The following is a 105224-nucleotide window of genomic DNA, read 5'->3' as shown; positions in this document are numbered from 1 at the left end:
CTGCGCTGCTGAGCGGGCCCGGGGGGGGGGGGGGGGGGGCCCCCCCCCCCCCCCCCCCCCCCACCCCCACCCCCCCCCCCCCCCCCCCCCCCCCCCCCCCCCCCCCCCCCCCCCCCCCCCCCCCCCCCCCCCCCCCCCCCCCCCCCGGCAAGTGCATGGCGTCTGCCTTCCCCAACTGCGAACCGGGCGCTGCCTGACGGCCCGACTGCAAAGGAGAAAATCGCTGTGACCCGCCATTCCCGCCCCGGCACGCAGGTAGCTGCTGAGGCCCACTCCGCCCGTATCCCGCAGCAGCGCCGCCTGCGTCCCACTGCCCAGTCCTTCGTCACCCTCGAACACCCCGACCGCTCCGCCCCGATGGACGGCGCTGGGGATGGCCGTATCGGTGAGCCGGTGGTGCTGACGCGCACGATCTTGCCGGTGCAGGGCTGGTGGCGGAACGTCGAGCCCGCCCCCACGTCCCTGCCCCCGGGCTACGTAGCCGCGCGACGGCCGGTGGTCGCCGGTCCCGACGGTGACGAACTGCGGGTGCGAGCTTGGCTGCTGCGCCGGATCGGGGGTCTGGGATGACCGCCGTCCCGCCGGAGCCAGAGTCTCCGCCGACCGTCCACCTGCCCGCCCAGGGCGCCGGGTCTGCTGTGTCCGGCACCGTGATCCCGGCCGCAGCCTGGCCGTTCCGCCCGGGGCTGCCGTCCACCTCGTCCACCGCGCCGTCCACTGCCCCGGTGCCGGTGTCCGTCCCGGCCGCGCCGCCTGTCCCCCAGGTGGCCACCGATGGTGGGTCTGGGGATTGGCTTTTCGGGCTGCCGCCGTCGCCGCCCGTCCCGCCCGGCGGGGGAGGGATGACACCGTGGCTGCCGCCGCAGGCGCCGGCCCCGTGGAACGGCCAGCCGCAGCAGATCGAGCTGCACGTCACCGTCCACCAGCCGGTCCCGGTGGAGCCTGACCCGACGTGGTGGCAGCGCCTCGCGCGAGCCGTCCGCTACCGGGTGTCCCCGCTCGTGGCGGTGACCGCGACGGCAGCCGCGATCATCCCGCTGCCGCACCTCGGATACGGCGTCGGCCGGGTCTGGGGGTCGCTGCTCGACCACATCGGCACCGACATCCACCCCGGGGCATCGCACGTCGCGGCGGTCGTCGCTGTGGTCGTGGTGGCCGCGCGCATCCACCGGCCCTGCCGCCTGCGCCCCACCCTCGCCGGCGGCTGGGTCCGGCAACTCAACTGGCTCGACGCCTTCGGCGTGGCCGTCACATTCATCGGCGGCAGCTGGGGCGTCCTCGTCCCGGACATCGTCGCCGCCACGACAGGAGTCCGCGCATGAACACCCCACTGACCCTCGCCGGAGCCACCGTCTCCGTCGCCATCCTGATCATCAACATTCGGTCCTGGTGGAAGGGCACCCGCGAGCTCAAAGCGCTGTTGCCGTTCGGCGGCGCGCTGATCACCGGCGCGGGCTGGACCATGTGCCTCGGCGGCCTGTTCGGATGGTTTGCCGTCCAGGCCGTCACGGCGAGCAACCGTGTCGGCGACAAGGGCGTCAGCGCCACGACCGGCGCGGAGGGCGGCGGCAGCCTGGCCCAGGGCTCCCTCGGCCAGCTCACCTACCCCGGCGCCTGCGCGGTCCTCGTCACCGCGATCATCGGCGGGATCATCCTGAAGGCGGCGGGCAAGCAGGACAAAAAGCGCATGATCGGCGGGTTGTTCGCGGGCCTGACGCTGTGTGCCACGGCGGGATTCGCCGAGCTGATGCAGTGGGTGCCCCAGATGTACAACGCGATGGGTGACGCTGGCCGGAGCGTTCTGAACGGGGAGGTGTCCCTGTGAGCGCCGACACCGCGCCGGAGGCCGGCGCACTCGCCGACCGCGCCGACGAGCTGAAGGCCAAGGCGGCGCAGGCGGAGGAGAAGGCGAAAGCGGCCCGCGCCTGGGCGGTGCAGGTGATGAACACGCTGGGGGAGGGGACCAGCCTCCTGGGCAAGCGGCTCGCCGACCGGCTCAGGGGCTGGTGCCTGGAGGCCCACCGGTCAGACCTCAAGGGCCTGTCGGCGGACCTCGGCATCTACGTCCGCGGTGCCCTGCTCCTGGGTGCCGGGGCCAGTCTGTGCTGGCTGGTCTACCGGCACAACGCCCTGATGTGGCCACTGGCCGCCGGGTGGTCCGCCGCGGCTCTGCGCACCAAGGTCAGCGCGGACAAGGCGAAGGCCGCCAAGGAAGCCCCGGCCGACGGCGATGCGGAGGGCGGCGGCAAGCGCGCTCCGGGTCCCTCCCCGGAGGCGTTCCTCCACCTCCTCCACGACCTCGTCCAGGAGCACTCCGAGGGGGGCAAGGACACCCCCGGTTTGCACTGGCCTCAGGTGGTCGCGGGGCTCTCCTCCCGCTACCCCGGCGGGGGGTCGTCCGGGGGGTGGTCTGCGGCCGACTGCCGGGCCCTGTGTGAGGCCGCTGCGGTGCCCGTCTCCAGGGGCACCCGGGCCCGCGGGGAGGGGGCCCGCTCGGGGGTCTCCACGGGGGTCCGTGTCGAGGACCTCCCGACCCGCCCGTCCAGCCCCTCCCCTGGCCCCTCTCCAGAAGGGGCCCCGGGCCCAGCTGTTGTTGTTGTTTCCGCAGGTCAGAACGAGCAACAAGCCAGCAACAACAACAGCAACAACGACGGCAACAACAGCGGGGAAGTGGCCGCGCAGATCGTCCAGGACGAGGACAACCCCGCCCGCTGGCACGTGCTGAAGAAGGCCGGCTGACGGCTGCCTGCCCGCCCCGGGCCGTCCCGGCCGGGGCGGGCGGGGAGCCGTCAGCCGGCGCTCCACGCAGCGCGGGCCCGGTCGTCATCCCGCGAAGAAGTTCGACCGAGCCCGCTCCCATCTCGCAGAGACAGGAGCCCCATCGTGCCACTCAAGCGCGGCATGCCCACCCGCGACCCCGAAAAGGCCCGGCCCGAGGACGTACGGGAGTACTCCGCCCACGACGGCGGCTGGACCCGCAACCCCTCCACCCGCCCCGTCCCCGGCACCCCGAAGGGAGCCCGGTGATGGACCAGGAACAGCGCGAACGGATGGAACGCGAACTGCGCGAACGGAACAACAAGTCCAGCAACAACAAGTCCGGAAAGAACCCGAGGTTGCACGCCGAGCAGGGGACCAGCCCCGAACCTTCCCACCCCTAGTCATGGCTAGGGCGGGCCGCAGTCTTTGGCGAGAAGCGGCCCGCCCTGGTCTCCCAGCCCTCACAACAGAACTGGAGACATTCAGCATGACTCAACCGACCCCCGAACCGCACCACGTCGGCGGTGGATTCGCCAGCGTCCACCCGCTGAGGGAGGGGCCTCACGATCACGCCATTGAGGCTGAACAAGCAGCGCTCGGAGCAATGCTGCTCTCACCCGCCGTGATCCCAGAGATCACAGCCGTTCTCGACGCGGCTGACTACTACCGCCCCGCGCACGAAACGATCCATCGCGCCATCACCACCATGCACGAGTGCGACGAACCCGTGGACCCCATCACCGTGACCGCCTATCTCGGCACGACCGGTGACCTGAACCGGGTCGGCGGTGCCTCCTACCTCCACTCCCTCGTCCAGCAGGTGCCCACCGCCAGCAACGGCGAGTACTACGCCGCCATCGCCCGCGACGCGGCCGACAACCGGCGTCTGGACGCCACGGGCCTCCGCCTGAGCCAGCGCGCCCGCACCGGCGAACTGACCGCCGACGCCACCCGCGCCGAAGCTCTGGCCGCCCTGGAAGCCGCGGAGCAGCGCACCTGGAGCGAGCCGACCCCTCTGGGAGAAAACGGTCCGCTGCCCCGCTTCCCCGTCGATGCACTGCCCGGCTGGATGCGCGAACAAGTCGTAGCACTGGCGGAGTTCACCCAGACCCCGCCGGACATGGCCGCCACCATGGGGCTGGCGGCCCTGTCCACCGCCGCCGGCGGCCGGGTCCACGTCCAGATCCGTCCCGGCTGGACCGAGCAGTCCAACCTCTACCTGGTTTGCGCGATGCCGCCCGCCTCCCGCAAGTCGGACGTGTTCTCCGCTATGACCGCCCCGATCTACCGGATCGAAGACGAACTGGCCCAACAGGCCAAGCCCGCCATCATCGAGGCCCAGACCGCCAAGGAAGCCGCCGAAGCCGAGGTCGACGCCCTGCTCTCGAAGGCCCGCAAGAGCGACACCATCGACCGCCAGCAGCTCGTCGCTGAAGCGTCCGCAGCCCGCATGCTCGCCGATGAGATCCGCGTACCACCCGCCCCGCGGCTGACGGTCTCCGGAGACATCACCCCCGAACCGCTCACCCACTTGCTTGCCACTCACCGGTGTCTGGCCGCCCTCTCTCCCGAAGGCGACCTCTTCGACATCATCGCCGGCCGCTACAGCGCCCGCCCCAACCTGGGCGTCTTCCTCCAGGCGCACAAAGGCGAACGCCTCCAGACCGACCGCATCACCCGCGACCAGCCCACCGTCGACCGCCCTGCCCTGACCATCGGCGTCACCCCCCAGCCCGCCGTCCTCCAGGACCTGGCCGCCACGCCCGGCGCACGCGACCGCGGACTGCTGGCCCGCTTCCTGTTCGCCCTGCCGCCCTCCAACCTCGGCTACCGCAAGATCCGCACCCATCCCATCCCCGAGACCGTCAGCGGCACCTACGACACCCGGCTCGAAGCGATGGTGCGCACCTTCACCGACCTGCCCGACCCCGTCACCGTGCCCCTGTCCGCACAGGCCGACGCCGTCGTCGAGCGCCTCCAGGAAGAAGTCGAGGAGAAGCTACGCCCCGACCAGCCGCTGTCCCACGTCACCGACTGGGCCGGAAAGCTCGTCGGCGCCACCGTCCGTATCGCCTGCCTGCTCCACCTCGCCGACTGCATCACCACCGGCTGGGGCGACCCCGTCAGCGCCGACTGTGTCGAACGCGCCGCCGTCATCGCCGCGTACTACACCGCCCACGCCTTGGCCGTCTTCGACCTCATCGCCGCCGACCCCGCCACCGAGGACGCCCGCCACATCCTCACCTGGCTCCAGCGCCCCAAGCAGAACGGCACCCACCGAACCACCGTCAAACGCCGCGACGTCGTAGCCGCCCACCGGCGCTTCCGCGGACGAACCGACGCCATCGACCCCGCCCTCCGCCTCCTGGAGGAACACGGCTATCTCCGCCCCGACGCACCTCCGGCCCAGGGCGGAAAAGGCCGCAGCGCCAGCGTCACGTTCCGTGTCCACCCCGCTGTGAAGGCGTCGCTGGACGGTTCGTAGCCCCACAGAACGTCAGCAATGTCAGCAAAAATCGCTGACCTGCACATTTACGCCGCTGACGCGCGTCAGCAGGTGTCAGCAGTGTCAGCAGAAGGCTGGTTTTTGCTGACACTGCTGACACCCGCTGACAGGGATGCCAACACCGTTCTCGCAGGTCAGCGATTTTTGCTGACGCTGCTGACACTTTCCGCGCCGTGACGGCGTCCGGACCACATCACACTCACGCTGCGTGTACACGCAGCCAGGCGCAATCCGCCTCGAAGGAGATGCAACTGTGCCCCGCACCCAGATGCTCAAGCTCCCCGAAGTCCTCGACGAGATCGGCATGAGCCGCGCCGCCTTCTACCGCATGCGCGCCCGCGGCAAGGCCCCCAGGCTCATCAAGCTCCCCAACGGCCAGCTGCGCGTCCGGAGGACGGACCTCGACGCCTGGTGGGCGGAGTGCGAGCAATCCGCCGCCTGACCCCGTGACCCCCCTGAAGGGGCCCGCCACTCGGCGGGCCCCTTCTTCACGCCCCTGTGGAGAGCCGTGCTCACCTACGAAGTCGAAATCTGGTCCATCCGCTCGCGCAAGAACCGTCCCAAGCCGTTCGAGCTACGGTGGCGCGTCGGCACGCGGCCGCACTCGAAGAGCTACAAGACCAAGGCACAGGCCGACGGTCGCAGGTCCGAGTTGCTGTCTGCCCTCCGAGACCGGCAGCAGTTCGACGAGGAAAGCGGCCTGCCGGCCAATGAGCTGGACGCGCTCAACAGCCCGACCTGGTACGACCACAGCGTCGCCTACGCACTCATGAAGTGGCCGCAGGCTGCGGCAAAGCAGCGGGCGAACATCGCAGAGTCTCTCGCTACGATCACCCCCGTCTTCGTCTCCACCTCACGCGGTGCCCCTGCCCCGGCTGTGATGCGCATGGCATTGCATCAGTGGGCCTACCGAGCCATTCGCACATCCGATGGCCAACTGGCCCCCAGGTCTCAGGGCGAATCGCCCTCTGCCGAAGTCCAGGCAGCACTTGCGTGGTTGGCGAAGAACTCGCTGAAGTTGAACGAAGCGGCGAAGCCCGACCAGCTCCGGAAGGCTCTCAATGCGCTCTCGCTCAAGCTCGACGGCCACACTGCAGCTCAGACCACGATTCGGCGCAAGCGCACGGTGCTGAATAACTCTCTGCGCTTCGCCGTTGAGAGGGGCATCCTCCCTGCCAACCCGCTGCAGAGAGTCGACTGGGCTGCCCCTCCGAACGATGATGAGGTGGATTTCCGCTTCGTACCTGACGCCCGGCTCGCCCGTGCACTGCTTGAGGCAGTTCGCGGGCAAGGCGACCGCGGGGAACACCTCTCCGGCTTCTTCGGGTGCATGTACTACGCCGGCATGCGACCGTCCGAAGTCGCTGCACTGGACGAGAATGCATGCACGCTTCCAGCGGATGGGTGGGGCGAGCTGGTCCTCGCGAACAGCCGGCCCGAAGTCGGCGCTGGGTGGACGAACGACGGCAAGTCCTACGAGGCGCGTGGGTTGAAACGGCGGGCCCGCAACACCACGCGCTCCATCCCCATCCCGCCCGAGTTGGTGCGCGCGCTCAGACAGCACCTGGAGCAGTTCGGGGCGGCGGAGGACGGCCGTCTCTTCCGTGCGTCACAGGGCGGCCGCGTCCGGTCCACGGAGTACACGGCCGTCTGGCAACGAGCACGCGAGAAGGCGCTCGCTCCGGCGGAGCTGGCCTCTCCGCTCGCAGCGGTCCCCTACTCGCTCAGGCACGCGATCGTCTCGCTGTGGATCAAGGCGGGCGTGGACCCGGTGGAGGTTGCCCGGCGGGCCGGCCACAGCGTGGCCGTGCTCTACCGCTTCTACGCCAAGGTGCTGCACGGGACTCAGACGCGAGCGAATGCCTTGATCGAGCAGGAGCTGGGTGGGTGAGGCCGCCCGCCACCGCCGGAATCCTGGCCCGCCACTGGCCCGTACGTCCTGGTCAGCGCCGGGATACAGGCGACCCGGGGTGAGACAGAACGAACGCAGAAGGGGTGCCCCGCCGAAGCGGGGCACCCCTTCTGACCAGCTAGTTCGCTGACCTCAGCGGAGGCTGTGGGATTTGAACCCACGGTGACGTTGCCGCCACGACAGTTTTCAAGACTTCCGATGGATCATGTGGCCATGGCGCTCCGCCGCAGGTCAGACGGGTACGAGAGCCCCGGCCGTGCCATCGTCGCCATCCTCGTGCCAGTTACGTGCCAGATCAGCATCCGGAGCGTCCGACGTGCCATTCGCGGCTTTCCCGGCCCCCGCAGCGGCTTGGTGCTCCGAGTGCATCGTCTTGGCCACGTCGGCATCTCGGCCGTCCACCACCCGAGCATAGTGGCGCGTCGTCACGCTCGCGTTGGAGTGACCGAGCCGCTTCGCCGCTGCCATGACACCGTGCCGGTCGGCCACCCACGTCGCATGGGTCGCGCGGAGATCATGCGGGGTGACGTCGGATAGGCCAGCCTTCTTCACGGCCTTGTCGAAATGTGCCCTCCGCCAGTCGTTGTACCGCAGGACCCTCCCCGTGCCACCAACGAACAGAAGGGCATCATCACCGCCCCCCACATCGGACTTCAGGTGGTCGCGCAGGTCCGCGACGAGGAAGCCGGGCAGAGTCAGAATCCGCTTCTGATGAGACTTCGGAGTGCCCCACGCATGATGACCGTTGATCTCCTCGACGGCCTCATCCACGATCAGCAGCCCGTGGTCCAGGAGCACGTCCTTGCGCCGCAGCGCGAAGGCTTCACCGATGCGCAGCCCGGCATAGGCCAGCAGCTTCACGAGCAGGTCATGGGGCGCAGCCATGGCACCGATGAGCCTGCGCAGCTCCTCGTCAGTGAGGATGTGCGGCTCGGTATCCGGCAGCCGGGGGATCTTCACGCCCCGGCACGGGGTGACCGCGATCATGTCGTTGTCCACCGCCGACCGCATGATCTGCGAGAAGACCCGGTAGGCGGAACGAATCCGCGACGGGCTCAGGCCCTTCTTACGCAGGCTGGCTATCCACTCAGCCACCGCGATCGGCCGAACCGACTTGAGGGGGTACGCCCCGAGCTGCGGCTTGATCCACAGGCGAATCAGCCCCTCGTACAGCGCCCGTGTCTTCGGCTTGAGTTCTGCACTTGCCGACGCGTACCAGCGGTCGGCCCAGTCAGACACCGTCGTCTTGCCTTCCGCCGGGTCCAGCCACCGGCCATCTGAGATCTGAGCCTCGATCTTGACCAGCCAGCGTTCGCCATCCGTCTTGGTGCGGAAGGTCTCTGGGGCTGGACGCATCACGCCATCAGGGCCCGGGTACCGAGCCTGAAAACGACCGGAGGGAAGCTTCCGGATGGCGCCGAACCTACGCTTCTTACCCGCCATCACGCGGCCCTCCCGTGTACCGATGCTGCCGTGATCGGCGCAACCATTCCTTCTTGGATGAACGCCTCAACAGCCGAGGCCGGAATTCGAACGTGCCGTCCAATGTGGACGAAGACAATCCGCCGCTCTGCGATCAGCCGTCGTACGAAACGGGCGCCGGTAGCGAGCCGTGCCGCTGCTTCATCAACGGTCAGCAGGGGGGTATTCAGATCGGTCACAGCCACGGCTCTCCTTCAGTCTTGGCACGGGCGGCGGCTTGTTGCGCTTGCTGGATTTCGTGGCGTGTCTGGGCAGCCAGGAGTTCTTCGCCGGGTCGGTAGCCGGAGGCGAGATAGGCCCAGGAGGATTCGGTGACGAGAGTGGTGTTCTCGTCAGGCTGGTCTTGGCCGGCATCGGTGTGGGCTTGTGCGGTACGCCAGGCTTTGCGCACGTCACGAAGGGCGCCGAGGGTGGTGGAGTAGCGGCGGGATTTGGTGGAGAAGTGGCCGCGGAATCCGAGCATGTGCGCCCACTTCCAGAGCTTGAGGTCAGCGAACTCGGGGAGGTGGCCGAGCGCCCAGGCAGTGCGGATCATCTGGCGGACGTGACGCTGCACGCGGAGGTCTTGCAGGGGTTCGGCCTGCCCGGTGCCGTCGCAGTCGGCGCACAGGTCGCGGAAGCCGTCAGGGCCGCGCAGGTAGCCGCGTCCACCGCAGGGTGCACAGATGAGGGAGCGGTCCACGGTGCCGGAGTCTTCGGCGCTCTTGGTGGCGTACTTGGCGACGTATCCGGCAACGGCCTTGTCGGTGAGTTCGCCGTCGCCGAGTGCGGTGATCTCGCGTACGTCGAGGCGGTCACCCCAGCGGATTTCGCGGTCTCCGGTGTAGTCGGAGGTCACTGTGAGAACGGCGTTCTCGGCCGCGTCCTCGATGGCAGCCTTGAGTGCGTCGACGGTTGCCCATGGTGGCGGCGGCTCGTTGCTGCCGTCGGGGCCGTCGAAGCGGATGACCGCGTGAAAGTGGACCAGGCCGCGTTTTTGGTACTCGGCGACCTTGGCAAAGGAGATGCGCAGAGTGGCGTTCAGCGCCTTTTGCGTCATGCCGAGGTGGGCGGCCAGGGCGCGGCGGAGATAGGTAGTGAAGCGCGCCCACAGTGCGCCCGCGTGGGCATTCCAGAGCACAGCACCGGTGTAGTCGTAGGTAGACGGACGCAGGGGTGTTCCCAACTCGGGTGCATCTATTGCGTGTTGGGTGCCACAGGCGCAGGGTCGGGCTTTGCCGTTGGTGGTGGGGCGGTTGTGGACGGGGCCGAAGGAAGGTGCGGTGAGAGTGGCGAAGACGCGGGGGTGGGTGCGGACGGTTTCGGGGACGGTCTTGCCGCCGGAGAGTCCGGCTTTGATCAGGTGGTAGGTATCGGCGGCGTAGACGCGGGAGCAGGACGGGCAGCGCGAGGCTCGGCGGTTGCCGCAGGTGGTCAGGAGGCGGCCGGTTGGTTCATCGGTGGTGCTGTAGGAGCGCAGGACGGTGCGGGTGGTGGCGTCGAGGGTGGTGGTCTGGCCGACGAGGTTGACGGGCCGGGTGCATCCGGCGACTTGGCGGACCTGTTCGTTGACGCGGTCGAAGTCGCCGAGGTTGGCCAGCTCGATCAGGTCCCGCACGGCGAGGCTCTTCACGTGGCGTAGGTCGAGCATGCGGGGCATGGGGGCTGTCCTTTCCGTTGGGAAGGGGCCCCGAGCAGCACCGGACAGGGGTGTGGTGCTGCTCGGGGCATGGCGGACCGAGCCCGGTAGGGCAGGGCGGGAAGTTGCCGGAAGGCCGGCGGAGGGTCAGGCGGTCAGGGCCTGGTGTGCGGCGGTGGCCAGCGGGAGGGCGACGCCGAGACGGGCTTTGAGCTGGGCGGCCGTGATGGGCTCGCTGTGCTCGGCCTGGTGGGATGCGGCGATCTTGCGGGCTTCCTCCAGCAGCGGAGCAGGCACCGGAGCCGAAGCCGCAGGGGCCTCTGCTGCTCTTGCCGAAGCCAGGACCGGGGCCGGGGCCGGGGCGGGAGTCGGCTCGGGCGCAGGGGCCGGAGCCGTGTCCGCAGGTTCCGCAGCCGGAGCCGGTTCGCTGACCGGGGCCGGGGCGGTGTCGGTGGATGCCGGAGCCGGGGCGGGCTGCGTCACGGTGTGGAAGTGGCGCAGGAGCTGGGGGCCGACCGCTCCCCAGCCGAGGAGGAGCAGGGGTGCCACCGCGTCCACGCAGGCGCGGCCCCAGTGGTGGGCGATGAGGGGTTCGGCGATGTTGAGGGCCAGGGTCAGCAGTCCGGACAGGTGCATCAGCCGGGAGGCGGAGCGCATCTGGTCGGCCGGGATGCCGCGCAGGGACAGGTAGCGCAGGGCCACCAGGAGGCCGACGACGGAGAGGTCGACCATGGGGGCGATCAGCGGTGCGACGGGGCGGGGGACGCCCAGGCGCAGGGCCAGGGACCAGACGTTGCCGAAGGAGAAGACGAACGCCAGGGCGGCGATGACAGCCATGACCACGGTCACGGTGCGCTGAGTGATCCGGTCCTCAGACATAAGGGTTCACCTCCTTCCAAGTGGCCTGTAGCTGCGGTGTGTGCGGGTCAGGCTGCCTCCGGGGTGCTGTCGTCGGAAGCGAGCTTGGTGAGCTGGATGCGGCGGAGATCACCGCCGGGGAGCTGGGCGTTGAGGAGTTCGGCGGGGTCGCGGGTCAGGTGGGCGGTCTCGGCGGTGATGCGCACAGCATCGGCTTCGGCAACGAAGGGTGTGCGGATGCGGATGAAGCCGGGACGGCCCTGGTGCTGCATGACCGCGACGCCGACGTAGGCCGGATCTTGCAGGTGGATCGGGTTGGCGTCCGGCCAGTCGCGGATGGCCTCACCGAGCGCGGCCACGGAGGCTTCAGCGGTCTTCTGCGCGAAGGACAGGCCCACCGGGCACACGTCCCGGATGAACGTGGGGATGGCGTCGCCCGTGGTCTTCTGTGAGGTGAGGATGACCAGGATGCCGACACTGCGGCCCATCTTCACGAGGTTTTCGACCAGTCGGGCGTTCTCCGCAGCCAGCGCGGCCAGCTTCTTGGTCTTCGCGTCGCTGCCCTTGTAATCGCGGAAGTAGGTGTGAGCCTCATCCATGATCAGGACGACCAGCGGCCACGCCGCGGTGGGCCCGACGTGCCACATGTCCTTGGTCTTCAGCACGTCCTTCATCGCCAGGGTGCGCGCTTCGCGCAGGTCCACCAGGCGCTGGAAGAGCTTGTTGCCTTCTTCCAGATCGCTGCCGACGAACGCGAAGAGGCGGTCAGCCAGATCGGCGTAGTCGCCCACCCGGGACGAGGTCACCTTGCCGTCCGCCACGGCGAACTGGATCGCGGGCGAGGGCGCGCAGTCGCAGATGAAGCGGTTGATCAGTGAGGACTTCCCGTAGCCGGGCAGGCCGGCAACCGTGACGCCGGGCACTTCGGCGAGGTCCACGGCCACACTCTGGGCGTACTCGTCCAGGCCCAGGTTCCACGTGGTCAGCTTCTTGGGCGGCTTTCCTGACGGGACGTGCTCAGTCGAGGTGATCAGCGGATCCACCCGCACGCCACGGATCAGCACCCGCCCGGGACCGTCGGGCTGGACCGAGACGCGGGTGCAGCGCCAAGCGTCCGCCAGAAACCGCGCGGCCTTCTGGAATTCCTCCAGGCCGACCTTCGGAAGGCAGTTGGCCCGCACGAGCAGCCCGAACCGGTCCGGCTTCACCTTCAGCACCGGAGTGAGGACCCGCGGCTTGGGGGGCTTGTCGGCGTCGGTGGTGGTCAGGGAGGCCAGCGCGGTGGGCATCTTGTCCGTGACCGACAGCCCAGCCATTTGCGCCAGTCGCTTCCAGCCCCGCCGCACACGGATCGCCTGGCGCATGCTGGCTCGCATCATGCTGTCGGCTGCGATGTAGCGGCCCAGCCACACCGCCCCCATGACCGCAAAGACGGCCGCTATCGCCACCGCCACCACTGGGGCGTAGGTGGCGAGTTCGTTCACTGTCACGTCTACTTCCGATCTTCGTAGAGGAAGGCCGCCAGGGCCTGATCGAGGTCGCCCCAGTCGAAGTCGTTGATGACCGGGGGGAATCCGTGTGCCGCCAGCACGGCCGCCACGTCATGCGTGACCTGCTCGCTGAAACGGGGGTCGGGGCGGGGGGCTGGGACCGGATAGGCCCGATCCCAGCCCGGAATGAAGTCCCTCACTCCGCCGACGCCCCGAGCTCCAGCGCCTTGGCGCGGTAGGCCACGCCCGAGGACACCTGACCGTTGAAGAGGTTGGCCCAGGGGTTGGCCATCAAGTCCACGGTCCTGATCGGCATCCCCGGCTTGAGGCCGTCGGGGAGACCCTTCTGCGGAACGGTGACCTTCAGCGCCTCAGCCCGCTCACCCTCCATCAGGAAGATCATCACCGTGTACAGCGGGGAGCCGGTCTCACGGTCAACGGCCCGCTCCCCCTTCTCCTGGTCCGTCCACTTCGCCACCGGCAGACCACCGGCCATGAGCTGGGTCTCGTTCGTCATGCCGACGCGGATGCTCGTGCGAGCCATGTGTTTCTTCCTTTCGTTCACCGGCCGCACCGTGCGGCTGGCGTGTACACAAGTAGTACCCGAACGCTCTAGAGCAGTCAAGCTCGAACCAGAGCGATCCAGAGCACTCTTTCGTGAGGGAGCCCGTTCGGGCGGTGGGTGGTTGGACCGAAGGTTGGACCGAAGGTTGGACCGAAGGTTGGACCGAAGGTTGGACCGAGGGTGGGGCCGCTGGCCGTGGCCGGATCACGGCAGGCGCGGCGGCACGGGTTGCTGCGGACTGTCCAGACCGGTCTAGAGCGGGCTACTCTCGCGGTATGAGCATGCCGACAGACCACCCGTTGCCGCCGTACCAGCTGGCGGCCGGCAAGCTGCGCAAGCAGATCCAGGAAGGGAAGCTGAAGCCCGGCGACCGCCTCCCCTCCTCACGGGAGCTGCGCACAGAACTCGGCATCGCCAACGCCACCGTCCACAGCGCGCTGCGAGTACTGCGGGAAGAGGGACTGGTCTACTCCGTCCCCAACCGAGGCACCTACGTCAGCGACCCCGGCACGGACTCCACCGGCGCGTTCAAGATCGAGCACACCGCTCCCGCCTGGTACAGCGCCGCCAAGGAGCAGGCTGCCCCCGGCGATGAGGCAGTCCCCTCCCCCGTGACCGAGGCCCTGGCGCAGATCCTGGAGCAGATGCACCAGATGGCAGCGGAAGTCGAAGCCCTCAAGCAGCACGTCGCGACTCTTGAGGACAAGGTCCATCAGCTAGAGCAGAAAGACGCTCGCTGACCCGACCGGCACGCTCCCGCACCTGCGCCATCTCCCGATTCAATTGCGCAGCCGCCTGAGCTATCGCTGCCAGCAGCTTCAGATCCGTCTCGTTCACCGCGCACATCCCCGTCTCGCCTGTCATTTCGTCTCCACCCCAGTTAGCGCCCGTGCCCTTACCGCCCCGCTTACCGAATCCGCCCCATGAGGTAACGGAAGCGGCACAACCGCCCTGGTATGCGCCGTGGTAAGCCCCCGGAAGCCCTGGTAAACACAGTCCCGCTCACCACAGACCGGCGCCCGGACCAAGCGCCTGGCACCACCTTGCAGGCCGCGCACAGCAGCCCCAGGGGCGTTTCCCGCCCGGCGGCCCAGCTCCCTCCGAAAACCCGGCATGCGGGAAGTAATCCGCACCCACGCCCCGCCGGACGGAACGTTCCTGCACCCACCGCTCACCGCGTACACGGCGCACTCCTCCACTCCCTCGGACCGCCACGCGAGCGGGGGCCCCTGCCGACCCCCACCACACCAACCGGTCCCGGATTTCCCCAGTCCGGCATCCCGTGCCACACTCCGGCCCCTCTCTGACCAGCACATCACCGCTGTCGGACACCTCCTCGTACGCACAAGCCGCCCGAACCACCGGCCGGACTCGCGCCTCCCTGTCTTTCTCTTCACTAGGTCCAAGTACGGGAACGAGGCCGATTCGGACACGCTGTGATGCACATCACGCACCTTTTTTGTCTCGACACCACAGGGAGTACCGCTTCGGAGCGGATTTCTCCCTCCACCTAGAACAAGTGCGGAAAACAGGCCCGATGTGACACGTGTGACGCAGGTCACATCATCCCCCTCCTTCGAGGTGCCGTCCGAAGCGAGATTCATGGTCCGGAGAAAGGGCGGTTTGGCCAACCGGCGTTCTCGGTCTATGTTTCGCCGTTTTCCGATCACCCTCTCCGGGCTTGCGTACAGAGAAGGGAGCGGAAAAGAGCCAGATGTGACACCAAGTGACCTGGATCACTCCTTTCCGCGTCCGTCTTCCATGGCGTGAACGCCAACGAGGGCATCTCCTCGCGGGAAGCGGACACCTCCCCTTGTGGACAACTTTCCGACGGCCGGAAGACCCAGAAACGAAACCCGGAATCGAGCAGGGGGCAGCACACAACCCGTGCGGCAACTGGCCGGGGGTGCACGCATCTTGTGCAGAAAGTCGCGGACATCTCGAACCGTGCTCGCTTGAAATCGACATGTTGGAACTCTGCAACGGCCAGCCTGTGGATAGAGTTCGGCGATCCGCGAGACAGACCCGCATAAATTGCCGCAGTCCAGGGCAATCGGGGGCGCGAGCGGCATGGACGAGGGAGCAGCGGCGGAACGCTTCGCAGAAGCGGCCAAGGAAGAGCGACAGCCGAGCTGTTCAAAGTTTCTTTACTGGATCAAGGCGGCCCGCTACGCGGGCCGCGCGCGCTGGCGGCCGAAGGCCGCCGACGCTCCTGTCTACCGCCCCGCTCTCGGCAGCCCCCGGCAGCTCAGCGCGCAAGGACAGCAAGCGTTCCGACAGGGCCCAGGAAGCAACCCGACCAGCCCGACGCAGCACCACCGGGCCGACACCACGGCAGCTCCCCACACAGCCACCACAACCAGGCCCACGCGACCCGCAGCCAGGCCACGCCGAATTCGCGGTGACACCTCGCAGTTCGCGGGCCGATCCAAACAGGGCAGCGTGGCCCAGGCCGGAGGGGGCGCGGGTGACACACGTGGCAGGTGCTCCCCACAGCGCGGGAGCGTCGTAGCTGGCTTTCTGTGGCTGAGGCCCAGGACCGCACCCGCTCCTACCTCCGGCTTCTGCCGCCCGGTCAGGAGCCAGGCATGAGAAGGCCCCGCTCGTTTGCTGCGAGAGAGAGCAGACGGGCGGGGCGAACTGACAGGCGCAAGTCAACGGCGGCGCCAAGCGACGCCTACGCAGCCAGAGCGGCGATTCGCTCCGAGACCTCCCGGACCTTCGGCTCATTCTTGACGGGCCGAAAGGCACGACGGACATCTTGCAGGCGTTCCACGCCACGCCGCGAGTGGATGCCGTCTTCGATGAGATCGGCGGCCTTGTACGTGGCGTCGAGCGCACCGTCCAGGTCACCGGTCTTCTGATAGGCCAGAGCCAAGGTGCCGTAACGGACCGCCTTGTCGCGTGGTGCAGCCTCGGTGACCGAGCGCTCCAGCGCCTCGGTGGCCTTTTCTGCCTGCCCCGTGGTGAGGAGGAAGCGCCCCTCCGTGGACCGGAGCTGCGCCTCACCGAACCAGGCCAGGTAGGAAGGAGTGTCCGAGGCATCGACTCGACCCAGGGCATCGAACGCGCGGTTGAGCGCCGCTGCTGCCTTCCGCTTGTCGCCGGCCTTGTTGTAGACGGTGGTCTGGTGGGCGGCGAGCGAGGCCCGCATGATGGCGGGCACCCGGCCCCGGACGGCTTCTGCGGTATCCATCAATCCGACAGCAGCGAGCTGTTCTTGCTGATTGGCCGCCTGGGTGGCCATGAAGCACAGAGTGTGCGCCCCGAGGGTGTCATCACCCGCAGTCTTGGCCGAACGGAGAGCCACGGCGTAGTGCTGCTGGGCGGCACTGTGAAGGCTGGCGTCGTAGCTCATCCAGCCCAGGAGACAACACACCTCGGCGGCTAGCACGTAGAGCTGTTTCGCCGTCTCCTCCGTGTACCGGCCGTTCTCCAACATGCGCATGATCAGCCGGAGATCTGTCCGGGCGGACTCCAGGAATTCACCGCCGCCCGTCACCTGCTCCATGCTGCGCAAGGACTCCACCCTGCCGCGCATGTGATCCACGGTGGCAGAGGTGACCCTGTCGCCGGACACAGCTGCGGCGATGGCTGGATCGGCCGTCGCCCACTGGGCACCGATACCCACGAGCGCCATGCCACCGATACCGAGAAAAGCCCTCCGGTCCATAGGTCCACTCCCAGCAAGTGAGGTCAAGGACTTCAGCGTAGCCTCCTGCGTCCAAGGCGCAGCAAGGTCGAAGGTGTTGTCCCCCGCAAGCAACCAGCGCGGCCATGGCCCCGACAAGCGCACGGCGTCAGAGATTTGAAGCACCCGTCCGATAACCATCTGGGTGATGTCGTCAGGCGCATGGTCTCCGCGTTCCCACTTGAAGACCGTCGAGCGGGTGGTTCCCAGGTTGTATCCCAGGCCCCGCCCCTCAAGGCGGATCAACTGGGCGAACTTGGTCTTGCCCAGGCCGGCTTCGACCCGCGCGTAGGACAGGGGGTGGTGTAACAACTCCGTCGGATGCCCGGTCATCAGGTCCTCCTATCGGCCCGCATGCACACTCAACATAGCGCTGCCGACGCTTGCTGGGTCCAGGTGCGGAGCACCCTGAAACCCCCTGAAACCTTATGAGTTGAGGGGCCGTGGGTGGATGTTCTTGTCCTGCCCGGAGTTCCCGGGCACCGATGGGCAAGGCATGCGGAGGTGCGATCCACCATGCCCGCACGACTCTCCTCAGCGCCCTCATACGGATTCCGCGTGACGCCTGCTAACAGGTCAGTTGGCGATGCCCGACGGCGGATCGCAGAACGTGTCCGTCACTGGCGCACGGGCATCACCGCTGTCCAGGTCGACGACCTCTTGCTGTTGAGCAGTGAGGTGATCACCAACGCCGTGACCCATACGGGCGCGACCTGTGTGGTGTGCGTGCGGTGGACCGGCGCGGAAGTGAGGGTCGAAGTGACCGACCACGATCCGCAGCTCCCGCATGTCGTCAGCACCGTACCGGCATCGGAGAGCGGCAGAGGCTTGCGGCTCGTCTCCGCCTTGGCAAGTGCTTGGGGAACGAAGCAGGGCCCGGCGGGAAAAGTGGTCTGGTTCGAAATCGCGGTCGGCCGTTCGTCGACCGAGGCGGGACCTGTGGCCGCCGTCGCGGATGCAGACGGGCCATGCGCTCAGGCCACTCGACCTCGATGAGCCGACGCGCAAACGAATGTGCTGCACGCCCGGCGGCGGAATGCCGGAAGCCCCTCTTAGCCATGCACGAGAAGGAAGGATCAGATGTGAAAGTGCTGTCATCCGCCGGGAGGCACACCGGCGCGCGAGCCACATCCCGTCGAGGCGGCGATGTGGTCACCCGGTGTCTGGAATGGACGTGGGCACTGGGAACGGTCGCCGCGATGATTTTGCTCCTCCAGCTCGTCCACAACGACCTCGGCAGGCATCCAGGGGCGTGGGCCTCGGCAGCTCGAACCTTGCCGGACGAAGCCGCCTTCCAGAGCTGACTTCACTCACGTCGCCTGAACGGGCTTTGCCCAGAAGGCTCCCCCGCCGCGCGCAGGGACGCGTCACAACTCCCAGGGCCTGCCGTCACTCAAGCTCGCAGCGGCAGGACACCGAATCCCTTCACTCTCGCCCTCCAACGACGAAGGAGCAGAGATAAGTGATCGATCACCCCGCTTTAAGGAACATCAGCCATGCCGTGCCTGTCCGTGTCACGGTGGACCGGACCCTCCGCGTCAAGGTCATCGACGCCTGTGGCATGACCTGCACCTTCTGCCACAACGAAGGAACGCCGGTTAGCGCGGACAACCAAGAGGACCACGCGGGAGAGTTCGGGGCAGCAGGCCGTTCCGGCCGGGTCTCGATCTACCTCGCCACCAACGGTGCTCGTTTCACCACCGCACCCATATTCCCCGATGACACGTTTCACACGGCGCTCACACAGCTCCGCGACGTGCTGGACTTCAACGAGGTCCACCTGACCGGCGGAGAACCGACGCTCCACCCCCGCCTACCTCAGATCGTCGACGTGTCCCGATCAGCCGGCTACAAGGTCAGCGTCACATCGAACGGGGAGAACGGCGGGCGTGTCCTCCCTGGCTGCGCCACAGCCGGCCTGGACCACGTGAACTTCTCCATCTTCGGAACCACTGCCGAAGAACTGGCCCAGGTACAGAACACCCGCTACCGCTCGCACTCCCTGGCAGGACGCAAGATCGATGCGCTGGAGAAATCAATCAGCCTGTCGCTCGACCTGGGACTTGGCGCTCGGGCGAACGTCGTCATTCCGAACCGACGCCACGTCCGTCGCGTGCACCGGCTCTTGGAGAAGTACTCTCCCCAGCTCTCGGTCCGCGTCCTTTCCTCCCTCGCCGACGGGGAGGAATCGCTGCAAGCCATCGATCTCCTCCTGGAGGAACTGCAAGCGCGGCCGACCGAGGTGACGCTGATCGCAGGCACGTCAGGCTTCAGGATCGGCTACCAACTCCCGGACGGGCGCACGCTGTTCGTGAAGCACATACGATCGCTGCGGCTGCCAGAAACATGCGTCGGCTGCCGGTTCAACAACAGCACTGACTGCCACGAGGGCTACTACGGCGTTCGGCTCTACCGTGACCCGCGCGGAACGTTCCACGTTGGCGTATGTATCCAGCGCATGGACCTGTGCCTGCCGCTCGAAGAGTTCGTCACCAGCACCGTGTGCAGCGAGATCAGGAAGCTGCGCGAGCAGGACTATCACGACCTCACTGCGTAGCCCCCCGCGACCAGAGGAGAGAGATGGCACAGCACGAGTACGAGGCCAAGTTCCTGGAGATCGACGTGGACGCCCTGCGCGATCACCTGAAGGCCGCCGGCGCAGAGCAAGTCTTCCCCAAGACCCTGTTCACCCGCCTGATCTTCGAGAACGACACCGTTCAAGGCGAGCAGTGGCTGCGGCTGCGCGATGAGGGAGGCAAGACCACCCTGACGCTGAAGCAGGTCACCGACGCCAGCCACATCAACGGCACCACGGAAATCGAGGTCGAGGTCAGCGACCTGGAGAAGACCGCAGAACTCCTCAACGCCCTCGGTCTGCGCCAGGTGCGCTACCAGCAGAACTACCGGGAGGAGTGGCAGCTCGACGGCGTCACCTACGACCTCGACACGTGGCCCGGCCTGCCGACCTTCCTGGAGATCGAGAGTTCCTCAGAGCAGGCGGTGCGCGCAGCGGCGGCTGAACTTGGTTTCGATTACGGCGAAGCCCGCTTCGGCAGCATCGACCTGATCTACAAGAGCGAACTGAACAGGGACATCCTCGCCGAGGACACCCTCCTGTTCGTGTGAGCTTCCCGCGCATCTGCGCCCCCAACGGTTTGACCGCTGGGGGCGTTCGCGCGCCCAACGCAAAACCAGCCGCTGTGCGTGCCAGATCCGTGCCAGATAGGGCGGTAAAACGTGGTCAACATCGGTCAGCCACGGACACCCATCGGTTGGGAACAGAAACGGCCCCTGACCGGGAAATCCCTGGTCAGGGGCCGTCTACCTGCGGAGGCTGTGGGATTTGAACCCACGGTGACGTTGCCGCCACGACAGTTTTCAAGACTGTTCCCTTAGGCCGCTCGGGCAAGCCTCCCCGCGGCACCTGTGCGCGGGGCGCGTGGGTGTCGCGGGATCAGACTAGCGCGTCACTTGTCGCCCGTGCGCTGGCCCAGGGTGACTTGGGCCGTGTGCTCCTTGCCGTCGCGCTTGTAGGTGAGGGTGACCTCGTCGCCGGGCTTGTGCTGCCAGATCTCGCTGATGAGGGTGGGGCCGCTGTCGATCACCGTGTCGTCGAGCTTGGTGATGGTGTCGCCGGGGCGGAGGCCGGCCTTGTCGGCGGGGCCGTTCGGGGTGACGGCCTTGGAGCCGTTGTTGCCGGTCCGGGCGATGGTCGCGCCGTCGCCGGTGTCCCGCATACCGACCTGGACGCCGATCTGCGGGTAGACCGGCTTGCCGGTCCGGATCAGGTCCTGGGCGACCCGCTTGGCCTGGTCGATGGGGATGGCGAAGCCCAGGCCGATGCTGCCGGACTGCTGGGACTCGCCGCCCAGGCCGCCGCCGTTGCCCGCCGACTGGATCGCGGAGTTGATGCCGATGACATTGCCGGCGGCGTCCATCAGCGGGCCGCCGGAGTTACCGGGGTTTATCGAGGCGTCGGTCTGGAGGGCGCTCATGTACGAGGCGCTGGTGCCGCCGCCGTCGCTGGAGGCCACCGGGCGGTCCTTGGCGCTGATGATGCCGGTGGTGACCGTGCCGGACAGGCCGAAGGGGGCGCCGATGGCGATCGTGGCGTCGCCGACCTGCACATTGGAGGACTTGCCGAGCGGGAGCGGGTTGAGCGGGGCGCCGGAGGCGTTCTTCAGCTTGATCACGGCGACGTCGTAGCCCTGGGCGTTGCCGACGACCTCGGCGTCGTACTTCTTGCCGTTGGAGAACGTCGCGGTCAGCTTGCCGCCGCCGGCCGCGCTGGCGACCACGTGGTTGTTGGTGAGGATGTGGCCCTGCTTGTCGTAGATGAAGCCGGTGCCGGTGCCGCCCTCGCCGGTGGCACCCTGCGCCTCGATCGTCACGACGCTCGGCAGCGCCTTCTGCGCTATCCCGGAGACGGAGGTGGGCTTGCGGTTCAGCGCACCGGGGTCGCCGGGCGCGGAGACCGTCGTCGAGGCGCTGTCGTTCTGGCCCGCGGCCCAGAAGCCGATGCCGCCGCCGACACCGCCCGCCACCAGCGCGGCCACCAGGACGGCCGCGATCAGGCCGCCGTTACGCCGCTTGGGCGCGGGGCTGCCGACGCCCCAGGGGTCGCCGCCGTACGGAGGCTGCTGGCCCCAGCCGCCGCCCGCTCCGGCCGCGCCATGACCGGCGCCCGGGTACGGCGGAATCTGCGCGGTCTGCTCGGTGGTGGGGTCGTCGCCGGGGTGGCCGAAGCCGGGCTGCGGAGGGTGTCCGGCGCCCGGGGCCGAGCCGGCGGTCGGGGCGAAGCCCGGCGGGGGCGGCGCGTACGGGCCGTCGGGAGCCTGGGCGCCGGAGGCGGACGCGGGGGCGCTGTCCGGCTGCTGCCCGGTCGGCGGCTTGGCCTCCGACGGGACGGCGGCTCCCTCGTTCTCGGTGCTCACAGCTCTCTCCTCAGCTTCATGACTGTCGGCTCCCACGGCCTTGGCAGGCTGCTTCCCTGTCGCCCCGGATCTCATCCATGCCCGAGATCGGGGCGGGCCGTTTCTTCCGGGGCTTGCAGGTCGGCCGGACCCTGGGGGTGCGTCCGGGTGGTGCGGTTCTCCTGGGGCCGGCGGGCCTCGCGGTCCGCCGGGTGATGCGGTTGCGCCGGTCCGGCGGGCCTGGGGCCCTCCGGGTCGTACAGCTCCTCGTGCCGGTGGACGGGGAACCCGTACTCCAGGATCAAGGATCCCGGCGATACGGGCGAGTCCCTGTCCGCCGGTCCGGGGCCGCCGGCCGTGGTCCGCAGGTCCCGTCCCGCACACCCGGCCGTGCGCGAGCCCCGGCCGCGGGCCCGTCCGGTGATCCGGGCGGGCGGCACGAGCGAGTCTCCCTACCACCCTTTCCCACCGCGCGTCAGAGCACCGTAAGTCGAGGCTGTGACTGTCCCCTCATCCTTTATGCCGGACAAAACCGGCGCATCCCCTGTTCCGGCACCTTGGGTAAGCGCCCGGCGGCCCCTCGGCGGCGGATGGCACGATAACGCGGTGACCTATGCACGCCCTGTCCAGGACGCCCGTCCGGGCCGTCCCGCCATGTCCGTCATCGCCCATCGCGGCGCCTCGGAGGACGCCCCGGAACACACCCTCGCGGCCTACCGCAAGGCGATCGAGGACGGGGCGGACGCCCTGGAGTGCGATGTCCGGCTGACTGCGGACGGGCATCTGGTCTGCGTGCACGACCGGCGGGTGAACCGCACGTCCAACGGGCGCGGCTCGGTTTCCGCCCTGGAGCTCGCCGACCTGGCCATGCTCGACTTCGGCTCCTGGAAGGGCGACGGTTTCGCGAACGACGGATTCGCGAACGAGGCGCCGGACCGGCAGCACGAGGACCCCGAGCGGACCTCCGTCCTCACGCTGGAGCGGCTGCTGGAGCTGGTCGCCGACGCGGACCGCCGGGTCGAGCTGGCCATCGAGACCAAACACCCGACGCGCTGGGCCGGACAGGTGGAGGAGCGGCTGGTCGAGCTGCTGACCCGGTTCGGGCACACGAATCCGGCCATGCGCAGCGACTGGACGCCCGCGGTCCGGGTCATGAGCTTCTCGGCGCGCTCCCTGCATCGCGTACGGGCTGCGGCGCCCTGCATCCCCGGCGTCTACCTGATGCAGTTCCTCACGCCGCGGCACCGCGACGGCCGGCTCCCGCCCGGCGTCGGCATCGCGGGCCCCGGGATACGCATCCTCCGCTCGCACCCCGACTACGTCGCCAAGGCGCATCGCGCCGGCCACCTCGTCCATGTCTGGACGGTCAATGAGCCCGCCGATGTCGAGCTGTGCCAGGAATTGGGGGTGGATGCGGTGATTACGAACCGCCCCAAGCAGGTACGAATCCAACTCGGCCTTGGGTAGAGCCCCTCACAGGGTGTGCACCGGCGCATTCGGCCCGTATTCGATCGTGTCCAATGCGTCACCATGTGCCGCTTGGCCGGTTTCCGGTCCAGTCCATTGGGGCATTCATCCCGTGGCGTGGGGCAAAGGAGGTCTCGGGGGTGGCGTTGGTGGTGGCACAAGAGGTGCCGACGTCGTCGATCATGGCCGTACCCCATGGTCCTGTGGGTGTCGGCATGGCCAGGCGGCGCATGCGTGAAGAGCTGTTGGCAAGTGGAGTTCAGGACACAGTCGTCGATGACGCGGTCCTCATTCTTTCGGAGCTGCTGAGCAATTCGTGTCGCCATGCGCGTCCGATATACGAAAACGGATCGCCGGGCTCCGCAACTGTCGAGACGCGTGAGGCTCCGGTGGCCTCCGTCCGGGCGTCCTGGCGTATCGACGCACAGGGCAGACTGACCGTCGCGGTCACGGACGGCGGCGGCCCGACCCGGCCACTTCCGGCCACTCCGTCGGTCACGGCGCGCGGCGGCCGCGGGCTGGCGATCATCCGCTCGCTCGCCAAGGACTGGGGCGTACACGACACCGTCGTCGGCGAAGTGACGGTCTGGGCGGCCCTCTCGCTGCAAGGCGCATTCGCTACGCGCGTGGATCTGACGCCCGATCTGCCGCCCTCGCTCACCACGGGAGCCGGAGTGAGCACGGGGCTGCCGCTGCCGGGCTTCCCGGACTTCGACGATCTGCCCTAGGGCGGGTCCGCACAGTCCCGCCTGGCTCGCGACGCCTGGCACGCACGGCACGGCGGGACACGGCGGGCGCGCGGCCGGGCGCGACCTCGTACGCAATCCTCTAGGCTCGCGCCGAAACGCGTCCGTACCGCCCAGGATCGACCAGGAGACACCGTCGCCATGGCCAAGAAGCGCCGTCCCCAGCCCCAGGCCGCAGCAGCACGGATCAAGGACGGCGAGGTGCCGGTCGTCGGCGCCCGTGAGCCCTGCCCGTGCGGCTCCGGCCGCCGGTACAAGGCCTGTCACGGGCGACAGGCGGCGCATGCCGCCACCGAGCTGGTGCAGCGCCCCTTCGAGGGCCTGCCCGGTGAGTGCGACTGGGTGGCGCTGCGCGAGCTGGTGCCCGCCGCCACCGCCGAGTTGACGCTGAAGGGCGGACTGCCCGAGGGCGTCCCGTCCGTGACGCTGGCGACGGTGCTGCCGATGGCCTGGCCCGCGCTGCGCCGCGACAACGGCGCGGTGATGCTCGGCCTCCAGAACGACACCGCCTCCGGCGACCTCAGCCGCGATCTCGCCGACACCCTCCAGCGCGCGCTGACCGCCGAGCCCGGCACCCCGGTCCCCGCCGCCCGCCCGGCCCCCGACGGTCCGCGGCTCCAGGATCTGCTCGACCCGGACGCGGTCTTCGAACCGGCCGTCCACACCGGCTTCGAGTTCTGGGTGGAGAACGCCGAGAACGCCACCGGCGAGGTCGCCGCCTCCCTGGAGCGGGCCAACGCGGCGGCCATTCCCACCGCCCGGATCCCCGGCCTGGAGGGTGCGTACTGGTGCGAGGCCCCGGAGAAGAACCACCTGCGCTGGGTCACCGGGCACCCCGAGGAGCAGCTGCTGGACGCGCTCGCCCGGCTGCACGCCGCGGGCGCCTCCTCGCTCGGTGAAGGCACCCGGCTGGTGGGTTCGTTCCGTGCCCACGGCCTGGTCGTGCCGGTCTGGGACCTGCCCTCGTCGATGAGCGCCGAGGACGTCGCCAAGCCGGCCGCGGCGTTCGCCGAGCGGCTGGCCGAGGCGCTCGCGACGGACGCCCCGCTGACCCCCGAGGAGCGCCGGGCGCGCGGCGGGCTCACCAACCGCCAGATCACCCTGAGCTGACCGGACCGGTCGGCCGCGCGGACCGGATGCCTCCGGGGCCCCAGACGTGACACCTGTCACAACTCCCCGTACCTGCCGGTAAATAGGCGTCCGGAATTCCACGATCGAATTTGCGAACCGCCGATCTCTTGTTACGGTTCTAGAAGCCCGGTCGCTGGTGCATCCCCCGTCGCCAGCGACCGGGCGCTTCCATGTCCGGAGTCAGGCGCTCCGCCCGGCCGGCCCCGGCCGCCTGCGGCCCGGTGCCCTCAGCGGCCCGAACCCCTGCCTCCCACGGACGAGTTGCTGCCGGCGCGCAGCAGCAGCCGCTCCCCCGCCACGTCGGAGAACTCCGCCACCGCGCGGTACGGCCCGCCCCGGCGCACGGTCGCCCCGGTCGGCGTCTCGCACAGGCCCGGCGCGTCGGCCGCCGGGACCTCACAGTTCACCTGGACGGTCGTGCCGTCCGGCCGCAGCAGCGTCAGTGCGGCGCGCAGCGGACCGCCGGTGCGGTTGCGGTAGTACGTCCGCCCCCAGGTCAGACCGTCCTCGGCGAGCACACAGGTCTGGGCCTCGATCCGCTGGGGAGCGAGGAGTTGGGGTCCACAGCGGGAGGTACGGGCGGAGCGGGGCGGCAGACCGGGGCCGGCGGGGGAGGCGGCGGCGGTCCGGGCGCGGGCAACGGCGGGGCGCATGTCCGACTTGGCACCACTATCGAGGCTGATGCCGCTTTTGGCCGTAGAGCGGTTTTCGGACGTGGCGGAGGCCCCGGGCGCCGCGAGGTCGGCCGGACCGGCCATTGCGGCACCCAGCGGCACGGCGATGGTGAACACCACCACGCCGGCGAGACCGGTCATGCGGAGTTTCTGCGCACGCTGCATGGCCCCCACCTGCGATTGAGATGCCGCTGACGGCGGCTTGACGGTGGGCCGAACCTATCGGGCGGTGGGGGTGCCACCGGGCGCCCGGACGCTGCTTCCCCGTAGTTGTCCGGGCCGGTCACACCCGAACGGGTGATCCGCCCGCGCGTCGTTTCCGATCACCGCCGGCCGGGCCGTCCGCCGGCCGGGCGGGGCGGGCGCACGGGCGCATCCGCTGAGGTCAGTACGCGAGCCGGCTGCCGCCGTCGGGAGTGCTGGTGCTCGCCATGACCAGGGCGTCCACGATCGTGCTCACCTTCGGCAGCCAGGGCGCGGCCGGGACGGAGGCCGGCGGCCGCTCCCAGCGGACCCGGCCCGCACCGATCTGGGAGGGCGGAAGCACCAGATAGCCGCCCTCGCCGTGGAACCGCAGCGAGCTGGGCACCCAGTCCTGGGAGTGCAGCAGCTCACCCAACTCCGCGAGGCCGTAGGGCGATACGAGCAGGGACCAGCGGGTGGGCGTGGCCACCACGGGGCCGAGGCGTACGCCGAAGTGATCCAGGGCCGCCAGGGCGCGGGCGCCGGCGACGGCCGGCAGGCTCACCGCGCAGGGCGCGCGGCCGCCGGTGGCCAGCACGATCGGGGCATCGGGGCGGTTCGTCCACCACCAACGCACCATCCGGGCATCGGTCGTGGCGGCCAGCAGGCCGGGGTCGAAGGGGTGCGCGCCGGGCACCACACAGTCGGGGTCGGGGCAGCTGCACCGGCGGCCGGTCCGCTCGCCGAGACCGAGCCGGGCACCGGCCGGCTGCCGGCCGGCGGGCCTGATCCCCACACCGGGAAGTACGGGCCACTGCCACTCGGTGGCGCAGTGGAGCGCCGCACCGAGCAGCGCCGACCTTCCGCCGCGCCGGAACAGGAGCTTGCGTCGCCTTCCGAGGATCTCGCGCATGAGCGCTCGTTCCTTTCCGTTAACGCCGAGGGCTTCGTCCATCGCACTACATGGCACTTCTCGCCGGTTCGCCGTTGTCCGTGCCGTGCCGCTTCATGCCGTGGTGGGGCGTTTTCCGCGGCCCGGCCGTGCAACCCGGGGTCGATCGCATCTCGATCACGCCACGTGGATCACTGGTCACCGCGTGTACAAGGCAGCGCATCACGCCGTACGCCGAGCGTGGAACATGGCGGGGGGTGGCGCGCGCTGGCGATTGCGCCTCCGTGGTGCAGTCCCCGCCTCTTGGGAGTGCGTCGCGGTCGTCGCCGTATTAGACGCCGGTGTCCGCCGGAGAGTTCCGGTGCGGCCCCAACTGGCCCCGCACCTTTCCGAGTACGTACCCGCCACTGTGGTGAAGACGCGCTGCTGATCGCCGTCAGTCGACCTCAAATTGACACTTGGGGGGCCTTTTTCAGGCCAATCTACAGACCTCGCTGACACCACAAACCCCACGGGGAGAGTGCTGGACATCACATCGTTGATGCGTGTACATCTGGAGCATTGATAGCGGAGCAGCACGACATGGGGGTTTGCGATGCTATTGAGGAAATTGAGCGGCCAACCGCACCGCACAACAGCACTCAACAAAACGCCGCACTCCCAACTAAAAAGCGGCCTGACCTGGGTCATTACCTGGCGCAACGAGAGATGCCAGCCATGACCGCCCCGCACGTACCGAAAGTGGCTGGAATCGAACCAGCGCTTCCCGCCCCCACGCACACTGTCGACCCACGCGTGGGGAAAGCCTCCGCGGCCCCCACTGCCGACACCCCGTCCGACGGCTCGCCCCCCACCCCTCCGGGCGCCCCTCAGGACCCCGCACTCGACGCCGCGTCAGACGCCGCCCCCGGCGATGCCCCCGACATCTCCGTCGTCGACCAACTCGCCGCCGTGCAGGACCGGCTGGCCGGCTGGATCTCCGACCTCAGCACCCTGCACGACCTGACCGAACAGCTCGCGCGCACCCGCACGGTGGAGGACGCCCTCCATGAGCTGCTGCGCGCCGGCGCCTCCCTGGTCGGCGCGCGGCGCGGGCTGGTCGTCCTCGCCCCGGCCGACGGTTTCGGCCCGGAGACCACGGTCGGTCTCGGCCTCGGCCACGCCGAGATCGGCACCATCGAGACCATCCCGCGCCGCGCCCTGTCGTACGCGCGGATACTGGACGGCCTCCCGGAGCCGGGCGCCACCGGCGACGACACCCGGCGCGCGGTGGGCGAGGCGGGCCGTCCTCCCGGCGCCCGCGGCGCGGCGGCGGCCGGACCGTGCACCGAGATCTCCGAACCCGACATCCCCGGAGAGAAGGACCTCGACCCGCGCCTGCGCGAGGTCGCGGCCCGGCTCGGCTATGCGGCCAGCTACGCGGTGCCGCTCACCGCCGACCCCATCGGCCGGACCGGCGCCGCGGTCTGGCTCTACGACGAACCGGCCGAGCCCACCGAACGGCAGCGCCATCTCATCGGCCTCTACCGGGCACACGCCGCCGAACACCTCGCCCGCCTCCTTGAGCTGCACCGCACCCGGCAGGCCGTCCGGATCCTGCGCGAGGAGCTGCTGCCGCACCGGCTGCCGCGGGTCCCCGGCGTCCGCCTCGCGGTGCGGCACAGCAGCGGGCCGCGCGGGGGCGGTGACTGGTACGACGCGCTGCCGCTGCCCGACGGCGCGCTGGGGCTTGCCATCGGTTCGGTGACCGGCTCCGGGCCGAGCGCGGTGGCGGCCATGGGGCGGCTGCGGGCGTCGCTGCGCGCCTACGCCGTCATGGAGGGCGAGGATCCGGTCGCGGTCCTCTCCGACCTCGAACTGCTGCTGCGGCTGACCGAGCCGGCCCGCAGCGCCACCGCGCTGTTCGCCTTCACCGAACCGCCGCCCGGCGCGCCGGGCGGGCCGCCCGCACCCCCGATGCCCGGCGGAATCACCGACCCCTTCGCCCGCAAGGTCGTGCTGGCCGGGGCCGGCCACTGCCCGCCGCTGATCCTCGGTGATCTGCGGACCGAGTACGCGGAGACCTCGCTGTCCGCGCCGCTGGGCATGCTGGCCTGCTGGGAAGCGCCGAGCGTGGAGATCGAACCGGCCGGCGGCGAGACCCTGCTGCTCTACAGCGACGGGCTGCTGCACCGCACCGGCGAGCCCATGGACCGCGCCTTCACCCGGCTGCACGCGGCCGCCGCGGGCGTCCCCAGGGCCGCCCGGCACGATCCCGAGGCGGTCGTCGACCACATCGTGCGCACGATGCTGCCGCAGGGTCTGGACGACCCGCTGTCGGAGGAGGACGTCGTGCTGCTCGCGGCGTATTTCGAGGAGTAACCCCCGGTCCGGCGGCTCGGGGCCGGTCCGCGGCCCCCGGCCCTGGTTGCAGGGCCGGCCCTGAGCACGCCCCCTACGGCGGGCGGACATGCTGCCCGCGCGCCCGTTCACACCCCCGCCGGGCGCCATGCCTCCTATGGCCGGAGTGCCGGAGAGGTCACGCCTTCCCGCCCCTGGACCGTTTTCGATCCGCACATACGATGGAATGCGGTTCAGTCTTTAAAGGAGGCACGGTGACCGACGAGCTCACTCCGGAGACCCCGGACGAGGACGAGCAGCCGATCAAGCAGCGCAAGAACGGCCTTTACCCGGGCGTCTCGGACGAGCTCGCGGAGAACATGAAGAGCGGCTGGGCCGACACCGAGCTGCGCGATCTGGAGCCGATCGAGCAGGCCCCGCACGCCGCCCGGCGCCGGGCCGCGCTCTCCGCGCGCTTCCCCGGTGAGCGGCTGGTGATCCCGGCGGGCAATCTGAAGACCCGCTCCAACGACACCGAGTACCAGTTCCGCGCCTCGACGGAGTACGTCTACCTCACCGGCGACCAGACCGACGACAGCGTCCTGGTCCTGGAGCCGACGGGCGACACCCACGAGGCGACGCTCTACCGGCTGCCCCGCTCCAACCGTGAGAACGGCGAGTTCTGGCTCAACGGCATGGGCGAGCTGTGGGTCGGCCGCCGCCACAGCCTCCAGGAGGCCGAGGCGCTGCTCGGCATCCCCTGCAAGGACGTCCGCGAGCTGGCCGACGCGCTCAAGGAGGCCACCGGCCCGGTGCGAGTGGTGCGCGGCCATGACGCCGGCGTCGAGGCCGCGCTGACCGACAAGGTCACCGCCGAGCGGGACGAGGAGCTGCGCGTCTACCTCTCCGAAGCGCGCGCGGTGAAGGACGAGTTCGAGATCGGCGAGCTCCAGAAGGCCGTCGACTCGACGGTGCGCGGCTTCGAGGACGTCGTGAAGGTCCTCGACAAGGCCGAGGCGACCAGCGAGCGCTACATCGAAGGAACGTTCTTCCTGCGCGCCCGCGTCGAGGGCAACGACATCGGCTACGGCTCGATCTGCGCCGCCGGACCGCACGCCACCACCCTGCACTGGGTCCGTAACAACGGCGCGGTCCGCTCCGGCGAACTGCTCCTGCTGGACGCCGGTGTGGAGACCCACACCCTGTACACCGCGGACGTCACCCGCACCCTGCCGATCAACGGCCGCTACACCGACTTCCAGCGCAAGATCTATGACGCGGTGTACGAGGCCCAGGAGGCGGGCATCGCGGCGGTCAAGCCGGGCGCGGCCTACCGCGACTTCCACGACGCGGCGCAGCGGGTGCTCGCCGAGAAGCTGGTGGAGTGGGGCCTGGTCGAGGGTCCGGTCGAGCGGGTGCTGGACCTGGGGCTGCAGCGGCGCTGGACCCTGCACGGCACCGGCCACATGCTCGGCCTCGACGTCCACGACTGCGCCGCGGCCCGCACCGAGCACTATGTCAACGGCACGCTGGAGCCCGGCATGGTGCTGACCGTCGAGCCCGGACTGTACTTCCAGGCGGACGATCTGACGGTGCCGGAGGAGTACCGGGGCATCGGTGTCCGCATCGAGGACGACCTCCTCGTGACGGCCGACGGCAACCGGAACCTGTCGGCCGGCCTGCCGCGGCGCTCGGACGAGGTCGAGGCCTGGATGGCCGGGCTGCTCGGCGGCAAGTAGCGGCGCGGAGCAGGTACGCGTACGTCCCCCGGTGGCTTCAAGTGCCGCCGGGGGATGTGTCGTTGGTGGTCGTTTCGTTGGTGGTCGTGTTGTTGGGCGGGACGTCCTCGGCGGGGGACGTGCCGTTGGGCGGGACGTCCGCGCCGGGAGCCGTGCAGTCAGCGGCGGCGCCACCGCTGTGGGGCGTGTCGTCGGCGGCGTCGCCCCCGCCCCTCGTCCCATAGGCGCCCGCGAGGGCAGCGGCCCAGACGGCGGTGGCGGCGGACTCGGCGAGGCGCCGGTCGACGGGCCGGCGGGCGATCAGAATCCGGTAGTAGAAGGGCGCGCCGAGCGCCGACATCACTTCCTCCGGGTCGGTGTCAGCGGGCAGTTCGCCGCGGTCGATGGCCCGCCGCACCATCTGGCCGGCCAGGGTCAGCCGTTCGCCGAAGAAGGACCGCAATACCGCCGCCGCCTGCGGGTCCCGCGCCGCGGCGGAGACCACCGCCTCGATCAGCGCGCGCATCCGTGCCTCACCGAAGAAGGCGGCCACCGAGCGGGACAGCGCCCGCAGATCCTCGGGCAGGCTGCCGGTGTCCGGGAGCGGCACATCGGAGCTCAGCTCGGTCAGCAGCTCGCACACCAGGCCCTCGATACAGCGCCAGCGGCGATAGAGCGTCGCCACATGAATCCCGGCGCGCTGCGCGACCTTTTCCATGGTCAGCCCGGCGAAGCCGCCCTCGTCCAACTCCTCGAAAACGGCGGCCAGTACGGCCTGGCGGGTACGGGCCGTACGCCCGCCGGGCCGGGTCTCGCCCGGGGCATGGTGCGCTGTCGTCACGGTGGCTCCGTATTGCAGTGCGGGTTCACGCCAAGTATTGTCCAAGACGAGTTAACGCGAGCAACTTCGCGTTAATCGTGGTGCGCGCTGGTCTCGCAGGGACAGGGGACGCCGCGGGGGAGGTCCTCCCACCGCGAGACCGCGCTGCTCCTCCTCCGCGAGAGGCGATTTCCGGCCAACTATCCATCTGCCGACGTTCGTCTGAATTGACACTTTGGTCTTGGTGGGCCGCGCGGAGTACGAACGGGGTCCGGCGAGCCGGGGAATCCAGGGGTACGCACCGGAGCGGCGGGCGGTTTCGCTCCCCGTCCGTTTAACCGCGACCGCTGATCACGACGCCATCGGGAGCGCCGCGCCTTCCCGCCACTTGAGGATCTTGTCGAAGCTGACCACTGCGCCGGGGCGGCCCGTGCGGTTGCGGTAGCGGACGTGGTCGGTGAGGGCCTCGATCAGAAAGAGCCCCCGGCCGTCCTCGGCAAACTCGGGAGCCTGCGCGGGGGTGGGCACGGGGGCCGCCGGGGGGAGGGGGCGGTCCGTGGCCGTATGGGGTGGCGCGGGGGGTGCGGAGCGGTGGTGGAAGCCGGGGCCCGAGTCGGTGACTTCGATGCGGCAGGTGTCGCCGTCGATGAAGGCGGTGACGCGGTAGTCCTCGGTGGTGTCGCCCCCGTGCTCCACGGCGTTCGCGCAGGCTTCGGAGAGGGCCACCGACAGGTCGTAACAGATATCCGGGTCCACGCCCGCGGTCTCCATCGTGCCCAGCAGCAGGCGACGGGCCAGCGGGACGCTCGCAGCCTCGCGCCGCAAATGGAGTGACCACCAGATGCTCATCGCTCCAGCCTCCTGGCCGCGGCTCGACATATCGATACCTATTGCCGCGCCGCAAGGTCCGTAAGCATGTCCGGGACGTGATACCGCTCATTCGGCGGATGCGAAGAGTGAGCGCATCGGTGTAGGTGCCGCGCTGCCCGTGCGCCGCCGCGCGCCCTGCCTGCCTCCTCGGACGCCCCGCCGGGCGCCCCTTGGCACCGACCTGCCGTCGGGGGCCCGTGAGACCAGTGGGATGATGGCGCGGCCATGACTCCACCGCCCGCCTCCCCAGCGCGCGCAGCCGCCGATCTCCGGCTGTTGAGGGCCGCGGTTTTCACCGCGGTCTGCGTCGCGCTGTCCGCGGGCGGGCACATCCTCGCCTCGTGCGCCACCGTCCCGCTGTGGACGCTGGGTGTCGCCGCCGCCGCGGTGTTCGCGGTCGCGGCGCCGCTGGCCGGGCGGGAACGCACCCTGCCGGGGATCGCCGTCGGACTCGCCGCGGGGCAGCTCGCCCTGCATGCGCTGTTCGCCTGGGGCCAGCAGGCGCCCTCCGTGGCGCGGAGCGGATCAGGCGTCCGCGGGCTCTCGGACCAGGCCGCGATCAGCCTGGCCCGGCACATGACCTGCGGGCTCGGCACGGGACGGCTGGACGGTGCGCAGGCGCGCCGGATGCTCGGCCCGGGTGGCTTCGACACGGCCTCCGCCGCCGGGGTGGCCGCACCGGCGGGGCACGGGACGGCCGGGGCCACGGCCACCGCCGGTCCGGCGCTGCACGGTCTGCTGCCGTCGCTGCCCATGCTGCTCGGGCATCTGCTGGCGGCGCTCGCCGTCGGCTGGCTGCTGCGGCGGGGCGAGGCCGCGCTGTGGCGGCTGGTGCGGCTGTCGGCCCCGGCGGCGTACGAGATGGCCGTCCGGACCCTGGCCGGTGCGGTGCGCAGGGCGCTCGTGCTGGTCCGCGCCCTGCTCATGGGGCTCGGAGCGGCGCACGACGAGGCACGGCGCGCCCCCGTTTCGTACGGGGATGACAAACCCGGCCCGGAGGACCTCGCCCTCCACCACAGTGTCGTCAGGCGAGGGCCACCCACCCTGGCCCTCGCGGCCTGACTTCGCGCGAAGCACGCTCCCACAGGACGGGGTACGGGCTCGCGCGCCGTCACCGCACGCGCGCCACCTACACCGTCACCAGCACCTTTCTCCTTCCTGTGGAGTGTTTTTCCGATGTCGCAGATCTCGAAGATGACGCAGATGCCGCAGCAGCAGTCGGACGCCTCGCGCACGCGGCGGCTCGCCCGGCGGCTGCCGATCGTGGGCGCCGCCGCGGTCGGCGGTGTGGTGCTGCTCGCAGCCCCGGCCTTCGCGCACGTCAGCGTGCAGCCCGCGGGCGCCGCTCCGAAGGGCGGCTATGCGACCGTCAACTTCAAGGTGCCCAATGAGCGGGACGACGCGTCGACGGTGAAGCTGGAGGTCACGCTGCCGACCGACCACCCGCTGGCGTCGGTCATGCCGCAGCCGGTGCCCGGCTGGAAGGTGGACGTCAAGAAGTCCAAGCTGGCCAAGCCGATCGAGATGCACGGCGAGAAGATCAACGAGGCCCCCTCGAAGATCACCTGGACCGCGGAGGACAAGGGCGTCGAGCCCGGTCAGTTCCAGCAGTTCCCGGTCTCCGTCGGCATGCTGCCCGAGGACGCCGACCAGGTCGTCTTCAAGGCTCTCCAGACGTACGACGACAAGGAGGTCGTGCGCTGGATCGAGCCGACGAAGGAGGGCGCCCCGGAGCCGGAGAACCCGGCGCCGGTCCTCAAGCTCACCGCGGCCGAGGAGGACGGCCACGGCGCCGCCGGCGCGGACGACAAGAGCGGCGGCGAGGACCACCTCAAGAACGCCGCGGCCACCGAGGACGCCTCCTCCGGTGACACCACGGCCCGCGTCCTGGGTGCCATCGGCATCGTCGTCGGCATCATCGGCGTCGGCTTCGGAGTGTTCGCCGGCCGGCGCCGCAGCGCCTGAGTACGGACGGGCCGGCGCCCGACGCGCCGGCCCGATGCCCCTTCCCGGACACCCGGGACACAACTCACGGGATTTATCTGCAATGCGTAGAACGACCCTGCTCGCGTCCGCCCTCACGGCGGCCGCGGCCCTCAGCCTGACCGCCTGTGGCGGGGACGACAGCAAGCCCGCCGCGGAGGTTTCCGGTGGCACCGCCAGAAAGTCGATCGTCACGCTCGACAGCCCGCTGGCGAAGCCGGACCTGGTCCTGACCGACACCCACGGCGCCAAGTACGACCTGCTGGAGAAGACCAAGGGCCACCCGACCCTGATCTACTTCGGCTACACCAACTGCCCGGACGTCTGCCCGCTGACGATGGCCAACATCGCGGTCGCGGTGAAGCAGCTGCCCAAGGCCGAACAGAAGGACCTGCGGGTCGTCTTCGTCACCTCCGACCCGGAGCGGGACACCCCGGCCGCCCTGAAGAAGTGGCTCGGCGGCATCAACAAGGACTTCGTCGGGCTGACCGGCAAGTTCGACACCATCCAGGCCGGGGCGCGCAGCGCGAACATCGGCATCGAGAAGCCGGTCAAGAAGAAGAACGGCGATGTCGTCTCCACCCATGGCGCCCAGGTGCTGCTGACCTCCCCCAAGGACGACAAGATCCACTGGATGGGCATGCAGGACGCCACCTCCGACAACTACACCAAGGCACTTCCGAAGATCGTCAAGGGGCAGAACCCGTGAACCGCCGCACCACCATCCTGGCCGCCGCCCTCACCCTCACGGCCGGTCTCGCGCTGGCGGGCTGCGGGGACGCCGCCCCGAAGGTCGAGGTCGTCGACGCGTACATGCCGCAGCCGGTCAACCAGGACATGGCCGGCGCGTACTTCACCGTCAAGAACAACACGGACACCGCCGACAAGCTCACCTCGGTCACCAGCAACCTGGCCAAGGACATCTCGATCCACAAAACCGTGGGCACCAAGATGGAGCGCGTCGAATCGCTGCCCGTCCCGGCCAACGGCACGCTCCAGCTCGGCCGCGGCGGCAGCCACCTGATGTTCATGGGGCTGAAGAGCAAGCCGACCAAGAACGACGTCGTCACTCTCCAGCTGCACTTCGCCAATGCCGATCCGGTCCGGGTGTCCGTCCCGGTCAAGGCCGCCGACTACCAGCCGAAGCACGAAGCGAACCACTGACCGAACCACTGACACAGCCACTGACCGAACCACTAAGGGCTGTCCCGTAGCCGGAGAACACACAGGTCCGAAGACACCAGCCGCGGCCGGAGCACCGCACCGGCCGGCCGCGACGACGGGAGTAAGGGGAGCGATCACTATGGTCACCACCGGGCTTCGGCCGCGACGGTCCGCCGTGCTGCGCCTGCTGGTCGTCGCGCTCGCGCTGGCCGGCACGCTGCTCGGCGGGCTCGGCGGTGCCGCACCGGCCTCCGCGCACGCCGCGCTGACCGGCAGCACCCCCGCGCAGGGCTCGGTGGCGGATCGCGCCCCCGAGCAGGTGACGCTCACCTTCTCCGAGGGCGTCGCGATGGGCGACGACTCGATCCGGGTGCTGGACCCGCAGGGCAAGCGGGTGGACGACAAGAAGCTGCGGAATCTGAGCAGCAACCGCGTCGTCAAATACGGCGCGGGGCTGCCGTCCGGGCTGCGCGACGGTACCTACACCGTCGCCTGGCAGGCCGTCTCCGCCGACAGCCACCCGGTGTCCGGTGCCTTCACCTTCTCCATCGGCGCGCCCTCCAAGACCACCGCCCCGGTCGCCCAACAGGAGGCCGGCGGCGGCCTGGTGGGCGCGCTCTACGGCGTCGCCCGCTATCTGGCCTACGCCGGGTTCGTGCTGCTGGCCGGCGGCGCCGCCTTCGTGGTGGCCTGCCGGCCCGCCGCGGCGCTCGTGCGGTCCGTCCAGCGGCTGGTGGTGTATGGCTGGGCACTGCTGACCGGCACCACCGTCGTGATGCTGCTGCTGCGCACCCCGTACACGGGCTCCGGCGATCTCGCCGATGTCTTCGACCTCGGCGGCCTCCAGCAGGTCCTGATCACCAAGCCGGGCGCGGCGCTGGTCTCCCGTCTGCTGCTGCTCGCCGCCGCGGCGCTGTTCGTGGCGGTGCTCTTCGGGGCGTATGCGCGGGCGCATCAGCCGGCGGGGGCGGACGAGCTGGAGGAGCCGGGGGAGTCGGGGGAGTCGGGGGAGCTGGGGGAGTCGGAGGAGTCGGAGGAGGAGCGCGGTCGGCGAGGGGAGGCAGACGAGCGCGGTGCGGCGGATGCGTCGGGTACAGCGGATGCGTCGGGCGCGGCGGATGCGTCGGGCACGGCCGGTACGGCGGATACGGCCGAGGAGGCCAGGCGGCGCAAGGACCTCACCTTCGGCCTCGGCTTCGGCGGCGTGATCGTCGCCACCGGGCTCGCCGCGACCTGGGCGATGGCCGAACACGCCTCGACCGGGCTCCAGCCCGCCGTGGCGATGCCGGTCGATGTGCTGCATCTGCTGGCGGTCGCGGCCTGGCTCGGCGGGCTGGCGGCGCTGGTGGTGTCCCTGTATTGGGGCCCGCCCGTCGAGCGGGCCGCGGTCCGCCGCTTCTCACGGCTCGCCTTCGGCTCCGTAGTGGTGCTGGTGGCCACCGGCCTCTACCAGTCCTGGCGGCAGGTCGGCACCTGGAGCGCGCTGACCGACACCTCGTACGGGCGGCTGCTGCTGATCAAGGTGGCCCTGGTCGTGGTGCTCGTCGGGATCGCCTGGTTGTCGCGACGGTGGACGAGGCTGCTGGCGGAGGTACCGGCCGGGCAGGTAGCGGCGGCGGAACTGCGGGCGGCGGAGGAAGCCGAGAAGGACGCCGGGCGGGAAGCAGAGCAGGACGCCGAGAAGGTCTCCGGGCGGGAAGAGGGGGAAGCGCAGGAAGAGGGGGACGAGCGGGAAGAGCGGGAAGCGGAGAAGGCGACCGTCGGTGCCTCGGCCACCGCTGCCACCGTTGCGACCGCGGCTACCGCCGCAACCCCGGGCCCGGTCCCGAAGGACGGCCCGGCCCCGAAGAGCGGATCCTCCCCCGCCTCCGACGGCACACCCACCCCCCGCGACACTCCCGCTACCGACGACGGCCCATCGGCCGAGGTCCCCGACCCCGCCCGCGCCGCCCAACTGGCCCGGCAGCAGGCCGCGGTACGTACCGCCCGGACCAAGCGGCAGCGTGACGCCGACCCCGAGCGGCTGGGACTGCGCCGGTCCGTGCTGGCCGAGGCGGCGGTCGCGGTCGTCGTGCTCGTGGTCACCACCGCGCTGACCGCCACCGAGCCGGCCCGTACCGAAGCGGCGGTCAAGGCCACCTCGGGCGGGCAGTCGGCCGAGGCCGGGCGGCCGCAGGCGCTGAGCATCCCGTTCGACACCGGTGGCCCGGACGGCAAGGGCACCGCGCGCGTCCGCCTCGCCCCCGGCAGCAGCGGCCGCGCCAATACGCTTCAGCTGCGGATCACCGACCCCTCGGGCAAGGTCAGGGACGTCCCCGAGGTGAAGGTCTCCTTCACACAGAAGGCCAAGAAGCTCGGACCGCTGTCGGTCACCACCCGGTACACCGGCAAGGGCCAGTGGCGCGCGAGCGGGATCCAGTTGCCGGTCCCCGGGAAGTGGCAGCTGTCGCTGGTCGTCCGCACCTCTGACATCGACCAGGTGACCGAGATCAAGAACGTGAAGATCGGCTCATGAGCAAGCAGACCCCCCGTAGGCAGACCCCGCGCACGCAGTCCCCCCGCAAACCATCCGCCGCGAAGCAGGCCACGTCGCAGGCGGCAGCGGCACAGCAGGAGGCATCGGCGAAGCAGGCGGCGGCACAGCAGGCCGACGCACCGCCGGCCGACGCACCGCAGCCCACCGGCCGGAAGACCCCCGGCACGGACTCCGGCGCCGGGTCCGCCAAGGCGGGCGCCGAGCGCGTCCCCGCCCCGGCCGCCGCCCCGGCACCGGAGACGGACGGGGCCCCCGCCAAGGAGCTCTCCCGCCGCCGGCTGCTCGGCACCGTCGGCGCGGCGGGCGCGGCCGGGCTGGTCGTCGGCGGGGCCGGGGGCGCCGCCGGGGTCGCGGCAGCAGGGGACGACGCTCCCCAGGCCCTGACCACCGTCGGCTCGACCCGGGTCCCGTTCCGGGCGGCGGGCGGCGGACATCAGGCGGGGATCACCACCCCGTTGCAGGCCAAGGGCCATCTCGTCGCCTTCGACCTGGCACCGGGCACCGACCGCAAGGCCGCCGCCGCGCTGCTGCGCCGCTGGTCGCGGACCGCCGAGGAGCTGATGGCCGGCCGGGCCCCGGACGCCGACACGGGGGTCGCCCTCGACGCCGGCCCGTCCTCGCTGACCGTCACCTTCGGCTTCGGCCACGGCTTCTTCGGCCGTACGGGCCTGACGAAGCGGCGCCCCGTCGCGCTCGACCCGCTGCCCGACTTCTCCGCCGACGCCCTGGACCCCGCGCGCAGCAACGGCGATCTGTGGATCCAGATCGGCGCCGATGACGCGCTGGTCGCCTTCCACGCGCTGCGCGCGCTCCAGAAGGACGCCGCCGGCCGGGCCCGGCTGCGCTGGCAGATGAACGGCTTCAACCGCACTCCGGGCGCCACCGCGCAGCCGATGACCACCCGCAATCTGATGGGCCAGATCGACGGCACCAACAACCCCAAGCCGTCGGACCGGGACTTCGACGAGCGGATCTTCGTGGCGCGGGACGCCGACCAGGCGTGGATGCGCGGCGGCTCGTACGCCGTCGTACGCCGGATCCGGATGCTGCTGGACGACTGGGAGAAGCGTTCCCGGCACGATCAGGAGAAGGTCATCGGGCGCCGCAAGGACAACGGGGCGCCGCTGACCGGTGGTTCCGAGACCACCCCGATGCGGCTGGACGCGACCCGCCCGGACGGGCTGCCGGTCATCGCGGCCAACGCGCATGCGCGGATCGCGGCGCCGGAGTCCAACCAGGGCGCGGCGATGCTGCGCCGCCCGTTCTCCTACCACGACGGGTTCCGGGAGGACGGCGCCCCGGACGCCGGGCTGCTCTTCGTCTGCTGGCAGGCCGATCCGCTGCGCGCCTTCACCCAGGTCCAGCGGAAGCTGGACCGCGGCGACGCGCTGTCGCCGTTCCTGCGGCACGAGGCGAGCGGACTGTTCGCGGTGCCGCCGGCCGCGGAGCCGGGCGGCTACGTCGGGCAGCCGCTGCTGGAGGGGTAGACGCCTGGGCCCGGAGGGGAGACGCCCTGGGGCCTGGGGGGCGGCGGGCAGTGGACCCTAAGGAGGGGTCGAACGGATGCCGTAGGGGTGGGGAGCGCCCCCTCGGGGGCCACAACGGGGTGGGGGGTGGCGGTATTCCCGTGTAGCGGCCGGGTGCCGGAGCGGCTGGGTATCGTGGCAGGACAGGGAGAAGATCGGCGGGGTGCCCCCGCAGTTACGCGAGGGAGTCCTTATCCATGTCGGCCAGCCGCTATACCTATCTGGGCCCCGAGGGCACGTTCACGGAGGCCGCGCTGCGCACCCTGCCCGAGGCGGCGACGCGTGAGCTGACGCCGATGGTCTCGGTGCCGGCCGCCCTGGACGCGGTGCGGGCCGGTGAGGCCGCCGCGGCACTGGTGCCGATCGAGAACTCCGTCGAGGGCGGGGTGACCACCACCCTGGACGAACTGGCCTCCGGCGAGCAGTTGATGATCTACCGCGAGGTGCTGCTGCCGATCGCCTTCGCCCTGCTCGTGCGCCCCGGTACGGCGCTCAGTGACGTGAAGACGGTGACCGGGCACCCGGTCGCCCAGCCGCAGGTGCGCAAGTGGCTGGCGGCACAACTCCCGGAAGCTGTATGGGAGTCGGCGGCCTCGAACGCCGATGGCGCACGGCTGGTGCAGGAGGGCCGCTACGACGGCGCGTTCGCGGGCGAGTTCGCGGCGGCGACGTACGGCCTGACCCCGCTGGTCACCGACATCCATGACGCGCAGAACGCGGCCACCCGCTTCGTGCTGGTGGGCCGCCCGGCCCGGCCCGCCGCGCCGACCGGCGCGGACAAGACCTCGGTCGTGCTGTGGCTGCGCGCCGACCACCCCGGTGCCCTGCTCGAACTGCTCCAGGAGTACGCGGTGCGCGGGGTGAACATGATGCGCATCGAGTCCCGGCCGACCGGTGAGGGCATCGGCCGCTACTGCTTCTCCGTGGACTGCGAGGGCCACATCACCGACCGGCGGGTCAGCGAGGTGCTGATGGGCCTCAAGCGGGTCTGCCGGGAGGTGCGGTTCCTCGGCTCGTATCCCCGGGCGGACGAGGTGACGGCGAGCGTTCGGCCGGAGATGACCGACGCGGCGTTCACCGACGCGTCGGACTGGCTGGCGCGCTGCATGGACGGGCGGAGCTGAGCCGCAGATCGGGCTGCACGGCCGGTCCTGCGGGCCCTGCGGAAGAGCACGACCTGCGGCTTTGGGCGGCCTCCGGGTTATCCACAAAGTTATCCACAGGCCTGGTTCTCGACCTGTGGGTAAGTCGACATGAGAGTCGGACACAGTCGACATATCGCCCTACTGACCCCACACCGTTCCACAGCACCCCACGTCGGGCACCGTCAGCACAATTCACCTGATCAATCCTTTAGGGCGAGGCAATCCCACACGAAAGAGTGCGTGAACAGTGTTTGGACAGGGAATCCATAGCCGAGCATTTCGGGAGCGGAATGATCACCTCCGACTTCCACAGATCTCACACACAGCCTGTGGATAAGAATCCCGAAAGCCCCGACCCCTGTGGACAACCGGCGGTTCACGGGGGATAACCCAGGGTTCGCACCCCGCCTCGGCGGCCGCTCAACTCCCGCTGTCCACACAGTGGATCATCGTCGCGGATGCCGCGAAAACCCCGTCACGGACGCCGCGCAGGAGTCGCGACGGACCTCGCGAAGGGGTCGTACCGACCACCCCCGCGGCGCGGAATGCACGGGAATTCCGCACCGCCTTTCGCGCCCCACCCCTAAGGGAATAAACAACCCCAAAACGGACAAACTGGGATGCCGGGGAATATGGCGTCGAGTGGCGGGGCGTGGCCCCGGTAGCCTGGGGGGGTGATTGACCTTCGCCTGCTCCGTGAGGACCCCGACCGTGTGCGCGCGTCCCAGCGCGCCCGTGGAGAGGACGTCGAGCTCGTCGACGCGCTTCTCTCCGCCGACGAGCGGCGCAGGTCGTCCAGCGTCCGCTTCGACGAGCTGCGTGCCGAGCAGAAGACGCTCGGCAAGCTCATCCCCAAGGCCGCCGGCGACGAGAAGGCCGAGCTGCTGAAGAAGGCCGGTGAGCTGTCCGCCGCCGTCAAGGCCGCCGACGCCGCCCAGGACGAGGCCAAGGAAGAGACGCAGGCGCTGCTGCGGAAGCTCGGCAACCTCGTCCACCCCGACGTCCCCGTCGGCGGCGAGGAGGACTTCCGCGTCCTGGAGACGCACGGCACGATCCGTGACTTCACCGCCGAGGGCTTCGAGCCCAAGGACCACCTGGAGATCGGCGAGCTGCTCGGCGCCATCGACGTCGAGCGCGGCGCCAAGGTGTCCGGCTCCCGCTTCTACTACCTCACGGGCGTCGGCGCGCTGCTGGAGCTCGCGCTGGTCAACGCCGCCATCGCGCAGGCCACCGCGGCCGGTTTCACGCCGATGCTGACCCCCGCCCTGGTGCGCCCGCGCGCCATGGAGGGCACCGGCTTCCTCGGCCAGGCCGCGGAGAACGTCTACCACCTGGAGAAGGACGACTACTACCTGGTCGGCACCTCCGAGGTACCGCTCGCCGCGTACCACATGGACGAGATCGTGGACGCCGCCAAGCTGCCGCTGCGCTACGCCGGTTTCTCGCCGTGCTTCCGCCGCGAGGCCGGCACCTACGGCAAGGACACCCGCGGCATCTTCCGGGTCCACCAGTTCGACAAGGTCGAGATGTTCTCCTACGTCGCGCCGGAGGACGCCCAGGCCGAGCACCAGCGGCTGCTGGACTGGGAGAAGCAGTGGCTGACCGGTCTGGAGCTGCCGTTCCAGGTCATCGATGTCGCCACCGGTGACCTCGGCGCCTCCGCCTCCCGCAAGTTCGACTGCGAGGCGTGGATCCCCACCCAGGGCAAGTACCGCGAGCTGACCTCGGCGTCGAACTGCGACGAGTTCCAGGCGCGCCGCCTCTCGGTCCGGATGCGGGAGAACGTCGACGGCAAGCAGAAGGTCTCGCCGCTGGCGACGCTGAACGGCACGCTCTGCGCCATCCCGCGCACCATCGTGGCGCTCTTCGAGAACCACCAGCAGGCGGACGGCTCCGTGCGCGTCCCCGAGGTGCTCCGCCCCTACCTGGGCGGCCGGGAGATCCTGGAGCCCGTCGCCAAGTGAGCGCACCCGCTCCGGCCGCGGGCACCCCGCTGCCGTACAAGCTCATCGCGACCGACCTCGACGGGACGCTGCTGCGCGCCGACGAGACCGTCTCCGAGCGCACCCGCCGGGCGCTCGCCGCGGCCACCGCGGCGGGCGCGGCCCACATCGTCGTCACCGGCCGGGCCGTCCCCTGGACCCGGCACATCCTCGACGCCCTGGACTACCGGGGCCTCGCGGTGTGCGGACAGGGCGGTCAGGTCTACCACGCCGGGGAACACCGGCTGCTGACGTCGGTGACGCTCGACCGCCAGCTCGCCGGTCTCGCGCTGGCCAAGATCGAGGCCGAGGTCGGCCCGCTGTATCTGGCGGCGAGCCGGGACGGCCTGGCGGGCGAGGTGCTGGTCGGCCCCGGCTACCGCGTCCAGGAAGGCCCGCTGCCCAACGTCCTCATGGACGACCCCGGCGACCTGTGGGCGGCCCCGATCAACAAGGTCTACATCCAGCACCCGACCCTGGACGACGATGCGCTGGCCCTGGCCGCGCGTCAGGTCGCCGGGGATCTGGTCGGGGTGACGGTGGCCGGCGAGGGCATCGTCGAACTGCTGCCGCTGGGCCTGTCGAAGGCCACCGGACTGTCGCTGGCCGCCCGCCGGCTGGGCCTCACCGCCAAGGACACCATCGCCTTCGGTGATATGCCCAACGACATCCCGATGTTCGGCTGGGCCGCGCACGGGGTGGCGATGGCCAACGCCCATGACGAACTGAAGGCCGTCGCGGACGAGTTCACCGCCTCCCACGAGGACGACGGCGTCGCGGTGGTGCTGGAGCGGCTCTACCTCTCCTGAGGGCTTTCCGGCCGCTGCTCCGGCGGCGGCCCGGCGGCCCGGTCCGCGGGGCCCGTCCCGTCCTCCGGCGACGGCTCCCCGGCAGCCGCCGGGGTCAAGGGCCAGGCCGCGAAGCCCATGACCAGCGCGATGGCATGGCCGAAGTCGGTGAAGGTCGCGCCGGTCAGCAGCGGAACGCCGAAGAAGACCAGCACCCCGGCGAGGTAGCCGTAACGCCAGGGCGGCCGCAGCCGGTACGTCAGCACCCCGGCGGCCGCCGCCAGCCCGTACGAGACCCCGATGTCCACGACATGGGTCATCGAACGCGGCAGCCGGTGGCCCTCGATGGCCAGCAGGACCAGCTCCTGGCTGGCGAGGGTGGCGGCGATATGCGCGCCGCCGACGGTCAGCAGCCAGCGCGCGGTCCCCGTCCAGCGCTCCACATTGGCGTGCAGCAGCTCGAACATCACCGCGTAGAGCAGGAACGACTCGGGACGCTCGATCCAGAAGCCGCTGATGAGCAGCGACGGCAGCGGATGCTCGTTCAGCTCGTGGATATTGCTGCTGGTGCGGTGGACCAGGAACTGCCCCAGCCCCTCGGAGGCGGCGGCGATGACCAGGCTGGTGATGCCGATGACCAGCAGCCAGATATGGGTGCCGGGGCTGCTGCGTACCCAGTCCTTCGCCCAGGTCAGGGGGTTGACGGTGGGCGGGCGACGGCCGCCCCGCGGCGGCTCGGCCGGCGGCCTCACCGGCGGCGCCCCGGGACGGCGGAGAACAGCGGCCCGGGCCCCTTGAGGTGCCGGATGCGGGGCGCGCTCTCCATCGCCCGTACGCCGGGCAGCGCCGCCACCCGGGTCGTCAGATAGCGGTAGACGGCGCCGACGTCGCGGCAGAGCACCGAGGCGAAGAGGTTGTGCGGGCCGGTGGTGGCGCAGGCGTAGCCGACTTCCGGGTGGGCCGCCATCGCCTCGCCGGCGGCGGCGAGCCGGGCGGGCTCGACGGACAGCCAGAGGGCCACCATCACGCCGTACCCGAACTGCCGCAGGTCGTAGTCGACGTCGTAATACAGGGCGCCGGTGGCCCGCAGGTCCGTGCAGCGGCGGCGGACCGTGGTGGGCGACCAGCCGGTGGCGGTGGCGAGTTCGGCCAGGGGGGTGCGGCCGTCCCGGGCGAGGGCGTCGAAGAGCCGGCGGTCGGCGTCGGTGAGCGTGACGGGGGCGGCGGCCGGGTCCGGCGGCGGGGGGCTCAGCCGGGCGGTCTGCTCACCGGTCAGCGCGCCGGACTTGTTGATCAGGCCCTGGGGGCCGCCGAAGAACTGGTGCAGCTGACAGTGTGCGGTCACCCCGATGACGCTCGGGGTGCGGGGCAGCTTCTGGAGCAGCAGCGCCTCGCTGTGGTCATGGTTCGCCGCCCGGCACATCGCGGTGATCTCGGTGCCGCCGGACATCAGGCTGACCCAGGAGGTGTCCGGGCGGCGGGCCAGCGCCTCGGCGACGGCGACCGCGGCGTCCGGCGCGCACTGGACCCGCACCAGCCACTGCACCTCGCCCAGCGCCCGCGCGCCGGGCAGCCCCAGCACCCTGAGCGTGCCGTGGGTGCGGTGCCGGGTGTAGCGCCGGGCGACGGTCTGGTCGGAGACCCCGAGCACGGCGGCGATCCGGCTGAACGGCGCCCGGCCGTCGAGCTGAAGCGCATGGATCAGCCGGTGGTCGAGGTCGTCGAAACCGGTGCGGGCGCCGGGAACCGCACCGGTGCCGCTCCCCCGGTCCGCCGCCTCCCGCTTCCCGTCGGATTTCACCGTTCGAGGCTAACCCGTGTCGGATTGCGCCGCCGGGCGTGCGGTGACTGGGAGCGCGGACGGGGCCGGCCGCACCGTGGCGTCGGCAATACGGGACACCGGCCGGCGAACCGGCGGGCCGGGCCGGACCTTCGGGCGGCGCCGGGCCGCCGGTACCGGCCGCTACGAACGGAGGAAAGAGCATGCGGAGCGCACCCGAGCGGGGGACCGCGGCGGGCGGCCGGGCGCCGGACGCGGGCGGGGAACCGAGCAGGGGACCGGCCGGGAAGTGGTGGCCGCTGGCCGCCGTCGCCCTGGGCAATGTCCTGCTGCTGATCGATGTGACGATCGTGAACACCGCGCTGCCCCGGATAGCCGACGGCCTGGGCGCCACCTTCACCTCGCTCCAGTGGGTGATGGACATCTACGCGCTGGCGCTGGCCGCGCTGCTGATGGTGGCGGGTTCGGCCGCGGACCTCTACGGGCGGCGCCGGCTGTACATCGCCGGGCTGACGCTGTTCGCGCTCGCCTCGCTGGTCTGCGGGCTGGCCCCGGACGCGGGCGTACTGATCGCCGCCCGTGCGGTGCAGGGGGTGGGCGCGGCGGCGATGTTCGCCACCAACACCCCCCTGCTGATGGCCGCTTATCAGGGCCGGGACCGGGGCGTGGCCTTCGGCATCTGGGGCGGCACCAGCGGCGCCGCGGCCGCGATCGGCCCCGTACTGGGCGGCCTGCTCACCGAGTATGTGGACTGGCGGGCCATCTTCCTGGTCAATCTGCCGCTGACCGCGGTCGCGGTGTGGCTCACGGTGCGCCGGGTGCCCGAGTCGCACGGCGACCCCACCGCCCGGATCGACTGGCCCGGCGCCGCGTCCTTCACGGCCTGCGCGGGCGCGCTGACGTACGGGCTGATGCGCGGCGGCAACCAGGGCTGGACGGAGTCCGGGACGCTCACCGCGCTCGGCGGCGCGGCGCTCGCACTGCTGGTGTTCCTCGTCGTCGAACGGCGGGTGCACCGGCCGCTGCTGGACCTGGGGCTGCTGCGCCGCCCGTCGTTCGCGGCGCTGATGGCGGCGGCGCTGCTGCTCCAGGCCGCGGCCTTCCCGTATCTCACCTTCGTGGGGCTGTGGGTGCAGAACATCCTCGGCCTGAGCCCCGTGCAGGCGGGCCTGGCGGGGACGCCGATGGCGCTGATGTCCCTGCTGGTCGGTGCGCTGGGCGGCCGGCTGCTCCAGCGGATGGCGCCCCAACTCCCGGTCGGTATCGGCATGTTGCTGGTGGGCGCCGGGGTACTGCTGGAGTACGCGCTGCTGGACGACGGGGCCGGCTGGGCGGCACTCGTCCCCGGCCTCGCGGTGAGCGGACTGGGCATCGGGGCGGCGATGCCGGTCCTGGTCTCGGCGGCGCTCGGCGCGGCGCCCCCGCAGCGGGCGGGGATGGCGAGCGGCGCCGTGAACACCTTCCAGCAGCTGGGTTACGCCCTGGGCATCGCGGCCCTCGGCACCGTCTTCGCCGACGCGCTGCACGGCGTCCGGCCCGGGGCCTCCCGGGCGGCCGTGGCAGCCGCCCATGTCGCCGGGCTGACCGACATCCTGCTGCTCTCGGGGGCGGTGGCGGCGGCGGGCGGGGTGCTGGTGCTGGCCGTCGTACGGAATCACCGGCCGGGGACGGGCGGGCGGCGGGGCCGTCCCGGGGCGGATCGGGGCCGGGCCTGGGCGGATCGGGGCCGTCTCAGGGCGGATCAGGGCCGTCTCGGGGGACAGCTCGGGGCCGCGTCAGGGACGGTTCGGGGCCGGGCGGAGTAGCCGCCGGGTATACGGGTCGGCACCCGGAACCGTACGGCCGTACGCGGTTCCGGGTTGCCGCCCTGGGCCCTGTGACGATCTTCGCCGCGCCCTCACACCCAAGTCAATCCTCTGATCTCCTTTCACATCCCTTAGTAATGGCTTGGGTTGGCGCTACCGTGTGCCGGTGACCCTTGATGACCTGCGCGCTTTCGTGGCCGTGTGCGAGGCGGGCAATCTCAGCGCCGTCGCCCGTGATCTCGGCTGTACGCAATCGGCGGTCAGCCAGCGCATCAAGCGCGTCGAACGGGCGGCGGGCATCGGCCTGTTGGAACGCCGGCCACGCGGTGTGGCACCGACCCAGGCGGGCCGGATCCTGCACCGCGCGGCCGCGGACGGCCTCAGCGGGCTGGATCTGGCGCTGCGCCGGCTGGCCGATCTGCGCGCGGGCGACGGCGGCACGGTCCGGGTGACCACCGGCGCCACCACCGTGCGGCACTTCATGGCCGACGCGGTGGTCACCTTCCGCGCCCACCATCCGCACGTCAACCTGGAGTTCCGGACCGAGAGTTCCAGCCGCCGCTGCTTCGAGGCGGTCGCGGACGGCAGCTCCGAACTGGCCTGGATCACCATCGGCCCACCCGTACGCGGTATCGAGCAGCACCCGGTGGTCCGCCTGCCGTGGGTGCTCGCCGTACCCGCCGACGACCCGCTCGCCGACCGGAAGTGCATCGAGCCCGGTGAGCTGGCCGGCATCCGGCACATAAGGCTGCCGGAGAACTCCACCTCCCGGATGCGCCTCGACGGCCACCTCGGTCACCAGGACACCGGCCCCGTGCCGCCGCCGAGCACCACCAGCGTCGCCGACTGGGACACCGCCCTGCTGCTGGCCGAACTCGGTGTCGGCCACGCGGTCGTTCCCCGGCTGCCCGGCCTCCAGGCCACCGCCCGGCCGGCCCTGCGGCTGATCCCGATCGCCGGCCTGCCCCCGCTGGCCACCGGCTGGGCGGTCCGCCGGTGGGCAGCGCTGAGCCCGGCGGCGGTGGCCTTCGCGGAGACGGTCACCGCGGGGCTGGGCGGGGCGTCGGCGGGTGGGCAGGTGGTGGGCGGGCAGGTGACGGGCTGAGGGCCTGGCCCCGGTCCGGATTCCGGCCGGGGACCGCCGCCTCAGGCCCTGACCACCGGCTCCTGGATCTCCGTGACCCACTTCTCCTGGTCCGGCGGGCACTCCAGATACAGCTCGCGGGCGTACCCGGCGGAGCGATAGCCGTTGGCGTCGATCCAGTGCGCAAGATTCTGGGCGGTCGGCAGAATCCGGCTCATCGGGCCGCGGTGCACCACCGTGGCGGCGCCGTCCAGGCCGGGGAGGGTGACGACGTCGAAGCCGAGGCCGGTGGCGGCGGGGGTCCCGGGGCGGCCGGAGGTATCGCCGACCGTCGCACCCGCCTTCGCCAGCGCCTCCTCGGTGATCACCATCCCCGCGTGCACGACGACGGCGTCCTTTCCGTCGCTCCCCTCGGCCGGCCGCCCGCTCCCCCCGCCCGGCTCCGGTACGTCCTCGTAGTACGCCAGCCCCGGCCCCGCCGGCGTCACCCCCGCCGTCTCCAGCAGCCGGCACAGCTCGGCGTAGAGCGGCGTGATCACCGGGCCGATGTCCTCCGGCCCGTAACTGGCGGCGGTCCCGCTCAGCTCGGCGAGCAGAACCGTTCCGGTGCGCTTGACCACCACATCGTCGGCAGACATGCGTCCCTCACTCTCGATCGTCCGGAGCCTCGCCTCGACCTGCGCCAGCCGCGCGTCCGCCGCCGTCCGCGCCGCCTCCAGCTCCGCCTGCCGCAGCCGCAGCATGCCGCGCAGCTCCGGCACGCTCACCTCCTCGGCCAGGATCGCCCCCACCTGCTGGAGGCTGAATCCGAGGTCCTTGAGCGCGATGATGCGGTTGAGCCGGGCGAGCTGGGCCGCCTCGTAGAAGCGGTAGCCGCTGACGGGGTCGGTACGGGCCGGGCGCAGCAGCCCGATCGCGTCGTAGTGGCGCAGCATGCGGGCCGATACACGGCCGTACCGGGCGAAGTCTCCGATGGTGAACATGACGCCTTCCAGTGGAGTGCTTTCCACAGTGTCAAGGTCAAGCGCGGTGGTCCACGGGTGAGGGACCGGGTGGCGGAGGGGGCCGGATGCCTGAGGCCGCTAGCCGGATACCGAAAGCCGGAGCCGGATACCGGTTACCGGACGCCCGGAGTCACCGCCGCCGCACAATCGGCCACCGGGCGGCAGCATCGCGTCAAGTAGGGGCCGCAACCCGTCAATGACGCGTCAGCGACCGGCGGAGTGTCCGGGTCACCGGGCATAGCGTCAGAGCCGAGCCCCGGCGTACGCGTTTCCCACCGGTCCGGGGCCGAGTTCCGTCCGAGGAGCAACGCCGTGTCCCACCATCTGTACGCGGAAGATCCCGAGCCTGCCGATCGTGGGCCGGCCGGGCCGCTGTTCGTCCCCGTCCGGTCGGGCCCCGCGGGCTGCACCGCCCGCCTGTTCCGCACCCCGCTCGGCGGCCGTACCGCCGTCGCCTTCACCTCCCCCCAGCGGCTGGCCGCGGCCCTCGGCGGCGGCCAGCCCTGGGTCAGGCTCGCCGAGCCCGCGCTGCGGGCGCTGGCCGAACCCGTCGGGGCGACGGCCCTGACCGTCGATCCCCGATACGTCCCCGACGTACCCCGTGGCCGTCACCTACGGGCCGCCTGAGGGAGGGGTGACCGCGATGAGTCACAGCACTCTGCCGCCGGCCGGCCACGAGGCCGGGCCCCCGCCACCGGCCACCGCCGTGGCGCCCCCGCCCCCCACCACGGCGCGGCCGCCGTCCGGCAGCGAGCCGCGGTCCATCTGGCCCGCGTCCACGGCACCGGTCGGCCAGGACGACCTCGCCGTCGGCGGTGTCCCGCTCACCGAGCTGGCCGACCGCTTCGGCACCCCCGCCTACGTCCTGGACGAGGACGAAGTGCGCCACCGCTGCCGCGCCTACCTACGGGCTTTCCCTGACGCCGAGGTCTACTACGCGGCCAAGGCCTTCCTGTGCCGCGCGATGGTGCACTGGGTGCAGGAGGAGGGCCTGGGACTGGACGTCTGCTCCGCCGGCGAGCTGGAACTGGCCGTCACCACCGGCTTTCCGCCCGAGCGGATCGTGCTGCACGGCAACGCCAAGAGCCCGGCCGACCTGCGGGCCGCCCTGCGGCTGGGCGTCGGCCGGATCGTCATCGACAGCACCTCGGAGATCGCCCGGCTGGCCGCCGCGGTCCCGGCGGGCAGCCGCCAGAAGGTGCTGATCCGGGTCGTGCCGGGGATCGCCGCCGGCGGCCACGCCAAGATCCGTACCGGGACCGACGACCAGAAGTTCGGCCTGTCGATCGCCGACGGCTCCGCGCAGCACGCCATCGCCCGGGTACTCAGCCAGCCACGCCTCGAACTGACGGGCCTGCACTGCCACTTGGGCTCGCAGATCACCACCGTCAAGCCCTATCTGTCGGCGGTACGACGGCTGATCGGCCTGCTGGCCCGCATCCGGGAGCACCACGGCAGCACACTGCCCGAACTGGACCTCGGCGGCGGCCACGGCGTCGCCTACCGCCCCGGCGAGCCCGCGCTCGACCCCGGCGCCCTCGGCACCAGGATCCGCGCCGAACTGGCCCGCGGCTGCGCGGCGGCCGGCCTGCCGGTGCCCCGGCTCGCCGTCGAACCGGGCCGCGCCATCGCGGGCCCGGCCGGGGTCGTCCTCTACCGGGTGCTGTCCGTCAAACGGACCGGCGCCCACACCTTCGTGGCGGTGGACGGCGGGATGAGCGACAACCCGCGGCCCGCGCTGTACGGGGTGCGCTACGCGCCACGGCTGGTCGGGCGCGCCTCGGCGGCCGCGCCGGAACCCGTCACCGTCGTGGGGCGGCACTGCGAGGCCGGCGATGTCCTCGCCCCCGACGCCCAGCTCCCCGGCGACATCCGCCCCGGCGACCTCCTGGCCGTCCCCGTCGCCGGCGCGTACCACCTCTCCATGGCCTCCGGCTACAACCTCGTCGGCCGCCCACCGGTCATCGCCGTCACGGGAGGACATGCCCGCCTTCTCGTACGGCGCGAATCCCTCGCGGACATCCAGGAGCGGGATATCGGGGTGTGAGGGTGGGGTGAGGGGGCGGGGCCAGGGGCGGGGGTGAGCCACGAGGCGCCCCCGCCCCCTGTCCGTGCCCCCGCCCGTATCCGTGTACGATGAATCCAAGTTGTAGGATGACTGGGCAACTGGCCGGGGCGGGGCCGAACCGACAGTCAGGAGTCAGGGTCCCTACGGGTCCGGCGGGGTCCTACGGGTCCTACGGCCCCTACTGGCCCCACGGCACCTACTGGTTCATCGGCGCGGACGGGATCGACGTGGCACTTCAGGCAGCGGGACGGCAGTCCCTGGTGGACACCGTCGTCGACGCCCTGCGGTCCCAGCTGACGGCCGGGGAGTGGCAGGTCGGATCCCGGATCCCCACCGAGCATGCGCTCGCCGAGCAGCTCCAGGTCGGCCGGAACACCGTTCGCGAGGCGGTACGGGTCCTCGTCCACGCCGGGATGCTGCGTGCACGCCAGGGGGAGGGCACCTTCGTCGTCTCCACCACGGACCCCGGCGACATCATGCGCGGCATCCAGCGGGCCGGTATCCGCGACGTACTGGAGCTGCGGATCGCGCTGGAGGCGGAGGCCGCCCGGCTGGCCGCGCTGCGTCACCGGCCCCACGATCTGGACCGGATGCGAGCCGCCCTGGACGCCGTGGCCGAGCTGGCGGACGCGGACGGAGAGCCCGACTCGGGAAGTCTGGAGCTCTACGCCGATCATGACGTCGCCTTCCACAAGGCCGTCGTCGAAGCCGCGCACAACACCGCGCTGACGGCGACCTACGGCTGGTTCAGCAGCTCGGTACGGGAGGCCCTGGTCAGCGCGCTCGACGACCAGGCGATGCCGAGGGTCGTGCACGGCGATCACCGCGCGGTCCTGGACGCCATCGCGGCCGGCGACCCGGAAGCGGCGGAGCGCGCGACCCGCGCCCTGCTGGACAAGCCAAAGCGGGCCGTGGAAGCCCTGCTGGCCGACCACTGAAGCCGCCCCCTTCGCCCCTCCCTCAGCCCCGGCCCCGGCCCCTCCTCCCTCCCCCACACCACCCTTCTTCTTCCTTCTTTCTTCTTCCAACTTCCCGATCCACCATCCCGATCCCGACACCTGACGAGGTATGCGCGTATGGCAGGGCCCCGGTCCGAAGCACCCTTGATCGACGCCGAGGAGGATCTGGTCCCGGCACCGCCGGTCGCCACCGCCCGCCGCCGGTTGCGGGCCCACCCGGTGCTGGTCATGGCCGGGATCGTGCTTGCCGCGCTCAATATGCGTACGGCGCTGGCCGGGGTCTCACCGCTGCTCGGCGAGATCGGCGCGCACTACCGTCTGACCGCGACCGCCAGCAGCCTGGTGACGACCATCCCGCTGATCTTCATGGGCCTCGGCTCGATCATCGCGCCGAAACTGGCGCGGCGCTGGGGGACCGAGACGGCGCTCTGCGGGGCGCTGGTGGCGCTGTGCGGCGGCATCGTGCTGCGGATCGCTCCGCCGGTGCTCGCGCTGTTCGCCGGGGGTGCGGTGGTCGGCGGCTCCATAGCCCTGCTGAATGTGCTGATGCCGGGCCTGATCAAGCGGGACTTCCCGGAGCGGGCCGCGGGTATGACGGCGCTGTACTCGACCGCGATGATCCTGGGGGCGACGGTCTCCGCCGCCTCCGCGGTGCCGATGGAGAACGCACTCGGCAGCTGGCAGGGCGCACTGGTCTCCTGGGCGCTGCTGGCCGCCGTCGCCGCGGTCGTCTGGATCCCGCAGACGCTGATGACCCGGCGCGGGACCCGCCATGGCGCGGCCGCGACCGCCCCCGCGCACCTCGCCGGTGACGGGCCGCGGCTGAGCCGCTCCCCGCTGGCCTGGCAGGTCACGCTGTTCATGGGCTCGCAGTCGCTGATCGCCTACGTGAGCATCGCCTGGATGCCGACGATCTTCACCGATCACGGCATGGGCAAGGGCGAGGCGGGCCTGGTCTTCGCCTTCAGCACGCTGGTGCAGATGGCCGGTTCGTTCGTGGTGCCGATGCTGGCGGGGCGGATGCGGCAGCAGCGGCTGCTGGGGGTGGCGGTGTCCGCGCTGATGGCCTGCGGCGTCACGGGTCTGCTGGTGGCACCGGTGGCCGGGGCCTGGCTGTGGGCCGCCCTCCTCGGCATCGGGCAGGGCGGCGCGCTGGGCCTGGCCCTGACGATGATGGTCCTGCGCTCGGGCGACGCCCACACCGCCGCCCGCCTCTCCGGCATGGCCCAGACCGGCGGCTACCTCCTGGCCGCCGCCGGCCCGCTGGCCCTCGGCGCCGTCCACCAGGCCACCGACGGCTGGGCCGTCCCCCTCGTCCTGCTCCTGACCGTCTGCGCCGGACTGGCCCTGCTGGGCATGGGCGCGGGACGGGATCGCCGGATCGGCTGAGGGGCCGGGTGAGCGTGCGGCCAGGCGGCCGCCGGGCGTGGACCTCCGGCGGGTGGCACGGCAACGTCGCAGGTGGCGGGGGCATGGCGAGGTCGTGAAGGATCTTCGCGGTGAGCAACGATCCGGCGGCGGCCGGCCCCGCGTCCGGCGCTGTCGCCTACCGTGCTCCCCATGAGCGATGTTCCGCACACCGTTCGCCGGCCCGGACCGCGGCTCCCCCGCACCGGCCGGCTCCTTCTTGTTGCCCTGCTGTGTGTCCTGGTCGTGCTGGCCGTTCTGCTGCTGCCGCGGTTGCTGCGCGGGCAGCCCGAACGGACGCTGACCGTCCCGGAAGGGCAGCGGGCCACCCAGGTCTACGCCGCCGCCGACAAGGCCCTGCACCTGCCCGCCGGGTCCACGGCCAAGGCGGCCAAGCGCGCGCAGCTGCCGCTGCCGGCCGAGGCGAAGGGCAACCCGGAGGGCTACCTCTTCCCGGCGACCTATCCGATCAGCTCGGACACCACCCCGGCGTCGCTGCTCACCTACATGGTCAAAACCGCCAGGGAGCGCCTCGCCGCCGACGGCATCCGCTCCTACCGGTCGGTCGTCATCGCCAGCATCGTGCAGGCCGAGGCGGACCGGCCGGCCGATATGGGCAAGGTCGCCCGGGTCATCGACAACCGGCTCACGCACCATATGCCGCTGCAAATGGACTCGACGATCAACTACGCGCTGGGCCGCAGCACGCTCCACACCAGTCACGCCGACACCAGGACCAAGAGCCCGTACAACACCTACCGCTACCCGGGCCTGCCGCCGACGCCGATCGACAATCCCGGTGCGGACGCGCTGAAGGCGGCCGGTGCGCCGCCCGCCGGCGACTGGCTCTACTTCGTCACCGTCAAACCGGGCGACACCCGCTTCACCGCCGACTACCAGAAGCATCTGCGCAACGTGCGGGAGTTCAACGAAGCGGCAGCGGGGCGCCGGTAGCAGCAAAAGCGCCGGGAGTGGCGGGGCGGGGGTCAACGCCCGCCCCGTCCCCCGGATGTCCTTACTCCTCGCCCGCCAAGGTGAGCGCCTTCAGACGACGGCCGGCATACCAGGTGGCGAGGCCCGTGATTCCCACCAGCAGGCAGAGGGCGAGCGGCAGTTGGACATCGGAGGTGAGCGCACCGTCCGCGGCCGCCTTCTGGCCGACCGCCAGCGCCCACTGCTGAACGCTGAGGGTCTTCGCGCCCGGGATGAGCGTCCCCACGAACGCCTCCCAGATCAGGGCATAGACCAGGCCGAACACGACGGCATGCCGGGTGATCGTGCCGAAGAGCAGGAAGAGCGCGCTGTAGGCGACCGAGGCGACGGCCGCCGCCACCGCGTACCCCACGGCCATCTGCTGGCTGTTGCCGTTGAGGAGGAAGCCGGCGAGCAGGACGGGGAGGGCGGAGAAGGCGACCGTGACGCCTATCGCGACCAGGAGTTTGGTGAAGATGATCGTCGGCCGGGGCACCGGCTTGGCCAGGAGATAGACCACCGAGCCGTCGTCGATCTCCGGGCCGATCGCGCCCGTACCGGCGATGACGCCGATCAGCGGCACCATCGTGCCCAGCGCGAAGCCGCCCAGGATGCCGCCGGCGGTGGCATCGTCGGCGCCGGTCAGCACGCGGACGGCCAGCGCGAGCAGCACCAGCAGGGCGGGCAGTGCGAAGAGGATCATGGCCCGCCGCCGGCCGAGCAGGGCGCGGTAGGTGAGCCGGGCGACGGTCGGGTGGAACAGCGAGACCTTGGGTGCGCCGGGGGGCGCGGTCCGGGCCGCCGGAGTGGTCGTGGACATGCGTCAGGGCTCCTTTCAGGCCTCAGGCCGCTACGAGGTAGGAGAAGACGGATTCCAGCGACTCGTCGGAGGGCGAGACCGTCAGAAGGCGGATGCCGTGGTCGCGGGCGACCCGCGGCAGGAGTTCGGTGAACCGTCCGAAGTCGATCGCCTGGATGCGCAGCGCGCCTTCGGTGAGGTCCACCTCGATGCCGGCCGTCGAGGGGTCGGCGATCAGCGCGCCGGCCAGCGCCCGGTCGTTGTCGGACCGGACGAGATAGCGGTGCGGGCGGTCCGTCATCAGCCGGCGGATCTTGCGGAAGTCTCCGGACGCGGCATGCCGCCCGGCCACCACCACCTCGATGTGCGTGGCGAGTTGCTCGACCTCTTCGAGGATGTGCGAGGAGAACAGGACCGTACGGCCCTCGTCGCCCATCCGCCGCAGCAGCTCCATCAGCTGCATCCGCTGGCGGGGGTCCATACCGTTGAACGGCTCGTCCAGCAGCAGCACCGAGGGGTCGTGGACCAGCGCGGAAGCCATCTTCACCCGCTGCCGCATGCCCTTGCTGTACGTCGAGATCTTGCGGTCCTGGGCGTACTCCATCTCGACGGTGGCCAGCGCCCTGGCCGCCTCGGTCCGCCCGAGGCCGTGCAACTCGGCGTTGGCGAGCACGAATTCGCGCCCCGTGAGGAAGTCGTACATCGCCTCGCGCTCGGGGACGATGCCGATGTGGCGGTAGATGCCGGCGTTGCGCCAGATCGTCGTCCCGTCGAGGGTGACGGAGCCGTTGGAGGGCGCGAGGAAGCCGCCCATCATGTTGATGAGGGTGGACTTGCCGGCGCCGTTGGGGCCGAGCAGGCCGGTCACGCCGGGGCCGATGGTCATGGTGATGTCGTTGACGGCAACGACATTGCCGAACCAGCGGGAGACATGGTCGATGTGCAGAGTCGTCATGGGCGCGGCCCATTCCTTCGGAGGGTGGTGGCGGTCGACAGACGGAAGGCGCGTGGGCGCAGCCCATCCCCGGGAAGGGCAGTGGGGAGTGACAGACGGAAGGCGTATGGGCGCAGCCCATCCCTGGGAAGGGCGGTGGTGGGCGACAGACGGAAGGCGTATGGGCGCAGCCCATCCCCGGGAAGGGCGGTGGTGGGTGACGGGTGGGAGGTCACAGGCCGGCCTTTCGGTAGCGGCGCATCAGGAGGGCGTAGCAGCCGACGATGACGGCCAGCGTCACGAGGAGATAGACGAAACCGGCGCCGGTGGTCGGGGCCAGGCCGTTGGGGAAGGAGCTGCTGCCGCCGAGGAAGGTCGACTGCACCCCGTCGATCAGCGTGATGGGGGAGAACAGCCCCAGCCAGCCGACGGCGGACTCGTTGCCCTGGAGGAAGGCGATGCCCTGGACCGCGCTCACCGCGGCGTACGGAATGGCGAGGACGGCGATCACGGCGGCGACACCGAAGCCGCGGCGCGGGGTGACCGCGGAGACGACCAGGCCGATCCCGGCGAACAGCAGCGAGAGCAGCACCACGGCGACCAGTCCTTGCCCCAGGCCCTTGGTCTGGTCGAGGAAGTCCAGCTTCGCCAGCAGCGCCCCGACGTAGAGGATCAGCAGCGGTATGCCGGTGAGGATGAACAGGGCGGCGGCCATGGCCGCGAACTTCGAGGCCACGTAGTCGACCCGCTCGATGGGCCGGGAGAAATACAGCGGTATGGACTTGAACCGCAGATCGCGGGAGACCGACTGCGGGGCCTGCGCGGCCAGATACAGGCCGATGACGGCCTGGAGGTAGACGGCGTAGCGGGAGTAGCCGACCGGGAGAGCATGGGCCTTGGTGACCACCGTCACGGCCACCATGATCGCGGCGGGCAGGCACATCGCGACGAGGAGCAGCAGCGGCAGCACCTTGCTCTTGGCCGAACGGCCCAGACCGTAGGCGCCGCGCAGGCTCTGTGCGAAGAGCGACCGGCGGGCGTAGGCGCGGCCCAGGCGGGGGCCGTCGTAGTGGCGGTAGCCGATGTTGTGGATATAGGCGCCGTCCGGTGCACCGGAGGGGGACGCCGGGTGGGCGGAGGTCATGGGCTCAGGCGACATCGTGGGCGCCTCCGTCCTGGGTGGCATACGGGGCGCCCGGGGCGCCTGCGGTGGCGGTGGCGGCCTGCGCCGCGTCCGCGTCGCGGAAGACCTCGGCGATCTGGTGGCGGCGCTGTTCCATTCGGACCAGGCCGAGCCCGAGTCCGGCGACGGTGTCCCGCACCAGGTCGTATGTCTCCTCGCCGGCCGCCTCGACATACAGGAGGTGGCCGGAGGCGGCGAGGCCCTCGGAGCCGGCCGCGCGGGTGGTCACCGCGGCGCCGGCCGCGGTCAGGGCCGCCCGCAGCGCTTCGGTGCCGTCCGGATGGGTGTCGGTGTCCGTGACCTCGACCGCCAGCGAGGCGGTGACCTGCGTGAACTCATCGGTCGAGGAGGACCGCAGCAGCTTGCCGCCGTCGATGACGACGACATGGTCGCAGGTGCGCTCCAGCTCACCGAGGAGGTGGGAGGTCACCAGGACGGAGATCCCGAAGTCGCTGTGGACGCGCCGGATCAGGCCGAGCATCTCGTCCCGCCCGGCCGGGTCGAGGCCGTTGGTGGGCTCGTCGAGGAACACCAGCTGCGGGTCGTGTACCAGCGCCTGGGCCAGTTTCACCCGCTGCTTCATGCCGGTCGAGTAGCCGCCGATGGGGCGGTAGCGCTCCTCGTAGAGGCCGACATGGCGCAGCGTGTCCGCGGTGCGCTCGCGGGCGGCGGTCGGCGGCAGCCCGGACATCCGGGCCATGTGCACGACGAACTCCGTCGCCGAGACATCCGGCGGCAGGCAGTCGTGCTCGGGCATGTAGCCGACCCGCTCACGGATGGCGCCGCCGTCCGTGGTCACGTCCAGGCCGAGGACATGCGCCGTTCCTTCGGTCGCCGGGGCCAGCCCGAGGAGGATCTTGATCAGGGTGGACTTTCCGGCACCGTTGGCACCCACCAGGCCCGTTACGCCGGGGGCGATGTCAACGGAGAGCCGGTCCAAGGCGGTCACCCGCGGGAACCGCTTGCTCAGGCTTTCGGTCACGATCACAGTCACGTCATCGACGGTAGTGGCCCCCGCCACACCGGTCGTCAACCCAAACGATGGGATGCGCCTCCCCCTGCGGTATTACGTGCCCGTAGGGGTCTCCTGCTGTGAGCTGCCCCGGCCTCAGGGCTGCCGGTGCATGTGTGCGGGCCTCTTGACGCAGCCGCCGGCCATTGTCACATTCATCAGTGTCAGGTTACGGGCACGTACCGCGATGGACGTCTCACGGACGGACGGTTGGCGATGGCCTCAGTCACCTCAGCGCCCCCACCAGGCGCAGCCGGAGAACTCAGCGCCGGGCTAAGGGGGTTCAGAGAGGTCCAGCGGCTCGCCTATGCCTGTGCGGAAGCGGTGGCCGCCCAGCTCAAGCCCGGGGTGACCGAGCGCGCCGCGGCGCGGATGCTGCGTGAGTGGCTGCGCGAGCGCGGCGTACGGGACTGGTTCCATCTGCCCTTCGCCTGGTTCGGCGACCGCACCGCCTTCGTCAACTTCCGGGTGCCGCTCCAGTTCTTCCCCACCCGGCGTGAGCTGGAGCCCGGGATGGCCTTCATCCTCGACCTGGCTCCGATCCACAACGGCTATACGGCCGATATCGGCTACTCCGGCTGTCTGGGCCTCAACCCCGTGCACGACCGGCTGCTCGCCGACCTCGAAGCACACCGGGAGCTGATCCTGCGCGAGGTGCGCGAACGACGCCCACTGCGGGAGATCTACGCGGATGTCGACCGGCTGATGGTGCGGCAGGGCTATGCCAACCGCCACCGCGCCTACCCCTTCGGCGTCATCGCGCACAAGGTCGACCGGGTCCGGCAGCGCCGCTGGTCCCCCACGCTCTTCGGGTTCGGCACCCAGTCCCTCAGGGGCCTGGCCTCCGACGCACTGCACGGCCACCGCGACGGCTGGTCCCCGCTGTGGAGCCCGTACCGCTTCTCCGACCACCCGCCGCAGCCGGGACTGTGGGCGGTCGAACCCCACCTCGGGTTCCGGGGAACGGGCGCGAAGTTCGAGGAGCTCCTGGTCGTCACGGACTCCAAGGACCCACAGGAAAGCGCTTTTTGGCTGGACGACGATCTGCCGCATGTGCGGCGCCGGCAGGAGGGGAAGGCCGCGTGAACACGGGACGTGGACGGGGACGGGGAACGGGAGACGGCCGGGGGATGGGCGACGGCCGGGGTCCGGGGAACGGGCGGGGCCCGGGGCGGGGGCAGCGGCCGGGATCCGGGGCGGCGTCCGGGGCCGGGGCCTCGGCTGAGGCTGGGGCCGGGGCGGCCGGGGCTGGGACCTCGGCTGAGGCCGGGGCCGGGCCCGAGGCCGGGGCCGGGGTCGCTACGGGGCTTGCCGGGGCGCGGGAGCGCTGGGTGCGGACCGGTGGCATCGAGCTGTGCGTCGCCGAGCTGGGCGATCCGGCGCAGCCCACGGTGCTGCTGGTGCACGGCTACCCGGACAGCAAAGAGGTGTGGTCCGAGGTCGCCCGTGGTCTGGCCGACCGGTTCCATGTGGTGCTCTACGACGTCCGGGGCTGCGGCCGGTCCACCGCCCCGCAGCCCCTCCGCGGCGGCTTCACCCTGGAGAAGCTGACGGACGACTTCCTGGCCGTCGCCGACGCCGTCAGCCCCGACCGCCCGCTCCATGTGGTCGGTCATGACTGGGGCTCGGTGCAGGGCTGGGAGTTCGCCACGGTGCCGCGTACGGAGGGCCGGATAGCCTCCTTCACCTCCATGTCGGGCCCGTCCCTCGACCACTTCGGCCACTGGATCAAGAAACGGACGGTGCGCCCCACCCCCCGGCGCGCCGCTCAACTCCTCCATCAGAGCGCCAAGTCCTGGTACATCTACATGCTGCACACCCCCGTGCTGCCCGAGCTGGCGTGGAAGGGACCGCTCGGCAAGCGCTGGCCGAAGATCCTCCAGCGGGTGGAGAAGGTGCCCGGTGGTGACTACCCGACCGCTTCGCTGCCGACCGACGCGGCCCATGGCGCCTGGCTCTACCGCGACAATGTGCTCCCCCGGCTCCGCCGCCCGCGCGCCGACGCCTATGCGCACTGCCCGGTCCAGCTCATCACCCCCACCGGCGATGCCTTCCTCTCGCCGCGGCTGTACGACGATCTGGAGCAGTGGGCACCGCAGTTGGTGCGTCGCACCCTCCCGGCCAAGCACTGGGTGCCCCGCACCCGTCCCGACCAGCTCGTCTCCTGGATCAGCGAGTTCATCACCGCCAAGGAGGAGGGCGATCCGGCGCGGCGGGTCGTGACGGCCGGCGCCTACGCCGACCGGTTCGGCGGCCAGCTGGTGCTGGTGACCGGCGCGGCCGGCGGCATCGGCCGGGCTACCGCGTTCGCCTTCGCGGAAGCCGGCGCGCGGGTCATCGCCGTCGACCGGGACCCCGAGGGAGCGGCCCGGACCGCCGAGCTGTCCCGGCTGATCGGTGCACCACAGGCCTGGGCGGAGGTCGTCGATGTCTCCGACGAGGCGGCGATGGAGAAGCTCGCCGACAAAGTGCACGCGGAGTACGGCACCGTCGATGTGCTGGTGAACAACGCCGGCATCGGCCTGGCCGGCTCCTTTCTCCAGACCGGGACCGAGGACTGGAAGAAGGTCTTGGACGTCAATCTGTGGGGCGTCATCCACGGCTGCCGGATCTTCGGCAAGCGGATGGCGGAACGCGGCCAGGGCGGCCATATCGTCAACACCGCCTCGGCAGCCGCCTTCCTGCCGTCGAAGTCACTGCCCGCATACAGCACCTCCAAGGCGGCCGTCCTGATGCTCAGCGAGTGTCTGCGCGCCGAACTGGCAGGTCAGGGCATCGGCGTCACGGCCATCTGCCCCGGCCTGGTCAACACCGGTATCACCAACACCGCACGCTTCACCGGCGTCTCGCCCGACGAGGAGAAGCGCCGCCAGGCCAGGGCCGCGCGGCTGTACGGCCTGCGCAACTACCCGCCGGAGAAGGTCGCCGACGCCATCCTCCGCGCGGTCGTCCGCAATCAGGCGGTGGTACCCGTCACCCCCGAAGCCCGCGGCGCCCATCTGCTCTCCCGCTTCGCTCCACGCGCCCTCCGCGCCCTCGCCCGCTTCGCACCACGGCTGTAGGAAGCGGCGGGGTGCGTGCGGATGTAGGGAGCAGCAGGGCGCGTGCGGGCGAGCGGTGGCGTGCGTGCCGGGGCTCCGGACGCAGGGTCCGCCTGGCCATCACGCCGCCCTTTGGCCTCCGGGGCCGGAGCGCCGGCCCCGGCCCGGGCCCTGAGGGAGAGCTGGATGCGGCAGAGCCGACGGTATCGAGGACGGCCGTACCATCCCTCGCAGCAAGGGTCGCTGCGCGCGGTCGTCGCCTGCTCGGCGTCCTTCCCGACCGCACTGGGCCGGGGGCGGGCGCGGCGGGCCACGTGGCCGGCTCGTAGCGTGCGGCCATCTCGTAAGGAGCACCACAGTGACCGAGCAGCCGCCGACGGCCGAGGCCCGCACCGCCGAGTACCGCATCGAGGATTTGGCGCACCTCAGCGGCGCCACGGTGCGCACCATCCGTGCCTATCAGGACCGTGGGCTGCTTCCCCGCCCGGAACGCCGGGGCCGAGCCAATGTCTACGGCAAGGCCCATCTGGCCCGCCTGCGCCAGATCGCCGATCTGCTGGACCGCGGCTACACCCTCGCCAGCATCAAGGAACTCCTTGAGGCCTGGGACGCGGGCCGCGACCTCGGCGGGGTCCTGGGCCTGGTCGCCGAGATCGACGGGCCGTGGACGGACGAGGAGGCGTCCCGCATCAGCCGCCAGGAGCTGGACGCCGCCTTCGGGGGCAGCACCGATGAGACAGCGCTCGTCGAGGCCATCGAACTGGGCGTCCTGGAACACATCCCGGGCCGGGACGGCGAGTTCCTCGTCCCCAGCCCGCAGGAACTCGCCGTCGCCGCCGAACTGCACTCCGCCGGCGTCCCGCTGACGGCGATCACCGGTCATCTGCGGGAGGTGCGCGGCCAGGTCGAGCACATCGCCGCCCGCTTCTTGGACTTCACCACCGAGCATGTCTTCCAGCAGTTCCTGGACCACCCGCCCACCGAGGCCGAGGCCGCGGAGGCCGCCACCCTCGTACGCCGGCTGCGCCCCCTGGCCCAGCAGACCATCGACGCCGAACTCGCCCGCGCCATGCGCACCCTGGCCACCCGCTCTCTGCGCCATCACCTCAGCGAGGCACTGCCGACCCAGGCACGGAGACCCACCGAAACGGCTGCGGAAGCAGGGGCAGCGGACGGGGCAGGGGCAGGAGCCGGGGCGGGGTCAGTCCCTGCGGTGCCGGGAGCCGGGGCAGGGACAGCGGCCGGAGCCGGGGCAGGGACAGCAGCCGGAGCCGGGGCGGGGGCAGTCCCTGCGGTGCCGGGGACCGGGGCAGGGACAGCGGCCGGAGCCGGGGCAGGGACAGCAGCCGAGGCAGGGGCAGGGGCAGGGGCCGGGCCCAGGAGCATCCCCACGCCTAGGGCCGCTTCCGGCCTGCCGCCCGCGCCGCTGCCCGCCCACTGGCCGGTCACGGACCCCAGTACCGTGGCCGCCCCGGCGCCCGCCTCGACGGCCGGCCCGGAGACGGTGCTGCTACCCGCCGAGGCAGTGCAGGCCGTGCGGGATCTGGTCGGCGCGAAGAACACGGCCGCCTTCATCGCCGCCGCAGCACACCGGGAGGTACAGGCCCGCACCATGGACGCCCTGGTGGCACTCACCCCGGACCGGGACACAGACGAGGCCTCCGAACAGCCCTCCGGCCGGACCCCGGACCGGGCCCCAGACCAGCCCTCCCGCCGGACCCCGGACCAGGCCCCAGACCACCCCGCCGACCGCGCCAGCGGCACCAGCTCCCGGCACCGCAGGGACTGACCCCGCTCCGGTCTGCAACGCAGCCCCCGGCCACGCGCGCGTACCGCCCGAGTCGAGCCCGCCCCCACCCATGCCCACTCTTCAGCTATCAAGGATCAAGCGATGCGCGGCCCCCTGCCGCGTCCTCTCCTCACCTCAACCGACCGCATCCGGCAGCCAGTTGCCATGGAATCCATACGGCACCCGCTGCGGAAGGTGGACCGTGGCGACCGGGTCCGCGGAGATGTCCTCAGAGTTGAGTACGACGAGGTCGCTGGTGTCGGTGGAGGCGTCGTAGACATAGGTGATCAGCCAGCCCGGCCCGCCGGGACGGTCGTCCGCCGGGGCGAAGACCGCCTCGCCCGGTGTGCGTCCCGGGCCGAAGTCATGCCGGACGGCCGCACCGGTCTGGAGGTCGTAGCGGAGCAGGGCGCCGGGTATAGGGCCGGTGCCCGGCAACTCGCCGACGGTGGCATGGCCGAAGCGGGCCGGCTGTCCGGTGAGGCGGTCGTCCACCCTGGGGAACTCGCAGAACTGGTCGTCGAGTTGCTCTTCGACAACCGTGCCCGTCACCAGGTCGATCGTCCAGCGCCAGAGATGGGCCGGGGTCCGGCCGCCGTAGTCGGCGTAGCGGGAGACATGGAGAACGATTCGCTGGTCACCGTCGTCGTGGGCGTTCAGGGCGTGGAAGACATAGCAGGGGTCGATGGGCAGCCAGCGGACCTCCCCATAGGGATCATCGCGGCGCAGCACACCGAGCCGGGCCCCGTACTCCGGGTTCCACTGATACGGCATACCGGGGCGGCTGCGGTCGAAGACGACCGGGAGGTCCATGAAGATGACATGGCCGGCGGTCAGATGGAAGTCATGCATCATCGTGTGCCCCGGAACATCGATGGGGCGGCTGATCACCAACTCCCCTGCGGCGTCGGCGCGGTGATAGGTCAGATAGGGCGGAGTGGGGCCGCCGTATCCGAAGAAATGCAGCTCGCCGGTGGTGGGGCAGGTCTTGGGATGGGCCGTCATGGCGGTGGTGAGCCGGCCGCCGAAGTCATGGGCGCCGAGCGTCTCCAGCTCGTGGCCGGGGCGGCAGTCGATTTCGTACGGGAACGACGACTCGACCAGGGCGAGGGTGCGTCCGGCATGCCGGACGACGTGGGTATTGGCCACGCCCGCCGTCAGATTGCGGCGGCCCTGCGCGTCCACCGGACGCACGCCGTCGGTGAAGGTGGCGGTGCGGACCCAGCGGTTGCGGTAGGAGACGGCCCGGCCGCCCTCCAGGCGCAGACCGTGGACCATTCCGTCGCCGAAGAACCAGTGCGGAGTGGCGGCATCCTTCGGATTGGGACCGTTGCGCAGGAACCAGCCGCTGAGTTCGGGCGGGATCGCGCCCGTCACCGGCAGGTCGTAGGCGGTCAGCTCGTCCGTCACCGGGGCGAAGTTGCCGGCCATGTGCGGTGCGGGGGCGTGGGATTCGGATGCGGTGGTCGGGGAGGTGGGAGTCATGAGGCCAGGTCTCCTTGGATGTCGGTCCGCACGCCGGAGGTCTCCATGAAGCGGGCACGGGCCCGCTCCGGGTACGAAGCGGTGAAGCGGGCGGGAAGGATGAATCCGGCGAGCTGAAGGACGATCGAGACGGCCATATGCCACCCGTAGGCGGAGGCGGCGGTCTGGGCGAGCGCGGTGAGGGTGAAGGAAAGCGCCCACGCGGCCGTGAGCACCACGTTGATGTGGCGGAACAGCGGGGTGTGCCAGACCTCCGGCGGGGCCATCCGGCGCGCGATCCCCATCGTGAAGGGCCGTCGCACGGCGATCGACAGCCAGGCGATGAGCGCCAGCCATCCCATCGACAGGGCGCTGCCGTACATCTTGAGACCGCTGTCGGGGCGGATGAAGGCCAGCAGGCCGAGGGCCGCGAAGAACACGATCGTGCCGTACTCCAGCAGGCGCAGGTCGAGCGAGAGTCCGCCGGCGCGGTCGGCGATGAGCAGCGCGACGGCCGATGCCAGACCGGCGAGCGCGCCCCACTGCCAGCCGATCGAGGACACCCCCGCAAAGACCAGCCACGGGATGAAGCCCCGCAGATAGTTCATGATTCCCCCTCTTCACTCGCGGCCGTCGCCCGCACACCGCGCCACATTCCAACTTCGACATGTCGAACATAGAAGCTCCACCTTTGACATGTCAACAGTGGAAGGTAAAGTGCGGGTCATGAGCCTGAAACATGCCGTGCTGGGCCTGCTGGCCGAATCCCCCGCGAGCGGCTACGACCTGATGAAGCTGTTCAACGCCTCGCTCGCCAGCGCCTGGCCGGCCACCCAGAGCCAGGTCTACGGCGAGCTCACCAAACTCACGACCGCCGGCCTGGTCGAGGTCGCCGCCCACGGCCCCCGCGGCCGCAAGGAGTACGCGATCACCGGTGACGGCCTGGCGGAGCTGCGCCACTGGCTGACCGAGGTCGAGCCCAGCGGTCCCCAGCGCCATGACGGCCTGCTGCGCGTCTTCTTCCTCGGCATCGTCACGCCGCTTGAGGCCCAGACGTTCCTCCTGCATCAGGCCGAGCGCGCCGCGCGTACCCGCGCCACGCTCGAGCACCTCGAAGAGAGCACCGAGTGGGACGAGGAGATGATTTCCGTCTACGGACGGATCGCGCTGGAGTACGGCCTGCGGATATCGGCGATGCAGGAGGAGTGGGCCCGTTGGGCCGCCGACGAGGTGACCAGCGCAAAGGCGCGCAAGGCGAGCGAACTCGTTCGGGCGCAGCACAAGGAGCAGGAGGGCCGGGACGAGGAAGTCCGGCCGGGCGAAGGGGAGTGACGCGCCGGGAGCCCTGCCGGAGCACCGCAGGACTCCCGGCCACCGGACTCCCGGCACCACGGCTCCCCCGCCGTAGGACTCCCGCCCCCAAGACTCCCGGCCGGCCGCGACGCCGCCTCCCCGCCGGGAATTCAGGTGCCGCCCCACGCCCCGCGCGGCACTCTGGAGACATGAACAACCAGCGCTCGGTGCGCCTCTCGAAGTACCTGGCGAAGCATCTGCGCCATGAACCGGAACGGATCGGCATCACCCTCGACGCCCGGGGCTGGGTGCCCGTGGCCGAGCTGATGGCGGCGGCCGCGCGGCACGGATTCCCCTTCACCCGGGACGAGTTGGCGGCCGTGGTCGCCGGCAACGACAAGCAGCGTTACGCCCTCGACGGCGACCGGATCCGCGCCAACCAGGGCCATTCGGTACCGGTCGACCTCGATCTGCCGCCGGCCGTGCCTCCCGCCCATCTCTTCCACGGGACAGTGGCCCGCAGCGTGGCGGCCATACGGGAAGAGGGGCTGCGGCCGATGTCGCGGCATGCCGTCCATCTCTCCCCCGACCGCGAGACCGCGACCCGGGTGGGCGCGCGACGCGGCAAGCCCGTGGTCCTGACCGTCGACGCGGGCGCCATGCACCGCGCCGGCCATGTCTTCCGGGTCAGCGCCAACGGGGTCTGGCTCACCAGCCGGGTACCGGCCCGGTTTCTGCGTTTCCCGGGCTGATCACCACGCCCGTAGGGCCCGGCTCAGAGCCCCGGCGCACCCCACACCGGGAACCACCGCGCCAGATCCCTCTCGATCGTCAGATCGTCCCCGAGCATCGCCCGCACCTGCAGTTCGAGCGGGTTGTCGCGCTTCTCGCCGCCCTCCCGCTGCGGCGCGAAGGGGTAGAACGTGCCCCGCTTGTAGAGGTAGACCAGCGCCAGCGACCGCTGCTGTTCCTCCCGGAAGCCGACCAGCGAACACAGCAGCTGGGGGCCGAAGCCCGCTTCCTCCAGGGACGTGTTGACCGCGTGCAGATCGTTGACCAAGCCCGCCACGTCCTCCGGCGGATGCCGTACGAGCAGCCAGGTATAGCCGTACGCGTCCTGGGTGAACTCCACGGAGCCGTCCAGCAGGGACCGGGCCTCCTCCTGGATACGGGCGAACGCCCCGCCCTCGACGCTCGCGAAACACACCGATCCCCGTCCGGTGGGTACGAAACCGGCCGCGGCCTGGAGGGTCACCGCGGCGGACGGCAGCGCGAAAAGCTGGTCGAGGTCGGGTCGGACCGGCTTGCTGCGGCCGAGGATGACGTCCAGAAATCCCATGTGCCACTTACTCCTTGATCGTCACGGCCGGCCGGTCACCAGCGGGACCCCACGCGCACCGTGCCTCACGCCCGTCCCAGCTCTGTCGCGATCCGGGCCAGCTGGTCCAGCCGCTGTTCCAGCGTCGGGTGCGAGGACAGCAGCCTGCTGAAGCTCTCCTTGTTGAACGCGGGGGCGAAGTAGAAGGCGTTGAACGGCTGGGCCTTGCGCAGATCTTCGGTCGGGATCCTCGCCATCTGGCCGGTGACCTTGGTCAGCGCGGCGGCCAGCGCGGACGGCCGGCCGGTCAGCAGGGCGGCGGCCCGGTCCGCGGACAGCTCGCGGTAACGGGACAGCAGCCGGGTCAGCAGGAAGCTGATCGCGTAGACGACCACGCTGACGGCGGTCACGATGAGCACGGCGATGGCCGCGTTCTGGTCCCGGTTGTTGCGGCCGATACCGCTCCACAGGGCGGCCCGGGTGATGATCCCGGCCAATACGCCGAGGAACGAGGCGATGGTCATCACGGCGACATCGCGGTGCGCGACATGCGAGAGCTCGTGGGCCAGCACCCCCTCCAGCTCCGCCGGCTCCAGCCGCCGGAGCAGCCCCGTGGTGGCGCACACCAGCGAGTTCTTCTGGCCGCGGCCGGTGGCGAACGCGTTCGGCACATCCGACTCGGCGATCGCGACCCGTGGTTTGGGCATGTCGGCCAGCGCGCACAGCCGGTCGACGGCGCCATGCAGTTCGGGCGCCTGCTCCGGGGTGACCTCACGCGCGCCCATGCTGAATGCCGCGATCCGGTCGCTGAACCAGAACTGCGCGACGAACAGGGCACCGGCGATCACCAGCACCACCACCCAGGCGCCCTTGAGCAGCACCACCAGCACGCCGACGACCACGACGTACAGCAGTCCGATGAAGAACATCGTCGTGACCATGCGTGAGGTCAGCCCGCGATCCGGGGCGAATCGGGTCCGTGCCATGGCTCCTCCACACACGCCGCACTTCGCGCAGTGCGCCGGCCCGCCCGCGCGCCGTCTCTGCACCGCGCGTCGCGTGCCACCCACTGCGCCGCTGTCCCGATTCTCCCTCTTCAGGGCTATATGTGGGGTAAAGCCCAGGTCAGGGGACAGCCCGGCGCGTCGGACGCACGGGAGCAGTGGGGCGCACCGGCCCCGTAAGGAGCGCCGGGCCGGGATCTGTCTACCGGGCGGCGAGTTGCGCCAGCCCCTCTGTAGCGATCCGCTCGAAGACCGCGACATCGGCCTCGAAGAGCGAATCGGCGATCGGCCAGTGGAGGACCAGTTCGTCGATACCCAGCTCGGCGTGATGGCCGGCGAAGTCGACGAAGGCGTCCACGGAATCCAGCGGACGGTCCGGGGTGAAACCGGTCAGCATGATCTTCTGCAGGTCGGCGACATCGCGGCCCTGGTCGGCGCAGGCCTTCCCCAGCCGCTCGAACTGCCCGCGGATCGCCTCGTGCGACTCCGCCGGGGTGCCGCCCCCGTTGGACACCTTGGGATCGCCGGTCGTCACCCAGGCCTGGCCGTACCGGGCCGCCAGATTCAGCCCGCGCGGGCCGGTGGCCGCCACCGCGAACGGCAGCCGCGGCCGCTGCACACAGCCGGGAATGTTGCGCACCTCGTGCGCGGAGTAGTGCACGCCCTCGTGGGAGACGACATCCTCGCTCAGCAGCCGGTCCAGCAGCGCGACGAACTCGCCGAAGTGGTCGGCGCGTTCGCGCGGCGCCCAGGGCTCCTGGCCGAGCGCGGTGGCGTCGAAGCCATTGCCGCCGGCGCCGACGCCCAGGGTGATCCGGCCGTCGCTGATGTCGTCGAGCGAGATCAGTTCCTTGGCGAGGGTGACCGGGTGCCGGAAGTTCGGCGAGGTGACGAGGGTGCCCAGCCGCATCCGGGAGGTGACGCCCGCCGCCGCGGTCAGCGTCGGCACGGCGCCGAACCAGGTCCGGTCGCGGAAGCTCCGCCACGAGAGGTGGTCATAGGTGTACGCGGCGTGGAAGCCCAGCTCCTCGGCGCGCTGCCACACCTCCCGCCCGCCTTCGGACCAGCGGTGGACGGGGAGTATCAGGGTGCTCAGTCGCATGCTCCGAGCGTACGGCCGTCCGGAGGAGCCGACGATTCTCCTCGGTGCACCGGACGGCTCGGTCCACCTGCCCGTACGTCCCGGACCGGCGGCGCGCGGGCTCATGCGCGCAACCCACCGCACTCCTGTGCACAGCGGTACGGGAAGATGGCCCCGTGACCGATGCCTTCGCCCCACCGTCCCGGGCGCCCGAAACGGCCGTTACGCCCCGGCTGATCGCCACCGATCTCGACGGCACCCTGCTGCACGACGACAAGACGGTCTCCGACCGCACGATCGCCGCGCTGGCCGCCGCGGAGCGGGCCGGTCTGGAGGTCTTCTTCGTCACCGGACGCCCGGCCCGCTGGATGGGCGTGGTCAGCGACCATGTGCACGGTCACGGCCTGGCGATCTGCGCCAACGGCGCGGCCGTCGTCGATCTGCACCGCGGCGGCCGGATCGTCGAGGTCAGCCCCCTGGAGCGGACCGCCGCCCGCCAGGTCGTGGACGCGCTGCGCAGCGCAGCACCCGGCACCTCGTTCGCGGTCGAGCGGACCGGCGGCATCCACTACGAGCCGCAGTACCCGCCGCTGCTCCTCGATCCGGCCGCGGTCGTCGCCCCGGCGGAGAAGCTGCTCGCCGACGACTTCGTCCCGCCGCTGGGCCCGGAGGACACCGAGCCGGACGGCCCGGACGGCGGCGCCGAGCCAGCCTTCCCCGACCAGCCCGTGATCAAGCTGCTCGCGCACCACCCCGAGCTGGACCCCGACGCCTTCCTCGCCCTGGCCCATACGGCGGCCGGCGATCTCGCGACCTTCACCCGGTCCAGCCCCACCGCCCTCCTGGAGATCAGCGGACCCGGCGTGAGCAAGGCCGGCACCCTGGCCCGCTGCTGTGCGGAGCGCGGTATCGCGCCGGAAGAGGTCGTCGCCTTCGGGGACATGCCGAACGACATAGCGATGCTGTCCTGGGCCGGCACCTCGTACGCCATGGCCAACGCGCACCCGGATGTGCTGGCCGCCACGACGCGCCGTACGGCGTCCAACAACGACGACGGTGTCGCGGCGGTCATCGAGCGGATCCTTCAGGACGGCCGTCTCTAGGACACGCCATAGGGCTTGTCCGGCGTCCGGACCGCCGCCCCCGCGCCGTCTTACAGCGGCGCCTCCCACCGCACCATCGTGCCCGTGCCGCCCTCGCCCAGCCCTGGGCCGTATGTGCTGGAGCCGCCCAGCGCCTCCGCCCGGTTGGCGAGGTTCTTCAGGCCACTGCGACGGCCGCTGTCCGGGATACCGATGCCGTCGTCGGCGACGGTGAGACGGACGCCGTCGGTGCCGTCCGGGAGCCTGATCGTGGCATCGACGACGACCTCGATGCGGGATGCCTGGGCGTGCCGGAATGCGTTCGACAGCGCCTCCCGCAGCGCGGCGATCAGGTTCTTGCCGGTCAGCTCGCCGACCCGGGTGTCGACCGGGCCGATGAAGTGGGCCGAGGGCTGGAAGCCGAGCGGTACGGCGGCGGTGCCGATCTCGCGCAGGACCCGGGTCCGCAGCCCGGACGGCGCCTCGGCCGGGCCCTGTTGGAGGGCGAAGATCGCGGTGCGGATCTCCTGGATGGTCACATCCAGCTCGTCGACGGCCTTGCCGACGCCCTGGGACACCTCCGGCACGATGGTCCGGCGCTGTGCGCTCTCCAGGATCATGCCCGTCGCGAACAGCCGCTGGATGACGAGATCGTGCAGGTCACGGGCGATCCGGTCGCGGTCCTCGTACACCGCGAGCCGCTCGCGGTCGCGCTGGGCGTCGGCCAGCACCAGCGCCAGCGCGGCCTGCGCCGCGAACTGGGTGGCCAGCGTCCGCTCCGCGGCGGTGAACGGGCGGGCGCCCCGGGACCGCGGAGTCGCGAGGGTGCCCAGCACCCGGCCGCCGCTCTTGAGCGGCAGCATCATGCTGGGGCCGAAGCGCTGCGCGATGTCGGTGACCATACGCGGATCGGTGGCCGAGTCGTCCACGAACACCGGCTCCCCGGCGAGGAGTTGTTCCACCACCGGGCTGTCGGTCGGAATCTGCGTCCCCATGATCCCGGCGGGCTCGTCCGCCGACACCGCGACGATCTCCAGACCGCCCTCCTCATCGGGCAGCAGCACGATGCCGGCCGCCGAGTCCGCCAGCTTCCGGGAATGCTCGGCCACCACGGCGAGCGCATCGTCCACATCGCTGCCGGCGAGGAGTTCGGTGGTCACCGCCACGGAGCCGTCGATCCACCGCTCCCGCTGCCGGGTCGCCGCGTACAGCCGGGCGTTGCCGATCGCGATCCCGGCCTCGGTGGCCAGCACCCGCACCATGTGCAGGTCCTCCTCGCTGAACACCCCGCCGTCGCGCTTCTCCGTCAGATAGAGGTTGCCGAAGATGTCGCCCTGGACGCGGATCGGCACCCCGAGGAACGTCCGCATCGGCGGATGCCCCGGCGGGAAACCGGCCGAGCGGGCATCCTTCGTGAGGTCGTCGAGGCGCAGCGGCTTGGGATCGTGAATGAGCGCACCGAGCAGCCCCTTGTGGCCATCGGGCAGCGCGCCGATCCGCTCGTGTTGCTGCGCGGTCACGCCGTACGTCACGAAGTCCGACAGCCCCTCACGGGCCTCGTCGATGATCCCGATCGCCGCATAGCGGGCGTCGGCGAGCTCGGCGGCGGTCTCCACGATCCGGTCGAGGGTGCTGTGCAGATCGAGCCCCGCGCCGACCGTGCGCATCGCCTCCAGCAACTGCGGCACCCGGGCGGTCAGCTCGGTCGACAGACCGCGCAGACTGCGGGTCGCCTCGGTGGCGGCGTCCATGGGGTCGGGAACCGCACCCGGGCCACCGCTCCCGAGGTCCCTGGGGTCTGAGGGTGGTGGTCCTGCCGTGGCTGCCATGCCATGAGCCTAATAAGGGCGGTTTTCCGGGGAAAGTCCAGTTTGCGGGGACGGCTACCGGCCGGCTCGCGCACGCCACCGGCCGGGCTCAGCGGGCCACCGTCCGGCCTACGCTCCACGCCGCCGCGCGGCCACGGCGGGCTACCCCACCGGCTGGGCCTCGCCGTACGCCGCGTCCACCGCCCGCTCGCGCTCCAGCATCCGCCGGAACGGCCCGTCGGCCGCGGCCAGCTCCGCGTACGTCCCGCGCTGCACGGCCCGCCCGCGGTCCAGGACCAGCACCTCGTCGACCGCGTCGAGGCCGGTGAGCCGGTGGGTGATCAGAACCGTCGTACGGCCCTCGGTCGCGGTCAGCAGATCGGCGGTCAGCGCGTCGGCGGTGGCCAGGTCGAGATGCTCGGCGGGCTCGTCCAGGACAAGCACCGGGAAGTCCGCGAGCAGCGCACGGGCCAGCGCCAGCCGCTGCCGCTGGCCACCGGACAGCCGGGCGCCACGCTCCCCGATCATGGTGTCCAGCCCGGCGGGCAGCCCGCGCACCCAGTCCGCCAGCCGCGCCCGGCCGAGCGCCTCCCACAGGTCCTGGTCGGCGTCCGCGGCATCCCGCCCCTCGGGGCGGGCGAGCCTGAGGTTCTCCCGCAGCGAGCTGTCGAAGAGGTGCGCGTCCTGCGCACACAGCCCCACCAGCCGCCGCACCGCGTCACCGGCCATCTCCCGGGCGGCCGTGCCGCCCAGCGTGTAGGTGCCCGACTCCTCGTCCAGGAAGCGCAGCAGCACCTGCGCCAGTGTGGTCTTCCCGGAGCCGGACGCGCCCACGACGGCGAGCCGGTGCCCGGCCGTCAGGGTGAACCCGATGCCGTCCAGCGCCGGCCGGTCCTGTCCCGGGTGGCGCGCGGTCAACTCGCGTACGGCCAGGGGGAACGGCGTCGCGGGAGCGGCGGCCGGGGTGGCCGGCTCGGACACCGGCTCCGGCGCGTCCAGCACCTCGAAGACCCGCTCGGCGGCGTGCCGGGTGCGCCGGCGGTACTGCACCGCGAGCGGCAGTCCCGCCACCGCCTCGAACGCGGCCAGCGGCGTCAGCACGACGACGGCCAGCGCCACCCCCGTCAGCCGTCCCGCGTGCACGGCCTGGACGCCGGCCACCGCCGATGCCGCGACCGTCAGCCCGCACAGCAGCGCCGACAGCCCGGCGCCGGTCCCGGCCACGGTGGCCGAGCGGGCGGCGATCCGGGTCAGCTCCCGGTCCGCGCGCCGCACCGCTTCCGTACGGGCCCCCAGGGCGCCGGCCACCGTCAACTCGGCGGTACCGGTGAGCACATCGACGACCCGGGTGGCGAGCCGTCCGCGGGCGGGCGCCAGCCGACGCTCCGCACGGCGGGCCAGCGCACCGGAGAGCAGCGGCACCGCCACCCCCGTGAGCAGCAGCCCGCCGGCGAGGATCGCCCCGGCCTCCGGCAACAGCCATCCGGTGAAACCGACCGCACCCGCGCCGACCAGCACCGCCGCACCGACGGGCAGCAGCCAGCGCAGGAAGTAGTCCTGCACCGCGTCGACATCGGCCACCAGCCGCGACAGCAGATCGCCCCGGCTGCGCTCCCTGAGCCCGGCGGGCGCCAGTCGCTCCAGCCGCCGGAAGACGGCGACGCGCACGTCGGCGAGCATCCGGAACACCGTGTCATGGGCGACCAGCCGCTCGGCGTACCGGAAGACCGCGCGCCCGATGCCGAACGCCCTGGTCGCGGTCACCGCCACCATCAGATACAGCACCGGCGGCTGCTGCGCCGCACGCGAGATCAGCCAGCCGGAGGTCGCCATCAGGCCCACCGCGCTGCCCAGCGCGAGACTGCCGAGCAGCAGCGCCAGCGCGAACCGCGCCCGGTGGGCACGGGCCAGCCGCCGCAGCCGGGTGAGCGCCGCACCACGGGCGGAGTCAGCAGCGGTCCCATGCGCGGCTTCGGACGCGAGATCCGCGGAAGCGGCCCCGGCGTCCCCGGAAACCGCGTCCTCCGCCGTCTCCTGGCGCACCGCCACCGCCGCGTCCGCTCCGGCCCGCCGCACCGCGCCTGCCGCCTCGACCGCCGCGGCCCCGACCGCGGGCCCCGGCAGCCGCACCACCCGGTCCGCCACCGCCAGCAGCGCCGGCCGGTGGACGACGAGCAGGACCGTACGGCCGACCGCGAGGCGACGGACCGCGGCCACGATCGCCTCCTCGGTGGCGCCGTCCAGGTTCGCGGTGGGCTCGTCCAGGAGCAGGATCGGGCGGTCGGCGAGGAAGGCGCGGGCGAGCGCGAGGCGCTGGCGCTGGCCCGCGGAAAGCCCGGCACCGGACTCGCCGAGCCGGGTCGCCATCCCGTCCGGGAGCGCGTCGACGAAGTCCAGCGCGCCCGCGTCGCCCAGGGCGGTGCGCACCGCGGCGTCCTCCGCGTCCGGCCGCGCCAGCCGTACGTTCTCGGCGATGGTGCCGGCGAACAGATGCGGGTGCTGCGGCACCCAGGCGATCCGCTGCCACCAGCTCTCGGGGGAGAGGGACGCGATGTCGTGGCCGTCGGCCAGGGCCCGGCCCCCGGACGGCGCGGTGAAGCCGAGCAGCACGCTCAGCAGGGTGGACTTACCGGCGCCGGAGGGCCCGACCAGCGCGACGGTCTCCCCGGGCCGGACCTCGAAGGAGGTCGCCGGGAGCGAGTCGGCGGTCCGTCCCGGGTGGCGGACCACCAGGTCCTCGACGGCCAGCGCGGTGCCCCGGGGCGCGGGCGCGGTGCCAGGCGTCCGCAGCGGGGTCTCCAGGACAGCGAAGATCTCTTCGGCGGCCGACAGCCCCTCGGCCGCGGCGTGATACTGCGCCCCGACCTGCCGCAGCGGCAGATACGCCTCGGGCGCCAGCACCAGCACCATCAGGCCGGTGTAGAGGTCGAGTTCACCGTGCACCAGCCGCATGCCGATGCCGACCGCGACCAGTGCGACGGAGATGGTGGCGAGGAGTTCGAGCGCGAAGGAGGAGAGAAAGGCGATCCGCAGAGTGCGCAGCGTCGCCCGGCGGTACTCCCCGGTGATGGACCGGATGGCGGCGGCCTGAGCCTTGGCCCGGCCGAAGACCTTCAGGGTGGGCAGGCCCTCGACGACATCGAGGAAGTGGCCCGACAGCCGGGCGAGCAGCCGCCACTGACGGTCCATCCGCGACTGGGTGGCCCAGCCGATCAAGACCATGAACAGCGGGATCAGCGGAAGGGTGAGCACGATCGTGAGCGCCGAGAGCCAGTCGCCGGTGACGATCCGGACCAGCACCGCGAGGGGAACGACGACCGCCAGCCCCAGCTGCGGCAGATAGCGCGCGAAGTAGTCGTCCAGGGCGTCGATACCCCGGGTGGCGAGGGCGGTGAGTTCGCCGGTGCGCATCTCCAGGGTGCCCGCACCGGAAGCGCCGCCCGCGCCGGCCGCCTCCGGAGCCTGTGCGCCACCGCCCGTGCGGCCGATCACCGCGCCGGGCCCCAGCCGCGCCGCCCGCTCGATCAGCCGCATCCGCAGCTCGGACTTGGCCGCCGCACCGGCGCGGTGGGCGGCCAGTTCGGTCAGCCAGGAGACCAGTCCGCGTCCTGCGGAGACCGCGGCGAGCAGCACCAGGGGTGTGGTCAGGGCGCCGAGGGCGAGATCGTGCTGGAACGCTCCGACCACGACCTCGGCGATCAGCATCGCCTGGCCCACGACCAGGCCCGCTCCGGCAAGCCCGAGCACCACCACCGCGATAAGAAAGCCGCGGGTGGCGTGGGCGTAGCGGAGCAGACGCGGGTCGACGGGTTTCACGTGAAACATGTCCTCCTGCTGAGGCCGCCCCGAGGGGCGGCGGCTCAACTAGTGTGCTTCGGCTATGTGTTGGGTGCCGATGCGCTTGCGGAACACCCAGTACGTCCAGCCTTGGTAGAGCATCACGAGCGGTGCGGCGAAACCGGCACCCCACGTCATGATCTTCAGGGTGTAGGGGCTGGAGGAGGCGTTGCTGACCGTGAGACTCCAGCTCTCGTTCAGCGTGGACGGCATGACGTTCGGAAAGAGCGTCAGGAAGAGCATCGTGACCACGGCCACGACGGTGAGGCCGGAGAAGGCGAACGCCCAGCCCTCGCGCCCGAGCCGGTTGGCCCCGAGCGCCGCGACCAGCGCGACCACCGCCACGATCATGGCGACCAGGCTGCTGCTGTCGCCCTTGTCGGCCTGCGTCCAGCCCAGGAACCCGACCGCCACCACCGCGGCGATCGGCCCGAGCACGGCCGCCATCCTGCGCGCCCGCTCCCGGATGTCACCCACGGTCTTGAGCGAGGCGAACACCGCGCCGTGGAAGGTGAACAGCGTCAGCGTGAGCAGACCGCCCAGGATCGCGTACGGGTTCAGCAGATCGAGCAGGCTCCCCACGTACTCCTTGTGGGCGTCGATCTTGACCCCGTGCACGATGTTGCCGAAGATCACGCCCCACAGCACCGCGGGCAGCAGCGAGGCCCAGAAGATCGTGTGCTCCCAGTTCCGCTGCCAGCGCTCCTCGGGCCGCTTGACGCGGTACTCGAAGGCGACACCGCGCAGGATCAGGCAGATGAGGATCAGCAGCAGCGGCAGGTAGAAGCCGGAGAAGAGGGTGGCGTACCACTCAGGGAAGGCGGCGAAGGTCGCACCGGCCGCGGTGATCAGCCAGACCTCGTTGCCGTCCCAGACCGGCCCGATGGTGTTGATCAGTACCCGCTTCTCCTGCCGGTCACGGGCGAGGAGCTTGGTGAGAACGCCGATTCCGAAGTCGAATCCTTCGAGGAAGAAGTACCCGGTCCAGAGAAAGGCGATAAGAACGAACCAGACGTCGTGGAGTTGCACAGTCGCCTCCTAGTACGAGAAGGCCATCGGCCGGTCGGCGTCCGTGCTGTCGCCGCCGATCTTGGTGGGCGGGTTGAGGTCGGAGTCGTTGAGCTCCGGGGGGCCGGCCTTGACGTACTTCACCAGCAGCTTGACCTCGACCACGGCGAGGATCGCGTAGAGCGTGGTGAAGACGATCATCGAGGTGAGGACCTCGCCCTGCGAGACGCCCGGGGACACCGCGTCCGAGGTGCGCAGCACGCCGTAGACGGCCCAGGGCTGGCGGCCCATCTCGGTGAAGATCCAGCCCCAGGAGTTCGCGAGGAGCGGGAAGCCGAGGGTGACGAAGGCAAGCGACCAGTACCACTTGCTCAACCGGGCACCGAGCTCCCTGTTCTTGGTCAGCGCGAGCCGGGGTGGTTCCTCGTCCCCCGTACGCAGCCCCGGCGCCAGCCAGAACTTCTTCCGGGTGAGCCACAGCCCGGCGAGCCCGATGGCGAACGACGACATCCCGAAGCCGATCATCCAGCGGAAGCCCCAGTAGGCGACCGGGATGTTGGGCCGGTAGTCGCCGGGCCCGAACTTCTGCTGCTCGGCCTTGTTGACGTCGTTGATGCCGGGGACCGGCGAGGTGAAGTCGTTGTGAGCGAGGAAGGAGAGCAGACCGGGAACCTCGATGGCGACCTTGTTGTGCCCCTTGTCGACGTCCCCGTAGGCGAAGACCGAGAACGGCGCCGGCTTCTCCGTTTCCCAGAGCGCCTCGGCGGCGGCCATCTTCATCGGCTGCTGCTTGAACATGACCTTGCCGAGCGAGTCACCGCTGATCGCGGTGAGGACACCGGCGATGACCAGCGTGATCAGCCCGAGCCGCAGCGAGGTCCGCATGACCTTGATGTGCTTCTTGCGCATCAGGTGGTAGGCGGAGATGCCGACCATGAACGCGGCGCCGGTCAGGAAGGCCGCGGTCAGCGTGTGGAAGACGACGACCAGGGTGGTGTCCTGGGTCAGCACCTTCCAGAAGTCGGTCAGCTCGGCACGGCCGTTCGCGGCGTTGTACTTGTAGCCGACCGGGTGCTGCATCCAGGAGTTCGCGGCCAGGATGAAGTACGAGGACAGCAGGGTGCCGATCGAGACCATCCACATGCAGAAGCAGTGGATCTTCTTCGGCAGCTTGTCCCAGCCGAAGATCCACAGGCCGATGAAGGTGGACTCGAAGAAGAACGCGATGAGCGCCTCGAAGGCCAGCGGAGCACCGAAGACGTCGCCGACGAACCGCGAGTAGTCGGACCAGTTCATACCGAACTGGAACTCCTGGACGATGCCGGTGACGACACCCATCGCGATGTTGATCAGAAACAGCTTGCCCCAGAACTTGGTGGCCTTGAGGTACTTCTCCTTACCCGTACGCACCCATGCGGTCTCGAGTCCGGCCACCAGAGCGGCGAGGGAGATCGTCAGGGGGACGAACAGGAAGTGGTAGACGGTCGTGATGCCGAATTGCCATCGCGCCAGAGTCTCTGGCGCCAACGCCAGTTCCATGTCGTGCTCCTTACGTCGCCGTGCGGAACCACGGCAATGCCCCTTATGCACCCAATAAAAGACGCATAACGGATGGGCTTGTGAACGCGTTCACATTCACAAGCAATTATCTCCTATGACTTTTCGGCCAATCCTCGGGGGGTACGTGACTGCGGTCACGTCGGCGCAAAAACGCCCCGAGGCCGCGGGTCGGCAGACCCACGGCCTCGGTACGGCGTCCTGACGACGGCCTACAGCGCCTTGCGGAACTCCTCCGCGGCCTGCAGGAACAGATCCATTGCCGAGCTCTCGCCGATCGTCACCCGCACCCCCTCACCGGGGAACGGCCGCACGACCACCCCGGCCCGCTCGCACGCCGCGGCGAAGTCGACCGTTCGGTCCCCCAGCCGCAGCCAGACGAAGTTGGCCTGCGATTCCGGGACCGTCCAGCCCTGCCCGAGCAGCCCGTCGACCACCCGCGCCCGCTCGGCCACCAGCGCATCGACCCGCTCCAGCAGCGCGCCCTCGCTGCGCAGCGACGCCACCGCCGCCTCCTGCGCGAGCTGGCTGACCCCGAACGGCACCGCCGTCTTGCGCAGCGCGGCGGCCACCGGCTCATGGGCCACCGCGAAACCGACCCGCAGCCCCGCCAGGCCGTACGCCTTGGAGAAGGTCCGCAGCACACACACGTTGGGGCGGTCGCGGTAGAGGTCGATTCCGTCCGGCACCTCGGCATCCCGGATGAACTCGCGATACGCCTCGTCCAGCACCACCAGCACATCGGCCGGCACCCGGTCCAGGAAGGACTCCAGCTCGGCACGGCGTACGACGGTGCCGGTGGGGTTGTTGGGGTTGCAGACGAAGATCAACCGGGTCCGGTCGGTGATCGCGGCCAGCATCGCGTCCAGGTCGTGCACCTCGCCGGAGTCCAGCGGGACCTGCACGGACGTGGCCCCGGAGACCTGGGTGATGATCGGGTACGCCTCGAACGAACGCCAGGCGTAGATCACTTCATCACCGGGCCCGGACGTCGCCTGGACCAGCTGCTGCGCCACCCCGACCGAGCCGGTACCCGTCGCCAGATGCTCCACCGGCACCGAGAACCGCTCGGACAGCTCCGCCATCAGGCCCGTGCAGGCCATGTCCGGGTAGCGGTTGAAGGACCCGGCAGCGGTCACCGCGCTCTCCAGGACCCCCGGCAGCGGCGGATAGGGGTTCTCATTGGAGGACAGCTTGTACGTGACGGGGCCGCCGGCCGCCGCCGGCCGACCCGGCTTGTAGGTGGGGACGCCGTCCAGCGCAGCACGCAGCTTCGGGGTCTTCTCGCTCACCGCAGGTCCTCCTCGACCGTCCACTCATCTCCAATACTGCACACCCTATGAGGATTAACCCGTTCGGCGGCAGCCCCGACCTGCCGGCGACGCCTCTCCACCGCTTGGACGGGCCTCCGGCGAGCCCCGCGCAATCCCTCCTGGGAGCGCTCCCCGGGACGACGCACGCCGGTGGCTTACGCCGTGGCGCGCATCCCCCGTCAAGGTGACTTGAGACCACTTCGGGACCGGAACGGATCGACAGGTGAAGGCGAAAATTCTCCCCCGGAATGATCACCGTGCACGCCAACTCCCTTTATTTTGCAGGGAATTGCTGACTGATCACCGTGCAGAAACGTGCCTTTCCACAGCCGTTGGTCGACCCCCGTGAATTGCCGTGACGAGCCCTACTATCGGCTCGCCATGACAGCAGCAGGGAAGCACCAGGTGAGCCGGTCGACCGGTCGCCGGCTGGGGCGGGCGGGCATCCGGGACGTGGCCGCCGCAGCCGGTGTGTCGATCACGACTGTCTCCGACGCGCTCAACGGCAAGGGCCGGCTTCCGGATGCCACCCGTAGCCATGTCCGCGAGGTGGCCGACCGGCTGGGCTACCGCCCGTCCGCAGCCGCCCGCACGCTCCGTACCGGCAAGTCAGGGCTCCTCGGCCTGACCGTGACCACATACGGGGACGAACCCTTCACCTTCACCGAATTCGCCTACTTCGCCGAGATGGCCAGAGCCGCCACCTCCGCGGCCCTGGCCCGCGGATATGCGCTGGTCATCCTCCCGGCGACCTCCCGCCACGACGTGTGGTCCAACGTCGCGCTCGACGGCACGGTCGTCATCGACCCCGCCGACGGAGACCCCGTCGTCACCGAACTCGTCCGGCACGGCATCCCCGTCGTTTCCGACGGCCGCCCCGGCGGCGCGCTGCCCGTCACCGGCTGGGTCGACAACGATCACGAGGCGGCCGTCCTCGGCCTGCTCGACCATCTCGCCGACGCCGGCGCCCGCCGCATCGGACTCCTCACGGGCAACACCACCGACACCTACACACGGCTGTCGACCACCGCCTATCTGCACTGGTGCGAGCGGGTCGGCCAGGATCCGGTCTACGAGTCCTACCCGGCACACGACCCGTGCGCGGGAGCCGTCGCCGCCGACCGGCTGCTGGCCCGCCCGGACCGCCCGGACGCCGTCTACGGGCTCTTCGACCCCAACGGCACGGACCTGCTCGCCGCCGCCCGGCGCTACGGCCTGCGGGTTCCGGAGGACCTGCTGCTGGTCTGCTGCAGCGAGTCCACCCTCTACGCCGCCACCGAACCGCCGATCACCACGCTGTCCCTCAAACCGCGCCGCATCGGCACCGCCGTCATCCAGATCCTCATCGACGCCATCGAAGGGCTGGACAACGGGCGGCCCATCGAACAGGTGATACCTACCGATCTCATCGTCCGCGCCTCGTCCCAGCGAAGGTCACCGAGAACGACCGTCAGCCCGCCACGGGCACCGACCGGCGACTGAGGGTGCTCCCACATACGGACGACCGGGCGTTCCCTTCTCCGCGGAAAAAACAGGGCGATTCCGGGGCAAATCATCCGCGAACGCCGGGCTCTGGCCGATTGACCACCCCCGGGTGCGTCACAACCCGCGACCAGCATTCCTATGATGGGCGCACGACACCGCGGACCGCCGTCGACCAGGCAAAGGTCCGAGAGGTGCACGGCAGCGCGACGGTGGAGGGGTCGATGACTCAGGGGGCCAGTCTGGGACCCATGGTGCGGACCATGGCGGGAGAAACTCCGGCGCCTGCTCCGCCGCCCGGAGTGCCTTCCGGCACGCCCGCCGGGTCCCCCGTGCCGCCCGCCGGCCCGCCGCTGCATCTGCCCGCCGGTGCCCCTGCCGCACCTCCGGCCGCGCCCCCCGCGGCGCCGCCGGTCGAGCTGCCCGAGGAGTACACCCCGACCGCGCGGGACCTCCCGGTCATCACGCCGGGCCGTACGGACACCCTCATCGACAGCCCGGCGGTCGTCCCGGTGCCCGAGCCGGCCCTGGACCCCGACGCGCCCGAGGGCATGGGCCCGCTGTACGTCGTCGGCGATGTGCACGGCTACTACGACGAGCTGCGCGAGGCGCTGGCCGCCGAGGGGCTGATCGACGCCGACGGCAACTGGGCGGCGGGCAACGCCCGGCTCTGGTTCCTCGGTGACTTCACCGACCGCGGCCCGGACGGGATCGGTGTCATCGACCTCGTCATGCAGCTCTCGGCCGAGGCGGCGGCGGCCGGCGGCTACTGCAAAGCCCTGATGGGCAATCACGAACTCCTGCTGCTGGGTGCCAAGCGGTTCGGCGACACCCCCGTACAGTCCGGCGCCGGCACCGCGTCCTTCCAGGCCGCCTGGCTCCTCAACGGCGGCCAGAAGAGCGATATGGACCGCCTGGAGGACCACCACCTCCAGTGGATGGCCCGGCTGGACGCGGTGATGGAAGAGGACGGGCATCTGCTCGTGCACTCCGACACCACCGCCTACCTCGAATACGGCGACTCCATCGAGGCGGTCAACGACACCGTCCATGACGTGCTCACCCGCAGCGAAGCGGATGAAGTCTGGGATCTTTTCCGCAAGTTCACCAAGCGCTTCGCCTTCCGCGACGAGGCCGGTTCGGACGCCGTCCGGGAACTCCTCGACGCCTATGGCGGCGACCGGGTCGTCCACGGCCACAGCCCGATCCCGTATCTGCTGGGCGAGGTCGGCACGGAGGACGGCGAGAGCGAGAGCGTCGCGGTCGACGGCCCGCATGTCTACGCCGATGGTCTGGCCATCGCCATGGACGGCGGTGTCACGATGGCCGGAAAGCTGTTGGTCGTGCAACTTCCGTTGGCCGGCTGAGGGTTGGCCCGATAGTCGTACGCCTGTCCGGCCTACGGGCAGTCAGCACGAAAACGGGGAGCGGCACCGGCGGAAACCGGTCGTGGCATTACTCAATTTCCGCAAACTCTCTGTCACGCCGTGCCGGAGTCGCTCTACCATCGGTCTATCCGTAGCAGGCTCTCCTCCGTTTCCGCCCACTGCCCGGCCAACGCCGGCCGTACGGCCCTACGGAGCATCGGGGGATGCACATGAACAGCGCTCCGCACCTGCTGAACGAGGATCGCGCGGAATTCGCGCGGCTCCTCGATGAGGCGCTGCGTACCGCCCCATACCGCCCGGACGACCTGACCACCGCCGCGGGACACCCTTTCCACACCGAGCAGTTGCGCACGATGGCGCTCAGCGCGACCACCGCCATCGCCGCCTGCGCCGCGGCCGAATACCAACGCTATGTGCAGCTCCGCGCCGAGTTGCGCGCGCCGACGCCCCTCGCGGCCCTCACCGATGCGGACGGCGAGGAGCAGAACGCGGCCGCCGACGGGAGACCGGGACCGGCCAGCACACCGGCCCTCGACGAGGCCGAAACCACCGGCGCCGGGCTGACCGCCATGATCGCCGTGCTCGCTCCCGTGCTCGCGGGTATCGCCGCGGTGCTCTTTCTCCTCCTCGGGTACGTGCTGCGCGCCGTCAGCCCCGACAAGTCCCTGGCCCAGCCGCTGATCAGCGTCGGCTGGATCTTCGCGGCGCTGACCGCGGCGGGCGCCCTCGTCGCCATGGCCGGCCTGCTCATCACGGCACTGCGCAACGGCGCCTCGGCACAGCTCGCCAGAGCGGATGAGCCGTCCGAGGCGCTGGACCAGGCCCACGAGGCATGGCGCCGCGCCCTTTTGGAACGCGGTCTGCTGCCCTTTCTCCGTGCGGCCCTCACCGACCCCACCGCCACCCCGGACGACGACCCCGCCCGCTACGTCCCCCGCAGCACCACGTCCCCGGAGAGCCGGATCCCCACCCTCGGCTACACCCGCCCCCAGTTCACCAGCCCCGACAGCGGCTCCTCGGGGTCCCGCCCGCGCTACTCCAGCCCGGACTTCACCAGCCCGGATTACGGCGGGCCGGACCACCGGACGGATTAGTGGGGCTCCTTCGAGGTCAGAGCCGGTGCGGGCGGGACCAGGAAGGCCCCCGCCCGTCGGGCAGGGGCCTTCCGCCGGGTGCGTCCGGACGGCCCGGCTAGTCCGCGATCGGCAGATACACGCGGTTGCCCGCCGCCGCGAACTCCTTCGACTTCTCGGCCATTCCGGCCTCGGGGTCGAGGGCCAGGTCGCCACCGTGTTCGCGGCGGATGTCCTGGCTGATCTTCATCGAGCAGAACTTCGGGCCGCACATCGAGCAGAAGTGCGCCGTCTTCGCCGGTTCGGCGGGCAGCGTCGCGTCGTGGAAGGCGCGGGCCGTGTCCGGGTCGAGGGCCAGGTTGAACTGGTCCTCCCAGCGGAACTCGAAGCGGGCGTCGGAGAGCGCGTCATCCCATTCCTGGGCGCCCGGATGGCCCTTGGCCAGGTCCGCCGCATGGGCCGCGATCTTGTACGTGATGACCCCGGTCTTGACGTCGTCGCGGTCCGGCAGGCCCAGGTGCTCCTTGGGCGTGACGTAGCAGAGCATCGCGGTGCCCCACCAGGCGATCATCGCCGCTCCGATACCGGAGGTGATGTGGTCGTAGGCGGGCGCGATGTCGGTGGTCAGCGGGCCGAGCGTGTAGAACGGCGCCTCTTCGCAGATCTCCTGCTGGAGGTCGATGTTCTCCTTGATCTTGTGCATCGGGACATGCCCCGGGCCCTCGATCATGGTCTGGACGCCGTGCCGCTTGGCGATGGTGTTCAGCTCACCGAGCGTCCGCAGCTCCGCGAACTGCGCCTCGTCGTTGGCGTCCGCGATAGAGCCGGGGCGCAGACCGTCGCCCAGCGAGTAGGTGACGTCGTAGGAGGCGAGAATCTCGCAGAGTTCCTCGAAGTGCGTGTAGAGGAACGACTCCTGATGGTGAGCGAGGCACCAAGCGGCCATGATCGAACCGCCGCGGGAGACGATGCCTGTCTTGCGGCGGGCCGTGAGCGGCACATAGCGGAGCAGCACACCGGCGTGCACCGTCATGTAGTCGACGCCCTGTTCGGCCTGCTCGATGACGGTGTCCTTGTAGATCTCCCAGGTCAGCTCCTCGGCCTTGCCGTCGACCTTCTCCAGCGCCTGGTAGAGGGGGACGGTGCCGATGGGGACGGGGGAGTTGCGCAGCACCCACTCGCGGGTGGTGTGGATATTGCGGCCGGTGGACAGATCCATCACCGTGTCGGCGCCCCAGCGGGTCGCCCAGGTCATCTTCTCCACCTCCTCCTCGATGGAGGAAGTGACCGCCGAATTACCGATGTTGGCGTTCACCTTCACCAGGAAGTTCTTGCCGATGATCATCGGCTCGATCTCCGGGTGGTTGATATTCGCCGGCAGCACCGCGCGGCCGGCCGCGATTTCGTCACGGACGAACTCGGGCGTGACCTTCTCGCGGACCGCGACGTACTCCATCTCCGCGGTGATCTCGCCGCGCTGGGCGTACGCGAGCTGGGTGACCGGGGTGCCCGCGCGGCCGCGGCGCGGCTGGCGGGGGCGGCCCGGGAAGACCGCGTCGAGGTTCTTGAGTCCGCCGCGCGGCGAGGTGTGCTTGAGGCCGTCGTCCTCCGGCCGCATGGGGCGGCCCGCGTACTCCTCGGTGTCGCCGCGGCCGATGATCCAGTTCTCCCGCAGCGGTGCCAGACCACGGCGGACGTCGGTATCGATGTTCGGGTCGGTGTACGGCCCTGACGTGTCGTAGAGCGTCACGTCCTTGCCGTTGGTGAGGTGCACCCGCCGGACCGGGACCCGAAGATCGGGGCGCGATCCGGAGACATAGCCCTTGTGCCAGCCGATCTGCGGCTTTTCGCCACCGTTGGCACCGTTTTCGGGCGTGCGTGCATCCTGCAGAGTCATGAGACCCAACTCCCTACGCCGGCATTACCCGGTAACAGGTTCGGCGGTCGACGCAGCGGCTTCCGTCCGCCGGCGTTTCACGTGAAACGCCGCTGGGACGGAGGTCAGCGCCCTCTCAGCCCGGTGCTCCGAGCTCCCGCGATTGCAAAGGTGCCACCACGGTAGCGGCCGATGTGGCGCGGTGAACAGTGGGCCCCTGGAGTTCTTGCGATGATCGGGCGGTGTCCGCTCACGAGTCCCACCACCACCCCGCCGCGCACTCCCATGGGCACGGCCATGGCCCTGCTGCGCCCGTCTCCCGGCATCTGCGCAAGGTCATCGCAGCCGTACTGATCCCGTTCGCGGCCGCAGTGGCGGTCGGCCTGGTCGTGCTCTGGCCGGGCGGTGCACCTCCGCACAAACCGTCCGGGGTCGGCTTCGATCAGCCCACGGAGAGCGCCCGAGTGGTCAAAGTGGCGGAGGTGAACTGCGCGGATGTCCATGCCGAGCAGCAGCCCCAGCCCCCGTCACCGACGGGGCAGCCACCGGCCAAGGGGTCAAACAAGGGAAAGCCCTGTCAGCAGACGACGATCGAAGTCACCACCGGGGAGCACAAGGGGCGCACCTTCCAGACGGTGGTGACCCCGGACGCGCTGCGGCATTACACCACCGGCCAGGAGGTGGTGGTGGCGTACTCCCCCAAGGCACCGAAGGAGTTGCAGTACTCGGTCAGCGATGTCGACCGGTCGCTCCCGATGTGGCTGCTGGCCGCGATCTTCGCCTTCGCAGTGGTGATCGTCGGCCGGCTGCGTGGCGTACTCGCACTGGTGGCACTGGCGGCCAGCTTCGTGGTCCTGACGCTGTTCATCCTTCCGGCGATCTTGCAGGGCTCCAATCCGCTGGTGGTGGCGGTGGTCGGGGGCAGCGCGATCATGCTGATCGCGCTGTACCTGTGCCATGGGCTGACGGCCCGTACGTCCGTGGCCGTCCTCGGCACCCTCGCGTCACTGCTGCTGATCGGGCTGCTCGGATCGGTCTTCATCGGCTGGGCGCTGCTGACCGGCAATACGGACGACACGACCGGGCTGGTGCACGGCCTGTATCCGGACATCGAGATCCGCGGTCTGCTGCTGGCGGGGATCATCATCGGTTCGCTGGGCGTGCTCGACGATGTGACGGTGACCCAGACCGCCGCGGTCTGGGAGCTCAAGGAGGCGGACCCGTCGGCCGGCTGGCGCAAGCTCTACGGCGCCGCGATGCGCATCGGCCGGGATCACATCGCGTCCGTCGTCAACACCCTGGTGCTGGCCTACGCGGGTGCCGCACTGCCGCTGCTTTTGCTGTTCTCGATCGCGCAGAGCAGCATCGGGACGGTCGCTTCGAGCGAGGTGGTCGCGGAGGAGATCATCCGCACGCTCGTGGGCAGCATCGGGCTGGTCGCCGCGGTACCGCTGACCACACTCCTGGCCGCGCTGGTCGTCTCGGCGGACCGGAAGGAGCAGACCGTGCCGGCGAGCGGCGATACCGGAGCGGGACGGGGAGCCGGGGCCGGGGTCCGCGGTGGCGTGCCGACGAGCCCCACGGGTGGCCGACCGGGACGCCGTGGGGGACGCGGCAAGCGACGTAAGCAGGGATGACGGAGAGGCGGGAACAGGGGAGGGGAACGACGGGCGGGGTCAGCCGGCGGGGGCTTCGGTGAGGATCCGGTCGAGTACGGCCTCCAGGGTGTCGCAGACCTCTTCCTTACCCAGCGGCACCAGCCGGTCCGTACGGTCCAGGAAGGCGACCAGCGGCGCCGCGCTCACCCGGAACAGCGCACGCTCGGCGCCGACTTGAAGGCTGATGAGGACATCGCTGAGGTGCTCGGGGGAGGCCGGCTCGATACGCACATCGCCCTCACCGGACGGCCGGCTCAGCCCGTCCAGCAGCAACTCCCGGCCGAACGCCCAGGTCACCGGCGCATCGCCGGGCAGATCGAAGGTGAGACGGACGGCGTACGGATCGGCGCTGGCGAAGTCCAGCTCCACCGGGATCCGGAACGCAAGCTCCTCCGAGACGACGAAGCTCATGATCACTTCTGCCTGAACTGTGTCGGTCATCAACCACTGCCCCGCACTTGATCGGAGATGGCCGGGAAACAACGCCCGTAGCCCTGTTGGCGCCATCGTCTGCCACGTGCCAGCAGATCACAAGGAGTGAGTTTTCAGATACTGATAGAGAAGGCGAGTGTCGTTAGTGTCGCCTCCGCCATTTTCCGTAGTCGGTCTGTAACGGACCGCAATCGACGCAGTTCGTCCACGGGCAGGGAGACCGCCAACGCCGCCGCAGCCGCCCCCACCTGGACGGGAATGGCGGCGCATACCGTGCCCAGGGCATATTCCTGGCGCTCATAAGCGGCATGGCCGCGACGCACCGTATCCAAACGATGCAGCAAATCGTCCTCAGTTCGCACGGAAAAGGGCGTTATCGACTGGACGGGATGACGCGCCAGATGCTCCTTCCTCGCCGCCTCGTCAAGCTGCGCGAGCAGACATTGGCCGATCGCATGGGTGTGGGCGGTGGTACGGAAGTCGACCCACTCCACCACCGGCGGCCGCGCCGGGTCATCGGTCACCGCCACCACCTCGACTTCACCCTCCCGGTAGACAGCGAAGTAGACGGCGGCGTCCAGCTCCTGGCCCGCCACGGCCAGCGCTTCGGAGAGATGAGCCCGCTGCCGGCGCTCAGCCCCGGCCCGACCGAGGACCTCGGCCGCCGCACCGAGTACGAAGACCCCGTTCTCCCGCTGGAGATAGCCCTCGTGCGTCAGCGTGCGCAGCAGGTGATAGGCCGTCGGCAGCGGTAGCCCCGCCTCTCTGGCCAGTTGCTTGGCGGGCGCACCATCGGCATGCGCACCCACTGCCTCCAGCAGCCGGAGCGCCCGCTGCACCGATCCGATCAAGGTGGGGTGGGAGGAGGATTCGCCGTTCACGATTGCCAACGCCAACCCCCAGGTCCGCTCGCCGCGGGGCACGGGCCCCGGCCCCGGGACCAACTCCCGTGACCGCGCACGCCTCCCCGGCACCCGATGGCGCCCGGACCAAGCTCGTCTCGCTCGGGTTTCCGGAACGCCACCGTCCGGAAGACGGCTGCGAGCGGCACTCTAGCCCGGGAGGTCGGGGCGAAAGCCCGAAAGCCGGCGGAGTTACCCCGCCCGCGCACCGCCGAGCGGCGCTGTGCGGGCTGGGTTCGACACCGGCCCCAACTACGTACCGATGAGGTGTTTTTGGGGGATTTGCGAGTTGAGCTGTTCCGCGATCCTCGCCGGGCCGAGCGGACCACGGCAGACGACCGCCGGCGGTCGAGCACCGGCGGTCGAGCACCGGCGGCCGGTCGTACCGGCGGTGGCCTACCAGTCGCTCTTCGGCGAGGAGGAGGACGAGCCGCTGGCCCTGCGGACGAGGTAGATGACTCCGGCGATCAGGGCCGCCGCGATGAGGACCTTGAACAGCACGCCGATCAGGAAACCGAGTGCGGTGGCGATCAGTCCGCCGAAGACGACGATCACGACGACGGGCACCACGACCCAGGTGACCCACCACGGAAGCCCTGCGAATATCCCCTTACCGGCCACTGCTCTCCCCTGCTTTCTGTCTTTCGCGCTGTCATTGTCCGTACCGCGCTATCCGTCCGCCGCGGCGCTGATGGCACCGTCCGCGCGCTGCCGGCCTGCCGCCTCACGCCTCAGGTTTCCCTTCACCAACGATGCTAGGACGCGGCACACGGCCATGGGGGCCTCGCAGCCCCGGTCCTCCCCTGACCCTTCCCCTACGGGTTCCGGGGTCCGACCCTTAGCTCTCAGGAGGAGAGAAGACCACCATCACCCGGAGGTCCTCGCTGATGTGGTGGAACTTGTGGGGCACCCCCGCCGGCACGTAGACCACGCTGCCACGGGCCACCGACTGCGTCTCCTGCCCGACCGTGATCGCCGCCCGGCCGCTGACCACGAAATACACCTCGTCCTGCGCGTGCGGCTGCTGTGGATCGACGCTGCCGGCATCCAGCGCATACAGCCCGACCGACATGTTGCGTTCCCGGAGGAACTGAAGATACGCACCGTCGTTCGCGGCCCGCTCCGCTTCCAGCTCTTCCAGTCGGAAAGCCTTCATGCCGTTCGCACCCCTCGATGATTCAGACTCGTCTGCGACGATCTCACCATGAAGCATTTTCTGGTCAAGACGATCGCCAATGCCGCGGCGCTTGCCGTGGCCATCTGGCTGCTCAAGGACATCACGCTCACCGGTGAGAACACCGGCCGCCAAATACTGACCCTGATCCTCGTCGCGCTGATCTTCGGGCTGGTCAATTTCCTGGTCAAGCCCCTGGTGAAGTTGCTCTCCTTCCCCCTGTTCATCCTCACGCTCGGCCTGATCACGCTGGTCGTGAACGCGCTGATGCTGCTGCTGACCTCCTGGCTCGCCGGCCAGGCCGACCTCGCCTTCCATGTGGAGGGCTTCTGGACGGCACTGCTCGGCGGCGTGATCATCTCCATCGTCGCCTGGGCGATGCATGTGATCCTTCCCGACGAGGACTGACCCGTGACCGCTCCCTTCCGCATCTGCTTCGTCTGCACCGGCAACATCTGCCGGTCGCCGATGGCGGAGTCCGTCTTCCGTGCCCGCCTCACGGAGGCCGGGCTCGACGGCCTGGTCGAGGCCGACAGCGCAGGGACCGGCGGCTGGCACGAGGGCGATGGAGCCGACCCGCGCACGGTCGCCGTACTGCGCGCGGGCGGCTATGAACACGCTCACACCGCCCGGCAGTTCCAAGCCTCCTGGTTCGACCGCCTCGACCTGGTCATCGCGCTCGACTCCGGCCATCTGCGCGAGCTGCGCCGGCTCGCCCCCACCGCACGGGACGCCGCCAAGGTCCAGCTGCTGCGTGCGTACGGGACGGGCGCGGCCACAGGCCCGGTGGCGGGCGGCGCCTCGGGCCCGGTGCCCGCCGCCTCCGGCCTCTCCGACGATCTCGACGTCCCCGATCCGTACTACGGCGGTTTCGAGGGCTTCGAGGAGTGCCTGGAGATGGTCGAGACGGCGAGCGAAGGCCTGCTGGCCGCGGTCCGGGCCACGCTCCCGGCCCGTACCGTCGTCACGGCCCGCGTCCCCGACCACGACCACCGGCGCGCTGCCCAGGAACCACAGCAGCCGCAGGAGAAGGAGAGCGCATGACGGGCGACGGCACCCGCGCCGTACGAGCCGGGCTCCCGGGGCCCGAGGCCTATGAGCCGGCCCTCCCCGGGCCGGTCTTCGCGGCCCACTACCACCTCCCCGGCGACGCCGTCGGTCCCTACACCTACGGCCGCGATGCCAACCCGACGTGGACCCGTCTGGAACAGGCCATCAGCACCCTCGAATCGCCCGACGAGAGCGCCCACACCGTCGCCTTCGCTTCCGGGATGGCGGCGATCAGCGCGGTGCTCTTCTCCCACCTGCGCTCCGGTGACGCGGTGGTGCTCCCCAGCGACGGCTATCAGCTGCTGCCTGCTGTGCACACCCGCCTGGAGGGTTATGGCATCGAGGTCCGTACCGCGCCGACCGCACACGACGCCCAGCTCGATGCGCTGGACGGCGCCCGACTGCTGTGGATCGAGACGCCCTCCAACCCCGGCCTCGATGTCTGCGACATCCGGCGGCTGGCCGACGCGGCGCACCGCCAAGGCGCGCTGGTCGCCGTCGACAACACCCTGGCCACCCCGCTCGGCCAGCGCCCCCTCGACCTGGGCGCGGACTTCTCGGTGGCCAGCGGCACCAAGGCGCTGACCGGCCATGGCGATGTCCTGCTGGGGTATGCCAGCACCCGTGATGCCGCGCTCGCCGAGTCCGTACGGCTGTGGCGCAAGACCGTGGGCGCGATCCCCGGCCCCATGGAGAGCTGGCTCGCGCATCGCTCACTCGCCACTCTCGCGCTGCGCATCCGCCAGCAGTCGACCGGTGCACTGGCGCTGGCCACGGCCCTGGTCGACCGCCCGGAGGTCACCGGCCTGCGCCACCCGGGTCTGCCGTCCGATCCGTCCCATGAGCTCGCCACCCGGCAGATGCGCGCGGGCCGCTTTGGCTCCGTGGTGTCCTTCGTGCTGCCGGACAAGTCCTACGCGGAGCGGTTCCTGGACGCGCTGACCCTGGTCGACGATGCGACCAGCTTCGGGGGCGTACGGTCCAGCGCGGAGCGGCGGGCCCGTTGGGGCGGAGACGCGGTGCCGGAGGGCTTCATCCGCTTCTCGGTCGGCGTCGAGGAGCCCGAGGATCTGGTCGCGGATGTCCTCCGGGCGCTGGACCTGGCCGCACGGAGCTGAACCGACAGACCGGGATGAACCGCATGACCGACAGGAGTCGAACAAGCGGGACGCATCGCCGCGTCCGGCACGCCTGAAGACGCAAGGAAGGCCGGCAGGGTATCCCCCCTCGTCACCCTGCCGGCCTGCGGTTCCACATGGCCCCGAGTCCACGCGTTTCACGTGAAACCAGATGTTCCACGTGAAACCAACCGCTCGAACAAGGCTAGTTGACCGAGCGTCAGTGTCCAATCACGCTAGCGACACATCCCTATCGACAAATTTATAGTTGGCCCGCGACCAGGCTTCCGAGGGGCGCAGGAGGTACACGATGGATCTGGCTCTGCTGCGCACCTTTGTCACGGTGCACCGCGCCGGCTCCTTCACCCGGGCCGCAGCATTACTCGGCCTGTCCCAGCCCGCGGTGACCAGCCAGATCCGGGCGCTGGAACGCCAGTTGGGCCGCCCGCTCTTCCTCCGGTACGCCCGCGGTGTCACCCCGACCACCATCGGCGACGAACTCGCCCACAAGGTGGCGCCGCACCTGGACGCGCTCACCGAGATCACCGAGGCGGGCCTGGACCGGGACTCCGTCACCCGCACTCTCCATCTCTCCGGCCCCCCGGAGTTCCTCGCCGAGCGCGCTCTCCCGGCGCTGGCCCCGCTGATATCCCAGGGCCTGTCCATCCGCACCTCCTTCGGGCCCGCGAAGGAGATGCTGAGCGGTCTGGCGGACGGTCACCACGATCTGACCGTCACCACGACCCGGCCGCGCGGCGGGCTCCTCACCGCCACCCCGCTGTGCGACGAGGAACATGTACTGATCGCCGCACCGCACTGGGCGGATCAGCTGGGCGGCTCCGCGGTACTGGAGGCCGGTGGCGTCCGTCTGTTGGACCCCATACCGATCGTCGAGGTGCACGAGAGTCTGCCGCTGATCGCCCGCTACTGGTCCACGGTCTTCGATACGAAGCCCACGGCCTCCGCGGCCGTGATCACCGGCGATCTGCGGGCGGTGCTGGCGTGCGTCGCGGCCGGCGCGGGGCTCGCCGTCCTGCCCCGCTATCTGTGCGCCGACGCGCTCGCGGACGGCGACGTCATCACCCTGCTCGATCCGCCGGTACCCCCACTGCGGACCTACTTCCTGGCCGTACGGACCGGGACGCTCGGCCTGCCGCATATCGCGCGGGCGCAGGAATGGCTGCTGCGCACCGCTGTCGACTGGTGACCGAGGGGCGAGGGTTTCACCAGGCCGTGACTGCGGCATCTGTCCCCTATGAACGAACGGCCAGTCGTCAAACGCACCGCCCGCGCGATCCTGCTCGACGGCGCGGACCTCGTTCTGATCAAGCGGACCAAGCCGGGCCGCGCCCCGTACTGGATCACTCCCGGCGGCGGCGTCGAGCCCGAGGACGCCACCGTCATCGACGCCCTCCACCGTGAACTGGACGAAGAGCTGGGCGCGAAGATCAAGGACGTGGTGCCGGTCTTCGTGGACACCGTCGAGCACTTCAGCGACGGCGGGGTGGACGGCGTGAAGGTCCAGCACTTCTTCGTCTGCCGGCTCGACTCGATGGACCTCGCACGCCGGCACGGCCCCGAGGTCGAGGAGCCCTGCGGGGACTACGAAATCGTGCGGGTGCCCTTCACCCGCGTCGGTATCGCCTCCGTCGAGGTCGTACCGCTGTCGCTGCGGCACTACCTGGACGGCAACATCGAGGGCGTACGGGCCATGCACGCCCCCGACCTGGGCTGAGGCGGCCACCGAGTCACCACCACGACGGCCGCTGCCTCGGGCGCCGGGTCAGCCGTCGCGCCGGTCGAACCATCCGCGGAAGCCGGCCTCGTCCTCCGCGGCACGACGGGGCTGGGCGCGGGCGAGCACCCGCTCGACGCGGTCGAGGAACTCCGCGTTCAGCTCCTCCACGAAATCCCGCCGGCCGTCGACCTCGGTCCCGGCGCCATAGCCGGGCTCAGGTCGTGAGGCGTGGGGCAGGCCGACGCGGGCGTGCGCGGGGTCGCCGTCGTACACCGCAGCCGCGCCCTGGTAGGCCGCCTCGCCCGTGTCCTCATGCAGTCCGCCCCGCAGATGCTCGTTCGTGCGCGCCGCGCGCCGGAACGGCGGACGCTCACTCGCCTCCGCCGCCGCGCCGAAGAAGTCGCCGCCCTTGCGCTTGCTGTCGTCGGTGCCCCACGCCCGCGCCCCGCGCTGGTGCGCCGGGACCTTCTGGAGATGCGGAATGTGCTTGGCGCAGTGGATGTACGCCTCTTCGACCTCGACCGTGACCCACAGCTGGGCGCGCCGCCCGGGGATCGGGTCGACCGGCAGATCGGCGTGGTGTGCCCGCATCTCCTCGTCCATGACGACCCGCGCGCGGCCGTTGATGTGCAGGCCGATGCGGTCCCGGGTGAAGTCGATCATCAGGATGCCCAGGCGCGGGTTCTCCGAGATATTGCCGATGGACGCCATGACACCGTTGCCACGGTATTCCGGATATGCCAGCGTCCGGTCGTCGAGCACCCGGACGAAGCCCGGCGGGCCGGCCCGGAAGGTCGAGTCGCAGTCGCCGTGCCGGTCGGCCGTGGCCAGGAAGAACATCTCCTGCCGGGCCACGAACTCCCGCATCCGGACATTGAGATGGTCCAGGACCTGATCCTCGTAGAAGCGGTCGGCGCGCTCGGTCGTGCCGAGTCGCTGCTGCACCAAGTGCTCGCCGTCGCTCCCGGGGCGCTCCTGCCTCGGCATACCCCACCCCTCCCCTGTTGGACCGTCGTCGCCCTGCACTGCCAAGACTTCAATCTGCTGCTGAGACCAGCTCTTCGATGGAGTCGTGCCGTATGCGGTCGGTCGGGATGCCTACCCCCACCAAAGCGTCCACACCACTGCGGATCAACCCCGGCGGCCCGGAAAGATAGGCGTCGTATTCCCGGTAAGGACCGTATTGCCGTACTGCGTCCGGAAGTTGGCCGGTTTCGCTGCTCGTCCCGCCCCGGGCCGCCGGTCCGGTGGCGACGACCGGGCGTACGGAGAGCCAGGGGTGGGTCTGTTCCAGCCGCAGCATGGTGTCGAGGTCGTAGAGGTCCTGGTCGCTGCGGGCGCCGTAGAAGACCTCGACGGGGCGCCGGACACCGTGTTCCGCGACATCCTCGACCAGGGCCTTGATGGGTGCGATGCCGGTGCCGCCGCCGACACACAGCAGACCGCTGCGCGTGGTGTGGTCGATGGTCATCGAGCCGCCGGGGGCCCCGAGCCGGATGACATCGCCGGGGCGGGCGCGATGGACCATGGCGTTGGAGACCCAGCCCGCCGGGACCGCCTTGACGTGGAAGGAGAGCAGACCGTCGGAGCGGGGTGCCGAAGCGAAGGAGTAGTGCCGCCAGATGCGCGGCCACCAGGGGGTTTCCACGCTGGTGTACTGCCCGGCGAGGAACGGGTAGGGCTGGTCGGGACGGACCGTGACCACCGCGATATCGGGCGTACGCAGCTCATGCGAGACGACCTCGGCCTGCCACCAGGCGGGGGCAACGGCCTCGTCCTCGGCGGCCGCGTCGATCATGATCTGCGAGATCGCCGTGTAGGCACGCACCCAGGCGGCCTGGGTCTCCGGCCCCCAACTGGATGTCGCATAGCGCGCGAGCGAGCTGAGCAGGCATTCGCCGACCGCCGGGTAGTGGTCCGGCTGGGTGCCGTATTTGCGGTGCCCGCGGCCGAGGTTCGCGAGGTACGCGGTGAGCACATCGGCGTCGTCGACGTGCTGGGCCGCGGTGAGCAGCGCCTTGAAGAGACGGTCGCGCTGGGTGTCCATCGAGGCGGGGAACAGCGCCCGCAGATCGGGATACTGGACGAAGAGCAGCGCGTAGAAGTACGAGGTGACCTTGTCGGCCACGGGCTCGATCTCCGCCATCGTGCGACGGATGAGAACCGCGTCGGGAGAGGCGGGTTCCGCGGAGGACGCCGAGGCGGTCACGGCCTCGAGAGAAGGCTCCGGTGCGGGAGCGGCGGGGCGGGCCCTGGGGGTGAAAGCGGGGGGCGCGGGGGCCGCGCTTTGGGCGGGCGGCGCCGGGGCGGCGCTCTGGGCGGGCGGCGCCGGGGCAGCGCTCTGGGCGGGCGGCACCGGGGCAGCGCTCCCCGTGGGCGCTCCCGTGACGCGCGCCGATTGGTGTACGGGCTCGGGCTCCTGGTGTACGGGCTCGGGCTCCAGGTCGTGGACGAACGCGCGCTCCCAGGTCGGCTGACCTCCCTGGGCCGGCTGACGTTCCCAGGAGGGCTCGGCCTCGCGATGTGGCAGTGCGGAGGCCGGGGCGGCGTACCCGGAGGCGGCCGCGGGCTGTCCGGTGGCGGCGGGTGCGGGGGGCGCTGCGCCCGGGTGCCCTGCCGACGGGACCTGCGACGGCTCCGTTTCGCGCACCCGCTCGGCGGCGGTGCCTACCGGCCGGATCGGATTGACCGGCCGACTGGGTATCTGCTCCCGGTCGTTCGGCTCGCCTGTCGCCTCGTGGCCTCTGTAGTCACCGCGGTCGGGGTGCGCACTCCGGTCGTCCGGTTCGGCCCGGCCGTCCTGGCCTTGTCGCCGGTCCTGGCTGTTTTGCCGCTCCTGCTGTTCTCCGGACGACTTCTTTGCCGGCGGAGTGAACCAACCCCAATCGCCACTGCTCCCATCGGAAGAGCCGTTATCGGCCGACGTAGTGGTCGGAGCGTCCATGGTCTGCCTCGCCTCGAACGTCTTTCAGTCGTCTTCGCACTTCCGTGGATCGGAACTGCCCGGAATTCCCCCGCCTGCCCCGGAATTCTTCATCGACTCAAGCGATTCCGGCAACATCCTCCAAAGCGGACAAATCTCACTTCCCTGCGACATTGTGGAGCAGACGCCGCGTCAGCAGCATGCCATCCCTGCTCACGACGATGGACAAATAGTCGGAAGTGCGGGTGTCGCGGGCCGCTTCGCCGCTAGGCTGACGAGCTTTGCCCGCCCTTCGCGTACCCGCGGAAGCCCTCACTCCGCCAAGCCGGACTCGACCATACCGGCAGTAGTTGAAACCACAAGTCCTGATCTTGGAACACTGTGGGCGGCCCTTCCGATAACAGTGATCCTCCCCACAGACTGCAATTTCAGCGCACACAGCGGACGAATCCTCCGTGGAAAATACGGAATTACTGGCCAGTACGCACCAGTGCGTATGCCTCGCGCAGATCACGTCCCGCATACGCATATGAGGCCAGGTCACTGACATGGTGATCCGCATTCACGGCCACGGACCGCGGAACGGCCGCGAACAGTTCGGTGTCCGACAGGGAGTCGCCGTACGCCACGCAGTCGGCGCGGGTCAGCCCGTACCGCACGCAGAGTTCATCTGCGATACGCACCTTCGCCGCCGAGGTGAGGATGCCGGCCGGTTCCACCGCCTGCCGTATCGGGACCAGCGGCCAGCGGGAACCGTGCGCCGCGTCGGCGCCCCAGGCCAGCAGCCGTTCGACAAAGAAGGCCGGCGACAGGGAAATCACCGCGCACCGTTCGCCACGTGCCCGGATGTCCGCCCAGACCTCCCGGATACCGGTCAGCCACGGCGCACCGTCGAAGGCCGCGGCCACCTCACGTTCGGTCAGCTCGGCGGCCCATAGCTCACACGCCCGCTGTGCGAACTGCACGGGCGTCAACTGCCCCGCCGCAAATCCGCGCTCCAGCTCGCCGATCTCCCGGTCCAGCCCGAGCTGCCGGGAGATCTCGACCGCGGCCGCGGACCCGTGGAGCAGGGTCCCGTCCATGTCGAACAGATGCAGCTTGCTCATGCCCCCGGAGCCTAGGGCGCCCGGCGCAGGGAGGCGTGGGCGGGAGGGGGTATGGGTGCAACTGGGTTCGTACATCCCCAAATCCGGCGAAGCGAGGGCCCCTCTGCGGCGTGAGCGGGTACGTACTCAAGGCCGCGTACCCGCGGATACTCCCGCCGGCAGATGTATCGCGCCGCGCGGGGCGGGACCGTGTCGGTATGCAGCAGCTCAACCGCCCCGCCCGCCGGGCCGTCCTCGTCCTTCACCTTGCCGTATCCGTCAGCTGGCTCGGTCTCACCCTCGGGCTGCTCGCACTCGGCATCACCGGCTACACCACCGGCTCCTCCGAGATGACGGCGGTCGCCTACCGTGCGATGAAGATCTTCGGTGACTGGCTGGTCCTCCCGCTCGCCTTTGCCTCGCTGGTCAGCGGGCTGGTGCTGTCCCTGGGCACCGCCTGGGGGCTGGCCCGGCACCGCTGGGTCGTCGTGAAGTTCTGGCTGACGCTCATCACCGTGCTGCTGTCGGTCTTCTCGCTCCGGCCCGGCATCAACCGCCTCGCCGCCGAGGCCGCCGCGGGCACGCCGGTCGCCGACATCAGCCTCGTCGTCGCGCCGTCGGTCGCCACGGCCACCTATCTCTTCATCACCGCGATCTCCGTCCTCAAGCCCTGGGGGCCGACCGCACGCGGCAGCCGGCTGCGCCGGGCACAGAGGGCCGAGGCCCGCGCCGGCCGGGCACGACGGAACGGCATCGAGGGCGCGGGCGTCCGCTAGCGACGGGCGGGGCCGGGGTCAGGGTCAGGGCCAGGGCCAGGGCCAGGGCCAGGGTCAGGCGAGGTCGGTCTCCGCTATCGCTGCGGTGACGATCCGGTGGTCCTGTTCGGGGGCGCCGCCGCCGAAGCCGAGTGCGCCGATCAGCCGGCCGTCCCGGTGGAGCGGCACACCGCCCGCGAGGAAGAGCAGCGGCCGGTCCAGCGCCGTGGGCAGGGTGTGGAAGAGGCCGTCGGGGCGTACGAGGTCGACGAGGTCGGTGGTCGGCGCGTCCAACTGGAGGGCGGTGTACGCCTTGCGGGTGCTGGTCTCGCCGGAGATCAGCACGGCCGTGTCGTCCCGCCGGAAGCCGAGCAGCTGGCCGCCCGCGTCGAGGACGGTGACGCTGCCCCGCACACCGAGCCCCTCGGCGGCACGGACGGCGGCCTCGATCAGGGCATCGGCCTCGCGGGTGGTGAGGGGGCGGACGGTAAGTGCGGTGGTGGGGGTGGCGGTAGGGGTGCTCATGAGCGTGGTCCTTGGGGTGTGGTGACGACGGCCGCGCCGGTGGAGCGCGGAGCGCCGGTGGTACGGGTGGTGCGGGCTCGGGTCGTGCGCACGCTTCGGGGTGGTGCGGGTGCTTCGGGGGGGGACGGACGTAGCCGTCAGCCGTGTGCTGCCGGTACGGGCTCGTCGGCGATCACGGTGGGTTCGCCGGCGGCGACCACCTGGCCACGGCTCGCCTGACGCCGCTCCAGGGCGGAGGCGAATATCGCCACCCCGAGCGCCGCGACGGTCATCAGCGCACCGACCCAGTTGGGCGCGGTGTAGCCCAGGCCTGCGGAGATGACGATCCCGCCGAGCCAAGCGGCCAGTGCGTTGCCGAAGTTGAAGGCCGCGATGTTGCCGGCCGAGGCAAGGGTGGGCGCCGAGGCCGCCTGGTCCATCACCCGCTTCTGCAGCGGCGGCACGGTGGCGAAGCCGAAGATGCCGATCAGCGCGAGGGTGACGGTGGCGGCGATCTTGTCGTGCGCGGTGAAGGTGAAGGCGGCCAGTGAGAGCGCGAGACCGGTCAGCGAGACATAGAGCATCGGCATCATGGCGCGGTCGGTGAAGCGGCCGGAGACCAGGTTTCCGCCGACCATGCCAAGACCGAAGAGGGCCGTCAGCCAGATCACGGAGGACGGTGCGAAGCCGGTGACCTCGGTCATCATCGAGGCGAGGTAGGTGAGGGCCGCGAAGACTCCGCCGAAGCCCAGGATCGTCATCAGCATCGCCAGGCCGACCTGCGGGTTGCGGAACACCGCGAGTTCACTGCCTATGGGAGAGGCCGCCTTCGCCCGCTGTGCGGGGACCAGCTTCACGATCCCCAGCAGGCCGATCACGCCGAGCGCGGTGATGGCGTAGAAGGTGGTGCGCCAGTCGACATGCTGGCTGAGCATGGTGCCGGCCGGCACGCCCACGACGTTGGCGACGGTGAGACCGCTGAACATCAGCGAGAGGGCGGCGGCCCGCTTCTGGGGCGCGACGAGATCGGCGGCCACCAGCGCGCCGATACCGAAGAACGCGCCATGCGTGAACGCGGCCACGATCCGCCCGGCCAGCATGATCCCGAAGTTCGGCGCGAGGCCCGTGAGCAGATTGCCCACGATGAACAGACCCATCAGCAGCATCAGCATCTGCTTGCGGGTGAAGCGCGTGCCGAGAGCGGTCATCAGCGGCGCTCCTACGACCACGCCGAGGGCATAGAGGGTGGTCGCGTATCCGGCGAGGGGGATGGAGACCCCGAAGCCGGCCGCCATGTCGGGCAGCAGGCCCATGACCGCGAACTCCGTCGTTCCGATCCCGAAGGCACCGATGGCGAGAGCCAGGAGTGCGAGTGGCATGACGGATCCCTTCAGATCATTGCGTCCGACCCTTACGGGCGTTCACAATAATTGCAGACGCGGGTTAATTGCAAGCGCCGTATATTTCGGAGGTGGCCTATCCTGGTCGTGCGCCCCATGAGGAGGTCTTGGATGACGCAGCGGACACGGGAAAAGCGGGACACGCAGGAGACGGCGGCCCCGCAGCCGGCAGCGGCCGCGACCGACTGCCCTCCGACGGAGCCCCCCGGCCTGGCGCAGGGCTGGTGCGCCCTGTCCGCACTGCACGGCCGTATCGAGTCACACATCGAACGCGCGCTTCAGTCGGCCCACGACCTCAGCGTCCGGGAGTTCTCGGTCCTCAATGTGCTCAGCGAGCAGCACGACGGGCCGGGTGGTCATCTGCGGATGCACCAGGTCGCGGACTCCGTCGTCCTCAGCCAGAGCGCCACGACCCGCCTGGTCACCCGGCTCGAGGAGCGCGGCCTGCTCTCGCGCTATCTGTGCCCCGACGACCGGCGCGGCATCTACACCAACGTGACGCCCGACGGCCTCGCGCTCCTGGTGGAGGCCCGGCCCACCCACAACGGCGCCCTGCGCGAAGCCCTCAAGGACGCCGCCCAGCGCCCCGAGCTGGCCCCCCTGGTCACCGCCGTCGAGACCCTCGCGCCACCGGAGTGACACCGACGGGCGCATGAGGGACGGGCGTACGGCGGTACGGACGCCAAGAGCGCCTCCCTGCCGCCTCTGTGATCGCACGGCATAAGGTCGCGCCCATGAGCGATATCGAGATACGCCGCGCGACCGAATCCGATCTTCCCGCCATCGTCGCGATGCTCGCCGACGACCCCCTGGGCGCCACCCGCGAGTCACCGGACGACCTGACTCCGTACCGTGCCGCGTTCGCCACGCTGGCCGCCGACCCACAGCAGCACCTGGTCGTCGCGGTCCGCGCGGGGCAGACGGTCGGCACGCTTCAGCTCACCGTCATTCCCGGCCTGTCCCGGCGCGGCGCCACCCGCTCGATCATCGAGGGCGTCCGGATCCACCGCGACGAGCGCGGCGGGGGACTCGGCACCCAGCTCATCGAATGGGCGGTCGCCGAATCCCGCACGCTCGGCTGCCACATGGTGCAGCTGACGTCGGACGCGACCCGGATCGACGCGCACCGCTTCTACGAGCGCCTCGGGTTCGAGGCCTCTCACCTGGGCTTCAAGCTCCCGCTCTGAGAAACGGGACGGCCGCCGCCCGACCGGGTCCGGTCACGTCCGGCGCGTACGCTCCCGCGCTCGGTGTGCCTTCTGCCGGCAGGCACCACCGCAGTAGCGCGCGGGCCGCCCCGTGCGCGCCGCCGCGATCGACGCACCGCACACCTCACACCGCGCTTCGTTACGTTTCACCGACTCTGCTTCGAGTTCCGTTACGGCGCGTTCCGTCCGCAGGGCATCACACATCAGCGCCGTCATCCGGCCCGGAGCCGCGCCCCCGGAACCGGCTCCCGACACGGCCCGCTCCATCGAAAGACAGCCGACCAGCAGCGCCCTGAGCTCCGTTATCCCGACGTCCGGCCGTACTTCGCCCGCCTCTTGGGCCCTTCTGAGCAGGACTTCCAGCGCCTCGTCGAAACATTGTCCGACACCCGGTGACGGCTCGAAGCGGCCCGCGCCGGCCTCTTCCAACGCGTCACACAGCGCCTTGTTCCGTGCCGCGAGCCGTACCACCGAGGACAGAAAGCGAAAGAAGACCGGACCGGGATCCATAACCTCGGCCAAGTCCCTTGCGGTGTCCGTGAACAGCTCGATCCGGTCCACGATCGTCGCCCTGAACAGCGCTTCCTTGGACGGGAAATGGCGATAGACGGTCCCGGCGCCGACCCCCGCCCGGCGCGCGATCTCCCCGAGCGGAACCCCCAACCCCTGTTCCTCGAAGGCGAATCGGGCCGCCTGCAGCACCAGCGCCCTATTGCGCCGCGCATCCGCGCGGGCAGGCGTCACACCACCGTCCGTCACTGCCGGGCCTCCTGGGAACGAGCTGGATACCGGGTCAAGCGCCCGGTGCTTTAAACGGGTCGCTCATTCCGATTCTAGGGGCAGCCCTGAGCAAGATCGTTAAGCGCGTTCGGCCGTCGCGGCGGCGGCCGGAATCACCAACCGGCGGACAGCCGGCGCGCGACCGACCGACTCCGGCGCCCCGGAACCCGCGACCGACGGCGCGATGGGCGTCTCCAGCGTCCAGCCTGACCCCGGAGCCCGGGGCGCGCCACCGGACGACTCCTGACGGGGACGAGAGTCCCGCCGACCGCAATACCGTCGCCATGCCCCTCTCCGCGGCGTACGACAGCTCGCCCGCTCTCCCCCAACAGCCCCTGCACACAAGGCGTTTCACGTGAAACGGTGCCGCGTCCCGACATACGCGTGGGGTCGTGTTTCACGTGAAACACGACCCCACGTCGGCACTGCGCCCGCGGTCAGGCGCTCACTCGGCTCAGCCGGCGACCACCGCGTCCCACGCCGCACCCGCCGCCTGCGCCGCTCCCTCGGCGTCCACGGACACGCCCAGGGCGCGCAGCCCACCCGCCAGCGCCACGAGGGATGCCGTGACCACCGCCCGGTCGGCGGCGCGGCCATAGTGGTTCACCCGGATCATCTCCTTGGCCAGTGCGCCCGCCGCGGCCTGCACCGGCACCGCCGCGTCCACCGCGACCGCGGCGGTCACGATCTCCCGGGCATCCACTCCCTCGGGGGCGCGGAGCGTCGTGGCGGCCGGCGCCGCGTCCTCGTCGCGCAGGACATACGGAGCCAGCCCGCCCAGCGCCCGCACACCGGCCCTGATCGCCGCGGCCGCCGCCCGGTGCCGGGTGAGGACCGCCTCCAGGCCCTCGGCCTCCAGACGGTCCGCGGCCTGCTCCAGTGCGAGCATCTCCAGCTGCGCCGGAGCATGCGGAAGCGCGGCGCGTCCGCCGTCGACCCAGCGCTCCTTCCAGTCCAGCAGCGAGAGGTACGAGCGCCGCGGCGCCTGCTCGTTGGCGGCGATACGCTCCCAGGCGCGTGCGCTGACCGAGGCCACCGACACCCCGGCAGGTCCGGCCATCGCCTTCTGTCCGCCGATCACGCAGAGGTCCACGCCCCACTCGTCGGTGAGCAGCGGCTCGGCGCCCACCGAGGCGACCGCGTCCAGCATCAGCAGCGCACCGTGCTCCCGCACCACCGCGCCGATCTCGGCCACGGGGTTGGTGTTGCCGGTGGCCGCCTCGGCGTGCACCAGGCTCACGAAGTCGATCTCGGGGCGCTCGCGCAACGCCTCCGCCACCTGCTGCGGGGTGACCGCGCCCGTGAACGGCGCGGTGATGGTGACCACCTCGGCGCCACAGGAGCGCAGCCAGCCGCCGAAGGTCTCGCCGTACGGACCGGTGATGATGTTGAGCGCGGTGCTGCCGGGCCGCACGGCCGAGCGGATACAGGCCTCCAGCGGCAGCAGTGCCTCGCCCTGCATCGCCACGACATCGCAGCGGGTGCGCATCAGGGCCGCGACCTTGTCCTCGATCCGCGCGAAGTGGGCCGCGGTCAGCGCAGGCAGGTCGAGCAGGTCCGGGGTGGCGGGGTTCGCGCTCGGGTCAGACACAGCAGTCACAGGGCCTTCCAGCGGTAGCGAGCCGACTCGGTGCGGCTCCTGACATCGGATTCGACTGTACGTCCGTGCGCCGGACCGCCGCCGTACGGGCCTCAGACCTGCCAGCCGGCCGGATCCACCCCGCCGGGCACCGGCGCCGACGGCTCGTACGGCTCCCGGGTGAACACGAAGGTGCCGAGGTCCAGATGGCTCACCGCACCGTCCCGGCCCCGCCCCACCCGCAGCGTCTCGCCCGCGTAATAGCCGTCCAGTCCGGTCCAGGTGCCGTCCTTCTCTGCCCGGAACCGCGAGGCGCGCCCCGCCCCGGACAGCGGGGTGAGCTCCAGCCCGCGTTCGGCCCGCAGCCGCAGGGCATGGGGGTTAGCGCCCCAGTACCAGGGTCCGGTCAGCGCCAGCAGCTCCGGATCCAGCGGGCCGGGCAGCGGGCGCCAGGTCTCGGGGATCCGCGGCTCGTGCGCGATGACGATCCCGGTGAGATCGGTGGCGACGGCCCCGGCAGCCGCGCCCGAGGTGCAGTTGGTGAGGACGACCGCGGCCACGTCCTCCTCGACATCGGCCCACAGCGCCGCGAGGAACCCGGGCATCGAGCCGTGATGCCCGACCAGCATCCGTCCATCCCGCCGCAGGAGCTGCACTCCCAGCCCGTACCCCGCATCCCACGCACCGCTCTCCGGCGGCACGGCCGGTGTCCGCAGCTCCGCCAGACTCGCCGCGTCGAGCACCCGCCCGTCGCCCCG

The 105224-nt window shown here is 70.8% G+C and carries 94 protein-coding genes, 1 tRNA gene and 1 pseudogene (1 of these 96 only partly in view); 53 read left to right on the top strand and 43 right to left on the bottom strand.

Annotated elements, in window-relative coordinates; translation table 11 throughout:
- The first annotated feature begins 225 nt into the window (after positions 1–225).
- The 10 genes from ACZ4XD_RS12255 to ACZ4XD_RS12210 all read left to right on the top strand — a co-directional run bounded on the left by ACZ4XD_RS12255 (position 226) and on the right by ACZ4XD_RS12210 (position 7157).
- Positions 226–570: a hypothetical protein gene (locus tag ACZ4XD_RS12255; protein ID WP_468041073.1), complete on the top strand. Its 345-nt coding sequence runs from the start codon at positions 226–228 to the stop codon at positions 568–570.
- Between the two features lie 272 nt (positions 571–842).
- Positions 843–1322 (top strand): hypothetical protein, encoded by a 480-nt coding sequence (locus ACZ4XD_RS12250; protein ID WP_468041071.1) that lies wholly within the window; start codon positions 843–845, stop codon positions 1320–1322.
- Complete coding sequence (locus ACZ4XD_RS12245; RefSeq protein ID WP_468041069.1) at positions 1319–1825, top strand: hypothetical protein; 507 nt, start codon at positions 1319–1321, stop codon at positions 1823–1825. Before ACZ4XD_RS12250 ends, ACZ4XD_RS12245 begins: the two co-directional genes overlap by 4 nt.
- Complete coding sequence (locus tag ACZ4XD_RS12240) at positions 1822–2739, top strand: hypothetical protein (protein WP_468041067.1); 918 nt, start codon at positions 1822–1824, stop codon at positions 2737–2739. Before ACZ4XD_RS12245 ends, ACZ4XD_RS12240 begins: the two co-directional genes overlap by 4 nt.
- 144 nt (positions 2740–2883) lie before the next feature.
- Positions 2884–3027 (top strand): hypothetical protein, encoded by a 144-nt coding sequence (locus ACZ4XD_RS12235; RefSeq protein ID WP_468041065.1) that lies wholly within the window; start codon positions 2884–2886, stop codon positions 3025–3027.
- Positions 3027–3161, top strand: coding sequence for a hypothetical protein (locus tag ACZ4XD_RS12230; protein WP_468041063.1), 135 nt, complete (start codon positions 3027–3029; stop codon positions 3159–3161). Before ACZ4XD_RS12235 ends, ACZ4XD_RS12230 begins: the two co-directional genes overlap by 1 nt.
- Before the next feature lie 2 nt (positions 3162–3163).
- Complete coding sequence (locus tag ACZ4XD_RS12225) at positions 3164–5245, top strand: YfjI family protein (protein ID WP_468041059.1); 2082 nt, start codon at positions 3164–3166, stop codon at positions 5243–5245.
- Between the two features lie 18 nt (positions 5246–5263).
- Complete coding sequence (locus ACZ4XD_RS12220) at positions 5264–5443, top strand: hypothetical protein (RefSeq protein WP_468041056.1); 180 nt, start codon at positions 5264–5266, stop codon at positions 5441–5443.
- A gap of 76 nt (positions 5444–5519) precedes the next feature.
- A complete protein-coding gene (locus ACZ4XD_RS12215; protein WP_263270390.1) occupies positions 5520–5708 on the top strand; it encodes a helix-turn-helix transcriptional regulator in 189 nt (62 codons plus the stop codon).
- A gap of 66 nt (positions 5709–5774) precedes the next feature.
- Positions 5775–7157 (top strand): tyrosine-type recombinase/integrase, encoded by a 1383-nt coding sequence (locus ACZ4XD_RS12210; RefSeq protein ID WP_468041051.1) that lies wholly within the window; start codon positions 5775–5777, stop codon positions 7155–7157.
- A 252-nt stretch (positions 7158–7409) separates the two neighbouring features.
- On the opposite strand, the gene ACZ4XD_RS12205 is transcribed toward ACZ4XD_RS12210, so the two are convergent.
- From ACZ4XD_RS12205 to ACZ4XD_RS12180, 6 genes are all read right to left on the bottom strand, one after another.
- Entirely contained in the window at positions 7410–8621 is a 1212-nt protein-coding gene (locus tag ACZ4XD_RS12205; RefSeq protein WP_468041049.1) for a tyrosine-type recombinase/integrase, read from the bottom strand.
- Positions 8621–8830 carry an excisionase family DNA-binding protein gene (locus ACZ4XD_RS12200; RefSeq protein WP_468041092.1) on the bottom strand — a complete coding sequence of 70 codons (210 nt, stop codon included), beginning with the start codon at positions 8828–8830 and terminating at the stop codon, positions 8621–8623. The genes ACZ4XD_RS12205 and ACZ4XD_RS12200 overlap by 1 nt, the downstream gene beginning before the upstream one ends.
- 5 nt (positions 8831–8835) lie before the next feature.
- The gene (locus tag ACZ4XD_RS12195) at positions 8836–10299 is read right to left on the bottom strand and encodes a replication initiator (protein ID WP_468041047.1); all 1464 of its coding nucleotides are present in this window, start codon (positions 10297–10299) and stop codon (positions 8836–8838) included.
- 126 nt (positions 10300–10425) lie between these two features.
- Complete coding sequence (locus ACZ4XD_RS12190; RefSeq protein ID WP_468041044.1) at positions 10426–11157, bottom strand: DUF2637 domain-containing protein; 732 nt, start codon at positions 11155–11157, stop codon at positions 10426–10428.
- A 47-nt stretch (positions 11158–11204) separates the two neighbouring features.
- Positions 11205–12626 carry an FtsK/SpoIIIE domain-containing protein gene (locus ACZ4XD_RS12185; RefSeq protein WP_468041040.1) on the bottom strand — a complete coding sequence of 474 codons (1422 nt, stop codon included), beginning with the start codon at positions 12624–12626 and terminating at the stop codon, positions 11205–11207.
- 196 nt (positions 12627–12822) lie between these two features.
- On the bottom strand, positions 12823–13170 hold the full coding sequence (locus tag ACZ4XD_RS12180; RefSeq protein ID WP_381279406.1) for an SCO3933 family regulatory protein: 348 nt from the start codon (positions 13168–13170) through the stop codon (positions 12823–12825).
- A gap of 296 nt (positions 13171–13466) precedes the next feature.
- On the opposite strand from ACZ4XD_RS12180, the gene ACZ4XD_RS12175 reads away from it, so the two are divergent.
- The gene (locus tag ACZ4XD_RS12175; RefSeq protein ID WP_468041036.1) at positions 13467–13931 is read left to right on the top strand and encodes a GntR family transcriptional regulator; all 465 of its coding nucleotides are present in this window, start codon (positions 13467–13469) and stop codon (positions 13929–13931) included.
- Positions 13932–15868: 1937 nt separating this feature from the next.
- Here ACZ4XD_RS12175 and ACZ4XD_RS12170 read toward each other — a convergent pair.
- A complete protein-coding gene (locus tag ACZ4XD_RS12170; RefSeq protein WP_468041034.1) occupies positions 15869–17215 on the bottom strand; it encodes a transcriptional regulator in 1347 nt (448 codons plus the stop codon).
- Positions 17216–17440: 225 nt separating this feature from the next.
- Here ACZ4XD_RS12170 and ACZ4XD_RS12165 point away from each other — a divergent pair, with 225 nt between their 5' ends.
- The 3 genes from ACZ4XD_RS12165 to ACZ4XD_RS12155 all read left to right on the top strand — a co-directional run bounded on the left by ACZ4XD_RS12165 (position 17441) and on the right by ACZ4XD_RS12155 (position 20008).
- Positions 17441–17878, top strand: coding sequence for an ATP-binding protein (locus ACZ4XD_RS12165; RefSeq protein ID WP_468041031.1), 438 nt, complete (start codon positions 17441–17443; stop codon positions 17876–17878).
- A 466-nt stretch (positions 17879–18344) separates the two neighbouring features.
- Positions 18345–19439, top strand: coding sequence for a radical SAM protein (locus tag ACZ4XD_RS12160; protein ID WP_468041027.1), 1095 nt, complete (start codon positions 18345–18347; stop codon positions 19437–19439).
- Between the two features lie 23 nt (positions 19440–19462).
- On the top strand, positions 19463–20008 hold the full coding sequence (locus tag ACZ4XD_RS12155; RefSeq protein WP_453188280.1) for a class IV adenylate cyclase: 546 nt from the start codon (positions 19463–19465) through the stop codon (positions 20006–20008).
- A 202-nt stretch (positions 20009–20210) separates the two neighbouring features.
- Here ACZ4XD_RS12155 and ACZ4XD_RS12150 read toward each other — a convergent pair.
- A tRNA-Ser gene (locus tag ACZ4XD_RS12150) sits at positions 20211–20297 on the bottom strand.
- 52 nt (positions 20298–20349) lie between these two features.
- Entirely contained in the window at positions 20350–21816 is a 1467-nt protein-coding gene (locus ACZ4XD_RS12145) for a S1C family serine protease (protein ID WP_468041024.1), read from the bottom strand.
- 585 nt (positions 21817–22401) lie between these two features.
- Here ACZ4XD_RS12145 and ACZ4XD_RS12140 point away from each other — a divergent pair.
- From ACZ4XD_RS12140 to ACZ4XD_RS12130, 3 genes are all read left to right on the top strand, one after another.
- Entirely contained in the window at positions 22402–23262 is an 861-nt protein-coding gene (locus ACZ4XD_RS12140; RefSeq protein WP_468041021.1) for a glycerophosphodiester phosphodiesterase, read from the top strand.
- A 53-nt stretch (positions 23263–23315) separates the two neighbouring features.
- Positions 23316–23990 (top strand): ATP-binding protein, encoded by a 675-nt coding sequence (locus tag ACZ4XD_RS12135; RefSeq protein WP_468041019.1) that lies wholly within the window; start codon positions 23316–23318, stop codon positions 23988–23990.
- 159 nt (positions 23991–24149) lie between these two features.
- Positions 24150–25118 carry a DUF5926 family protein gene (locus tag ACZ4XD_RS12130; RefSeq protein WP_468041016.1) on the top strand — a complete coding sequence of 323 codons (969 nt, stop codon included), beginning with the start codon at positions 24150–24152 and terminating at the stop codon, positions 25116–25118.
- Between the two features lie 248 nt (positions 25119–25366).
- On the opposite strand, the gene ACZ4XD_RS12125 is transcribed toward ACZ4XD_RS12130, so the two are convergent.
- A complete protein-coding gene (locus ACZ4XD_RS12125; RefSeq protein WP_468041014.1) occupies positions 25367–25978 on the bottom strand; it encodes a hypothetical protein in 612 nt (203 codons plus the stop codon).
- Positions 25979–26198: 220 nt separating this feature from the next.
- Positions 26199–26909, bottom strand: a complete 711-nt coding sequence (locus tag ACZ4XD_RS12120; protein ID WP_468041011.1) for a bifunctional DNA primase/polymerase — start codon at positions 26907–26909, stop codon at positions 26199–26201.
- 720 nt (positions 26910–27629) lie between these two features.
- On the opposite strand from ACZ4XD_RS12120, the gene ACZ4XD_RS12115 reads away from it, so the two are divergent.
- Together ACZ4XD_RS12115 and ACZ4XD_RS12110 are read left to right on the top strand one after the other, a co-directional pair.
- Positions 27630–29249, top strand: coding sequence for a PP2C family protein-serine/threonine phosphatase (locus tag ACZ4XD_RS12115; protein ID WP_468041088.1), 1620 nt, complete (start codon positions 27630–27632; stop codon positions 29247–29249).
- 233 nt (positions 29250–29482) lie between these two features.
- The gene (locus tag ACZ4XD_RS12110) at positions 29483–30946 is read left to right on the top strand and encodes an aminopeptidase P family protein (RefSeq protein WP_468041008.1); all 1464 of its coding nucleotides are present in this window, start codon (positions 29483–29485) and stop codon (positions 30944–30946) included.
- Between the two features lie 37 nt (positions 30947–30983).
- On the opposite strand, the gene ACZ4XD_RS12105 is transcribed toward ACZ4XD_RS12110, so the two are convergent.
- Both ACZ4XD_RS12105 and ACZ4XD_RS12100 read right to left on the bottom strand, forming a co-directional pair.
- Positions 30984–31766, bottom strand: a complete 783-nt coding sequence (locus ACZ4XD_RS12105) for a TetR/AcrR family transcriptional regulator (RefSeq protein ID WP_468041006.1) — start codon at positions 31764–31766, stop codon at positions 30984–30986.
- Positions 31767–32096: 330 nt separating this feature from the next.
- Complete coding sequence (locus tag ACZ4XD_RS12100; RefSeq protein WP_468041004.1) at positions 32097–32594, bottom strand: ATP-binding protein; 498 nt, start codon at positions 32592–32594, stop codon at positions 32097–32099.
- Between the two features lie 246 nt (positions 32595–32840).
- Between ACZ4XD_RS12100 and ACZ4XD_RS12095 the strand changes: the two genes are divergently transcribed.
- The 9 genes from ACZ4XD_RS12095 (at position 32841) to ACZ4XD_RS12055 (ending at position 43760) form a co-directional block, all read left to right on the top strand.
- Positions 32841–33677, top strand: a complete 837-nt coding sequence (locus ACZ4XD_RS12095) for a hypothetical protein (protein ID WP_468041002.1) — start codon at positions 32841–32843, stop codon at positions 33675–33677.
- A 114-nt stretch (positions 33678–33791) separates the two neighbouring features.
- Positions 33792–34580, top strand: a complete 789-nt coding sequence (locus tag ACZ4XD_RS12090; protein WP_468041000.1) for a YcnI family copper-binding membrane protein — start codon at positions 33792–33794, stop codon at positions 34578–34580.
- Between the two features lie 82 nt (positions 34581–34662).
- Positions 34663–35307, top strand: a complete 645-nt coding sequence (locus ACZ4XD_RS12085) for an SCO family protein (RefSeq protein ID WP_468040998.1) — start codon at positions 34663–34665, stop codon at positions 35305–35307.
- Positions 35304–35762 carry a copper chaperone PCu(A)C gene (locus ACZ4XD_RS12080; RefSeq protein ID WP_468040994.1) on the top strand — a complete coding sequence of 153 codons (459 nt, stop codon included), beginning with the start codon at positions 35304–35306 and terminating at the stop codon, positions 35760–35762. Before ACZ4XD_RS12085 ends, ACZ4XD_RS12080 begins: the two co-directional genes overlap by 4 nt.
- A 139-nt stretch (positions 35763–35901) precedes the next feature.
- On the top strand, positions 35902–38277 hold the full coding sequence (locus ACZ4XD_RS12075) for a copper resistance CopC/CopD family protein (protein ID WP_468040990.1): 2376 nt from the start codon (positions 35902–35904) through the stop codon (positions 38275–38277).
- A complete protein-coding gene (gene efeB, locus ACZ4XD_RS12070) occupies positions 38274–39785 on the top strand; it encodes an iron uptake transporter deferrochelatase/peroxidase subunit (protein ID WP_468040986.1) in 1512 nt (503 codons plus the stop codon). Before ACZ4XD_RS12075 ends, efeB begins: the two co-directional genes overlap by 4 nt.
- 236 nt (positions 39786–40021) lie before the next feature.
- Positions 40022–40948 (top strand): prephenate dehydratase, encoded by a 927-nt coding sequence (gene pheA, locus ACZ4XD_RS12065; RefSeq protein WP_042150838.1) that lies wholly within the window; start codon positions 40022–40024, stop codon positions 40946–40948.
- Positions 40949–41643: 695 nt separating this feature from the next.
- Positions 41644–42933 (top strand): serine--tRNA ligase, encoded by a 1290-nt coding sequence (serS, locus tag ACZ4XD_RS12060; RefSeq protein WP_468040979.1) that lies wholly within the window; start codon positions 41644–41646, stop codon positions 42931–42933.
- Positions 42930–43760 carry an HAD family hydrolase gene (locus tag ACZ4XD_RS12055; RefSeq protein WP_468040975.1) on the top strand — a complete coding sequence of 277 codons (831 nt, stop codon included), beginning with the start codon at positions 42930–42932 and terminating at the stop codon, positions 43758–43760. The genes serS and ACZ4XD_RS12055 overlap by 4 nt, the downstream gene beginning before the upstream one ends.
- Here ACZ4XD_RS12055 and ACZ4XD_RS12050 read toward each other — a convergent pair.
- Both ACZ4XD_RS12050 and ACZ4XD_RS12045 read right to left on the bottom strand, forming a co-directional pair.
- On the bottom strand, positions 43748–44434 hold the full coding sequence (locus ACZ4XD_RS12050; protein ID WP_468041085.1) for a rhomboid-like protein: 687 nt from the start codon (positions 44432–44434) through the stop codon (positions 43748–43750). The two genes, ACZ4XD_RS12055 and ACZ4XD_RS12050, sit on opposite strands and share 13 nt — an antisense overlap.
- 53 nt (positions 44435–44487) lie before the next feature.
- The gene (locus ACZ4XD_RS12045) at positions 44488–45540 is read right to left on the bottom strand and encodes an Lrp/AsnC family transcriptional regulator (protein ID WP_468040971.1); all 1053 of its coding nucleotides are present in this window, start codon (positions 45538–45540) and stop codon (positions 44488–44490) included.
- A 182-nt stretch (positions 45541–45722) separates the two neighbouring features.
- On the opposite strand from ACZ4XD_RS12045, the gene ACZ4XD_RS12040 reads away from it, so the two are divergent.
- Complete coding sequence (locus tag ACZ4XD_RS12040; protein ID WP_468040969.1) at positions 45723–47324, top strand: MFS transporter; 1602 nt, start codon at positions 45723–45725, stop codon at positions 47322–47324.
- A gap of 166 nt (positions 47325–47490) precedes the next feature.
- On the top strand, positions 47491–48429 hold the full coding sequence (locus tag ACZ4XD_RS12035; RefSeq protein ID WP_468040965.1) for a LysR family transcriptional regulator: 939 nt from the start codon (positions 47491–47493) through the stop codon (positions 48427–48429).
- Between the two features lie 41 nt (positions 48430–48470).
- On the opposite strand, the gene ACZ4XD_RS12030 is transcribed toward ACZ4XD_RS12035, so the two are convergent.
- Positions 48471–49391 carry a MerR family transcriptional regulator gene (locus ACZ4XD_RS12030; protein ID WP_468040962.1) on the bottom strand — a complete coding sequence of 307 codons (921 nt, stop codon included), beginning with the start codon at positions 49389–49391 and terminating at the stop codon, positions 48471–48473.
- A 333-nt stretch (positions 49392–49724) separates the two neighbouring features.
- Between ACZ4XD_RS12030 and ACZ4XD_RS12025 the strand changes: the two genes are divergently transcribed.
- From ACZ4XD_RS12025 to mltG, 5 genes are all read left to right on the top strand, one after another.
- Positions 49725–50039 (top strand): SAV_915 family protein, encoded by a 315-nt coding sequence (locus tag ACZ4XD_RS12025; RefSeq protein WP_468040959.1) that lies wholly within the window; start codon positions 49725–49727, stop codon positions 50037–50039.
- Between the two features lie 16 nt (positions 50040–50055).
- Positions 50056–51459 (top strand): diaminopimelate decarboxylase, encoded by a 1404-nt coding sequence (gene lysA, locus ACZ4XD_RS12020; RefSeq protein WP_468040956.1) that lies wholly within the window; start codon positions 50056–50058, stop codon positions 51457–51459.
- A 248-nt stretch (positions 51460–51707) separates the two neighbouring features.
- Complete coding sequence (locus ACZ4XD_RS12015; RefSeq protein ID WP_468040952.1) at positions 51708–52418, top strand: FadR/GntR family transcriptional regulator; 711 nt, start codon at positions 51708–51710, stop codon at positions 52416–52418.
- Between the two features lie 138 nt (positions 52419–52556).
- On the top strand, positions 52557–53828 hold the full coding sequence (locus tag ACZ4XD_RS12010; protein WP_468040949.1) for a CynX/NimT family MFS transporter: 1272 nt from the start codon (positions 52557–52559) through the stop codon (positions 53826–53828).
- 171 nt (positions 53829–53999) lie between these two features.
- Complete coding sequence (mltG, locus tag ACZ4XD_RS12005; protein WP_468040946.1) at positions 54000–54800, top strand: endolytic transglycosylase MltG; 801 nt, start codon at positions 54000–54002, stop codon at positions 54798–54800.
- 61 nt (positions 54801–54861) lie between these two features.
- Here mltG and ACZ4XD_RS12000 read toward each other — a convergent pair whose 3' ends face one another.
- The 4 genes from ACZ4XD_RS12000 to ACZ4XD_RS11985 form a co-directional block, all read right to left on the bottom strand.
- Positions 54862–55581 carry an ABC transporter permease subunit gene (locus ACZ4XD_RS12000; RefSeq protein WP_468041083.1) on the bottom strand — a complete coding sequence of 240 codons (720 nt, stop codon included), beginning with the start codon at positions 55579–55581 and terminating at the stop codon, positions 54862–54864.
- A 79-nt stretch (positions 55582–55660) separates the two neighbouring features.
- A complete protein-coding gene (locus ACZ4XD_RS11995; protein ID WP_468040943.1) occupies positions 55661–56572 on the bottom strand; it encodes an ABC transporter ATP-binding protein in 912 nt (303 codons plus the stop codon).
- A gap of 211 nt (positions 56573–56783) precedes the next feature.
- Complete coding sequence (locus tag ACZ4XD_RS11990) at positions 56784–57710, bottom strand: ABC transporter permease subunit (RefSeq protein WP_468040939.1); 927 nt, start codon at positions 57708–57710, stop codon at positions 56784–56786.
- Complete coding sequence (locus tag ACZ4XD_RS11985) at positions 57700–58755, bottom strand: ABC transporter ATP-binding protein (protein WP_468041081.1); 1056 nt, start codon at positions 58753–58755, stop codon at positions 57700–57702. The genes ACZ4XD_RS11990 and ACZ4XD_RS11985 overlap by 11 nt, the downstream gene beginning before the upstream one ends.
- A 207-nt stretch (positions 58756–58962) precedes the next feature.
- Between ACZ4XD_RS11985 and ACZ4XD_RS11980 the strand changes: the two genes are divergently transcribed.
- From ACZ4XD_RS11980 to ACZ4XD_RS11970, 3 genes and pseudogenes are all read left to right on the top strand, one after another.
- Complete coding sequence (locus ACZ4XD_RS11980; RefSeq protein ID WP_468040937.1) at positions 58963–59832, top strand: M24 family metallopeptidase; 870 nt, start codon at positions 58963–58965, stop codon at positions 59830–59832.
- Positions 59833–60077: 245 nt separating this feature from the next.
- Positions 60078–61808 (top strand): SDR family oxidoreductase, encoded by a 1731-nt coding sequence (locus tag ACZ4XD_RS11975; RefSeq protein ID WP_468040934.1) that lies wholly within the window; start codon positions 60078–60080, stop codon positions 61806–61808.
- Positions 61809–62145: 337 nt separating this feature from the next.
- Positions 62146–62913 (top strand): annotated as a pseudogene (locus ACZ4XD_RS11970) (MerR family transcriptional regulator); the annotation flags it as partial.
- Positions 62914–63711: 798 nt separating this feature from the next.
- Here the strand turns inward: ACZ4XD_RS11970 and ACZ4XD_RS11965 are convergent.
- Together ACZ4XD_RS11965 and ACZ4XD_RS11960 are read right to left on the bottom strand one after the other, a co-directional pair.
- Positions 63712–65061, bottom strand: a complete 1350-nt coding sequence (locus ACZ4XD_RS11965) for a carotenoid oxygenase family protein (RefSeq protein WP_468040931.1) — start codon at positions 65059–65061, stop codon at positions 63712–63714.
- A complete protein-coding gene (locus ACZ4XD_RS11960; protein ID WP_468040928.1) occupies positions 65058–65648 on the bottom strand; it encodes a hypothetical protein in 591 nt (196 codons plus the stop codon). Before ACZ4XD_RS11960 ends, ACZ4XD_RS11965 begins: the two co-directional genes overlap by 4 nt.
- A gap of 118 nt (positions 65649–65766) precedes the next feature.
- Between ACZ4XD_RS11960 and ACZ4XD_RS11955 the strand changes: the two genes are divergently transcribed.
- A complete protein-coding gene (locus ACZ4XD_RS11955; RefSeq protein WP_468040925.1) occupies positions 65767–66372 on the top strand; it encodes a PadR family transcriptional regulator in 606 nt (201 codons plus the stop codon).
- A 170-nt stretch (positions 66373–66542) separates the two neighbouring features.
- Entirely contained in the window at positions 66543–67085 is a 543-nt protein-coding gene (locus tag ACZ4XD_RS11950) for an RNA 2'-phosphotransferase (protein WP_468040922.1), read from the top strand.
- A 23-nt stretch (positions 67086–67108) separates the two neighbouring features.
- Here ACZ4XD_RS11950 and pspAB read toward each other — a convergent pair whose 3' ends face one another.
- The 3 genes from pspAB to ACZ4XD_RS11935 all read right to left on the bottom strand — a co-directional run bounded on the left by pspAB (position 67109) and on the right by ACZ4XD_RS11935 (position 69757).
- Positions 67109–67672 (bottom strand): PspA-associated protein PspAB, encoded by a 564-nt coding sequence (gene pspAB, locus ACZ4XD_RS11945; protein WP_468040920.1) that lies wholly within the window; start codon positions 67670–67672, stop codon positions 67109–67111.
- A 65-nt stretch (positions 67673–67737) separates the two neighbouring features.
- Entirely contained in the window at positions 67738–68637 is a 900-nt protein-coding gene (htpX, locus tag ACZ4XD_RS11940; protein WP_468040917.1) for a zinc metalloprotease HtpX, read from the bottom strand.
- A gap of 220 nt (positions 68638–68857) precedes the next feature.
- Positions 68858–69757 carry an LLM class flavin-dependent oxidoreductase gene (locus ACZ4XD_RS11935; protein ID WP_468040914.1) on the bottom strand — a complete coding sequence of 300 codons (900 nt, stop codon included), beginning with the start codon at positions 69755–69757 and terminating at the stop codon, positions 68858–68860.
- A 155-nt stretch (positions 69758–69912) separates the two neighbouring features.
- Between ACZ4XD_RS11935 and ACZ4XD_RS11930 the strand changes: the two genes are divergently transcribed.
- Entirely contained in the window at positions 69913–70839 is a 927-nt protein-coding gene (locus ACZ4XD_RS11930) for a Cof-type HAD-IIB family hydrolase (protein ID WP_468040910.1), read from the top strand.
- 50 nt (positions 70840–70889) lie between these two features.
- Here the strand turns inward: ACZ4XD_RS11930 and ACZ4XD_RS11925 are convergent, their stop codons facing one another.
- The 5 genes from ACZ4XD_RS11925 to hisC form a co-directional block, all read right to left on the bottom strand.
- Entirely contained in the window at positions 70890–72569 is a 1680-nt protein-coding gene (locus ACZ4XD_RS11925) for a sensor histidine kinase (RefSeq protein WP_468041078.1), read from the bottom strand.
- 219 nt (positions 72570–72788) lie between these two features.
- Complete coding sequence (gene cydD, locus ACZ4XD_RS11920; protein WP_468040907.1) at positions 72789–76451, bottom strand: thiol reductant ABC exporter subunit CydD; 3663 nt, start codon at positions 76449–76451, stop codon at positions 72789–72791.
- A gap of 39 nt (positions 76452–76490) precedes the next feature.
- Positions 76491–77492, bottom strand: coding sequence for a cytochrome d ubiquinol oxidase subunit II (cydB, locus tag ACZ4XD_RS11915; RefSeq protein ID WP_468040904.1), 1002 nt, complete (start codon positions 77490–77492; stop codon positions 76491–76493).
- A gap of 9 nt (positions 77493–77501) precedes the next feature.
- The gene (locus ACZ4XD_RS11910; protein WP_468040901.1) at positions 77502–79010 is read right to left on the bottom strand and encodes a cytochrome ubiquinol oxidase subunit I; all 1509 of its coding nucleotides are present in this window, start codon (positions 79008–79010) and stop codon (positions 77502–77504) included.
- 230 nt (positions 79011–79240) lie between these two features.
- Positions 79241–80320 carry a histidinol-phosphate transaminase gene (gene hisC / locus ACZ4XD_RS11905; protein ID WP_468040898.1) on the bottom strand — a complete coding sequence of 360 codons (1080 nt, stop codon included), beginning with the start codon at positions 80318–80320 and terminating at the stop codon, positions 79241–79243.
- A 402-nt stretch (positions 80321–80722) separates the two neighbouring features.
- On the opposite strand from hisC, the gene ACZ4XD_RS11900 reads away from it, so the two are divergent.
- From ACZ4XD_RS11900 to ACZ4XD_RS11890, 3 genes are all read left to right on the top strand, one after another.
- The gene (locus ACZ4XD_RS11900) at positions 80723–81823 is read left to right on the top strand and encodes a LacI family DNA-binding transcriptional regulator (protein ID WP_468040895.1); all 1101 of its coding nucleotides are present in this window, start codon (positions 80723–80725) and stop codon (positions 81821–81823) included.
- A gap of 263 nt (positions 81824–82086) precedes the next feature.
- Complete coding sequence (locus tag ACZ4XD_RS11895; protein WP_468040891.1) at positions 82087–83190, top strand: metallophosphoesterase; 1104 nt, start codon at positions 82087–82089, stop codon at positions 83188–83190.
- 224 nt (positions 83191–83414) lie between these two features.
- Positions 83415–84305, top strand: coding sequence for a DUF4126 domain-containing protein (locus ACZ4XD_RS11890; RefSeq protein WP_468040888.1), 891 nt, complete (start codon positions 83415–83417; stop codon positions 84303–84305).
- 97 nt (positions 84306–84402) lie between these two features.
- On the opposite strand, the gene thiC is transcribed toward ACZ4XD_RS11890, so the two are convergent.
- Positions 84403–86181: a phosphomethylpyrimidine synthase ThiC gene (gene thiC, locus ACZ4XD_RS11885; RefSeq protein ID WP_468040885.1), complete on the bottom strand. Its 1779-nt coding sequence runs from the start codon at positions 86179–86181 to the stop codon at positions 84403–84405.
- A gap of 221 nt (positions 86182–86402) precedes the next feature.
- On the opposite strand from thiC, the gene ACZ4XD_RS11880 reads away from it, so the two are divergent.
- Positions 86403–87797, top strand: a complete 1395-nt coding sequence (locus ACZ4XD_RS11880; RefSeq protein WP_468040882.1) for a YibE/F family protein — start codon at positions 86403–86405, stop codon at positions 87795–87797.
- Positions 87798–87836: 39 nt separating this feature from the next.
- Here ACZ4XD_RS11880 and ACZ4XD_RS11875 read toward each other — a convergent pair whose 3' ends face one another.
- The 4 genes from ACZ4XD_RS11875 to ACZ4XD_RS11860 all read right to left on the bottom strand — a co-directional run bounded on the left by ACZ4XD_RS11875 (position 87837) and on the right by ACZ4XD_RS11860 (position 90308).
- Positions 87837–88259, bottom strand: coding sequence for an SsgA family sporulation/cell division regulator (locus ACZ4XD_RS11875; RefSeq protein ID WP_042150901.1), 423 nt, complete (start codon positions 88257–88259; stop codon positions 87837–87839).
- 104 nt (positions 88260–88363) lie between these two features.
- A complete protein-coding gene (locus tag ACZ4XD_RS11870) occupies positions 88364–89134 on the bottom strand; it encodes an IclR family transcriptional regulator (RefSeq protein WP_468041076.1) in 771 nt (256 codons plus the stop codon).
- A 414-nt stretch (positions 89135–89548) separates the two neighbouring features.
- Positions 89549–89773 (bottom strand): DUF5326 family protein, encoded by a 225-nt coding sequence (locus ACZ4XD_RS11865; RefSeq protein ID WP_468040877.1) that lies wholly within the window; start codon positions 89771–89773, stop codon positions 89549–89551.
- A 217-nt stretch (positions 89774–89990) separates the two neighbouring features.
- On the bottom strand, positions 89991–90308 hold the full coding sequence (locus ACZ4XD_RS11860; RefSeq protein ID WP_387237630.1) for a cupin domain-containing protein: 318 nt from the start codon (positions 90306–90308) through the stop codon (positions 89991–89993).
- A 48-nt stretch (positions 90309–90356) separates the two neighbouring features.
- On the opposite strand from ACZ4XD_RS11860, the gene ACZ4XD_RS11855 reads away from it, so the two are divergent.
- The 5 genes from ACZ4XD_RS11855 (at position 90357) to ACZ4XD_RS11835 (ending at position 94229) form a co-directional block, all read left to right on the top strand.
- A complete protein-coding gene (locus tag ACZ4XD_RS11855; RefSeq protein ID WP_042150905.1) occupies positions 90357–90734 on the top strand; it encodes a phage holin family protein in 378 nt (125 codons plus the stop codon).
- A gap of 3 nt (positions 90735–90737) precedes the next feature.
- Complete coding sequence (locus ACZ4XD_RS11850; RefSeq protein ID WP_468040869.1) at positions 90738–91370, top strand: low molecular weight protein-tyrosine-phosphatase; 633 nt, start codon at positions 90738–90740, stop codon at positions 91368–91370.
- Complete coding sequence (locus ACZ4XD_RS11845; RefSeq protein ID WP_468040865.1) at positions 91367–92494, top strand: cystathionine gamma-lyase; 1128 nt, start codon at positions 91367–91369, stop codon at positions 92492–92494. The genes ACZ4XD_RS11850 and ACZ4XD_RS11845 overlap by 4 nt, the downstream gene beginning before the upstream one ends.
- Before the next feature lie 310 nt (positions 92495–92804).
- Positions 92805–93701, top strand: a complete 897-nt coding sequence (locus tag ACZ4XD_RS11840; RefSeq protein ID WP_468040862.1) for a LysR family transcriptional regulator — start codon at positions 92805–92807, stop codon at positions 93699–93701.
- A 48-nt stretch (positions 93702–93749) separates the two neighbouring features.
- Positions 93750–94229, top strand: a complete 480-nt coding sequence (locus ACZ4XD_RS11835; protein ID WP_042150914.1) for an NUDIX domain-containing protein — start codon at positions 93750–93752, stop codon at positions 94227–94229.
- 48 nt (positions 94230–94277) lie between these two features.
- Here ACZ4XD_RS11835 and ACZ4XD_RS11830 read toward each other — a convergent pair whose 3' ends face one another.
- The 3 genes from ACZ4XD_RS11830 to ACZ4XD_RS11820 form a co-directional block, all read right to left on the bottom strand.
- The gene (locus ACZ4XD_RS11830) at positions 94278–95219 is read right to left on the bottom strand and encodes a pyridoxamine 5'-phosphate oxidase family protein (RefSeq protein ID WP_468040859.1); all 942 of its coding nucleotides are present in this window, start codon (positions 95217–95219) and stop codon (positions 94278–94280) included.
- 49 nt (positions 95220–95268) lie between these two features.
- On the bottom strand, positions 95269–97176 hold the full coding sequence (locus tag ACZ4XD_RS11825) for a globin domain-containing protein (protein ID WP_468040855.1): 1908 nt from the start codon (positions 97174–97176) through the stop codon (positions 95269–95271).
- A gap of 449 nt (positions 97177–97625) precedes the next feature.
- Complete coding sequence (locus ACZ4XD_RS11820) at positions 97626–98261, bottom strand: HAD family hydrolase (protein ID WP_468040852.1); 636 nt, start codon at positions 98259–98261, stop codon at positions 97626–97628.
- Positions 98262–98458: 197 nt separating this feature from the next.
- On the opposite strand from ACZ4XD_RS11820, the gene ACZ4XD_RS11815 reads away from it, so the two are divergent.
- On the top strand, positions 98459–99016 hold the full coding sequence (locus ACZ4XD_RS11815; protein WP_468040850.1) for a DUF2269 domain-containing protein: 558 nt from the start codon (positions 98459–98461) through the stop codon (positions 99014–99016).
- Between the two features lie 54 nt (positions 99017–99070).
- Here ACZ4XD_RS11815 and ACZ4XD_RS11810 read toward each other — a convergent pair whose 3' ends face one another.
- Both ACZ4XD_RS11810 and ACZ4XD_RS11805 read right to left on the bottom strand, forming a co-directional pair.
- A complete protein-coding gene (locus ACZ4XD_RS11810; RefSeq protein WP_468040848.1) occupies positions 99071–99520 on the bottom strand; it encodes a GlcG/HbpS family heme-binding protein in 450 nt (149 codons plus the stop codon).
- A gap of 137 nt (positions 99521–99657) precedes the next feature.
- Positions 99658–100878 (bottom strand): MFS transporter, encoded by a 1221-nt coding sequence (locus tag ACZ4XD_RS11805; protein WP_468040845.1) that lies wholly within the window; start codon positions 100876–100878, stop codon positions 99658–99660.
- A gap of 132 nt (positions 100879–101010) precedes the next feature.
- On the opposite strand from ACZ4XD_RS11805, the gene ACZ4XD_RS11800 reads away from it, so the two are divergent.
- Both ACZ4XD_RS11800 and ACZ4XD_RS11795 read left to right on the top strand, forming a co-directional pair.
- A complete protein-coding gene (locus ACZ4XD_RS11800; protein WP_468040842.1) occupies positions 101011–101538 on the top strand; it encodes a MarR family winged helix-turn-helix transcriptional regulator in 528 nt (175 codons plus the stop codon).
- A gap of 95 nt (positions 101539–101633) precedes the next feature.
- A complete protein-coding gene (locus tag ACZ4XD_RS11795) occupies positions 101634–102086 on the top strand; it encodes a GNAT family N-acetyltransferase (RefSeq protein WP_468040839.1) in 453 nt (150 codons plus the stop codon).
- 33 nt (positions 102087–102119) lie between these two features.
- Here the strand turns inward: ACZ4XD_RS11795 and ACZ4XD_RS11790 are convergent, their stop codons facing one another.
- From ACZ4XD_RS11790 to ACZ4XD_RS11780, 3 genes are all read right to left on the bottom strand, one after another.
- Complete coding sequence (locus ACZ4XD_RS11790; RefSeq protein ID WP_468040837.1) at positions 102120–102866, bottom strand: TetR/AcrR family transcriptional regulator; 747 nt, start codon at positions 102864–102866, stop codon at positions 102120–102122.
- A 475-nt stretch (positions 102867–103341) separates the two neighbouring features.
- Positions 103342–104487, bottom strand: a complete 1146-nt coding sequence (locus ACZ4XD_RS11785) for a pyridoxal-phosphate-dependent aminotransferase family protein (RefSeq protein ID WP_468040835.1) — start codon at positions 104485–104487, stop codon at positions 103342–103344.
- A 92-nt stretch (positions 104488–104579) separates the two neighbouring features.
- A protein-coding gene (locus tag ACZ4XD_RS11780) for a serine hydrolase domain-containing protein (RefSeq protein ID WP_468040831.1) crosses the window boundary here: on the bottom strand, positions 104580–105224 show its end. 804 nt of this gene lie beyond the right edge of the window; only the last 645 of its 1449 coding nucleotides appear in the window; the start codon falls outside the window, past its right edge; the stop codon is at positions 104580–104582.

It is taken from the genome of Streptomyces sp. NPDC029466 (genome assembly GCF_055574515.1).
The sequence above is the reverse complement of the archived record's forward strand: the minus strand, read 5'-3'. Positions and strand labels throughout refer to the sequence as shown.

What these genes read in the sequence shown, in the direction of transcription:
- ACZ4XD_RS12250 (WP_468041071.1), top strand. Translation starts at nt 843, where the DNA reads ATGACACCGTGGCTGCCGCCGCAGGCGCCGGCCCCGTGGAACGGCCAG.
- ACZ4XD_RS12245 (WP_468041069.1), top strand. Translation starts at nt 1,319, where the DNA reads ATGAACACCCCACTGACCCTCGCCGGAGCCACCGTCTCCGTCGCCATC.
- ACZ4XD_RS12230 (WP_468041063.1), top strand. Translation starts at nt 3,027, where the DNA reads ATGGACCAGGAACAGCGCGAACGGATGGAACGCGAACTGCGCGAACGG.
- ACZ4XD_RS12225 (WP_468041059.1), top strand. Translation starts at nt 3,164, where the DNA reads ATGGCTAGGGCGGGCCGCAGTCTTTGGCGAGAAGCGGCCCGCCCTGGT.
- ACZ4XD_RS12220 (WP_468041056.1), top strand. Translation starts at nt 5,264, where the DNA reads ATGTCAGCAAAAATCGCTGACCTGCACATTTACGCCGCTGACGCGCGT.
- ACZ4XD_RS12205 (WP_468041049.1), bottom strand. Translation starts at nt 8,621, where the DNA reads ATGGCGGGTAAGAAGCGTAGGTTCGGCGCCATCCGGAAGCTTCCCTCC.
- ACZ4XD_RS12195 (WP_468041047.1), bottom strand. Translation starts at nt 10,299, where the DNA reads ATGCCCCGCATGCTCGACCTACGCCACGTGAAGAGCCTCGCCGTGCGG.
- ACZ4XD_RS12190 (WP_468041044.1), bottom strand. Translation starts at nt 11,157, where the DNA reads ATGTCTGAGGACCGGATCACTCAGCGCACCGTGACCGTGGTCATGGCT.
- ACZ4XD_RS12180 (WP_381279406.1), bottom strand. Translation starts at nt 13,170, where the DNA reads ATGGCTCGCACGAGCATCCGCGTCGGCATGACGAACGAGACCCAGCTC.
- ACZ4XD_RS12175 (WP_468041036.1), top strand. Translation starts at nt 13,467, where the DNA reads ATGAGCATGCCGACAGACCACCCGTTGCCGCCGTACCAGCTGGCGGCC.
- ACZ4XD_RS12170 (WP_468041034.1), bottom strand. Translation starts at nt 17,215, where the DNA reads ATGACCGGGCATCCGACGGAGTTGTTACACCACCCCCTGTCCTACGCG.
- ACZ4XD_RS12155 (WP_453188280.1), top strand. Translation starts at nt 19,463, where the DNA reads ATGGCACAGCACGAGTACGAGGCCAAGTTCCTGGAGATCGACGTGGAC.
- ACZ4XD_RS12135 (WP_468041019.1), top strand. Translation starts at nt 23,316, where the DNA reads ATGCGTCACCATGTGCCGCTTGGCCGGTTTCCGGTCCAGTCCATTGGG.
- ACZ4XD_RS12130 (WP_468041016.1), top strand. Translation starts at nt 24,150, where the DNA reads ATGGCCAAGAAGCGCCGTCCCCAGCCCCAGGCCGCAGCAGCACGGATC.
- ACZ4XD_RS12125 (WP_468041014.1), bottom strand. Translation starts at nt 25,978, where the DNA reads ATGCAGCGTGCGCAGAAACTCCGCATGACCGGTCTCGCCGGCGTGGTG.
- ACZ4XD_RS12120 (WP_468041011.1), bottom strand. Translation starts at nt 26,909, where the DNA reads ATGCGCGAGATCCTCGGAAGGCGACGCAAGCTCCTGTTCCGGCGCGGC.
- ACZ4XD_RS12100 (WP_468041004.1), bottom strand. Translation starts at nt 32,594, where the DNA reads ATGAGCATCTGGTGGTCACTCCATTTGCGGCGCGAGGCTGCGAGCGTC.
- ACZ4XD_RS12095 (WP_468041002.1), top strand. Translation starts at nt 32,841, where the DNA reads ATGACTCCACCGCCCGCCTCCCCAGCGCGCGCAGCCGCCGATCTCCGG.
- ACZ4XD_RS12090 (WP_468041000.1), top strand. Translation starts at nt 33,792, where the DNA reads ATGTCGCAGATCTCGAAGATGACGCAGATGCCGCAGCAGCAGTCGGAC.
- ACZ4XD_RS12085 (WP_468040998.1), top strand. Translation starts at nt 34,663, where the DNA reads ATGCGTAGAACGACCCTGCTCGCGTCCGCCCTCACGGCGGCCGCGGCC.
- ACZ4XD_RS12075 (WP_468040990.1), top strand. Translation starts at nt 35,902, where the DNA reads ATGGTCACCACCGGGCTTCGGCCGCGACGGTCCGCCGTGCTGCGCCTG.
- efeB (WP_468040986.1), top strand. Translation starts at nt 38,274, where the DNA reads ATGAGCAAGCAGACCCCCCGTAGGCAGACCCCGCGCACGCAGTCCCCC.
- pheA (WP_042150838.1), top strand. Translation starts at nt 40,022, where the DNA reads ATGTCGGCCAGCCGCTATACCTATCTGGGCCCCGAGGGCACGTTCACG.
- ACZ4XD_RS12040 (WP_468040969.1), top strand. Translation starts at nt 45,723, where the DNA reads ATGCGGAGCGCACCCGAGCGGGGGACCGCGGCGGGCGGCCGGGCGCCG.
- ACZ4XD_RS12030 (WP_468040962.1), bottom strand. Translation starts at nt 49,391, where the DNA reads ATGTTCACCATCGGAGACTTCGCCCGGTACGGCCGTGTATCGGCCCGC.
- lysA (WP_468040956.1), top strand. Translation starts at nt 50,056, where the DNA reads ATGAGTCACAGCACTCTGCCGCCGGCCGGCCACGAGGCCGGGCCCCCG.
- ACZ4XD_RS12010 (WP_468040949.1), top strand. Translation starts at nt 52,557, where the DNA reads ATGGCAGGGCCCCGGTCCGAAGCACCCTTGATCGACGCCGAGGAGGAT.
- mltG (WP_468040946.1), top strand. Translation starts at nt 54,000, where the DNA reads ATGAGCGATGTTCCGCACACCGTTCGCCGGCCCGGACCGCGGCTCCCC.
- ACZ4XD_RS11995 (WP_468040943.1), bottom strand. Translation starts at nt 56,572, where the DNA reads ATGACGACTCTGCACATCGACCATGTCTCCCGCTGGTTCGGCAATGTC.
- ACZ4XD_RS11990 (WP_468040939.1), bottom strand. Translation starts at nt 57,710, where the DNA reads ATGTCGCCTGAGCCCATGACCTCCGCCCACCCGGCGTCCCCCTCCGGT.
- ACZ4XD_RS11980 (WP_468040937.1), top strand. Translation starts at nt 58,963, where the DNA reads ATGGCCTCAGTCACCTCAGCGCCCCCACCAGGCGCAGCCGGAGAACTC.
- ACZ4XD_RS11965 (WP_468040931.1), bottom strand. Translation starts at nt 65,061, where the DNA reads ATGACTCCCACCTCCCCGACCACCGCATCCGAATCCCACGCCCCCGCA.
- ACZ4XD_RS11960 (WP_468040928.1), bottom strand. Translation starts at nt 65,648, where the DNA reads ATGAACTATCTGCGGGGCTTCATCCCGTGGCTGGTCTTTGCGGGGGTG.
- ACZ4XD_RS11955 (WP_468040925.1), top strand. Translation starts at nt 65,767, where the DNA reads ATGAGCCTGAAACATGCCGTGCTGGGCCTGCTGGCCGAATCCCCCGCG.
- ACZ4XD_RS11950 (WP_468040922.1), top strand. Translation starts at nt 66,543, where the DNA reads ATGAACAACCAGCGCTCGGTGCGCCTCTCGAAGTACCTGGCGAAGCAT.
- pspAB (WP_468040920.1), bottom strand. Translation starts at nt 67,672, where the DNA reads ATGGGATTTCTGGACGTCATCCTCGGCCGCAGCAAGCCGGTCCGACCC.
- htpX (WP_468040917.1), bottom strand. Translation starts at nt 68,637, where the DNA reads ATGGCACGGACCCGATTCGCCCCGGATCGCGGGCTGACCTCACGCATG.
- ACZ4XD_RS11935 (WP_468040914.1), bottom strand. Translation starts at nt 69,757, where the DNA reads ATGCGACTGAGCACCCTGATACTCCCCGTCCACCGCTGGTCCGAAGGC.
- ACZ4XD_RS11925 (WP_468041078.1), bottom strand. Translation starts at nt 72,569, where the DNA reads ATGGACGCCGCCACCGAGGCGACCCGCAGTCTGCGCGGTCTGTCGACC.
- cydD (WP_468040907.1), bottom strand. Translation starts at nt 76,451, where the DNA reads ATGTTTCACGTGAAACCCGTCGACCCGCGTCTGCTCCGCTACGCCCAC.
- ACZ4XD_RS11910 (WP_468040901.1), bottom strand. Translation starts at nt 79,010, where the DNA reads ATGGAACTGGCGTTGGCGCCAGAGACTCTGGCGCGATGGCAATTCGGC.
- ACZ4XD_RS11900 (WP_468040895.1), top strand. Translation starts at nt 80,723, where the DNA reads ATGACAGCAGCAGGGAAGCACCAGGTGAGCCGGTCGACCGGTCGCCGG.
- ACZ4XD_RS11895 (WP_468040891.1), top strand. Translation starts at nt 82,087, where the DNA reads ATGGCGGGAGAAACTCCGGCGCCTGCTCCGCCGCCCGGAGTGCCTTCC.
- ACZ4XD_RS11890 (WP_468040888.1), top strand. Translation starts at nt 83,415, where the DNA reads ATGCACATGAACAGCGCTCCGCACCTGCTGAACGAGGATCGCGCGGAA.
- thiC (WP_468040885.1), bottom strand. Translation starts at nt 86,181, where the DNA reads ATGACTCTGCAGGATGCACGCACGCCCGAAAACGGTGCCAACGGTGGC.
- ACZ4XD_RS11875 (WP_042150901.1), bottom strand. Translation starts at nt 88,259, where the DNA reads ATGACCGACACAGTTCAGGCAGAAGTGATCATGAGCTTCGTCGTCTCG.
- ACZ4XD_RS11860 (WP_387237630.1), bottom strand. Translation starts at nt 90,308, where the DNA reads ATGAAGGCTTTCCGACTGGAAGAGCTGGAAGCGGAGCGGGCCGCGAAC.
- ACZ4XD_RS11855 (WP_042150905.1), top strand. Translation starts at nt 90,357, where the DNA reads ATGAAGCATTTTCTGGTCAAGACGATCGCCAATGCCGCGGCGCTTGCC.
- ACZ4XD_RS11845 (WP_468040865.1), top strand. Translation starts at nt 91,367, where the DNA reads ATGACGGGCGACGGCACCCGCGCCGTACGAGCCGGGCTCCCGGGGCCC.
- ACZ4XD_RS11840 (WP_468040862.1), top strand. Translation starts at nt 92,805, where the DNA reads ATGGATCTGGCTCTGCTGCGCACCTTTGTCACGGTGCACCGCGCCGGC.
- ACZ4XD_RS11835 (WP_042150914.1), top strand. Translation starts at nt 93,750, where the DNA reads ATGAACGAACGGCCAGTCGTCAAACGCACCGCCCGCGCGATCCTGCTC.
- ACZ4XD_RS11830 (WP_468040859.1), bottom strand. Translation starts at nt 95,219, where the DNA reads ATGCCGAGGCAGGAGCGCCCCGGGAGCGACGGCGAGCACTTGGTGCAG.
- ACZ4XD_RS11825 (WP_468040855.1), bottom strand. Translation starts at nt 97,176, where the DNA reads ATGGACGCTCCGACCACTACGTCGGCCGATAACGGCTCTTCCGATGGG.
- ACZ4XD_RS11820 (WP_468040852.1), bottom strand. Translation starts at nt 98,261, where the DNA reads ATGAGCAAGCTGCATCTGTTCGACATGGACGGGACCCTGCTCCACGGG.
- ACZ4XD_RS11815 (WP_468040850.1), top strand. Translation starts at nt 98,459, where the DNA reads ATGCAGCAGCTCAACCGCCCCGCCCGCCGGGCCGTCCTCGTCCTTCAC.
- ACZ4XD_RS11810 (WP_468040848.1), bottom strand. Translation starts at nt 99,520, where the DNA reads ATGAGCACCCCTACCGCCACCCCCACCACCGCACTTACCGTCCGCCCC.
- ACZ4XD_RS11805 (WP_468040845.1), bottom strand. Translation starts at nt 100,878, where the DNA reads ATGCCACTCGCACTCCTGGCTCTCGCCATCGGTGCCTTCGGGATCGGA.
- ACZ4XD_RS11800 (WP_468040842.1), top strand. Translation starts at nt 101,011, where the DNA reads ATGACGCAGCGGACACGGGAAAAGCGGGACACGCAGGAGACGGCGGCC.
- ACZ4XD_RS11795 (WP_468040839.1), top strand. Translation starts at nt 101,634, where the DNA reads ATGAGCGATATCGAGATACGCCGCGCGACCGAATCCGATCTTCCCGCC.